This window comes from Dyella sp. AD56 (assembly GCF_002878475.1).
Lineage (GTDB): Bacteria > Pseudomonadota > Gammaproteobacteria > Xanthomonadales > Rhodanobacteraceae > Dyella.
On the sequence record NZ_NRDP01000027.1, the window covers coordinates 1 to 112,907 of the forward strand.

Consider the following 112,907-nt stretch of genomic DNA (forward strand, 5'->3'; position numbering starts at 1 on the left):
GCTGCAGCTGCGCCGGCTCCGGCCGCTGCTGCTCCGGCTGCCACCAAGGCTGGCAACGCCGACCTGTCCCCGGCCGGCCTGCGTGTGGCCACCGAGCAGAACATCGACGCATCCAAGGTTGCCGGTACCGGCCGCGATGGCCGCGTGACCAAGGAAGACCTGCTCAACGTTGGCAAGGGTGGCGCCGCTCCGGCAGCCGCTGCGCCGGCCGCCAAGCCGACCCCGGGTTCGCGTCCGGAAGAGCGCGTGCCGATGACCCGCATGCGCGCCCGCATCGCCGAGCGCCTGATGCAGTCGAAGAACTCCATCGCCATGCTCACCTCGTTCAATGAAGTGAACTTGGCCGAAGTGGTGAAGATGCGCAAAGCGCTGGGTGAGTCGTTCGAGAAGGCCAACGGCGTGAAGCTCGGCTTCATGAGCTTCTTCGTGAAGGCCGCCGCCGAAGCGCTGAAGCGTCACCCGCTGGTCAATGCCTCGGTCGATGGTAACGACATCGTTTATCACGGCTACCAGGACATCTCGATCGCCGTGTCCACCGACAAGGGCCTCGTGACGCCGGTGCTGCGTGACGTGCAGGACATGAGCTTCGCCGACGTCGAGCGCGGCATCGTCGATTACGCCAAGAAGGCGCGCGACGGCAAGCTGGGCCTGGACGATCTGCAGGGCGGCACGTTCACCATCACCAACGGCGGCACCTTCGGTTCGCTGCTGTCGACCCCGATCGTGAACCCGCCGCAGAGCGCCATCCTGGGCATGCACGCCATCAAGGAGCGCGCCATCGTCGAGAACGGTCAGGTGATCGCCGCCCCGATGATGTATCTGGCGCTGTCCTATGACCATCGCATCATCGATGGCAAGGACGCGGTGCTGTTCCTGGTCGATATCAAGAACCAGCTCGAGAACCCGCAGCGCATGCTTCTTGGTCTCTGACCAAGAAGCAAAATCAGGCACGGAGCTCTGGCGGCGAGCGTTGATGTTGAATCCGCGCTCGCCGCACACATATCCCGCTTCATAAGTGACGTGCTTCCCCAGCGCGCCACAGCTAAGGAAAAACCATGAGCGAAAAATTCGACGTCATCGTCATCGGCGCCGGCCCCGCCGGCTATGTGGCCGCGATCCGCGCCGCGCAGCTGGGCCTGAAGACCGCCTGCATCGACGCCTTTGTAGGCAAGGACGGCAAGCAGGCGCTTGGCGGCACCTGCCTCAACGTGGGTTGCATCCCGTCCAAGGCGCTGTTGGATTCGTCCAAGCAGTTCTACAACATCGCTCACAATCTGCCGGTGCACGGCATTACGGTGGACGGCGCCAAGGTGGACCTGAATACGTTCATTGGCCGCAAGGACAAGATCGTCAAGCAGTTCACCGGCGGCATCGGCCAGCTGTTCAAGGCCAACAAGGTCACCGCGTTCTTCGGTACCGGCAAGCTGCTCAAGGACAATGAGGTCGAGATCACCGGCAACGATGGTTCCAAGCAGACCATCAGCGCTACCAATGTGATCCTCGCTTCCGGCTCAGTGCCGATCGAACTGCCGTTCGCGAAGTTCGACAACAAGTTCATCGTCGACAACGCCGGCGCGCTGGACTTCACCGATGTGCCGAAGCGCCTGGGCGTGATCGGCGCTGGCGTGATCGGTCTGGAACTTGGCAGCGTGTGGAAGCGCCTGGGCTCGGACGTGACCGTGCTGGAAGCGCTGCCGGATTTCCTCAGCGTGGCCGATGCCGACATCGCCAAGATCGCCGCGAAGGAATTCGCCAAGATGGGCTTGAACATCAAGCTCAGCGCCAAGCTGACCAAGGCCGAAGTGAAGGGCAACGAAGTCGCCCTGACCTATGAGGACAAGGACGGCCCGCATGACCTGGTGGTCGACAAGCTGCTGGTCGCCGTGGGTCGCCGCGCCTACACCGACGGTCTGCTGGCCAACGATACCGGCGTGAAGCTGGACGAGCGCGGTCGCATCGTGGTCGACGAACACAACCACACCGGCGTGAACGGCGTGTGGGCCATCGGCGACGCTGTGCGCGGCCCGATGCTGGCGCACAAGGGTTCAGAGGAAGGCGTGGCCGTGGCCGAGTGGATCGCCGGCAAGGCGGGCCACATCAACCTCGATACCGTGCCGTGGGTGATTTACACCGAGCCGGAAATCGCGTGGGCAGGCAAGACCGAGAAGCAGCTGAAGGAAGAAGGCGTCCCCTACAAGGTCGGCACCTTCCCGTTCGCCGCCATCGGCCGCGCCGTGGCCATGAACGAAGCCATCGGTCAGGTGAAGATGATTGCCCATGCGGAAACCGACCGTATCCTGGGTGTGCACATGGTTGGCCCGGGCGTATCCGAGCTGATCGCCGAGTGCGTGGTCGCGATGGAGTTCAAGGGCTCCTCCGAAGACCTGGCCCGCATCGTCCACGCGCACCCGACGCTGTCGGAAGCCGTGCACGAAGCCGCTCTGTCGGTGGACAAGCGCGCCATCCACAAGGGCAACTAAGGACGCCGCGCCGGCCTTGCATGGTCGGCGACACGGAATCCCGGCCCGCTCGTGGCAACATGAGCGGGCCGTTCGTTTTTCGGCATCCCCTATCACGTCACCCGACTGGACTCGTCCAGCCAAAACCGGATGGCGAACATTTTCTTCCTGCTCAAGTCGGTCCCATGCCCCAACCCACTTCCCTTTGCGTCTATTGCGGCTCCAGCAGCGGCGGCCATCCCGAATACGTCGAGCAGGCGCGTGCCTTTGGCGCCGAAATGGCGCGGCGCGGCATCGCCCTGGTCTATGGCGGCGGCAAGGTCGGCCTGATGGGTACGGTGGCCGATGCGGTCGTTGCTGGCGGCGGCAAGGTGATCGGCGTCATCCCGCGCCAACTAGTGGATCTGGAAGTGGCACACGCCGGCCTGACCGAGCTGGTAGTCGTGGAAACCATGCACCAGCGCAAGACCCGCATGTTCGAATTGTCAGATGCTTTCGTCGCCCTCCCCGGCGGCTTTGGCACCATGGACGAGATGTTCGAGATGCTTACCTGGGCGCAACTCGGGTTGCACCGCTACCCCTGCGCCTTCCTGGACGTGCGCGGCTACTACGCGCAGCTGAGCGCCATGATGGATCACATGGTGGCGGAACGTTTCGTGCGCCCCGAGCAGCGTGAGAGTGTATGGTTTGGTCAGGACATGCAGCAGCTGTTCGACTGGATGGAGCACTACCAGGGCTCCTACATGCCCAAATGGATCGACCGCAGCAGCGTCGAAGCCTGATCCTCCGGTTTCACGCGCAACGATAAAGAGATTGGCCATGAGTACACCGAGCGCCTTTCGCGCTTTCCGCATCCATAACGACGACGCCGGCTATCGCGGCGCGCTGGAAACCATCGACGCGGATGCACTGAGCCCCGGCGAAGTACTAGTCCAGGTCGCCTATTCCTCCGTTAACTACAAAGACGCGCTCGCCGGAACCGGTAAAGGCAAGATCCTCCGCCAGTACCCGCTCAACGGCGGCATCGACGTCGCTGGCACCGTCGTGGCCTCCACCGATCCGGCCTACAAGGAAGGCGATGCGGTGCTGTGCACTGGCAGCGGCTTGTCCGAAACGCGCGACGGCGGCTACGGCGAGTACGTGCGACTGCCCTCGGCCTGGACCATCCGCCTGCCCAAGGGGCTGAGCCTGCGCGACGGCATGGTCATCGGTACGGCCGGCTTTACGGCCGCGCTCGCGCTGCTGCGCATGGAAGACAATCGTCAAACGCCTGCCCATGGCCCCATTGCGGTGACGGGCGCTACCGGCGGCGTGGGCATGCTGGCTATCGACATCTTCACGCGCGCCGGCTATGCCGTGCACGCCATCAGCGGCAAGGCCTCGCACTTCGACTTCCTGCGCGACCTGGGCGCGGCCGAATGCATCGACCGCCACCAGCTCTCCTTCAGCGGCAAACCGATGGATTCAGCGCGCTTTGGCGGCGCGCTGGATAACGTTGGCGGCGCCATGCTGGCCGGGCTGCTGCCACTCGTTGCGCCCTACGGCAATGTCGCTATCTGCGGCAATGCAGGTGGCATCGGCCTGGAAACCACGGTCATGCCTTTCATCATCCGTGGCGCCAGCCTGCTCGGCATCGCGTCCTCAGGCACCGCCCGCGACATCCGCGACCGGGTGTGGGAGCGCCTCTCCGGGGACTGGAAGCCGCAACATCTTGAGCGCATCGCCACCCGCGAAGTCACCATGGAGCAATTGCCTGACGTGTTTTCGCGCATGTTGGCCGGTGAATCGTTTGGTCGTACCGTGGTACGTATAGGTGGCGCAAGCTGAGCGTTCGCTCAACTTGGAAGCATCGCGGCCACGTCATAGAATCCAACGAAACAACAAGGGGAACTCCACCTTATGGCACGCATCCTGATCGTCGACGATTCGCCGTCTCAGCTGTTGGGCATCAAGCGCATCGTCGAAAAGCTCGGGCATGAAGCGCTGACCGCCGAGGATGGCGCTGCCGGTGTCGAAGCGGCGAGGCGCGAACGCCCCGACCTGATCCTGATGGACGTGGTTATGCCGAACCTCAACGGTTTCCAGGCGACCCGCACCATCAGCAAAGACCCGGACACGCAGCACATTCCGGTCGTGCTGGTGACAACGAAAGACCAGGAAACCGACAAAGTGTGGGGCCTGCGCCAGGGCGCGAAGGCCTACGTCACCAAGCCGATCCGGGAAGACGAGCTGGTCACCACGCTGAAGGAATTGCTGCCCGTTTGAGGCGCAGTTTCATTGCAACGAAAAACGGCGCCGTTTGGCGCCGTTTTTCGTTGCATGCGTTCGCTCAGCGGCGAGGATCGTAGTCGCCGAACTGCTCGCGCAAGGCCTCGTAGGCTTTCTTCTGGCCGTCGGTATCCGCTAGTGGTGCACGGATGGACAGCTCTACCAGCTGATCGCCCGGATGCGCCCCCGGCAGCCCGCGCCCCTTCAGGCGAAGCTTGCGGCCCGATTGCGAGCCCGCTGGAATGCGCAGATCCACTGCGCCAGCAAGCGTCGGCACCGGCAGCGTCGCGCCCAGGGCGGCTTCCCACGGCGCGATGGGCAGCACGTGCAACACGTTGCGACCGTCCAGGCGGAAACGCGCATCGTCACGGATGCCCACTTCCAGCAGTAGATCACCGTTGGGTGCACCGCCTGAGCCGCTATGGCCCTGCCCTGCCAGGCGGATGACCTGGCCCGGCTGGATGCCCGCCGGAATCTTTACCTCCAGCACGCGCTCGCCGCCACTACCGTCCTGCAGAGCCAGGCGGGTCTTACCACCGTCGAAAGCTGTCTGCAGGTCGATCTGTACGTGTGCGTGCACGTCGCCGCCACGGCGCGCACGCGGCGGCCCACGATGACCGGGGGCCGCGCCACGCCCAAACAGACTCTCGAAGAAATCGCTGAAGTCACCGCCGCCATCGCCGCCGAAATCGTGACCGTGACCCTGTCCCCAGCCCGGTGGCGGCCGGAACTGTTCGCCGCCGCGGTAACCGCCGGCGCGTAGTTCGTCGTACGAGCGCCGCTTTTCGGTATCGCGAAGCACTTCGTTGGCTTCGTTGATTGCCTTGAATTTCTCCTCCGCACCCGCCTCTTTGTTGCGGTCAGGATGGTATTTCTTGGCCAGCTTGCGGTAAGCGGACTTAATTTCGGTCTCGCTGGCCTCCGGCTTGACGCCAAGAATGTCGTAATAGTCTTTGAATTCCACAGCCACTCCCCGGCAATCTCCCCGCCCGTACTGGCGAGGCGGGAATCATGGTGCCCCACCTGCCTGTCGTTAAGGTCGCCCGACTTGTATGGGTGATGCGTGGCAACGCGTTGCCACCCTCTCTATGGTCAGCCAAATGGGTGCGAAAACCGCGTGATTCAAGGCGACAATGACCACCACTGGCGCTAGGATCGCTGCTCTCCTACCTCACAGGCACGACTTTCATGAGCATCCAGGTCGGCGACACCCTGCCCGACGTCGAAATCCGCGTTGTTGGCAACGGCATCGAACAGGCCCAGACCGGCGCCCTTTTCGCAAACCGGAAGGTGGTGCTGTTCGCGGTGCCCGGTGCCTTCACCCCCACCTGCTCCAACCGACACCTGCCCGGCTACGTGCAGCAGTTTGTCCAGTTCAAGGAGCGCGGCGTCGACGTGATGTGCCTGGCAGTGAACGATGCCTACGTCATGCAGGCTTGGGCGGCTTCCCAGAACGTTCCGCCGGAACTGCTGATGCTCGCGGACGGCAACGGCAACTTCACCAAGGCCCTGGGACTGGACCTGGATGGCAGCAACTACGGCATGGGCCTACGCGCCAGGCGCTTTGCGCTGTACGCCGAAAACGGCGTGGTGAAGCAATTGCAGGTCGAAGCACCGGGCGAGTTCCGCGTCTCGATGGCTGAAGCCATGCTGGAACAGATCCCCAACTAATGGGCCTGACGGGATGATGCGCCACCGCGCATCATCCGACGTCACGCACCGCCTTTCCTGCCAGTCACCGTTCGTTCGCTTCACGTTGTCGTGCTCCAACCGCCTTTCATGCCGTGGAGTTCCTATGCAGCAAGCGTTCCTCCGCTCCCTTGGTCTTCTCGCCCCACTGTTTCTTGTGCAGGCCTCCCACGCACAAGTTGCGGTACCCGATGAACAGGGTACTTTCGTCCTGCACAAGTTCGCCCGAGCCATTGGCGAGGAGCGCTACGCGATCCATCGCGATGCCGGACAACAAACACTCACTTCCGATTTCAAGTTCACCGATCGTGGCACCGCCGTGCCGCTGAAGACCGTCTATCAGGCGAAGGACGATGCCCATCCTCTGTCGCTGAAGACCGAGGGGAAATCCTCGCGCTTCTCGGAATTGCACGACGAGTTCACGCTCAACGCCACGCAGCAACAGATCGGGCTTAAACGCGGCGATGAACACAAGACGTTCGCCGCGAACGAGCACACCTTTCTGATGGACGGCTATTCGCCGGTGGCCATGCAGCAGATGCTGATGCGGTTCTGGCTGGCCAAAGGCAAGCCGGCACGCATCGACGCGCCGCCCGGCGAGCCCATCCATGTGACGCCCACGACGGACCTGCAAGTCAACGTGGCGGGGCGTTCCACGACCTTGCACGGCTATGAAGTGACTGGCCTGGCATGGGGCTCGGAAACGCTGTGGATGGACGACGACGGCAAGCTCATCGCGCTGGTCACCCGCGATGCGGAAGAAGACCACTTCGAGGCCGTGCGCCAATCGTACGAGCCAGCCCTAGGCGCCTTCATCCAGCGCGCCGCCAACGACAGTCTGGCATCGCTCGCGCGCTTGGGCGCCAACGCGCGCAGACCTCCCGCAAAACGATTGGCGATTACCCATGTCACCTTGATCGACGGCACGGGCGCCCCGCCACGCCGAGATGCCACGGTGCTCGTGGATGATGGCGTCATCGCACGCATCTTGCCTGACCAGAAGCAGACACCCGCGTCCCTCACGGGGTACAGCGTGCTCGACGGGTCGGGCAAATTCCTCATCCCTGGCCTGTGGGATATGCATGCTCACTACGAGCAGGTGGAATGGGGCCCGGTATATCTCGCGTCAGGCGTCACCACGGTGCGCGACTGCGGCAACGAGTTCGACTTCATCACGTCCGTGCGTGACGCGCTGGACCTGGGGCACGGCATCGGCCCGCGGATTCTCATCGCCGGCCTGGTGGACAGCACGGGCCCCAAGACGCTGGGTGCCGTCACGGCAGATACGCCCGCCGAGGCTATCGCCGTTGTGCAGCGCTACAAACAGGTGGGCGCCCGCCAGATCAAGATCTACAGCAGCATGAAGCCCGAACTGGTGCCAGTCATTGCGGCAGAAGCGCATCGACTCGGCATGACGGTCACCGGCCATGTGCCCTTTGGCATGACAGCGCCGGAAGTGGTCAAGGCGGGCTACGACAGCATCAATCACATCGATTTCGTCACGCGTGGCTTCATCGACGTGGCACCAGACAAACCGCTGCCGCCACTGGATCTGAGCAACGCCAAGGCAACCGATGAGTTGGCCCTCTATAAGCAGCACCACACCGTGTTCGACGACACGATCGCGCTGTACGAAATCTGGATGCACCCCGGCACCACGCCGTTGTCCAGCCTTGAGCCCGGCGTGACGCATTTGCCGCCGTCGCTTGCGACGGCGCTAGACGCCCCCGGGGTTCCCCCAGAGCGCGCGGCCCGGGCAAGCGAGTACTACAAGGACATGTTCACCGTGCTGCGTGAACTGCATCGGCAAGGCCTGCAAATCGTGGCGGGCACGGACCAGGCCATTCCCGGGTACTCGCTCCACCGAGAGCTGGAGATCTATGTGCAGGCGGGCTTCACTCCGATGGAGGCACTACAGGCCGCGACGAGTGTGCCCGCACGCTTCATGGGGCTGGACAAAGAGCTTGGCACGATCACCGTCGGCAAGCGCGCCGACATGGTGTTGCTCGACGGCGATCCGCTCGCTGACATCCACAACACCCGAAAAGTGGACAAGACCATCGCAGGTGGTGCCGTATACGAGCCCGCACCGCTATGGCAAACCGTCGGCTTCATACCGTGAAAGAGTGTTCTCCACCGTTCCTTGCCACGATAGCGCGTAAGGTTCGCGCTCTCGGCATACGCCAACGGGAGTCATCGACATGAGTACAAAAGAGCAGCGTATTCCTGGACCCGACCATCCGATCACGGTAACGCCGAGTACCGACCACATCGTCGTGCGTGTCGACGGGAGCGTGGTGGCCGACACCCGCGCCTCGCTGAGCCTGAAGGAAGCGTCCTATCCCGTGGTGCACTACATACCGCGCAAGGATGTGGACATGACCCTGCTGGAACGTACGGACCACCATACCTACTGCCCCTACAAGGGCGATTGCTCGTACTACAGCATTCCGTCGGCCGGCGAGCGCGGCACAAATGCCGTATGGACGTATGAACATCCCTACGATGCGGTTGTTGCCATCAAGGACCATCTGGCGTTCTACGGCTCCCGCGTCGACGCCATCGAGGTCACGCCCGGCTGACTTGGGGCAAAAAGAAACCCGGCCTGTGCCGGGTTTCTTTCAGTACTGATGACGGGCGATCAATCGCCGCTGGCGGGCGTCTCCGGAGCAGTGTCGACCGGGCCTTCTTCGCCCTCGCCTTCACCGTTCTCCACCTCCGCATCGAGACGGACCACGCTCACTAGCTTCTCGTCAGACGGCAGGCGAATCAGCGTCACACCCTGCGTGTTGCGGCTGAGCTGCGAGACTTCGGCCACGCGGGTACGCACCAGCGTGCCCTGGTCGGAGATCAGCATCAGCTCGTGGACTTCGTTGGCTTGAATCGCAGCGACCAGCGTGCCATTGCGCTCAGAGCACTGAATGCCGATGACGCCTTGCGTGCCACGCCCCTTCTTCGGGAACTCGTCGAGCATGGTGCGCTTGCCGTAGCCACGCTGAGTCGCGGTGAGGATGTCGCCCTCGGCCGCCACGATCAGCGAAACCACTTCGGCTCCTTCAGCCAGCTTCATGCCGCGCACGCCGGTGGCCGTACGGCCCATCGAACGCACTTCCGACTCATCGAAGCGCACCGTCTTGCCATTCGATGCGAACAACAGCACATCACTGTTGCCGTCGGTTAGCGCGACGTTGACCAGCGCATCGCCCTCGTCGAGGTTGATGGCGATCTTGCCCTTCTGCAACTGGAAGGCGAATTCGGTCAGCGGCGTCTTCTTCACCGTGCCCTGCTTGGTGGCGAAAAACACAAACTGGTCTTCGGTGTATTCGCGCACCGGCAGCACAGCCTGCACCTTCTCGCCCTGGCCCAGCGGCAGCAGGTTCACCATCGGCTTGCCACGTGCGTTGGGGCCCGATTCCGGCATCTGGTACACGTTGAGCCAGTAGACGCGACCGGTGCTGGTGAAAGTGAGCAGCGTGTCATGGGTGTTGACCACCCACAGCTGTTCGACGAAATCCTCGTCCTTCAGCGCGGACGCCGAACGGCCCTTACCGCCACGACGCTGCGCACGATACGTGCTGGCCGGCTGGCGCTTCACGTAACCGGTGTGCGACAGCGTGACCACGACGTCTTCCGGTGCGATCAGGTCGAGAACGTTGAGATCTTCCTGCGAGTGCTGGATCTCGGTGCGACGCTCATCGCCAAACTCGTCCTTCACCGCAATCAACTCATCGCGGATCACAGAGAGCAGACGTGCTGGATCTTCCAGGATCTCGATGAGGCCACGAATGGTCTCGAGCACCTGGCGATATTCGTCCGACAGCTTGTCCTGTTCGAGGCCAGTAAGGCGATGCAAGCGCATCTGCAGGATTTCCTGAGCCTGCACTTCGGACAGCTGGTAACCGTCGGCCTTCAGGCCATCACGCGGATCCATGTCTTCCGGACGCGACGCTTCGGCACCGGATGCAGCAAGCAGCGCGGACACCATGCCCGGTGCCCACTTGCGGGCGAGCATGCGCTCACGTGCTTCCTGCGGCGACGGCGAAGTGCGGATCAGCTCGATCATCTCGTCGATGTTGGCGAGCGCGACCGTAAGGCCTTCCAGGATGTGCGCGCGAGCACGAGCCTTGCGCAGATCGAAGATGGTACGGCGCGTCACCACTTCGCGGCGATGACGGATGAATGCCTCGAGGATGTCCTTGAGGTTCAACAGACGCGGCTGGCCGTCCAACAGGGCGACCATGTTGATGCCGAACGTCACCTGCAACTGCGTCTGCTGGAACAGGTTGTTCAACACCACATCGGCCATCGAATCGCGACGGATTTCGATGACCACGCGCATGCCATCCTTGTCGGACTCATCGCGCAGTTCGCTGATGCCTTCGAGCTTCTTTTCCTTGACCAGCTCGGCGATCTTTTCGATCAGGCGAGCCTTGTTCACCTGATATGGCAGCTCGTGGACGAGGATCGTCTCGCGACCGTTGGATTCGGTTTCGATCTCGGTGCGCGCACGCACCAAGATGCGACCACGACCGGTGCGATACGCCTCGATGATGCCCGACGAGCCGTTGATGATGCCCGCGGTCGGGAAATCCGGACCAGGGATGTAGTGCATCAAGTCTTCGATCGACAGCGACGGTTCGTCGATCAGGGCAATAACGGCTGACACAACTTCAGTGAGGTTGTGCGGCGGCACGTTGGTGGCCATGCCCACCGCAATACCTGCCGAACCGTTGATCAACAGGTTCGGCACGCGGGTGGGCAGCACCAGCGGCTCGTGTTCGCTTTCGTCGTAGTTGGGGCCGAAGTCGACGGTGTCTTTGTCGATGTCGGCGAGCAGTTCCTGCGTGAGGCGCGACATGCGCACTTCGGTGTATCGCATGGCGGCGGCGTTATCGCCGTCAACCGAACCGAAGTTACCCTGACCATCGACCAGCATGTAGCGCAGCGAGAACGGCTGCGCCATGCGCACGATGGCGTCGTAAACGGACGAATCGCCGTGCGGGTGGTATTTACCGATGACGTCACCGACCACGCGGGCCGATTTCTTATAGGGCTTGTTCCATGCATTGCCGAGTTCGTTCATGGCGAACAGAACGCGGCGATGCACTGGCTTCAAGCCATCGCGAACATCTGGAAGGGCGCGTCCCACGATCACGCTCATGGCGTAATCGAGGTAGCTCTGACGCATCTCGTCTTCGATGTTGACGCGAATGACTTCTTTGGCGAGTTCTGCCATCAATCGGCTTCCCTGATCTAAGAAAAACGGCCCCTGCGCGCTCCCCTGAAACGTAGGCGCGGGCAGCCTGGAAACAACCTGTGAAGTGTACCACGTCTGGCGTGGGATTCACAGAATTTTCACCATATCAATCAATGGTTTACGCGGACGTTTTGGCGTCCTTGAAAAGCATCAGGCGGGCTGTCGAAAAATTGAACACTGCGGCGACGACAGAGCCCCCGGCCGTGGCGATGGCGGGCCACCGGTGCAGCGCCGGAAACACGATCAACAGAACGACGTAGGTGCCGTAATTCACCACCGCTCCCACGCCCATCAGCGCCATCCAGTGCAGCCACTCGGAGAACAATCCCCGCCCGCTTTCATGGCTGGCAAACGTCTGCCGGCGGTTCCACCACCACGTGACCGTGGCAGCCAACGGAATGGAGACCAGACGCGAGTAGTACGCACTCCAGTCGCCCCACGTGACCAATGCCTGCGCGATGCCGGCGTCGACCACGAAGCCGATCACGCCGCCGATCATGAAGAGAAAGAACTGTCGCGAGAGCTTCATGAACCAAACAGGGCTTGCATGGCCTGTGCGGTCGGGCGCTCGATGACGCCGCGCTCGGTGACGATCGCATCGATCAGCTCAGCAGGTGTCACATCAAACACAGGATTCCAGGCTTCTGCGCCCTCCACCACGACTCGGCGACCCGCCACCGCCAGCAGTTCCGCCGGGTCACGCAGCTCAATCTCGATGTCTGCCCCCGACGCCGTTGCCATATCGACTGTGGACGATGGCGCTACGACCATAAACTTCACGCCGTGGTGGCGTGCCGCGATGGCGAGCTGGTAGGTGCCAATCTTGTTGGCGGTGTCACCGTTCGCGGCAATGCGATCCGCCCCCACGATCACCCATTGCACCTCGCCAGAACGCATCAGGTGCGAGGCTGCGGAGTCGGCGATGAGCTTGGCAGGAATGCCATCGCGCACCAGCTCCCACATGGTGAGGCGTGCACCCTGCTGCCAAGGACGCGTCTCACCGGCATACACCTGCTCGATGCGGCCGCTGGCCACGCCTGCGCGGATCACGCCAAGCGCCGTGCCAAAACCAGCGGTGGCGAGCGAGCCCGTGTTGCAGTGGGTCAGCACGCCCGATTGTGGAGCGATAAGTCCCGCGCCGAGCTCACCCATATGGCGGTTAGCGGCAAGGTCTTCGTCCTGGATCGCCTGAGCTTCGCGCTCTAGCGCGACGGCATCGGCGCCTGCGGCGATGCGCGCCTTCATGCGATCCAATGCCCACATCAAGTTGACCGCGGTGGGTCGCGCCGCCCGAAGCATGGCGAGCGCCGATTCCAGCGCCTCACCCTGCTTTGCGGCCAATGCCACGCCCCAGGCAGCGGCAATGCCGATGGCCGGCGCGCCGCGCACGGCGAGATCCTTGATGGCCTGCGTGACCTGGGCAGCATTGGTGCAGTCGATCCAGCGTTCCTCCTGCGGGAGCAGGCGCTGATCTAGCAAGCGGAGATGATCACCCTGCCATTGCACGGCACGGATGCGGTCGTAACGGTCGTAGTCCATAGAACAACTTTGGTTGATGCGATGAAAGAAAAGGCGGCGGCGCAACGATGCGCCAGCCGTATGATCAGGCGCCTTCGGGCATCACGATCCACAACACGATGTAGATCAGTACGCCAGAGCCACCCAGCAGGGTAAGGACAACCCACAGCAGCCGAACCAGCGTTGAGTCCCAGCCAAGGTACTCGGCGACACCGCCGCAGACACCGGCGATCTTCCTGTCCGTGAGCGATCGATGCAGACGTTTTTCCATGCCCCTGCCCTGATGGTCGCGTAGAGGGCTCAGTTTCGCGTACTAAGCCATTGGTGGATAGCCGGCGGCACCTCGCGCTGGGCGCGGCTCGATACGTAGATGCCGATGTGCCCGCCCTTGAAGGCCAGCTGCGTGTAGTCGGTGGTGCCGACATGACGACCCAGCGCGCGCGAGGCATCGGGCGGAACCAGGTGATCCTGCTCGGCGAAGATATTCAGCACCGGCTGCGTGATCATGCCTAGATCCACCGGCTTACCGCCGATGATCAACTCGCCCTTGATCAGCTTGTTCTGCTGGTAGAACTCCTTGATGAACTCGCGGAAAGCTTCGCCCGCCTGATCCGGCGAATCGAAGATCCAGCGCTCCATGCGCAGGAAGTTCTGCAGCTCCTTCGGATTGTCGAGGATGTCGACCAGGCCCACGTATTTCTGTTGGTTCAAACGAACCGGCTTCAAGGTGAGATAAACCCAATTGAGCAATTCGGCAGGGATATTGCCCATGGTGTCGACGAACAGGTCGACGTTCATTTGCCGCGACCAGCTCGACAGCATGTTGTCCGGCGTCTGAAAATCCACCGGCGTCACCATGGTGATAAGGTTTCTGACCTTCTCGCCATGCGTCGCGGTATAGCAGAGCGAGAACGTGCCGCCCTGGCAGATGCCAAGCAGGTTGATCGCGTCAACGCTCGCAGCTTTGCGCACCGCATCCACGCAACGGTCGAGATAACCGTTGATGTAATCGTCCAGGGTCAGCCAGCGATCGACTGCGTCGGGATAGCCCCAGTCGAGCAGGTAGATGTCTTCGCCCTGTTCGAGCAGGTTGCGGACCATGGAGCGGTCCTCCTGCAGATCCGTCATCCACACTGTATTGACCAGCGCGTAGACGATCAGCGTCGGCGTTTTCGCCGTCGGCCTGCCCTGCCCCTTCATGCGCCAGACTGACAGCTTGTCCTCGCGATACACCAGCTCGCGCGGCGTATTCGCATACTCGGGCTCGCGCTGATGCTTGAGGTTGTCCATGCCCGCCGTCAGCTTGCGCTGGAAAGCGGAAATCTCGCCCATCAACGCAGCCGGGTCGAGGCGAAGCGGTGGATACATGAGAACTCCTTACTTGCGCTTGACGCCGCGAGCGACGGATTTGCGGGCGGCGACGGCCGGGGCTGCCTTGGGGCGGCGCACGGCGACTACTTCATCCGTTGCGCGCTTGCCGCTACGCGACGGTATCTTCTTCTCGACTGGCTTCGCCGGCTGCGGTTTGTCAGCGAGCTGCCGCTTCAGCGCCGCCACTTCGGCACGAAGAATGGCGATTTCTTCGTTGCCCTGCGTGCCACGCTGCTCGCGCACCTCGCGACGCAGTTCGTGCACGCGCTTGCCCAGGGCGGTGACCTCGCTGCGCGTAGGCAACCCTAGATCACGACACCACGCATCAAGCTGCGACTGTTGCAACTGACGCACGCGGCCCTGTGCGTTCACCATTTCGCCATAGGCATGGCGGAATTCTTCGGACAAGGCAATTTGCCCGTAAGCCTCTTCCGCCGCGTCCACCCACAAATCGTAAAGCGCCTTGAGTGATTCGATCTGTTTGGACGAATCGGTCAAATCGGCGAGCTTGCCCTGCAGCCGCTCGAAGCCTTCGGTATTGGCGCGCTGAATGAGGGTCTGGTACTTGCCAGCCCATTCCGTGTAGTTCTGCATGGCGGTCGTCAGTGCCTGCTGCAGGCGCTGGCGTTCACGCGTGTAACCGAACGCAGCGAAGTGTTCGACATCGAACTTCATGCCGGGCACGCCCGAAGGATTGGCCTGGAACCACGACTGCCACAGCTGCCCGAAACTTTTTGCGGCCTCGCTATCGATGTTAGCGAAAGCGTTCGCGAACGGTTGCCCGCCCAAGTTGGAAAACAGATTCTGCAGCGATTGCTGCCAATCGGCCGCCGGACCTTGCCCCAAGCCGCTGCTCGCTGCGCCCTGGAGCCAATCGCCGTAACCCTTGAGGGCGGCCATGCTACGCGCCATGAAGTCGTCGCCAGCACCAGAGGAACCGAAGGGTGACGCGCCACCCCCGAAGGGATTTGATGGGGCGCTATGTTGCTGCAGGTAACGAGTCCAGGCATCCCACGATTGCTGCGCCATCGTCTGGTAATCCTTCAGAAAATCATTCGCCTGCTCAGCCATGCCCGCTTCCTCATGATGCTCCAGCCATCCTAGCAAAAGCCTGTTGCAGGAGACGCAAAAAGCGTATTAGTCCTCAGCGAATAATCGGCGATATTGCGACGCAGCATCAGCTGCCAGTTATGCGGGCCTCAAAAACAAAAGCCCGGCTTTCGCCGGGCCTTTGTCAAAGCGTTGAAGCGACGACTTAGGCGCCAGCGCCCTCGTCCTCGGTCACGGCCTTCATGGACAGGCGGATACGGCCCTGCTTGTCCACTTCGAGCACCTTGACCTTGACGATATCGCCTTCCTTCAGCTTGTCGGAGACCTTCTCCACGCGCTCGCTGGAGATCTGCGAGACGTGCACCAAGCCATCCTTGCCCGGCATGATGGTCACGAACGCGCCGAAGTCCATCAGCTTGGCAACCTTGCCTTCGTAGATGCGACCCGGCTCGACGTCGGAGACGATCTGCTCGATACGCGCCTTGGCAGCGTTGGCCGCTTCGCGGTTGACCGAGGCGATGATGACGGTGCCGTCATCGCTGATGTCGATGGTGGTACCGGTCTCTTCCGTGATCGAACGGATGGTTGCGCCACCCTTGCCGATCACTTCGCGGATCTTGTCCGGGTGGATCTTGATGGTGAGCAGGCGCGGGGCGAACTCGCTCATCTCGGTGCGGGCGGTGCTGATCACCTTGGCCATTTCGCCGAGGATGTGCAGACGACCACGCTTGGCCTGCTCCAGCGCCACCTTCATGATCTCTTCGGTGATGCCGTCGATCTTGATGTCCATCTGCAGCGCAGAAATGCCATCGGCACTACCGGCCACCTTGAAGTCCATGTCGCCGAGGTGATCTTCGTCACCCAGGATGTCCGACAGCACCACGAAGTCGCCACCTTCCTTGACTAGGCCCATGGCGATACCGGCAACCGGCGACTTCAGCGGAACGCCCGCATCCATCATGGCCAGCGACGAACCGCACACCGAAGCCATCGACGAGGAACCGTTGGACTCGGTGATTTCCGAGACCACGCGCACCACGTACGGGAATTCTTCGATGCTCGGCTTGACAGCCTGCACGCCGCGCTTTGCGAGACGGCCGTGGCCGATTTCGCGACGCTTCGGCGCGCCGAAGCGACCAGCCTCGCCCACCGAGAACGGCGGGAAGTTGTAATGGAACAGGAACGGATCCTTCGACTCGCCTTCCGGCGCATCGATGATCTGTGCATCGCGGGTGGTGCCCAGCGTGGTCACGACCAGCGCCTGGGTTTCGCCACGGGTGAACAGTGCCGAGCCATGGGTACGCGGCAGCACGCCGACGCGGATGGTGATCGGGCGAACGTCGTCCAGGTTGCGACCGTCGATGCGGATCTTCGTCTTGAGGACGCCATCGCGCATGGTGCGGTATTCGAGCTCGGCGAATTCCTTCGACAGCTCAGCCTTGTCCCAGCCCTTGGCTTCGACATCGGCGGCCAGCGAAGCGAGCACGTCGCTCTTGATGGCGGCGATGGCGTCGCGGCGCTGCAGCTTGTCACGCACCTGGAAGGCGGTTTCCAACTGGTTGCCGACGGCACCGGTGAGAGCGGCGATCAGCGACTCGTTGCGGGCCGGAGCGGACCATGCCATGGACGGACGAGCCGCCTCGGTGGCCAGCTCGGCGATGGCGCGGACGGCCACCTGCAGCTGCTGGTGACCGAACACCACGGCGCCGAGCATCACTTCCTCGGACAGCAGCTTGGCTTCGGATTCCACCATCAGCACGGCATTCGACGTGCCGGCGACGACCAGGTCGAGCTCGGAGGTCTTCAGCTCGGTGGCAGTCGGGTTCAGCAGGTACTTGCCGTTGGCGTAACCGACGCGGGCAGCGCCGATCGGACCCTTGAACGGGATACCGGCGAGGCTCAATGCAGCGGAGGCGCCCAGCATAGCCGGGATGTCACCGTCGACCTCCGGGTTCAGCGAGACGACCTGCGCGATGACCTGCACTTCGTTCTTGAACTCTTCCGGGAAGAGCGGACGCACCGGACGGTCGATCAGACGCGAGGTGAGCGTCTCCTTCTCGGTCGGACGGCCTTCACGCTTGAAGAAGCCACCCGGGATACGACCCGCGGAGTAGAACTTCTCGACGTAATCGACCGTGAGCGGGAAGAAGTCCTGACCTTCCTTCGCCTTGGCATTAGCCACCACGGTGACCAGCACGACGGTGCCGCCCATGCTGACCATGACGGCACCGGAAGCCTGGCGGGCGATTTCGCCCGTCTCCAGTGTGACTTCGTGATTACCGAACTGGAATGACTTGGTTACTTTCGCCACTGTCTTTTCCTGAATTGGGAAGTGCGGCCATGAATGACCGCTTTTTGACTTTTGCGCTCACGGATGAACGCAAAACATCAACCTTAGCGACGGAGGCCGAGGCGCTCGATGAGGCCCTGGTAACGAGCCAGGTCACGATCCTTCAGGTACGCCAGCAGACGCTTGCGCTGGTTGACCAGCTTCAGCAGACCACGGCGGGAATGGTGATCCTGCTTGTGCTCTTTGAAGTGGCCGGTGAGGTGGTCGATGCGAGCCGACAGCAGGGCGACCTGCACTTCCGGCGAACCCGTATCGTTCGGCACGCGGCCGAAGTCAGCGATGATCTTGCCGGTCTGTTCTGCGGTAAGGGACATGTGATTCTTCCTAAAAAAACGGGTGCGAAGCTTGCGCAACGTCACGCGATGACGTTGCGCAAGCTTCGCCTAGATGAATGAAAAGTTTGGAACAAGCTCCGTATTGTAGCGACCGGAGCCCTATGACAACAAGACCGTCATGGTCAACTGCGAAGCTGGACGGTCGAGGGTAGATTGAAACCCCGCACGATGTGCAGCTTTCCGCCCCCCGCCTCGCCCAGAACCAGCAGGCGACCATCCTCGGCGAACACTGCAACCTGCCCGCTCATCGAAGGATCAAGCGGAATCTGCTGACCCTGTGAGACGGCCAGGGTCTGTTCCGCGTCCAACCTCAACGCTGGCAAGCCCTCCAGCCCGGCCGACACCGGCAACAACAACGCCAGCAGGGCATCATCACCCCGCTCTGCTGCTGCCTGAAGCTGCTCGACCGTCACCATGGCCGGCTCCCTGAACGGCTCCACCCACAGGCGGCGCAGGGCCGTCAGATGAGCTCCGCAACCCAGGTTTTCGCCCAGGTCCACGGCCAGGCTACGCACGTAGGTGCCGGAACCGCATTCGACATAGAGGGTCAGGCTATCGTCCGAGCGGGAGAGCATATCCAGCCGATACACATCCACTTCGCGCGCGGGCACCTCGACCGCCTCGCCACGTCGCGCCTTGACGTAAAGCCGCTCACCATCCCGCTTGATGGCCGAATAAGCCGGCGGCACCTGGGTGATGCGTCCACGCAAATTGACCAGCGCGGCCTCAATAGCCGCGTCCGAGAGCACGGGCACGGGTCGTTCCAGCACGATCTCGCCCTCGAGATCAGCCGTACTAGTGGTAGCACCCAGCTTGCACTCGGCCAGATAAGCCTTGCGCGAGCCCAGCAGCATGCCGGCAAGCTTGGTGGCCTCACCGAAGCACAGTGGCAACAGGCCGGTGGCCAGCGGGTCGAGTGCGCCCGTGTGGCCGCCCTTCTCCGCCCGGAAAATACCTTTGCGAACGACCTGCAAGGCCTCGTTGGAGCTCAGCCCCAACGGCTTGTCCAGCAACACGATGCCGTGCAGGTCGCGAAAACGGATACGACGCTTCATGGGGACGTGCTGATCCTTAGTCCTTCGAGCTTTCGCCTTCCTCGTCCGACGCTGGCGTACGTGCAGCCTCTTGCCGCAGCAGGCTCTCGATACGCTCGCCCTTGTCGACCGAGTCGTCGTACTTGAAACGAAGTTCCGGCACTCGACGCAGACGCATAGAGCGCGAAAGCTCACGACGGAATTCGACCGCCAGCTCCTTGAGCGCCTTCATGGCTTCGACGGAGCGCTCCGGCTGCAGAGCAGTAACCCACACCGTGGCCCAGTCCAGATCACGAGTGACTTCCACGTCCGATACGCTGACTGAAGGCAGGCCGTGATCGCGCACGGCGGCGTGGACCAGCTGACTCAGTTCACGGCGCAGCTCGGCGCCGACACGGTCGGTACGCTTGAAATCGCGAGAAGGCATAACGCACTCCTTTCAACGGGGACACACCGGCATGGCAAGTCCCGAAAAACGAAGCGAGCGATGTGGATATCCACATCGCCCGCCGATAAAACCACCGCTGGGGCGACGGCCCGATCCCCGGGCCATCCACCATTACAGCGTGCGGGCCACCTCGATACGCTCGAAGCATTCGATCTGGTCACCGGCCTTGACGTCGTTGTACTGCTTCACGGCGATACCGCATTCCATGCCGTTGCGCACTTCGTCAACGAGCTCCTTGAAGCGACGCAGCGATTCCAGTTCGCCCTGGAAGACCACGGTGTTGTCACGCAGCACACGAATCGGCTTGCTGCGCTTGACCGTGCCTTCGATGACCATACAACCGGCCACCGCGCCGAACTTGGAGCTGCGGAACACTTCACGCACCTGCGCGATGCCGATGATCTCTTCGCGAATTTCCTTGCCCAGCAGACCCGAAGCGGCCTGCTTCACTTGGTCGATCACGTCATAGATGATCGAGAAGTAACGGACATCGAGGCCCGAGGTATCGATTACCTTGCGTGCCGACGCATCGGCGCGGACGTTGAAGCCGATCACCAGCGCCTTGGAGGCGGCGGCGAGCGTGGCGTCGGACTCGGTGATGCCGCCGACGCCGGCCGCGATCACGTTGACCTTCACGTTCTCGTTGCCGATCTGGCTGAGCGACTCGCGCAGCGCCTGCACCGAACCCTGCACGTCGGCCTTGACCAGGATGTTGAGCGTCTGCTGCTCGGCGCCCTGGGCCATCTGGGCCATGATGTCCTCAAGGCGGTTGGCCTTGCTGACCATGCGCGTCTCGCGGCGCTTGAGCTGGCGCTCGGCGGCGACTTCACGGGCGAGGCGCTCGTCAGCCACCACCACGAAGTCGTCGCCAGCTTCCGGCACGCCGGACAGGCCGAGCACCTGCACGGGAATCGACGGGCCGGCTTCCTGCACGGTCTTGCCCGCTTCGTCGATCAGTGCACGCATGCGGCCGTACTCGATGCCGCAGACGACGAAGTCGCCGCGCTTGAGCGTGCCCTGCTGCACCAGCACCGTCGCCACCGGGCCGCGACCGCGGTCGAGGCTCGATTCGATCACCACGCCCGAGGCGGGGCCATCTTCCACGGCGGTCAGTTCCATCACTTCGGCCTGCACCGAAATGGCGTCGAGCAGGTCGTCGATGCCCATGCCGGTCTTGGCCGAGATCGGCACGAACGGCGTGTCGCCACCCCATTCTTCCGGAATCACTTCCAGAATGCCGAGGCCTTGCTTGACGTGGTCCGGATTCGCGTCCGCCTTGTCCATCTTGTTGAGTGCCACGATCAGCGGCACCTTGGCGGCGCGTGCGTGCTGCACCGCTTCGGCCGTCTGCGGCATGACGCCGTCGTCGGCCGCCACCACCAGCACCACAATGTCGGTGGACTGGGCGCCACGGGCACGCATGGACGTAAACGCCGCGTGACCCGGGGTGTCGAGGAACGTGATGACACCCTTGGGCGTCTGCACGTGATACGCACCGATGTGCTGGGTGATGCCACCGGCTTCGCCCGACGCAACCTTGGTGCGGCGGATGTAGTCGAGCGTCGAGGTCTTGCCGTGGTCGACGTGGCCCATGATGGTGACCACCGGCGGACGCGGCCTACGCTCGCCTTCGAGCTCCGCGTTCTGCGTGTGGGCAGCCAGCGCGGCTTCGGCGTTGTTCTCGCTCACCGCCACCGGCGTATGGCCGAGCTCTTCCACAACCAGCACGGCGGTGTCGTGGTCGATGGTCTGGTTGATGGTGGCCATCACGCCCATCTTGAAGAGCGCCTTGACCACTTCCGAACCCTTGACCGCCATCTTGTTCGCAAGATCGGCGACCACGTTGTTATCGCCCACCACGACCTCACGCACAACGGCGGCGGTCGGACGGGTGAAGCCATGCGGACCACTGGAGGCAGGGCTGCTGTGACGCGACGTATCGCGGCTCGGGCCACGACCCGGTTTGCCGCGCTTGTTGTTAGAGCGGCGTGCGCGATCGGCGTCGCTCAGATGCATCTCGCCGGCGGCGAAACGCTTGCCACCAGGGCCTTCGTCGCGCTCACGGGCATAACGAGTTTTGTTGGCGGCGCCAGGCGCTGCCGGAGCTGCTGCAGCTCCTGCCGGCGCAGCGGCCGCCGCGGGGGCAGCAGCAACGGGGGCCGGTGCAGGTGCAGGCGCCGGAGGTGCAACCACCTTCTTCTCACGGCGACGCGGCTCATGGATGCGCGGCAAGATCATGCCGAACGAGCTGTGGTCGACGATCTTCTGAGCGGCAGCCTCAACAGGCGCGGGCTTCTCGACCGATTCGCCAGGAGGCTGCGTTGCCACGGCAGGCGTAGGCTCCGGAGCAGCCACTTCGGCAACATCGGCTGCGACAGCCTGACGCTCCTGCTGCTCCTTCGCACGCGCGGCCGCCTCGGCCTCAGCCTGCTCGCGACGACGCTCTTCCTCGGCCTCGCGCTGACGCTGGGCGTCCTCCTCGCGCTGCTGGGCTTCTTCCTGGTGGCGGCGATCGGCTTCGAGACGCTCGTTCTCTTCGTGGTCGCGCTGCGTCTGGGATTCCTGCAACTTACGCACGGCATCTTCGCGCACGCCATCACTGCCCGCTTCCTCGGCAATGACGCTGCGCTTGACGTAGGTCCGCTTGGCGCGTACTTCGACGTTGACCGTCTTAGCGCCGCCCGTGGCACCACGGCCACCCGGCGTGGACAGCTTCAACTCGCCACGAGTACTGCGCTTGAGCGTGATCTGACGCGGTGACTCAGTCTCGCCCTCAGCCGGGGCATCTTTGCCATGGCTGCGCCGCAGGAAGCCAAGCAGCTTCATCTTTTCCGTACTACTGATGACCTGCTCAGGGTCAGAAAAGGACATGCCGGCCTGACTAAGCTGCGTAAGCAGCCTGTCGACGGGCACCTTCATGCTCTGGGCAAGTTGTTTGATCGTTTCACCGGACATCGTGTTCTTTCTCCGCCGTTCCCGCGCTTAAAGTCCGTGAGGCCTCGCCTTCACGGCCAACACCATCCTTGGTGGAAGGCCATAAGACCTTCCTCGGCGCGCCCATCCAGGACGCTGCCGCCCGCGGTCAGCCACCCTTCTCCAGGCGCGCGATCATCGGTGCGCGTGCAGCCATGATCAGCGCTGCGGCACGATCTTCATCCATGCCTTCGATATCGATCAGGTCGTCGACCGCGAGGTCGGCCAGATCGTCCACCGATACCACTTCACGCGAAGCCAGCGCATAGGCCGTGACTTCGTCCATACCCGGCAAGTGCAGGAGCTCTTCCGACGGCTGGTGCTCGTCGATGCTCTCTTCCACTGCCAGCGCTTCAGTCAGCAGCGCGTCGCGGGCGCGGGCGCGGAGCTCTTCCACAATGTCTTCGTCGAAGCCTTCCACGGCCAACAGTTCAGCGCTGGGCACATAGGCGATTTCCTCGACGCTGGAGAAACCTTCCTGCACCAGGATGCTTGCGATCTCCTGGTCCACTTCCAGCTTGTCCATGAACAACTGGCGTGCCGATTCCTGCTCGGCCTCGCTCTTGGCGGCGACCTGGTCCTGCGTCATCACGTTGAGTTGCCAGCCGGTGAGCTTGCTGGCAAGGCGCACGTTCTGGCCACCGCGGCCGATGGCCTGGGACAGCTTGTCCTCAGCCACGGCGATGTCCATGGAGTGCTTTTCCTCGTCCATGATGATGGACTGCACTTCGGCCGGCGCCATCGCGTTGATGACGTACTGGGCTTGGTTCTCGTGCCACAGGATGATGTCCACGCGCTCGCCGTTGAGCTCATTGGACACGGCCTGCACGCGCGAACCGCGCATGCCAATGCAGGCACCGATGGGATCCGTACGCGAATCGTGCGCGACCACGGCGATCTTGGCGCGGTCACCCGGGTCACGTGCGCAACCCTTGATCTCCACCAGGCCCTGACCGACTTCCGGCACTTCGAGCTTGAACAGCTCAATCATGAATTCCGGTGCGGCGCGGGACACGAACAGCTGCGGGCCGCGGGCTTCCGAGCGTACCTCGTAGAGGTAACCGCGGACGCGATCACCGACACGGGCCGACTCGCGCGGAATGGCTCGGTCGCGCGGAATGAAGGCTTCGGCGTTGCTGCCCAGGTCGAGGTAGACGTTGCCGCGCTCGACGCGCTTGACGATGCCGGTGACCAGCTCGCCCACGCGTTCGCGGAAGGCGTCCACCACCTGCATGCGCTCGGCTTCGCGAACGCGCTGCACGATCACCTGCTTGGCGGCCTGTGCGGCGATGCGGCCGAACTCGGCGTTTTCGACCTGTGCTTCGATGTACTCGCCGATCTCAGCGCCTTCGCGCTCGTCAACGGCATCCATCAGGCGGACCTGATGGTACGGCGACTCCATCTCGCCGTCGTCGGCGATGATTTCCCAACGGCGGAAGGTCTCGTAATCGCCGCTGTGGCGGTCGATGACCACGCGGATATCCGGATCTTCGTCCGGATAGCGCTTCTTGGCCGCGGACGCGAGCGCCGCTTCCATCGCCTGGAAAATCACTTCACGCGGCACGCCTTTTTCATTGGCAACCGCGTCAACCACCAGCAAAAGCTCTTTGCTCATTGCAGCAACTCCGTAGACGCCATCGGCGCCCCATCGGTTTCGATTGATTTACTTCGTGGCCTTCTTGCCCGGCTTGCTTCCCGGCTTGGGCTGCGGCTGATAACCGAGCGCCATCCAATCCGGCACCACGCGCGCGCTTTCTACGGCGTCATGGTCGAACTCGAAGGTCTTGCCTTCTGCTTCCAGCGAAATTCGCTCGCCTTCCACCGATATGACCTTGCCGCGCAAGCGGCGGCGTCCTTCCAGGGGCGCCTTCAGCAAAATCTTTACGTCTGTACCCGCCACCTTGGCGAACTGAGCCGCCGTAAACAGCGGGCGATCAATGCCTGGCGAGGAAACTTCCAGCACATAGTGGCCAGGAATCGGATCTTCCACATCCAGCATGGCCGACAGCTCGCGACTTGCCGCTTCGCAGTCTTCCACGTTGATTTCGCGACCCTCGATGTCGAGGTAGACACGCAGGGTACTCTGCCCCTGCGACGGGGTGAACTCCACGCCAATACACTCCAGCCCGAGATCGACCAGAATTTCCGTGAAGCGTTGAGCCAGTGCCTGCGTATCCATGATTCGTCTACCGTTACCGATCGCCAGAAACAAAAAATGGGCTCAAGCGGCCCATTCCATGCTCTCAAATAAGAGCGTCTCGCCGATGTCCCGACCCATCCAGACTCTTTCGGGGCACCTGGGGCGCAGCCAGCATCTAAGCGGCTTGTGACGCACGTGCGACGCTTCCTTGCGCCCAACAAAAAAGCCTCACGAGGAGGCTTTCTTGTTCTAAGAAAGATCTGGTAGCGGGGGTAGGATTCGAACCTACGACCTTCGGGTTATGAGCCCGACGAGCTGCCAGACTGCTCCACCCCGCATCAGAGTCCGAAAATAATAGCGAGATGGCCGAATTCTTGCAAGCCTTTTCGCAAAAATAATTTCACATTCACTGACAAGACATCGTGACGACATGCAGTCGTCACGATGGTTTTCAACCGACAAAAACGCTCTGGCACCAGCCAAACAGCGGGCCCCAGACGATACCGAGCACCAGCAACGCCAGTACGTTCAACGACAGCACCAGGCGAACTGAAACGTCCTTCTGCAGGTGAATTTCAGTGCCCTCCACCGGCTTGTCGAAGTACATCACCTTGACGACGCGCAGGTAGTAGTAGAGGCCGATGATGGCGAACACGGCACCCACGATGGCCAGCCACATGAAGCCGGCGTGGATTGCAGCCTGGAACACCAGCAGCTTGCCGAAGAAGCCGAACAGCGGCGGCACACCAGCCAGCGAGAACATCACCAGCATCATCAGGAACGCGGCCCACGGCGAACGCTGGTTGAGCCCCTTGAGATCGTCGATTTCTTCGCACTCGAAACCAGCACGGGCCAGGGCCAGGATCACACCGAAAGCGGCGGCACCGGTCAGCGCGTAGCTGATGGCGTAGAACAGCGCGGCGGCATAGCCCTCCGGACTGGCATTGACCAAGCCGACCAGCAGGTAACCCATGTGGGAGATGGTCGAGTAGGCCAGCAGTCGCTTCAGGTTGCTCTGCACCAGGGCGACGATGTTGCCGATCGCCAGCGATAGCACGGCCAAGCAGGCCAGCATGAGCTGCCAATGCTGGGACAGGTCACCCAGCCCCGAAGCCAATAGGCGATATGCCATACCGAACGCGGCCAGCTTCGGTGCGGAACCGATGAAAATGGTCACCGCCGTCGGCGAGCCCTGGTACACGTCCGGAATCCACATATGGAACGGCGCGGCACCCAGCTTGAAGCCGATACCCACGATCATGAAGATTAGGCCGAACACCAGCAGGTGCGGCATGTTGGTATGCGTGGCGGCCACGTGCAGATGGGCCAGATCCAGCGTCTGGGTGGCGCCGTACACCATCGACATGCCGTACAGCAGCATGCCCGAGGCCAGTGCACCCAGCACGAAGTACTTGATGGCTGCTTCCGAGGACAGGCGCGAATCACGATTCAATGCGACCAGCGCGTAGGACGACAGCGTCAGCAGTTCCAGGCCCAGATACACCATGATCAGGTTGCCGGCCGACACCAGCAGCATGATGCCGATCACCGCGAAGATGGTCAGCGTGTAGAACTCACCCACGAACAGCTTGCGATCCTGCAGGTAGGGCTTGGCGTAGACGAACACCAGCACCGTGCTCAGCAGCGCGAAGACCTTGAGGATCTCAGACACCCCGTCGCGGATGAACATACCGCCGAAGGCGGTCACGGGCTGGCTCGGCTGGCCGGCCACCACCAGGTACATGGCCACCAGTAGCACGGCGATGGACAGCCAGTGCAGCATGGGGCGCTGCTCGGGCTTCATGAAGGCATCCAGCAGTAGCAGCAAGCACGCTGCCGCTACCAGATAGAACTCCGGCAACAGGATCAGAATGTCATTGAGATTCGGCATGATCGGTCCTGCTTAGATCTTGTGATTGCCAAGCTGCGTCACCAGCTGCGACACCGAAGCGTCCATCAGATGGATCAGCGGCTGCGGCCAGATGCCCAAAGCCAACACGGCCGCGGCAAAGGCACCTAGAACGAACCACTCGCGGCCGTTGATGTCCTTCATCTCCGCCACGTGCGGGTTGGTGATGTCACCCCACAACACACGCTTGACCATGTACAGCGTGTAGGCCGCACCGATGATCAAGGTGAAGGCGGCGAAGAACGCGATCCACGGATTGGCCTGGAAGCTAGCCAGGATCACCTGGAACTCGCCCACGAAACCGCTGGTACCCGGCAGACCGCTGTTAGCCATGGCGAACAGCACATAGAAGAAGCCGAACCAGGGCATCACGTTGATGACGCCACCGTAGTCCTTGATCTGGCGGGTGTGCAGGCGGTCGTACATCACGCCGATGCACGAGAACATCGCGCCGGACACGAAGCCGTGCGAAATCATCTGCACCATCGCACCCTGCATGCCCAGCTTGGCGGCATCGAGGTTGTTGGTGCCGCGCACCAGCATGAAGGCGATGAAGATACCCAGCGTCACGAAGCCCATGTGAGCCACGGACGAGTACGCCACCAGCTTCTTCATGTCCTCCTGCACCAGCGCGATGTAGCCGATGTAGACCACCGCGACCAGGCTCAGGCCGATCACCACCCAGGCGTAGGCGTCAGCGGCGTCAGGCACGATGGGCAACGAGAAGCGGAGGAAGCCGTAGCCACCGATCTTCAGCATCACCGCGGCCAGCACGACCGAACCGCCAGTCGGCGCTTCCACGTGGGCATCCGGAAGCCAGGTATGCACCGGCACCATCGGCACCTTCACCGCGAAAGCGATAAGGAAGGCGAAGAACAGCCAAGTCTGCTCCTTCATCGACAGCGGCAGGTTCGCCAGTGCCGCCAGATCGAAGGTGTGTGCCTGCAGGTACAGGTAAATCAGGCCCACCAGCATGAAGATGGAGCCGAAGAACGTGTAGATGAAGAACTTCAGCGTGGCGTACACGCGACGCGGACCGCCCCAGACACCGATGAGGATAAACATCGGGATCAGCATGGCCTCGAAGAACACGTAGAACAGCAACGCGTCGGTGGCGCAGAACACACCGATCATCAGGCCCTCGAGCACCAGCATGGCAGCCATGTACTGATGCGGGTTGGTCTGGATGACTTCCCAGGCGCCGACGATCACAAGGATGCCGACGAAGGTGGTCAGCAGGATCAGCGCCACGGAGATACCGTCGACACCGAGGCCATAGTTGACCCCGAGCGGAGCGATCCACACGTGATTTTCGAGCAACTGTTTCGCGCCGTCGGCCGCATTGAAATGCGACAGCAGGCAAAGGCTCGCCACGAAGGTTGCGATGGCCACCAGCAGCGAGATCCAGCGCGCCGCGTTGGGGCGACTGGAACCGGCAAGCAGCACGGGGATGGCACCCAGAATGGGAAGCCAGATCAGCAGGCTGAGCAAATGATTGAACATGGAGCAGGTTCCCTTATTGCCCGACCAGCCAATACCCGCCGAGCAGCAGGATAAGGCCGAGGATCATCGCGAAGGCATAGTGATAGAGGTAACCGGACTGCAGGCGACGCACGCCACCCGCGATACGGTCCACAAGACTCGCCGAACCATTGATCAGCACACCGTCGATGATCGTGGCATCGCCACCCTTCCAGAGGGCACGACCCAGCGCCATGCCGCCGCGAGCAAAGACGATGTAGTACACCGCGTCGAACCAGTACTTGTGGTTGAGCACGTTGTAGATCGGCTTCAGCGCATTCTTGATGCGATCAGCCAAGGCCGGGTTGAACAGGTAGATGTAGGTCTGGATGACGAAGGCCGCGGCAACAAGCCAGAACGGCAGCTGGCCAAAGCCATGTAGGCCGGCGGTCAGCCACGTGTCGAAATCCTTGGCCAACTCGCCGAGCACGTTATTCGCTTCGTTGACATGGATGGCCGAGCCGAACCACCCGCCGTAGAGCATCGGCTTGACCGCCAGGGCGCCGACGATGACCGACGGAATCGCCAGCAGGATCAGCGGCAGCGTCACCACCCACGGCGACTCCTTCGGCGTCTCGTGCATGATGCCCTGCTCGTGATGGCCGTGATCATCCTTGTGCGAGACGTGATGATGCTCGTCGTGATCGGCGTGCGCATGGCCGTGGTCGTCGTGACCGTGGCCATGATCGTGCACCACCACGAAACGTTCTTTGCCGTGGAAGGTCAGGTACATCTGGCGGAAGGTGTACAGCGCGGTGACGAACGCACCGGCCATCACGCAGAAGTAGGCGTAGCTGGCACCAGCGCGATGCGACTCGCCCACCGCTTCGATGATCGCGTCCTTCGAGTAGAAGCCCGCAAAGAACGGCACGCCGCACAGCGCCAGCGAACCGATCCACATGGTGATCCAGGTGATCGGCATGTACTTGCGCAGACCGCCCATGTAGCGCATGTCCTGCTCATGGTGCATGGCGATGATGACCGAGCCCGCGCCCAGGAACAGCAGCGCCTTGAAGAAAGCATGGGTCATCAGATGGAACACGGCGCCGGCATACGCCGACACGCCCAGCGCCACCGTCATGTAGCCCAGCTGTGACAGCGTGGAGTACGCGACGACGCGCTTGATGTCGTTCTGCACGATGCCGATCAGGCCGGTGAACAGCGCACCAGTGGCACCGATGATCATCACGAAGCTGAGCGCGGTCTCCGACAGCTCGAAGAACGGCGACATGCGCGCCACCATGAAGATGCCGGCGGTCACCATCGTCGCGGCGTGGATCAGCGCCGAAATCGGGGTCGGGCCTTCCATCGAATCCGGCAGCCACACGTGCAGCGGCACTTGGGCCGACTTACCCATCGCGCCGATAAACAGCAGGATGCAGATAACCGTGGCAGCGTCCCAATGCGTGTTCTGGGTGATCTGCAGGGTCTTGCCCACCAGAGTCGGCGCTGCGGCAAACGCAGTGGAGTAATCCAGCGTGCCCAGGAAGTACAGCACGCCAGCGATGCCCAGCAGGAAGCCGAAGTCACCCACACGGTTGACCAAGAATGCCTTGAGGTTGGCGAAGATCGCCGTCGGGCGCTTATACCAGAAGCCGATCAGCAGGTACGACACCAGGCCCACCGCTTCCCAGCCGAAGAACAGCTGCATGAAGTTGTTGCTCATCACGAGCATCAACATCGAGAAGGTGAACAGCGAGATGTAGCTGAAGAAACGCTGGTAGCCCGGGTCCTCGGCCATGTAGCCGATGGTGTAGATGTGCACCAGCAGCGACACGAAGGTCACCACCACCATCATCATGGCGGTAAGGCGATCGATCATGAAGCCGACGTGGGCGCTGTAGTTGCCGATGTCGAACCAGGTGTAGATGTTCTGGTTGTAGACCGGCGCACCGCCCGCGGTGATCTGGTACAGCACGTAGAACGAGAGGCCGCAGGCCACCGCCACACCAAGAATGGTTACGGTGTGCGAGCCGGCTCGGCCGATGAAGCGACCAAAGAAACCCGCCAGAACGCATCCGATGAGCGGTGCGAGGGCAATGGTCAGCAGAATGGAGGTAGAAAGTTCCACGGGGTCAGCCCTTCATGCTGTCGATTTCGGCGACGTTGATGGTGCTGCGGTTGCGGAACAGCAGAACCAGAATCGCCAGGCCGATGGCGGTTTCCGCCGCGGCTACGGTAAGGATGAAGAACACGAACACCTGCCCCGCCACGTCGTTGTAAAAACGCGAGAACGCGACGAAGTTGATGTTCACCGCCAGCAGCATCAGCTCGATCGACATCAACAGCACGATGACGTTCTTGCGGTTGATGAAGAGGCTGGCCAGGGCGATGCAGAAGAGCACCGCGCCGAGCACGATGAAGTGCGAAAGCGTGATCATGGAGTGGTCTCCTTGCTCGGTGCCGGCTGCGGCGCGACGGGAACTTCCGCCGCCATCTTCACCACACGTATGCGGTCACGCGCATTGACGCGGACCTGCTGCGAAGCCTGCTGATGGCGCACGCCGGTACGCTGGCGCAGAGTCAGTGCGACCGCAGCCACCACACCCACCGTGAGGATCAGCGCGGCGATTTCAAACGGCAGCAGGAACTGGGTATAAAGCGCATGACCCAGCCATTCGGTATTGGAGACCGGCACGCCATTCAGAACAGCCGGATTGGCGCCCATCACCGTCTCATGCATGGCACGCACACCGATCAGGCCAAGCATCTCGCCCAGCATGACCAGGGCCACGATGATGCCGATCGGCAGGTACTTGATGAAGCCCTCCCTCACCTGCTCCTGCTTGATGTCGAGCATCATCACGACGAACAGGAACAGCACCATCACCGCGCCCACGTAGACCACGATGAGTGCGATAGCGAGGAATTCGGCTTCGGCCAGTAGCCAGATGCAGGCGGTGCTGAAGAACGTGAGCACCAGCGAGAGCACAGCGTGCACCGAGTTGCGCAGCGTGATCACGCCCAACGCCGCCACCACGGTGACGGCCGCGAAGGCGTAGAAACACACGAGTTGGAACATATTCGGATCAATCATGATGTCCCGTCCTCAGCGATACGCGGCGTCTTGAGCGCGGCTGGCTGCGATTTCGGCTTCGAAGCGATCGCCGATAGCAAGCAACTGCGGCTTCGTCACCACGTTTTCGCCACGCTGCTCGAAGTGGTACTCGTGGATATGGGTTTCGACGATCGAGTCGACCGGGCAGCTCTCTTCGCAGAAACCGCAGAAGATGCACTTGAACAGGTCGATGTCGTAGCGCGTTGTGCGACGCTGGCCGTCGCTTTCACGCGGGGCCGAGTCGATGGTGATGGCCAGGGCCGGGCACACCGCCTCGCACAGCTTGCACGCAATGCAACGCTCCTCGCCGTTGGCGTAGCGGCGCAGCGCATGCAGGCCGCGGAAGCGGTTGGACTTGGGGATGTGCTCCATCGGGTAGCGCATCGTGTACTTGGGGCTGAACATGTAACGCATGGTCAGACCCAAACCCTTCAGCAGCTCGATGAGCAGCAGGCTTTTGAAATAGTGAGTTACGCGGGACATGTTTCTTCAGCCTCCCGTGCCGACAGTGACCCAGCCGAAAAACTTCATGCAGCCGGCGACGAGGACCCAGACGATGGTGATGGGAATGAATACCTTCCAGCCCAGACGCATGATCTGGTCATAGCGGTAACGCGGGAAGCTGGCGCGGAACCACAGGAACATGAAGGCGAATACGAAAACCTTGATCAGCAGCCAGACGATGCTGGGCTGACCAACCAAGCCCCAGGATGCCGGCAACGGCGACAGCCAGCCACCCATGAACAGGATCGGGGCCAGGAAGCTGATCAGGATCATGTTGGCGTATTCGGCCAAGAAGAACAGCGCGAACGCCGAACCCGAATACTCCACGTGGAAACCGGCAACGATTTCCGACTCGCCTTCTGCCACGTCGAACGGCGCGCGATTGGTTTCGGCGACGCCCGAGATGAAGTAGATGATGAACACCGGCAACAACGGCCACATGAACCAGTCGAAGATGCCCTTGCTACCGGCCTGCGCATGCACGATGTCGGTAAGGTTCAGCGAGCCGGCCAGCACCAGCACGCACACCAGGCACAGGCCCATGGCCAGTTCGTACGAAATCACCTGCGCCGCCGAACGCATGGCACCCAACAGCGCATAGCGCGAGTTGGAGGCCCAGCCGGCGAGGATGATGCCGTACACGCCCAGCGAGGTCATCGCCAGCAGGTACAACAGGCCCGCGTTGACGTTGGCGAGCACCAGCTTGTCGTTGAACGGGATCACCGCCCATGCCGCCAACGCCGGGACCAGGGCGATCAGCGGTGCCAGGTAGTACAGCACCTTGTTCGCACTGCTCGGAAGGATCACTTCTTTCAGCAGCAGCTTGGTCACGTCCGCGAAGGCCTGCAGCAAGCCAAAGGGACCGATCTTGTTGGGCCCCATGCGCACGTGCATCCAGCCGAGCACCTTGCGCTCCCACCACACGTACAGCGCCACCGTGATCACCAGCGGCAGGACGATGGCCAGGATGCCCAGAACGGGCCAGAGAACCTGGTTGATTAGCTGTTCGCCCATGTGCTTATGCCTTGCTCAGGGTGAGGGCTGCGCCGTAAGGCGGCAGCGTGACAGTGTCTTCATGCCCGGCTTCGATCCACGCCGCGCCGTCTGGCACGGTCACATCGATCACCAGCGGCAGTACCGCATCGGCAACGCGCACGGCATCGCCCTCGCCCAACCCCAATCGCTTGGCTTCGTCCGCATTGACGCGGACGGCCGGTGCGCGATTGAGCGGGTGCTTACTGAGCGCGGTGGCACGACGGAGCACGGCATCGGTGCGGTAGATCGGCCAGGTGGCCAAGCGGCACAAGCCACCCGCTGCCGGGCGCGAAGCCAGTTCGGCGCGCGGCTGGTGAGCACGCTCGCTGATACCCTCGCGCAGACCAGCCAGATCGTCGAACTCGAACCCGGCGACCTTGAGGACACCACCCAAAGCACGCAACACCTTCCAGCCCGGACGTGCATCGCCAGGCGCCTTCGCGCCCGCGGCCACACTCTGCGACAGGCCGTCAACGTTAACCAGCGTGCCGTCGATTTCCGGTAGCAAGCCGATCGGCAGAATCACGTCGGCCACGTCACGCAGCGCATCGCTGGCGTAAGCGGAGAATGCGACCACTTTCTGTGCACCCTTCAGCGCCGTCAGGAAGGCAGCGCCCTCAGCCACGTCCTGCGGCTCGACGCCGTACAGCACGTAACCCTTGCGCGGCTGCGCCAGCATGGCCTGCGCATCGAGGCCGCCGTTGCCCGGCAGCACGCCTACACGGCCCAGGCCCACGGCATTCGCACCGACAGGCAGTTCGTTGTAGCCCGCCCCCGTCGCCTGCGCGATGAACTGCGCCACGGCACGCAGCCACGAGGCCTGCGGATGCGTGACGGCAGCTTCGCCCAGAATGACAACTGCACTACCGCTCTTGAGGTGAGCGATCGCGTCCTTGTCGCCCTGATCGAACGTGGCGCCGTTGATCGCATCAGCCAGCGCGCTCGGCGCGGCTGCACCCGCCTCAACAGCAGCCTTGGCCAGTGCCAGCAGCGCATCGACCAGCGCCTGCGGCGCCACGATAGCTTCGCCAGCCAGGTGGTAATTGAAGTTGAAGCTCGCCGGATTGACGGCGAAGACCTTGGCGCCCTTCTTCACCGCCTGATGGATGCGGTGATTGACGAGCGGAAGCTCGTGGCGCAGGTCGGAGCCGACCAGCAGCGCGGCCTTTACCTTGTCCAGCTCAGCCACCGGCGTGGCGAACGGTGTGGCCACAGCGTTGTCGGCGAAGTCGAGCTGACGCAGGCGGTGGTCGATATGTGCGCTGCCGAGGCCGCGCGCAAGACGGACCAGCAGATCGCCTTCTTCATTGGTGGCGGCCGCATGCACCAGCACGCCCAGCTCGCTGCCCGGCACAGCCTTCAGCGATTCGGCGGCGACACCCAGCGCGTCGTCCCACGTGGTGGCGACCCACTGACCGTTGCGCTTGACCTGCGGCGCATGAACACGGTCCGCCGCGTACAGACCCTGATGGCTGTAGCGGTCGCGGTCCGAGAGCCAGCACTCGTTGACCGATTCGTTGTCGCGCGGCACCGTGCGCAGCACCTCACCGCGGCGCGTATGCAGCCACAGGTTGGAACCCAACGCATCGTGATAGGCGATGGACGGCTTGGCGACCAACTCCCAGGCACGCGCCTGGAACTGGAACGGTTTGTTGGTGAGCGCCCCCACCGGGCAGACGTCGATGATATTGCCCGACAGTTCCGTCTCGATGGTCTTGCCGATGTAGGTGCCAATCTGCAGATTGTCACCACGGCTCATGCCGCCCAGCTCGTAGGTGCCGGCGATTTCGCTGGTGAAGCGCACGCAACGCGTGCACTGGATGCAGCGCGTCATCTCGGTGGCGACCAACGGACCGAGGTTCTCGTCCGCGATGGTGCGCTTGCGCTCGGTGTAGCGCGACACGCTGCGGCCGTAGCCCAGCGCGACGTCCTGCAGTTCACACTCGCCACCCTGATCGCAGATCGGGCAATCCAGCGGGTGGTTGATCAGCAGGAATTCCATGACGTCCTTCTGATACTTCAGAGCGACGTCGGTACGGGTCTTGACCTTCATGCCTTCGGCCACCGGGGTGGCGCACGCCGGCTGCGGCTTCGGCATGGGCTTGCCGCCCATCTCCACTTCCACCAGGCACATACGGCAGTTGGCGGCGATGGGAAGCTTGCGGTGATAGCAGAAGCGAGGAATGTTGATGCCGATGGCATCAGCCGCCTCGATGATCATGGCGCCCTTGCGGATCTGCGTGGGCTTGCCATCGACCTCGATGTTCACGAGGTCGAGATGGGGCGTAGCGGGCTGCGCACTCATGCGGCGGCTCCAAGCTTGTCGTCGACGATCGAGCGACCGTTGACGATGTAGTACTCGAATTCATCCCAGAACTGACGCAGGAAGCCCTGCACCGGCCACGCGGCGGCTTCGCCGAACGCGCAGATGGTGTGGCCTTCAATCTGGCCGGCAATGGCCTTCAGGCGGTGCAGGTCGTCCATCGTGCCCTGACCGGCCACGATGCGATCCAGCACGCGGTGCATCCAGCCGGTGCCTTCGCGGCACGGCGTGCACTGGCCGCAGCTTTCCTTGTGGAAGAACTGCGAGATGCGGCGGGTAAAGCGGACCGTGCAGACGGTGTCGTCGAGCACCACGATGGCGCCGGAGCCCAGACCCGTCTTGAGATCACGCAGGGTGTCATAGTCGAACGGCAGGCCCTTGAGCTGCTCAGCGCGCAGCACCGGCATGGACACACCACCCGGAACCGCACCCTTCAGCGTACGACCCGGACGCAGACCGCCGGCCATTTCCAGCAGTTCGTCGAAGGTGGTGCCCAGCGGCACTTCGAAATTACCGCCCTTCTGCACGCAACCTGAGACCGAGAAGATCTTCGGTCCGCCGTTCTTGGTCTTGCTCTGCGCCAGGAACCAGTCGGCACCCTTGCGCAGGATGGCCGGCACCGAGGCGTAGGTTTCGGTGTTGTTGATCGTGCTGGGCTTGCCGTACAGGCCAAAGTTGGCCGGGAACGGCGGCTTGAAGCGCGGCTGGCCCTTCTTGCCTTCCAGCGATTCCATCAGCGCGGTTTCTTCGCCGCAGATGTAGGCACCGGCGCCGAGTGCGCCATAGATGTCCACATTGAGGCCGGTGCCCTGGATGTTCTTGCCGAGCAGACCAGCCGCATAGGCTTCCTTCAACGCCTCTTCGAAGTGCTCGAAGGGCTCGTGATGGAACTCGCCGCGCAGGTAGTTGTAGGCAACGGTCGAGCCCGTGCAATAACACGCGATCGCCATGCCTTCGATCACCGCGTGCGGGTTGAAGCGCAGGATGTCGCGGTCCTTGCAGGTGCCCGGCTCCGATTCGTCGGAGTTGCAGAGGATGTACTTCTGCATATCGCCCTTCGGCATGAAGGACCACTTCAGACCGGTCGGGAAACCCGCGCCGCCACGGCCGCGCAGGTTGCTCTTCTTGATCTCTTCGATCAGAGCGTTCGGGTCGGGCTTTTCGGCGAGGATCTTCTTCCACGCTTCATAGCCACCGACCTGGGTATAGCTGTCCATCGCCCACGGCTTGTCGAAATGCAGCGTGGTGTAGACGACCTGATGTTCTTGGGGTGCGGGTCCGTAAGCCATTTCGCCCTGCCCTTACTTAAGACCGTCGAGGATCTCATCGATCTTCTGGATCGAGAGACGCTCGTGGTAGTGACCATTGACGGTCATCGCCGGCGCGCTGGCGCAGGCGGCGATGCATTCTTCTTCACGCTTGAGGTATACGCGACCATCCGCCGTGCTCTCGCCGAGCTTGATGCCCAGCTTCTTCTCGGCATGTGCCACCAATTCTTCAGCGCCGTTGAGCCAGCACGAGATGTTGGTGCAGATGGCGACGTTGTTGCGACCTACCGGCTTGGTCTCGAGCATCGAGTAGAAGCTGGCGACCTCGTACGCCCATACAGCAGGCAGTTCGAGGTACTTGGCAACCGCAGTGATCAGCTCGTCAGTGAGGAAGCCCTGGTTCTGTTCCTGCGCGGCAAACAGCGCCTGGATCAGTGCCGAACGCTTGCGATCAGGCGGGAAACGGGCAACCCACTCTTCAATGTGATGACGAGTGTGTTCGTTGAGTACAACGAGCGGGTCAACGTTCTTGACCTGCTCGTAATTTCCGGTGGCTTTCATTCAATGGCTCCCGTGGGCTCAGCGATCGACTTCGCCGAACACGAGGTCGTAGGTACCGATCATCGCCACCACGTCAGCCAGCATGTGGCCACGCACGATGGCGTCCATCGAGGAGAGATGGGCAAAGCCCGGCGCGCGCAGGTGCACGCGGAACGGCTTGTTCGCACCATCGGACACGAGGTAGCAGCCAAACTCGCCCTTCGGTGCTTCCACCGCCGCGTACGTCTCGCCTGCTGGCACGCCGTAGCCTTCGGTGAACAACTTGAAGTGGTGAATCAGTGCTTCCATGTCCTCCTTCATGTTTTCACGATGAGGCGGAGCGACCTTGTAGTTCTGCACGATGACCGGGCCGGGGTTGGCCTTCAGCCACTTCACGCACTGCTGGATAATGCGATTGGACTGGCGCATCTCTTCGACGCGAACCAGGTAACGGTCGTAGCAGTCGCCGCCCACGCCCACCGGGATATCGAAATCCACCTCGGCGTACTTGGCGTACGGCTGCTTCTTGCGCAGATCCCAGGCAATGCCCGAACCGCGCAGCATTACGCCCGTCATGCCCCAGGCCTGCGCCTTTTCCGGCGGGATGACACCGATACCGACAGTACGCTGCTTCCAGATACGGTTATTGGTCAGCAGTTCCTCGTACTCGTCCACCTTGGTCGGGAAGTCGCTGGTGAACGCCTCCAGGTAGTCGAGCATGGAGCCTTCGCGCCAGCTGTTGAGGCGCTTGAGGTCCTTGCCCTTGTGCCAGGGCGACTCGCGGTACTGCGACATCTGGCCCGGCAGGTCGCGGTAGACGCCGCCCGGACGGTAGTACGTGGCGTGCATGCGCGCGCCCGACACCGCCTCGTAGACGTCCATCAATTCCTCGCGTTCCCGGAACGCGTACAGGAACACCGCCATCGCGCCCAGGTCGAGCGCGTTGGAGCCGATCCACATAAGGTGGTTCAGGATGCGGGTGATCTCGTCGAACATGGTGCGGATGTACTGCGCACGCTCCGGCACTTCGATACCCATCAGGGTCTCGATAGCGCGCACGTAGGCGTGCTCATTGCACATCATCGACACGTAATCGAGGCGATCCATGTAGCCGATCGACTGATTGAACGGCTTGGACTCGGCCAGCTTTTCGGTACCGCGGTGCAGCAGGCCGATGTGCGGATCGGCACGGACAACGGTTTCGCCGTCCATCTCCAGCACCAGACGCAGCACGCCGTGCGCAGCAGGATGCTGCGGGCCGAAGTTCATCGTGTAATTGCGGATCTCTTGCATGATCAGTTGTTCCGCCAGTTGTCGGCCGCTTCGGCCTTGGCCTGCAGCAGGTCGGCGTCGTCACGGATGACGCGCGGCACGAGCACGCGCGGTTCGATCGACACGGGTTCGTACACCACGCGCTTCTGCTCGGGGTCGTAGCGCACTTCGACGTTGCCGATCAGCGGGAAATCCTTACGGAACGGATGACCCACGAAACCGTAGTCAGTGAGGATGCGGCGCAGGTCCGGATGGCCTTCGTAGATGATGCCGTACAGGTCGAACGTCTCGCGCTCAAACCAGTTCACGCCCGGGTAGATGCCGGTGAGCGAAGGCACCACCGGCAGCGTGTCGTCTTCGCAGAACACGCGCAGACGCAGGCGCTGATTGTTCTCCAGCGACAGCAGGTGCACGACGGATGCGAAACGGTTCGGCAGCGTATCGGCACGCGGGCGATCGGACCACGTGAAGCGGCCGACGGCCTCGCCTTCCACACCACGCGAGAAGCCGGTACCGGACACGGTTTCCGTGTCCCACTCGGTCTGGCCGTAGCTCATGTAGTCAACGCCGCAGACGTCGATCGGCACGCCGAAACGGAACGGGGCTTCGTCACGCAGCGCGGTGGTCACCGCGAGCAAGTCGGCAGCGGCCACTTCGGCGGTGACTTCGTTGCGGACGACGCTGATCTTCAGCGTGTCGCCGAATCGCGCGGAGAGGCGCTCGGCCAGCGAGTTGATCGGTGTATCGGTCATAACTTTGCTGCGCCTTTATCAGGAACGCGCGATGGTATTGGTGCGACGGATCTTCTTCTGCAACTGCAGGATGCCGTGGATCAACGCTTCGGCCGTCGGCGGGCAACCTGGCACGTAGATGTCCACCGGCACGATGCGATCACAACCACGCACCACGGAATAGGAGTAGTGGTAGTAGCCACCGCCATTGGCGCAGCTGCCCATGGAGATGACCCACTTCGGATCGGGCATTTGGTCGTAGACCTTGCGCAACGCCGGGGCCATCTTGTTGACCAGGGTGCCGGCCACGATCATCACGTCGGACTGGCGCGGGCTCGGGCGGAACACCACACCGTAGCGATCCAGGTCCAAACGCGCGGCGCCGGCATGCATCATTTCCACTGCGCAGCAGGCGAGACCAAAGGTCATCGGCCACATCGAACCGGTGCGCGCCCAGTTCATGAGGGCGTCGACGCTGGTGGTGGCGAAACCGCGCTGAATGACGGGGTTGTCCCCGGCCGGACGCAGAATATCGTCCACCAGGTTCAACGGCTGCGGGTTGTGCATCACCCGGTCAAGGGACGAGATCACTCCCATTCCAGTGCTCCCTTCTTCCACACGTAAGCAAAACCAATGACAAGGAGCAGCAGGAATAGCGCCATTTCGATCAGCGCGATGATGCCGATCTTCTGGAACACCACTGCCCACGGGAACAGGAAGGCGATTTCCAGGTCGAAGATGATGAACAGGATCGCCAGCAGGTAGTACCGCACGTCGAAGCGCATGCGGGCGTCTTCGAAGGCTTCGAAGCCGCACTCGTAGGGCGAGAGCTTGTCCGCTTCGGGACGACGCGGGCCGGCCAGCAGGCCAATGACCAGCAAGACCACGCCAAGGCCGGCGGCGACGCCGATGAACAGCAGAATGGGCCAGTATTCGGCAAGCACGGTGAAACGTACCTCCGCGCCTTCTTTGGCGCATCAGTGACCGTCGGGGAAACGGTCCAGAACCGGATTCGGCACGGCCGGTGAAGGCCATGGGTTGTGCACCACGATCACGATGCTTGCGCAGCTGCGAACGTGCGACTTTCCACGATCAAAGTCGGGAAGCGCGACATTGTATCAGTGCGCTTAACAACAACAAGCCTTGACCGGTATCTGAAAGACGCTGCAGGCGACTAAAAAAGGACCTTGCGGTGCGATTGGCACACACACACGACCAAGGTCTAGGGGTTCACATGGTGTGCGTGGGCCGCTCAGAGCCGGCCATCCCGGCCAGGATGTTCTCGATACGGGTGCGGGCAGCCCCGCCATCGGGGGATTCGTTGAACTGCACACCGATGCCGGCCGTGCGATTGCCCTGCGCGCCGATCGGGGTGACCCACACGACCTTGCCGGCCACCGACAGGCGTTCCCCCTCGTCGGTGAGGTTGATCAGCAGCACCACTTCGTCGCCCAGCGAGTACTTCTGAGCGGTGGGCGCAAACAGGCCGCCGTACTTCAGATAAGGCATGTAGGCGTTGTAAAGCGACGCCGCGTCCTTGATCTTCAACGAAATAATGCCCTGACGGGCGGCGATGACCGGATTCATGACTACTCCTGTACGCCGCTGCGGCGGCGCCCCTCGCCGCATCGTAGCGACCGCCACGGCTTAGCGACAAGCAAGATGTCGACAGATTGTGACGAGACCAGCGCCTGGCGGACCTAACCGACGTGGAGCTCGCACCAACCCCACCGATCAAAGATCCAGGGGGACGGCACATTCATATGAAGCTTCACGAAGCGGGGCCCCTCCATGGTGGGATCCAGTCCGTGCAGGACATGACGCCCCTGCCCATCCCTGGCCAACGGTGCCTCGCGCCAGGACCACTGGCGAATACCCTGCCCGTCAACCAGGCTCAGATGCAGCCAGCCCTGTAGCAGCGGCGATGGCTGCCACGGCAACACGGCCGAGTCCAAGGTGGCTGACGATCCGGGAGTCCACTGGTAGCGCTCGGCCCGGTCCGCCAGGCGGCGCATACGCTTGCCGCTCAGCGCCATCTGGCTGCGGTGGCACGCGAGCGCCGCCATCTTGGTGGCATGCAGCCCCACTGAGGAATCAAGCTTTACCTTGCCGCCCGTGCCTACCTCATGACCATGGACGAGGTAGGAAAGCATCTCCGGCGCCTGGCGCCCCCAGCGAGCCACGGCTAGCCGGGTCAGGACATGGGCCGCGCTGTGATCGGGGTGGCGATCACCCAGTGCCGGCAGCGCCACCACCGTTGGACTGAAATCATCCAGGCGATCCAGGAGGATGGCCAGACTGTCGTCCAGCGCTTCGCGCAAACGGGTAGTTATCCCCATGTCGGGCCAACCCTGTGGCCGCAGGGCTTGGGCATCCACGCCCAACCGGACCAGGGCTTCGCCCACTTCGGTACGACGGCGCTCACCCCATCGGCGGCGCTCGTCCAGACCGATGCGAACCCGTCGCTCCACCCAGCGCTGCGGCCAGGGATTGTTGTCGCCGTTGGTCAGCAACAGAATCTGCACTTCACCGCCGGCCAGCCGTACCTGCTGGATCAACTCGCCGGTAGCAATGGATTCGTCATCAGGGTGCGGGGCCACGACCAGAAGGCGCGTCCCGGCATTCAGGGTCAAGGCCACGTCAGCCTCCCGTGACAGGAGGTGCCGGGCGCCAACCCCGGTCAAATGCTTGCGACCACACGTAGGCCACGGGCGTACCTTCGCTGACGACCAGATGGTGGGTTCCACGATCAAGGAACCAGTGGTCCGCCACCGGACCGCCATCAAGGCTGCCGCTCAGACGACGATGACCGTCGGTCACGACATAGTCTCCGGGCATCTTCACGTCGATCGTCTGGTTGAGCTGATGGTCGGGCAACCCATGGCCCGCCACCCAGAGGTCGTCGCCCGCCTGTACGTAATTGAGCATGACGAAGCGCGCGCTCGATGGCGGCAAGCGACGAATGATCACCATCATGGTTTTGTGATTGATCAAGTCATCGACGATGGTGTCCACCATCTGGCCACGGCGCAATCGACGCATGGCCAGGCTTTCCAGCACAGGGTAATAAGGGCGCATGCGGAAGATGCTATCGCCCTTCGCATCCATCACCGTGTCCGTTTCATCCGTATAGCGAAGCACGGTCGACAACTCGGCACGCTGTTCGGCAAGGCTGTCCTGCCATGGCGGCGCGTAGGCGATCAGGGTCGCCAATTCCGCCGCCACCACAAACACCAGTAGCCCAGCCTGCAGGCGCGGACGACTCCCAAGCCATGCCCAGGCCGACACCCAACTGGTCAACGCGATGGCCAGCGTGGGCAGCACCGGCAGGAAATCCTGCTTAGTGATGAGCGGCCAGATAAACCAGATCAGGAACAGGTAAAGGCCACCTTGCAGCAGGAAAAACACAGGCCAGTCGAAACCCTGCTCGGAACGCTGGCGCGCCACGCGCACGCAGAGGACGATCAGGGCCACTGCCAACAGGATGAACCACAAACCCTGTTGCGCGGCATGTCGCTTGTTGGCACCGCCTACGTTGTAACCAGCAAGTCCGTACCACGCCTCAGTCAACACGCCATGCGAGGCCAGCCAAGCCACGAAGATCGCGGGGACAAGCAGCAGACCCAGCAGCGCGGCCAGCCAACACCGCACGCCAGCGCGCGGCGCGCCCGCGGGACGCAGCAAGCGGACAATACCTGCAGCCACCAGCGAGGTCGCCAGCAACACCAGCGTCTTCTGCGACACCGACAAGGCGCAACCAAAGGCGAGCCCGGCGAGGAAATAACGCCAGGCTCGCGGCGGCGTCCCGGCGATGAAAGCCAACCCCAGCAGCCACATCGCCATCCACATATCGTCAGTGCGGAATTGGCCGCTGACGATGAAGAAACGCGGAAACAACCCTGCCACCAACACGACCACCACGGCGGTGCGCCAGCCGTAGAGACGGCGCGCCACCCAACCGGCGGATCCAAGCGCAACGACGTACCAGAACTGCATGGCCAGGCGTAGCCAGGTCAATACGTCGGGCCGATTGTCGAGCCACCGAAGCAACGGTGAATGCAGCCATCCAAACAGCGGGCCGTGGTTATCGAACACGTCGCGGTACGGCAACAGTCCTTGCGTCCATGCCCACGCCACGTGCGCGTGTTGCGCCTCATCGGAGTTGAGCGTGTACGCGTTAAGCCATGCCAGTCGGAGGACCAGCAGGAACAGGAGTGAGATCCACGGCCAGACGGGGATGTGGCGTTGAGAAGAAAACGTCATCAGGGAAGCGTAGGTAGATGGCCTGTCAGCGGGCTTTCCCGAAGTGAAGGCTGATGTGACAGTGGGGCGTCAAAGCCCGCTTAATGCCAACGGGCAAGCAACTCCAGCAACAGCAAGTCGCCTCGCAACGGACCACGCAAGGAATCGCGTGTACGGTTCGCCGCCATGTACCACTGATCCAGCCCTTCGGCGTCGAGCTGGCTGACCAACGGCCCCTGCCCCGCCGCGGCGCGCGCCTTCATCTCGTCTGCGGCCGCCTGTGCGGCAAACCAGAGCCGCTGCTCCGGCTCGTTGTCGAGCCAGCGCTTGGCCACTTCCATCGCCTCACCCCGCCCTGCCGCCAGCGCGCCGAGATCCTTGCGCACCTCCTGTCGGCGGACGAGCGCGCCCTGCTCTACCCAGGCATGCGCCAGCCCCGGATTGCCGCCAGCAGCGTCGAGCGCAGCAGCTCCATCCTTGACACCGTGCTGCTGCAACCAGGACAAAGCTTCTTCACGCGGAGGCAAGTGGAACTCGATGCGCTGGCAACGGCTGCGGATGGTCTGCGGCAAACGCCATGGCGCATCGGCTACCAGCAGCAGCAGAGTCTGCTGCGAAGGCTCTTCCAGCGTCTTGAGCAAGGCGTTGGCGGCAGCTGCATTCATGGCGTCAGCCGGATCAATGCAGACGATCTGCCATCCGCCGAACTGACTCGCCATGGCCAGGCGCGCCGACAACTCACGGACCTGGTCGACCACGATCTCGCTACGCTGCACGCCATCCTTGCGCAAACCGAAACTCAGCACGGCGAAATCCGGATGCGTCCCTGCCGCGAACAAAAGGCAGCTGCGGCACTGGCGGCAGGGTTCGCCGTCCTGCGGTCGCTGGCACAAGAGACCTTCGGCGAAGCGGCGCATGAAATCCCGCTTACCCAGGCCCTCCGGGCCGCACAGCAACAGTGCGTGAGGCATGGCATCGCGCGCACGACGAGCCTGCAATCGGGCCCAGTGCTCGGCGTGCCAAGGCATGGCGCTCATGCGACGGCTCCAAACAGATGGCGGGTGGCATCGATCGCCGCCGCCAGTACTTCAGGTGGCGTCAGCGAGGCATCGATAATGCGAAAACGCGCCGGTTCCGCCGCGGCCCGCCCACGATAAGCCGAACGCACGCGCTCGAAGAAATTGTCGCCTTCCACCTCAATGCGATCCGCCGCGCCGCGCCCGGCCGCACGCGCGCGCCCCGTTGCCACCGGCAGATCGAGCAACAAGGTCAGGTCAGGTGTCAATCCGTGCGTAGCCCATTGCTCCAGCAACGCAATGCGCTCTGTCGGCACACCGCGGCCACCGCCTTGATAGGCATAGCTGGCGTCGGTGAAGCGATCGCACAGCACCCATCGCCCTGCGGCAAGTGCTGGCTCGATGCACTCACGCACCAGTTGCGCGCGCGAGGCGAACATCAGCAGCAATTCGGATTCCGCGCTCATGTCGCGATGCGCGGGATCGAGCACGATCGCCCGCACCGCCTCGCCTAGCGGCGTACCGCCCGGCTCGCGCGTCTGCACGAGGTCCACGCCCTGGGCCAGCAGATGCTTCTGCAAGCCAGCGAGCAGTGTGCTCTTGCCGGCGCCTTCGCCGCCTTCAAGCGTAATGAGTTTGCCTCGTTTCATTGACAACGCTTCAACTGATAGCAGGCGACATTGCGATTGTGCTCGTCCAGCGTACTGGAGAACACATGGGTACCGTCGCCACGCGCGACGAAATAAAGCTCTGTGCCCGACGCCGGGTGCAAGGCAGCCAGGAGTGCAGGCTTGCCCGGCATGGCGATTGGCGTGGGCGGCAGGCCCTGACGGGTATAGGTGTTGTACGGCGTATCCGTGGTGAGATCGGACTTGTGGATGTTGCCGGCGTACGCATCACCCATGCCGTAGATCACCGTGGGGTCTGTCTGCAGCAACATGTGGGTTTGGAGGCGACGAATGAACACGCCGGCAATGCGTGGTCGCTCGTCCGCGCGCCCGGTTTCCTTTTCCACGATCGACGCGAGGATCAGTGCATCGTAAGGCGTCGCCAGCGGCAAGTCCTTGTCGCGCTGAACCCACAGCGTGTCGAGCATCTTCTTCATCGCGGCGTGCGCGCGGCGCAGGATGTCAAGATCGCTGTCGCCTTTCACGTAGGCATAGGTTTCGGGAAGGAATTGCCCTTCGGGCATCTCGCCCGGCGCACCGATCTTCGCCATCAGGTCCGTGTCGTCAAGCGCCACGCCATCCTGTCGGAGCTTGTCGGCCTTGGCCAGCGCCTGGCGCACATCGTGGAAATTCCAGCCGTCCACGATGGTGAAGTTGCGCTGCACGACCTTGCCCGCCGCCATGTTGAGCAACAGGTCGCGTGGCGTCATGCCGCTGGTCAAGGCATATTCGCCCGCATGCAGGCGGCCCGCGACACGCAGTTGCTCGGCCAGCAGGCGCCAGTACAGCGGCCCAGTATTTGTCACATGCTGCTGGTGCAGCAGGCCGACCACGTCACGCAGGTTACTACCCTTGGCTACGTCGATGCTTGGGGCTTGCGCCGACACCGCCAAAGGTTTGCCAGCGAATCGCTGGTAGTCCATCCAACCGTAGACGAGGCCGCCGGCCACCGCCAGCAATACCAACACGATCAGAACACGCCAGAACGCCCGCCCCTGCATCTTGTATCGACTCATGCCTGCTCCATCGGAAAGCCCAGGTCGCGCCAATGCTGCTGCAAGGCGCGGGTCACCGGGCCGGGACCATACACGGTATCGCCCACGGCCTGAACAGGCAGAATGCCCCGGACGCTCGAACTGAGGAAGACTTCGCTCGCCTGCGCCAGCTCCTCAGGACGCATGGCCATGACACGTGCCGCCGGCCTAGCCGCCAGGACTTCGGCCCGGGCCACGCCGGCGACGCCGCAGCGATCCAGTATCGGCGTCATGAGCTCACCATCCAGCACGGCGAACAGGTTGGTCATGGTGCCGGAAATCACGTATCCGTCGATATCACACATCAGGCCTTCACCCACCGAGGGATCTAACCATTCGGCACGTGCCAGCACCTGCTCCAATCGATTGAGATGCTTCAAACCCGCAAGCAACGGCTGCAGGCCGAGTCGCGTTTCACACCAGCGCGCACGCACTCCGGAAGCGTAAACATCACCGCTCATCGGTGGCGCCTCGAATCCGGCCACGATGCGGGTTGCCACGGGCGACGGCGGCGGTGCATAGCCACGCTCGCCCATGCCACGCGTAACACTGATCCGCACCACCGCGTGATCCATGCCCGAGGCAACGACCGCCGACTCGTTCGACAACGTCGCGACATCCGGCGGTGGCAACTGCAACCGGCGGCAACCGTCGCGCAGGCGCGCCATGTGCCGCGTCCACAGTGGTGCCACGCCATGCACAAAACGAATCGTTTCAAACAGGCCATCCCCATAGGACAACCCACGATCGAACACGGAAACCGTCGCCGCCGACACGCCATTGACCAGCACGCGGCCAGCCATCACCCCTGCACCCCCAGCGCGCGAAGCAAGCCACGTGCCTTGGCATGCGTTTCGTCCAGCTCCTTCTCCGCCACGGAGTCGGCGACGATGCCGGCGCCTGCACGCAAGGTAACGTCCGAGCCCATCAGCGCGAAGGTGCGAATGAGGATGTTCAGATCAAGATCGCCACTGCGATCCAGATAACCCATCGCCCCTGTATATGCGCCACGCGGCGCGTGCTCCAGCGCTGCGATAATCTCCATGCAGCGCACCTTGGGACATCCGGTGATGGTGCCGCCGGGGAACGTGGCGGCGATGACCTCGCCCGGCGTCACATCATCACGCAGGCGACCGCGCACGTTCGAAACGATGTGATGCACGTGCGCGTAGCTCTCGACCACCATCAGCTCGTTGACCTCGACCGTCCCTGGCACGCAGACACGCCCGAGGTCGTTGCGCTCCAGATCAATCAGCATGACGTGCTCGGCCCGTTCCTTCGGGTGCGTGCTGAGTTCGCGGATGCGCGCGACATCATCGTCGCCCGGTGTACGCGGACGCGTGCCCGCGATCGGGCGGGTCTGCGCAAGGCTGCCACGCACTTCCACCAAGCGTTCCGGGGATGAGCTAACCACCGCCCATTCCGGCTGCTGGAACAGGCCGGCGAACGGCGCGGGATTGGCTTGCCGCAGCGACTGGTACAGCTGCGCCGGAGCCGGTGGCGTCGAATAATGCGCACGCCATGCCCGCGAGAGATTCACCTGGAAGATATCGCCGGCATGCAGATGTTCATGAATGCGAGCCACGCCATCGAGGAACAACGCGGGATCGTCTTCTCCGCAGCCGTCCGGCGCGGGTAAGGCGGGCACCTCAAGCGGTACGTCGAGGTCCGCCTCCAGCGCATCGAGCAAATCACCATGCTCTGTCTCGGCGACCAGCACTGTGCATCCGCGGGCATGGTCAACGATCACTGCCGCCGGACAACGCAATGCCATCGCGATAGGCAGCGGATCAGATGGACGAAGACGCAGGCGCGTCTCGATCTCGCCGACCAGCTCATAAGCCAGCAGCAACAGCCACCCGCCGTGGAACGGAAGATCACTTGAGGCATCGCGAGGCAGACGCTCTGCACGCCAAGCGTCGTCGAGCGCATCCAGAAAGCGGCCTTGCCGTGGGAATCCCTGCCCGTCCACAAGCTGGCCATCGGCAAGCAGGGTCAGCGATTCCTGAGGGTACGCAAACAGGATGTCGTAACGCGACTGCGGTGTGCCATGGGTCACGCTCTGAAGCAGTCCCGGATAGCGCTCCGGAAATGCAGCGGCCGGCGCGAGCAGATCGCGCCGGCCGTGCAGGGTACGTCGATGGAACGAGGTCACACCCGACGGAATGCGAGCGTACCGTTGGTGCCGCCAAAGCCGAACGAGTTGGAGATGGCCACGTCGAACTTGGCTTCACGCGCGGTGTGCGGCACGAAGTCGAGGTCGCAGCCTTCGCCCGGCTCGTCAAGGTTGATGGTCGGCGGCATCACCTGGTCGCGCAAGGCGAGGATGGTGAAGATGGCTTCCACACCACCGGCAGCACCCAGCAGGTGACCCGTGGCCGACTTGGTCGAGCTCATCGCCAACTTGTAGGCGTGGTCGCCGAAAACGCGTTTGGCGGCCAGCACTTCGCCCAGGTCACCCAGCGGCGTCGAAGTACCGTGCGCGTTGACGTACTGCACGTCGGTCGGGTTGAGGTGACCGTCTTTCAGTGCCGTGTCCATGCTGCGCGCCGCACCCTCACCACCCTCGCTGGGTGCGGTGATGTGGAACGCGTCGCCGCTCATACCAAAGCCCACCAGTTCGGCGTAGATCTTCGCGCCACGTGCCTTGGCATGTTCATACTCTTCCAGCACCAGCACACCGGCACCGTCGGACAGCACGAAGCCATCACGATCCTTGTCCCACGGACGACTGGCCTTGGTCGGTTCGTTGTTGCGGGTGGACATGGCTTTGGCCGAGCAGAAGCCCGCCATCGCCGTACCGGTGGTGGCGAACTCGGCGCCACCGGCAATCATCACATCGGCATCGCCGTACTGAATCATGCGCGCAGCCAGGCCGATGTTGTGCGTACCCGTGGTGCACGCGGTCACGCAGGCGATGTTCGGACCCTTCAGGCCGTTCATGATCGACAGGTGGCCGGAGACCATGTTGATGATCGACGACGGCACGAAGAACGGCGACACGCGACGCGGCCCCTTGTCGTGCAGTTCGATCGAGGTGTGCTCGATGGTATGCAAGCCGCCGATGCCGGCAGCCACTGCCACGCCGATGCGCGGCGCGTTCGCTTCCGTCACTTCCAGGCCGGAATCACGCAGGGCTTGCGTGCCCGCGGCGATGCCGTAATGGATGAACGGGTCCATCTTCTTGATCTCTTTCGGGGCAATCCACGCCGCCGGATCGAAATCACGTACCTGGCCGGCAATGCGCGTGGCATAGGCGGTGGCGTCGAAATGGGTAACCTCGCCGATGCCGCTGACGCCCTTGAGGATGTTGCCCCAGGCAGTCGCGATATCGTTGCCGACCGGCGAAATAATGCCGAGGCCGGTTACAACCACACGTCGTTTGCTCATGCTGATCTTCCCTCGTGTTTCCGTGGCACTGTCGCTGGCGACAGGCGGTCTGCGTATCCCGCGGCCACGTCATCCGGACCGCGCGGCACGCCGTGCGCACCATACGGGATCGGACGTTGCAAAATGCAGAAACGAAAACTGCGCCAATGTGGCGCAGCTTCCGGTATCGCTATGGACTGACACATCAGTGGACGTGTCCGCCGCAGGAGCGATCACTCCTTGGTGTGGGCCTTGATGTAATCAACAGCCTGCTGCACCGTGGTGATCTTCTCGGCTTCTTCGTCCGGAATTTCGGTCTCGAATTCTTCCTCGAGAGCCATCACCAGTTCGACGGTGTCCAGCGAATCAGCGCCCAGATCGTCCACGAACGAAGCGTTCGCCGTGACTTCCTCTTCCTTCACGCCCAGCTGCTCGATGACGATTTTCTTGACGCGCTCTTCGATGGTGCTCATGTTGCCAATACCTCCCAAGGAGTAGTTACCTGTCAATACCGGCCAGTGGCCGGCATATCGCCGGCGGATTGTAGTGGCTAAGCCTCAAGGCCGCCATGATCCACCAGCTATCGTTAAACGCAGGCCACGGGGCCGGCGCGAAAGAAGCAATTGTCGCCTAAAACGATGGAGCTTGCGACAACTCCTTGTTAAGCCGGCCCGTGCCGGTGCACCGGACAGCCCTCCAGCGATACTGGGAGCGGCCTGGCGTTTCAAACAATGAAGGACGGGAGAAGGGTTTGGCGCCCTTTCTTCACGCCTTACGGCATGTACATGCCGCCGTTGACATGCAGGGTCTCGCCCGTGATGTAAGCGGCAGACGGGGTCGCCAGGAAGGCCACAGCCTTCGCGATATCGGACGCCTGACCCAAATGACCCAGGGCGATCTGGCCCAGCAGGGCCTGACGTGCATCTTCCGGCAGTGCACGCGTCATATCGGTATCGATGAAGCCCGGCGCCACCACATTCACGGTGATGCCTCGCGAACCAATCTCGCGCGCCAGCGACTTGGAGAACGCAATGATGCCGGCCTTGGCGGCTGCGTAGTTGGCCTGGCCAGGGTTGCCGGTGACGCCGACGACGGAGGCGATCGAAATGATGCGCCCCTTGCGCGCCTTCATCATGCCGCGCATGACCGCCTTGGAGGCGCGATACACGGACGTGAGGTTGGTATCAAGAATGGCCTGCCAATCTTCATCGCGCATGCGCATCAGGAGCTGGTCACGCGTGATGCCGGCGTTGTTGACCAAGATCGACACCGGGCCGAATTCCTTGGCGATGCCGTCAATCAGGGTCTCGATGGCGCCGCCTTCGGTCACGTTGAGCACGCGGCCATGACCACCGTGCGCAGCAAGACGCTCGCCAATCGCCGCAGCACCGCTTTCGCTGGTGGCGGTGCCAATAACGGTGGCGCCGAGTTCGGCCAACTCGTTGGCAATGGCGGCGCCGATACCGCGGCTGGCGCCCGTGACGAGGGCGATTTCACCTTGCAGAGTCTTGCTCATGTGTCATTTCCCTTTGGATGGCTGGACGTCAATCGGTCCAATCCGCTTGAATTCGTTTGACGCCTTACGCCCATTCAGCGCGGGCGGCATCCAACTCCACCGGCGTGCCGATGGCTCGAGCCTCGACGCTCTTATCGATGCGCTTGATGAGGCCGGCGAGTACCTTGCCCGGACCAGCTTCGGCCACGCGCGTCGCACCGCCTGCGACCAATGCCTGCACGCACTCCGTCCAACGCACCGGCAGATACAGCTGGCGCTGCAGTGCGCCGCGAATATCCTCCAGCGTGCCGTGGCTGCGTGCGTCGGCGTTCTGCACAACAGGGATTGCCGGCAACGACCACTGGATGGAAGCCATGCGCTCACCCAGGCGATCTGCCGCATCGCGCATCAGCGCGCAGTGCGAAGGTACGGAGACAGCCAGCTTGATGGCCTTCTTCACACCTTGCTCTGCCAGCTTGGCAAGCGCGCGATCCACCGCTTCGGCGTTGCCCGCGATGACGAGCTGACCCGGCGAATTGAAGTTGGCGGGCGACACCACCTGCCCCTGCGCCACTTCTTCGCACACGGCAGCGATCTGTGCGTCATCGCCACCCAGGATGGCAGCCATGGCGCCCACTCCCGGCGGCACGGCTGCCTGCATCAGACGACCACGCTCAGCCACCAGCGCGGCCGCATCATGCAGAGACAAGGCGCCAGCGCACACCAGTGCGCTGTATTCACCGAGACTATGGCCAGACATCTGCGCCGGCTGCGAACCACCCAACTTCTGCCACACACGCCACACAGCCACGCTACTCGCCAGCAACGCTGGCTGCGTGTTTTCCGTGCGATTGAGCTCTTCTTCAGGCCCCTGCTGGCTGAGCGCCCACAGGTCAATGCCAGCGCCCTGCGACGCTTCGTCAAACGTGGCCTTCACTTCCGGATGCACGCCGGCCAGCTCGGCCAACATGCCAACGGATTGCGACCCCTGGCCCGGGAAAACGAAAGCGAGGTTAGCGGCGATCTGGGTCATGGATGAGTGAATGTCCGAAAACTAAAAACGGAATGGTGCCAGCATTGCGCGCCATACGCAGCTGTATTCGCTCCAATATGGGGTCGCATCGGGTTGCCAGGCTTGCGAGCACCCTGTTTTCACTCGTCATTCCGGCGTACCCCACAACAGGGGGCAGGCCCCGCAAAAGGGGGCAAGCCCCGCAAAAGGAGCCAAGGGCCGGAGGGGCTTCACAACAGCAAAGCTATCCAGCCACGGTAAGGCACGGCCATCACGACAACTCAGCGGCACGACCACTGAATTCCGGCCCATACCCCCTTACTCGGGTGCGCCGGAATGACGAGCAAAAAAATGCCGCCTTGTATGGCGGCATTTCTCAACATGCGTTGCTCTGAGATCAGTAACGCAGCAGCGCCGACGCCCAGGTAAAGCCGCCACCAAAGGCTTCCAGCAGCAGGTTCTGGCCGCGCTGCACCTTGCCCGTACGAACGGCGTAATCCAGTGCCAGCGGCACCGAACCGGACGAGGTGTTGGCATGCTCCTGTACGGTCACGATGACCTGCTCCATCGGCATATTCAGGCGCTTCGCCGTCGCCTCAATGATGCGCAGGTTCGCTTGGTGCGGAATCAGCCAGTCGATCTGCGAGGCCTCCATACCAGCTGCCTGCAGCGTCTCGTCAACCAGCGAGTCCAGCGTCTTCACCGCAACCTTGAACACTTCACGACCGGCCATGTTGATGCGCACGCCGTGATTCGGCTCGTCCGTGAAACCCGCCGACACGCCGACCGGGTTGTACAACAAGTGCTTGAAGCCGCCATCAGCGTGCAACAGCGTCGCGTAGATGCCCGGCTCTTCCGAGGCCTCCAGCACCACAGCGCCCGCGCCGTCGCCGAACAACACGCAGGTCTCGCGCTCGCTCCAATCGACCATGCGGGTCAGCGTTTCCGCACCGATCACCAGCACCTTTTTGGACTGGCCGCTGCGGATGAACTTATCGGCGATGCCCAAGGCATAAACGAAGCCCGAGCAAGCTGCATTGACGTCGAATGCCGCGCAGCCATTGGCGCCCAGGCGATGCTGAACGAGGCAAGCGGTGGACGGGAAAATGATGTCCGGCGTAGTCGTGCCCAGCACGATCAGGTCAAGCTCGGATGCCTTGACGCCGGCGGCCTCAAGGGCGCGCTCCGCGGCTTCGGTGGCGAGATCGCCGGTGGTCTGGCCATCAGCGGCAATGTGGCGGCGCTGAATGCCGGTACGGGAGCGAATCCATTCGTCACTGGTCTCGACGATCTTCTCAAGATCGGCGTTGGTCACCACTCGCTCGGGCAGCGCGCTGCCGGTGCCAGTGATGCGGGCATAGATCTGGGCCATTAACTTTCCATGCGACGGGTTGGGATGGAACAGCCCTAATAAAAGGCCTGAACCGGCTTCCAAACCGCCAACGTTACGTGGGTGATCGCACAAACGCAAAGCGGCGCGAAATCGCGCCGCCATGCGAAACCGTATCCCTTGCGGGAACGATCAATCCTCTTCGACCACCGAGGTATTGGTGTCGATGACTTTCTTACCGCGGTAGTAGCCATCCTTGGTGACGTGATGGCGCAGATGCACCTCGCCACTGGTCGGATCGGTGGCCAGCTGCACGGTCTTCAGCGCATCGTGCGAACGACGCATGCCGCGGGTGGACGGGGTCTTGCGGCTCTTGGCAACGGCCATGGCGAGTCTCCAGCTAAATCAATGTTTCTTGAGTTCGCGCAAAACCGCGAACGGGTTATCGGGACGCCCCTCACTGGAGGATTCCTCCGGCTCGGGACCTACTACTTCTTCAGGCAGCGTGCTGTCCGGATTGATCGGGATCAGCGGCAAAGCCAACAACAATTCGTCTTCGATGACGTCCAGCAAACTCAGCTTGGCGTCGTCAGCGACCAGCAACGGCTCGACATCCGGCGGCAGGGCCGCCTCTTCGCGCTCGGAGCGGATCAACCCGAGTCGGCTATTGACCGTCACAGGCAGTACAAACGGCTCCAAGGAGCGCTGGCAAGTCAGCGTGAGCGGAACCTGGACACGGACATCGAGGTACGCCGTACCAAACTCGTCCCGACCAAAATCCAGCTCGTATTGCGCCATCCCTTCCATAACGGCCAGGGCACCGCCCAGCCGCTTCATAGCGGCCACGGGCAATTCCCCTTGGAACGAACGCCGCGCCGAGACCATGCGCCAAGCGTCCACGGACTCTGGCAGTGTCACGGACATAGACATGAAATCATAGGATTACAACGTGTTGAAGTCAACGGGTTAGCAACGCTGCGACCACCCTGGTCCGCCATTTTGCCTGAACGACCTCGGTACGGCAGACTTTGGCCATTCTTTTTGCGAGCCCGCCCTCCGTGAATGCCTACCTGATCCTTGGCCTTACCGCCTTGGCAGTCCTTGCGGCGGCCCTGGTCGGCGCAACTGTCGCCTATCGGCGACGCGCCGATCGCCGGGCTATCAGCCTCCATCAACTACTGGAACTGGCCGACAAGCTGGAGGGCGACCTCAAGACCTGCCGAGCCGGGCTCCAGCAGGCTTATGCGGTGATGTCACTCAATCCGGACCTCCCCGCCAGCAGCGAGCAGGAGGCCCGGCACGCGATCGATGCAGGCCTGCGCTCTCTGTTGCTGCAGCGCATATGGATCCGCGACAAGGCGCCACGGGCAGCCCAAAAGGAACTGGATGATGCGGTCTCGTCCATGAATGATACACGAGACCGGCTCCGCCCGTTGCTGGCAGCCCTGGACCGTGCCCAGCACGATCTGGACAGCGCCATGCGCGAGCACCTGCGACGGGAACACGACGCATGAGCCTTCCTATCCTGGTCCTGGGCTCTACCTCGCGCTACCGAGCCGAGCTGCTTCGCCGTGTCTATGGCGACTTCGAACAGCGGGCGCCGGGCACCGACGAAACCCCGCTTCCCCACGAAACACCAAGCGATCGCGCCCTGCGTCTGGCCATTGCAAAGGCCCGCGCAGCGGCCGAGGGCCTGGATGACGCCCTAGTTATCGGCTCTGATCAAGTCGCCGAACTGGCCGGCACAGTGCTCGACAAGCCTGGAACGCGGGAGCGTGCCCATGCGCAGTTGACTGCAAGCTCCGGTCGCGAAGTGCACTTCCATACGGCGCTGTGCTTGCATGACACCCGCACCGGCCAGGATCGCGTGCATGTCGACCATACCGTGGTCATGTTCCGCAGCCTGAGCACGGAGGAGATCGACCGCTATATCGAAAGGGAACAGCCACTGGATTGCGCCGGCAGCTTCAAGTGCGAGGGTTTGGGCATCGCCTTGTTCGAGCGGATCAACAACGAGGATCCTTCTGCGCTGATCGGCCTACCGCTGATCGCACTCACCCGGATGTTGCGCGAAGCAGGCATCGCCCTGCCCTGATCCACCTCAACGCGCAGCTTCCGCTTCCGCAGCGCGGCGCCAGACCAGGCAATCATCGCTTCCGTCCGTAAACGGCGCGACCTTGGGCACTTGCCCTGCATAGAACGCAATGCGCCGACCGCCGTCGAACAGGTCCAGCCGTGCCGATGGCGTGACGGCGTCAATGCGACTGCATAGCGAGCCAAGCCAGTTCCTGCGTTCATGCACGCGCAACGCCTTTTCGTCCACGACGAGCAACATCGGTTCGCCGGCATGCTGTTCGCGCAGCGCTGCCTCGTCACGCTGCCAGACGGCCAGTTGCGGCGCACGGCCGTGCTTGACGTTGAGCGGACTGTCCAGCGCATAGACCGCCACACTGCCATCCAATTGAAAATCGATCTCGGCGGCGAGCATGAAATTATCCGCCACGAGTACGCTGGGATGCTCGACGAGCAACCGCCGCGCCATGTCGCCGCTCTCACGCCAGCCGACGAAGCGCGCGGGAAATGCTTTGAAACCGGCGAGCACACGTGCACCGCCGTCACTGGCAGCCAATCCCAGATATGCGAGGCCAAGCACTTGGCCTGCCACGGCGAGTACGAAAGCAGCCACCAACCAGCCACGGCGCCACGGCATTCGCTCGCGCACCAGCACCGGAAGTGCCGCCAGCAGCGGTAGATATCCTGGCAAAGGCCAGTGCGCGCGAAACCGCAGATCGTCCGCGAACAAACCAAGGACGAAGTAGCCAACAATGAAACTGCCGGAGACGATGGCGATCAGATCCCACGGCTGCCCTTGCTCGCGGCGGCACCAACTGCGCCACGCTGCCCAGAGCAACAGCGCATACAGCAAGGGCGTGCACGCCACGGCCTGCTCCAACGGCTGCACCAGCGCATCGGCGTGAAAACGCCACGGATTGCGGTCTACTACCTGGAACAGGACGCCTGCACCATGTTGCTGCCAGTTGGAAACCACCAGCGGGATCAAGCCCAGTGCCGCCACGCCCAAGGCCAGCCACAGACCAGGACGGCGCCATTGCTTGCGTCCCGGCTTGGCCAACAGGCAAAACAACAACCCTGCAAGCATGACCATCGCGGCGCGATAGTGGGTCAGCCAGCACACTGCCAACGCCAGGCCAAGCAGCAGCCAGTCGACGACACGCTCGCGATCCAGCGCCCGCATCAGCGCCACCAGCGCGCCCATGATCGCTACGGTGAGTGGCACGTCGGGCAACGCCAACACGCCCAAGCTGCCTCCCAGCGGCAGGGCAAGGCAAAGCAGCGCTGCCTGCCAACCCGTGCGCTCGTCGAACGCGTCGCAGGCAAAACTGCGGACCAGCCATGGCAAAGCGCTGCCGACCAAAAGAAAAGGCCAGCGCATACCGAGCACGCTGTGACCCGCCACGCTTTCGCCCAGCCGGATCAGCAGCGCTGTCAGGGGTGGCAGATCGCTGTAGCCCCAAGCGAGATGCCGGCTTTCCTGCCAATAGAACGCTTCGTCACCAAATGGCGACAGGCTGGCGGCAAGCATCAGCTTGGCGACGCCAAGTAGCGCGAAGGCGATCACGAAGATGGCTCGCCAGCGCCAAAGACCCGCGGCTACACTGCGTGTGTCACGCATGCGCCCCGCCTTGCCCCGCCCCTCGCCGATGCCACATGCCCATGTCCGCCATCACTCCGCTGCACGATGAATCGCTACGCACGCGCCTGGAAGCCGCCATGGCCCAGGTCAATCGCGTGTTGTTGGGCAAACCACGCCAGGTCAAATTGGCCTTTGCCTGCCTACTGGCAGGTGGGCACCTTCTGCTGGAGGACGTACCAGGCGTTGGCAAGACCACGCTGGCACACGCTCTGGCCGCCAGCTTCGCACTGGATTTCCAGCGCGTGCAATTCACCAGCGACCTGCTGCCCTCGGACATTATCGGCGTCAGCGTCTACGAGCGCGAGACGGGGCAGTTCCGCTTTCATCCCGGCCCGATCTTCACTGGCCTGCTGCTCGCCGACGAAATCAACCGCGCCACGCCCAAAACACAGAGCGCCCTGCTCGAGTCCATGGCGGAGGGTCAGGTGACGGTGGACGGCCAGACGCACATGCTGTCGCAACCGTTCTTTGTCGTCGCCACGCAGAATCCGCTGGATCTCGCTGGCACGTTCCCCCTGCCCGATTCGCAGCTCGATCGTTTCATGCTGCGCGTCTCGCTCGACTACCCCGATGCTGCCGCCGAACGTGCGCTGCTCACGGGCAGTGATCGACGCGACCTGCTTGCCCAACTCACGCCGCAACTGGATGCAGCCGGACTGGCGGAACTATCGCGCAAAGCGCAGTCCGTCACCGCCAGTTCCGCGCTGCTCGACTACCTGCAGGCCCTGCTGGCGGCAAGCCGTCGCCACGCGGACGTGCGCGTGGGCTTGTCACCGCGCGCAGGCCTGGCCTTGCTCAGCGCCGCGCGTGCTTGGGCGCTGCTGAGCGGCCGCCAACACGTATTGCCGGAAGACATCCAGGCACTCTTTGTCCCCCTGGCCGCGCATCGTCTGGTCACCACGCGCGCGCGAGCGGCGACAGTCTCGCCCGCAGTCTGCTCGCCGACGTCGCGGTGGATTGATGCAAGAAGCGCTTCGCCGCTTCCGGCACTGGGCGGAACGGCGCCTGCCGGCGCTCACACGCTACCGGCGCCCGGAAAGTCTTCCGATCCTGTTGCACCAGCGCCGCATCTACATCGTACCCACGGCCTTCGGCGGCGCATTCACCGTGCTGCTGCTGGTCATGCTGACGGGGGCGCTCAATTACTCCAACAATGCCGCCTTGATGCTGACCTGCATGCTCGGCGCCGCTGCATCAGCGAGCATGTTGGTGGCATTCCGCAGTCTCAACGGATTGCGCTTGACCAACGTGCGGCACGGACACGCGATTGCCGGCGAGCCCATGGTGCTGCAACTGGTCTTCGTTGGCGGAGACCACGCCCACGCGTCCATCCATGTCGAAATGGACGGTCAAATCGAAGCCTTTGCCGTGGCCGCGCAGGGTGAAGTTGTCGTCTCGATGAACCTGCCTACCGAACATCGAGGCTGGCAGCCATTGCCGCGCATCAAGCTCTGGAGCAACTGGCCGCTGGGCCTTTTCCATGCGTGGAGCTGGATCCACCCGAACCAATCCGTCCTGGTGTGGCCGCACCCCGAGACCGGCGGACCACCCCCTGCCATGCCCGCCCAGGGCGGCAAGCAGCAACGGCTGCACCATGGCGAGGACATCGCTGCATTGCGCGCGTACCGCGTAGGCGACCCCCAGCGTCACATCGCCTGGAAACACAGTGCACGTCACGAGAGCCTGCTTGTGAAGGACTTCGAACAACCCGAAGCCCAAGAGGAATGGCTGCTCGACTGGCGGCAACTCTCGCAGTTGGTTCCCGAGATGCGCATCGAACGGCTGGCGCGCTGGCTAGGCGAAGCCGAAGCGGTTGGCCGCCCGACCAGCCTGTGGCTGCCCAGCGAAGATATCAGCCTCGGCCACGGCCGTAGTCACTATGCGCATTGCATGAATGCGCTGGCGCGCCTACCGTGATTCGCTGGCCGTTGTTTCGGCGCAAACCCCAGCCGTCGCTTGAGCAGCGCCCTTTCGACCTGCTCTGCATCACCATCGCCGTGGTGCTCGGCGTGCATGCGCCGCACATTCCCTGGTGGCTGACGCTGCCCCTGGCTGCCACGCTATGGCTGCGTTGGCGGCAACGTCACCAGCGCGTGGGTCACGCGCCGTCCTATCTCAAGCTTCCACTAGTCGCGCTACTGGTGGGCGCCGTAGTGTTTCACTACGACACTCTGTTCGGGCGTGAACCCGGGGCCGCGTTGGTCGCTGGCCTCATGGTGTTGAAGCTGCTGGAAACGGAAACCGCAAGAGACGCCCGCGTCGGTACCGCATTCGCTTGCTTCGCCCTGATGTCTGCTCTGTTGTTCGACCAGAGTCTGGTGGCGACTTTGCTGGTAGCGCTCGGCCTCTTGCCTGCCATCGCTACGCTGCGTGCACTTGAGCCTGCTCACCTCAAATCCACCACGCTGCCACGCGATTTACTGCCTGCCCTGGGCCTTCTGGGCGCGTCCTTGCCGCTAGCGCTGGTCGCATTTCTCTTCTTGCCGCGCCTGAGCTCCCCGCTGTGGGGCGCCCCCAATGCCGCGCAGGCGCGGCCAGGCCTGAGTCCAGATATGTCGCCTGGCAATTTAGGGGAGGTGTTGCTGGATGACAGCCCCGCCATGCGCGTGACTTTCGAAGGCCCGCCGCCGCACAACGAGCAGCGTTACTTCCGCGCCTACGTGCTGGGAAACTACGACGGCCGCACCTGGCGCTCTTTGCCACGCAGAGGTACAGCCGCCGCCGAGCAACACGGCCCTGTCATCCACTACACGATTAGTCTCGAAGCGACGGGTCAGCGTGTATTGCCTGCGCTGGACATCCCTGTCGAGGCGACAACCAACGCGCAGCTCGGACCGGACCGGGAACTGCGCTCCGATCAGCCGGTGAATGACCCCATTACCTATCGGCTCGGCTCGGCCCCCGGCTATCACCTGCAGACGCAGCTAAGCGATCTCGATCGAAGCAACGCCCTGCAATTGCCGGCAGGGTTCGATCCGCGCGCCCACGCGCTCGGCGCACGCTGGCGAGCGCAGTACGGCAGCAACGACACGGCAATCATCCAGGCCGCCATGGGCCTGTTCCACGACGGCGGCTTCAGCTACACGCTGGCCCCAGCCCCGTTGGGCACCAACGCCGTCGATGACTTCCTGTTCGGCACGCACGAAGGGTTTTGCGAGCACTATGCATCGTCTTTCACTGTGCTCATGCGTGCCGCAGGCATTCCAGCGCGAGTGGTGACCGGCTACCAGGGCGGGTACTGGAACACCATGGGCAACTATCTACTCGTACGCCAGGCCGACGCCCATGCATGGAGCGAAGTCTGGCTTCCCCGGCGCGGCTGGGTCCGGCTGGATCCCACCGCTGCCGTGCGCCCCACGCGCATCAGTCAAGGTTCCGGCTCCGCAGCAGCCAATGCCTCGACAGCTGACTGGTCGCCCAATCATTGGTGGCTGGGATGGCGCAATCGGTGGGATATCGTCAACCAGTGGTGGAACCAAGGCGTTATCGGTTTCAACTCGCTTCGGCAACATGGGCTGTTGACGCCGTTCGGAGTGCGCGACCCCAGCGTGGGCATGCTGGGATTGGTGCTCGCTATCGGTGGCTCGCTGCTTGCGATGCTTGGCCTGTGGTGGGCGCTGTGGAAGCGCCCCGACACGGATCAAGCGCGCGCGGCGATGCAGTTGCTGGAGAAGCGGCTGGCTGCGGCAGGCGTAGCCCGCCGACGCAGCGAAGGACCGCAGCATTACCTCAGCCGCGCCGCGCGGGCCCTCCCCAACCAGCGCGCCGAGCTCGAGCAATTGATGAGGACCTATCTAGAACTGCGCTATGCACACGACGAACCGCCCGCTGACCTGCTAAAAAACTTTCGACTGGCCACGCGGGACTTTCGGCCGCGTCGCGTGTTCAAATGACAGTGAACCGTGGATGCATCACATCCACCAAAACGATGGAGAAAAGCGTCATGTCCATGTACAAGCCGTTGATTCTCGCGACCGCAGTGGCCACGCTGGCGGCCTGCGCAACGGTGCCGCAACCGCTGCAGGGCACGTACACCCAGGTCACGTCCGTTTCCGCACAGCAAGAAAGCAACGGAGCAAGCGGTGCCCAAATCCGCTGGGGCGGCCAGATCATCAAGACTGAGCCGGGCCCGCAGGAAACCTGCTTCTACGTGCTCCAGCGTCCGCTGGATGACCAGGCTCGCCCGAAAGAAGGGAGCAGCGACAGCGAAACGCAGGGCCGCTTCGTCGCCTGCCGCGCTGGCTTCTACGACCCGGAAGTATTCACCCGTGGTCGCGACATCACGGTTGTTGGTGTCATCCAGGGCAACGTGTCGGAGAAGATCGGCGATTACAACTACGCCTATCCGCGCGTGGAAGCCAACGTCGTGTATCTGTGGCCCAAGCGCGTCGCCGTGAATTACGGACCCGGTTGGTACGACCCCTACTGGGGCCCGTATTGGGGTCCAGGCTGGGGACCGTGGGGCCCGTGGGGTGGCTGGGGCGCCTGGGGTGGTTATTACCCCACCCGAGTGATCGTCCGCCCGCCGCCCTCGCGCCGCTAACTAGGTATAAAGAAAACGCCGGCTTTCGCCGGCGTTTTTTTATCGCGATCGTGTCGTTCGATGCTCAGCCGGGCGGCCAATGCATCTGACGTCCGGCCAGCAGATGCAGGTGCAGGTGAAACACCGTTTGCCCGCCGTGCTCGTTGCAATTGATCACCGTGCGATAACCCTGATCCGCCAGCCCCTCGCGTCGCGCATAGGCAGCCGCCGCAAGCTGCAACTTGCCGAGCAATTCCGCATCGGCGGTAGTCGCACCGTCGAGCGTAGCGATGGGCTTCTTCGGAACGAACAACACGTGCACCGGCGCCTGCGGATTGAGGTCGCGGAAAGCCAGCACGTCATCGTCTTCGTAAACGATGTCGGCGGGAATTTCCCGTCGGATGATCTTGCCGAAGATGGTGTCGCCCATGACTGATTCCTTAGCCGTTATGTCAGACGCAGCAGCATACCGTGTGCGCCCGGCGCCACGAGTTTGAACCCGAACTTTGCATAGAGCGTGTGAGCAGTGCCATCGGCGATGAGCGCGACCATGGTTCGTGCAGGCGCACGCGCATGCACGTCGTCCATCAAGGCTTGCATGATGCGCCGACCAAGCCCCTTGCCTTGCCACGTCAGTGCCACCGCGATATCCACCACGAACAGGAACAGGCCGCCATCACCCACCACGCGCCCCATGCCGATCAACGCATCGCCAAGGCGTACGCAAACGGCACTCCAACTTGCCGGAAGGCCCATCGCTGCGCCCTGCTCCGACATCACACTCAGGCCCGCCGCCGCACGTAGGCTGCGGTATTCCTCGTTGCCGGGAATCTCGAAGGTGAGAATCGGTTCCATCACGTCAGTCCACGGACTGCCGGCTACCGAAAGCGTGCGCCAACGTGCCGCGATCGACGTATTCCAGCTCGCCCCCCAGGGGCACGCCATGCGCCAATCGCGTTGGGCGTACGCTGGCCGCACGCGCGAGTTGCGCGAGATAGTGTGCCGTCGCTTCGCCTTCTACGGTGGGATTGGTGGCTATGATCATTTCCTCGATCTCGCCTTCGCCCAGCCGCTCGACCAACTGATCGAGACCGAGCTCCTCGGGCCCCAACCCATCCAGCGGCGACAGCCGCCCCAATAAGACGAAATACTGGCCGCGATATCCGGTGGCCTGCTCGATGGCCGCCAGATCCGTCGGCGACTCCACCACGCACAACAGGTGGCGATCACGACTGCTGCCAGAGCACAGCGCGCATACCGGCGCTTCACTGAAATTGCGGCAGCGCGAGCAATTGCCGATCTCACGCATAGCCTGCTCCAGCACCAGCGCCAAGCGCTGCCCGCGCTCGCGGTCGCGTTCGAGCAGATGGAAGGCCATGCGCTGCGCGCTCTTGCCACCCACGCCGGGCAGGCAGCGCAATGCTTCGATGAGATCGGTAAGAAGCTTGCTCATGAATCGAATATCACTGTAGAAGCGCACCCTGCGCGCGACTGGGGAGATGCATCGTTACTTTCGTTAGCGGCTTTCGCCGCTGTACCGCGATGGCATCTCCGCTCCATGGGAGACCGCCCACAAAGCGCGCTCCCGCAGAAGCGCTTCAGAACGGCATCTTGAAGCCGGGCGGAAGATTCAGGCCGGAGGTCACGCCGCCAAGCTTGTTCTTGCTGACGTCCGCCACCTTGTTGACCGCGTCGTTCACCGCGGCGGCGACCAGATCCTCTGCCATCTCCGGGTCATCGGCGAAGAGCTTGCGATCGATCTGCACGCGGCGCACTTCGTGTGCCCCCGTCATGACAACAGTGACGAGGCCGCCACCGGCGCTGCCGGTGACTTCCAGCTTGGCGATCTCTTCCTGCGCACGCTTCATTTCTTCCTGCATGCGCTGGGCCTGCTGCATCAGCTGACCAATCTGTCCTCTCATGGCATAACTCCGCTATCTCTCAGTTTTCAAACGGTTTGATCGACTGAGGCACAACACGCGCCCCGAATTCGCGCTTGAGCGATTGCACCAGTGGATCTTCCTCGATGGCCTGCTCGGCCGCCGACTGCGCAGCTTCGCGCGCATTAGCGGCGCGTGCTGCCGGGGTTTCACCCACCGCGCCGCGCTCTTCGACAAAACGCAGCTTCACGCGCTCACCCAGTGCCTGACTGATGCGTTCTTCCATCTGGCTGGTCATGGGCTCGACCGCCAGATGCATGTGCATGGGCTGCAGGACCAGTACCAGCGTCTGCCCTTCGCGATCGCGCAGCGCGGCATTCTGGGCGAGCTGGCCCAGCGGGCCTCTCAGGTTGGCCTGCTCGATCAGGCTGTCCCAATGAGGCAGACCGCGCGCGTCCGTCGCAATCGGCGCACGCGGAGCGGGCGCGGCAGCCGGCGGCGCTGCAGGTGCGGGAGCCGCGCGCACGGGTGATGGTTCCGCCACGCTGGCCATATGCATGCGCTCGTTGGCCACCGGTGCCGAAGCGCGTGGCGCCTGCGCCGGCGCGCGTGGCGCGGTGCTGGCCGCCGGACGCTCGACCTGCGAACCACCGCCTTCGGCGGGGCGAAACGCGAGCATGCGCAACATGGCCATTTCAAAGCCGGTGCGAGCATCTGGCGCGAGTGCCAGATCGCGGCGGCCCGTAGTAGCAATCTGGTAGTACAGCTGCACGTCTTCCGGCGCCAGTTGCCCGGCGAGCGCTACCAATGTCTCGCCGTCACTGTCGTCCTGCTCCGGCCGATAGCCCGGCACGAGCTGGGTCAGCTGAATGCGATGGAGCACGCTGCCCAGGTCGTCCAGTACGCCGCCGAAATCAGGCGAGAAGGATGCAATGCGCGTGCACTCAGCCATCAGTGCTTCGCCGCTGCCCTCCGTCAGCGCCTGCAGGAGGCCCAGCACCTGCCCGCGAGCGACGCTGCCCAGCATGGCGCGCACGTCATCCACGCGTAGCGAGCCACCACCGTAAGCGATGGCCTGGTCCAGTAGCGACAAGCCGTCGCGCAGCGAACCATCCGCACCACGCGCCAGCTCGGCGATGGCGGCGTCTTCGTAGGGGATATTTTCCGCACCAAGGATGTGGCGCATCTGCCCGGATATTTGCTCGGGCAGCAGGCGCTTCAGGTTGAACTTCAGGCAGCGCGACAGCACCGTCACCGGCAGCTTCTGCGGATCGGTGGTAGCGAGCAGGAACTTCACGTGCGGCGGCGGCTCTTCCAGCGTCTTCAGCAACGCATTGAAGGCCGGCTTGGAGAGCATGTGCACCTCGTCGACCAGGTACACCTTGAAGCGCCCCCGGGCGGGCGCGTACTGCGCGTTTTCGATCACCTCGCGCACATCGTCCACGCCGGTGTTACTGGCGGCGTCGATCTCAAGCAGGTCAACGAAACGACCCGCGTCCACCGCGGTGCAGACGGCGCATTCACCGCAGGGATCGGCCGATTCGCCCCGCTCGCAGTTCAGCGACTTGGCGAAGATGCGCGCAATCGTGGTCTTGCCTACGCCGCGCGTACCGGTAAACAGATAGGCATGGTGCATGCGGCCGGTGTCGAGCGCATTGGTGAGCGCGCGCACGACGTGCTCCTGCCCGACGAGTTCAGCGAACTTGCGAGGGCGCCATTTGCGCGCGAGTACCTGATAGGACATTCCGGTATACCTTGGGGCAAGTACCGATTGTGCCAAGTCGGCGGGGGATAAGTCAGCACTGACTATCACGGCCTGGCGGAAGCCCGAAAAGGCGGCGGCCCTGCCAGCCACACCCCGGCACCCGAATCATTCGCTACCGTTGCTCCCTTCCGGGCCTGGCGGAATTTACGAACTATCGTCGCGGGGGGACCGACAGGGCCACCATAGAGACGTGCATTTTGCGTCGGCTCAAGGCCGGCGCCCGGTTTCACTCACTGGCGGAGAGGGCGGGATTCGAACCCGCGATACGGGGATAAGCCGTATACACACTTTCCAGGCGTGCTCCTTCAACCACTCGGACACCTCTCCGCAATGGTGAAACCGCTCGCCAGGGACTCACGTCCCGGCAAAGAGGCGAAAGGATAGCGGGATGGGCCCGTTCACACAAGATAGCGCGGGGCGGCCCGGCTCACTCCTGCGGCACGTCCCGCAGGAACACGGGGAGGTCCGTTGCCGGCGGCTTGGCCGGCACCTGGTAAAACATATCCGCCACGAAACCCCGGTGGTAAGTGGCGTGGTTGACCACGTGCAGGATCATCTCCTCGCGAGTCATCCGCCCCTCCCCGCCACCGATGAATTGGAACGTGACCACCTCGGCCGCCTGTGCTGGCGTGAGCGTCGAGGCATAGTCCCGGTACCACGCATTCATGGCCTGCTGCTTTGCCCACAATTCATCGAGCGGCAGCGGCTCGGGCGTGTTGCGACTGGTGTGACCATGGGCTCGCCCTTGCAGGTGCGCCTGGAAAATGTCGTCGACGACCCAGCTATGGCTGAGCGTACGCAGCATGTTGCCGAAGACCGTGGCACGCGGAGAAGTCGATGCACCCTCGGGCAGCGCTGCGACCGCCGCATAGGTCAGCTGGTCGGCCCAGTCCCGGTAACGCAACAGTTTCTGGAGATAAGGCGTGGACATGGTGTTCGGAATCCGTGGTGAAAGACGTCAACCGGCATCGGGGCGAGGCAGCGCCGGTTCCGGGAGCGTCAAGCGCTCGCCCGGACGAGCAACGGCATAGCCGCGCGACGCCAATGCCTGCCCGTCGGCTTCGCTGCCGTAGTGGTACAGACGCAAGCGGGACCGCCACGACTCCGGATACTCGCGTTCGATATCGTCAATGCCCGTGTGCGAGGGATTTCCCACCAACCCGCAATCATGGGCAATGAATTCGGCGCCAGCCGCCACCCGCGCAAGCACTTCCGGAATCGGACGTGTGTCGCCGGTATAGGCAAAACTGCCCGCCAAGGCGACGCCGTAGGACGTACCGGCCATATGGTGCCGCGTACCGAACACGTCGAACCACAAGCCATCCAGCCAAAATCCCCGCGTGCAAGGCACCAAGCGGAAGGCTTCCCAGAAATTGACGCCACCCTCGGCCAGCACATTGGGGTAATCCGCCACGCGTGCCTGCAGCCACGGCATCAACCCCGCATGCACGAACACTTTGGTGCGCCCGCGCCATGCATCGTCGAACCACAGCCGGAAGAACAACCGCTCCATTCCCCCGATGTGGTCCATGTGGGTGTGCGTGATGTATAGCGCGTGCGGGGGCTCACCGTAGGCGGCGATGTAGCGGTCCAGCGTATCGGGGCCGCAATCAATCAGCAGCAGCGGCTTGCCGTCCCGCTCCAGTACAACGGCCGAGGAGCCCAGTTCCACGGCGTGCGCCGCGCCGACACCCAGGAAATGCAGGGACCAGTTCATGCTCTCAGGGTACGCTCATAGCGATAAACCAAGGGTTTCCACAGCAGCTCCTCGAACACCGCCTCACCCTGTGAGGCCGCGCCCAGCTTCACCAGCGAACGGCGCAAGCGCTGCAGGTTGGCCTGTTGCCAGCTGTCGGCGGGTTCGCGTTGGCGACCGCGGTCGAAATCGATCAGGTAAAGCTCGTCGTCGGTCACCAGCACATTATGGGCGTTGAGATCGGCATGCCAGATGCCTGCGCGATGGAACCGCGCAACCAACGCCCCCACCAACTCCGCCATTTCGCCGTCCAGCCGTCCCGACGCCAAGCACTCGGCCAACGTTTGGGCATGAGTGATGCGACGGGTAATGAGGTCGGCCGAGTAGAGCAATCCATGCCGGCGATAGCGGCAGGCGACGGGCGGCGCGCTTGGCAACCCGAGCGCAGCGATGCGCGCAAGCAGGCGGAACTCCATGAAGCTGCGGGTGTGATCGGCGCCGTTCCAGAGGTAGCGATCGCCCATCAGCTTCGCCACCATCCCGCCGCGCCGGTAATGACGCAGCACGCATTCGCCGGCCGACGTGTCGATGATGGCGACGCCGCCACGACCGCCGGATTGCTGGCGTAACGCACCCCGTTCGCGCCACGCCTCCGGCTCGAACCAGTCATCCTCGACTTGTGGCGACACCGTGGCGTCGAACAGAATCGCCCCTGTGGCGCCTTCGCGAATTCGTTCCTGCATCGCCATCTGTACGTCAGACACCCGCCCTGAGGCCCAAGTGCCGTGATTCTAGCCGAGGGCCGTCCCGAATCCACGCCGCCACATCGACCAGCACCCTTCATGCCCACACCCTCCTACATCTGCCTCCTGCGCACGTCCGCCATCGGCGACGTAACCCACGTCGTGCCACTGGTGCGAACCCTGCAGGCAGCGTGGCCCCAGGTTGAACTCACCTGGATCGTAGGCAAGCTGGAGCGCCGACTGGTCGGCGACATCCCCGGCGTCAATTTCGTCACGTTCGATAAGGGCGCCGGTTTTGCCGGCATGCGCGCGGTCGCCGATGCACTGAACGGCCAGCGCTTCGATGCGCTGCTGCAGATGCAGGTCGCCCTGCGCTCCAACCTGCTCAGCCTGTTCGTCAAAGCCCGCCAGCGCATCGGCTACGACAAGGCGCGGGCCAAGGATGGGCATGGCGTGGTGATCAATGAGCGTATCCCCGCCCGCACCGGCGAACACGTGCTGGATGCCATGGGCAGCTTCTGCGAACCGTTGGGCCTCAAGCAGACACAGGTGCGTTGGGATATTCCGATCCCCGAGGAGGCCCATGCCTGGGCCGCTGAGCAGCTACCCGGCGAACAACCCACCCTGCTGGTGAGCCCGACCTCCAGCCACTCGCTGCGCAACTGGCGCCCTGAGCGCTACGCCGCGGTGATGGACCATGCCGCTACGCGCGGCTGGCGTGTGGTGCTGGTGGGTGGCCCGTCCTCCTTCGAACGCAGCATGGCCGATGCCGTCCTCGCCGCGTGCCGCCACGCCCCCGTCGACCTCACGGGCAAGGACACGCTGAAGAAGATGATGGCCATGCTGGTGCGTGCGCCGATGCTGCTGTCGCCGGACTCCGGGCCGATGCATATGGCAAACGCGGTGGGCTGCAAGGTGCTGGGCCTCCATGCCGCCAGCAATCCAAACCGTTCCGGCCCCTATTCCGACCGGCGCTGGTGCGTGGACAAGTACGATGAGGCTTCGCTTGCCTTCCTCGGCAAGTCTTCCAGCGAGATTCCGTGGGGCGCCAAGATCGAGAAGCCCGGCGTGATGGACCTGATCACGGTTGACGACGCGGTCGACCGGTTCGAGGCGTGCGCCGCCCACCTCGGCCTGGCCTGAACCTCAAAATGTCAGGAGCGCTTACGCGCCCCCGACAGTGTCCGGCCAGTTACTTGGCGCGGTAATCCTGGTACGACTTCTCTTCGACCAGCTGCGAGCCCAGCTTGACGTTGATCTCGCGCTTCACCGCAGCGCGCTCGTCGTTCTGGAAATACACCGAGCGAGCCAGCTCGATGAACTCAGCGTCGAAGGCCTGTGCCTTTTCCTTCAGGCGGATGCGGTCTTCGATATCCCACAGCGACTCGTTGACGGCGAGCAGGCGGGCACGCTCGGCGGAAATATCCGTGGTCGATGCCGGGTGGCCGGCCCAGGTCGTGTTGAGCAGATCCAGCTCGGTACGCACGTTAGCCAGCTTCGCGGCGTCGGTGATCTGCTTGGACTTGATTTCCAGGATGGTGATCTTGTCAATCAGCTCGCCGTAGGAAACCGGGACTTGGATAAGGCTCATGGGAACTCCGAAAAAGAGAAAGTTGTCCGGTGACATACCCGTCACGACGGCCGGCCGAGAAAGACCTCATGATAAGGCGTATCGCTCGATCATTCAGTCCGTCATTCAGCCTGCCCCGCTAGACTGGTGCCGCAACATTTTCCCATTGGAGAGAAAGTCCATGTTCACCCCTCGCCTCGCCGTGTTGTCGCTGGCAGCCCTGCTGGCCGCCAGTCCGTTTGCCGCCAGCGCCCAGTCCGCGCGCAACGGCGTACTGGTCCGCAACGACGGCATTTATCTCCGCTGTGACCAGTGCGGCACGGTGGAAGCCATCGACCAGAACATTACCCAGGGCAACGATCACAGCATGGCCGGCACCATCATCGGCGGCATTGCCGGCGGCGTGCTGGGCAACCAGGTTGGCAAGGGCAAGGGCAACACCCTCGCTACCGTGGCTGGTGCTGTCGGCGGCGGTTACGCCGGCAACCGCATCGGCGCCAACAGTGGTCGCCCGAATGCCAGCTATACCTTGCGCATCCGCATGGGCAACGGCGGCTACAGCAACGTGACGGTGCCGGACGCCAGCGCTATTCGCGTGGGCGACATGGTGCAGATCGACCCGCAGGGCAACATCGCCCGCATCCAGTAAGCGGCGGGCCGATGCCCAACAAAAAAGCCGACCCTCGGGTCGGCTTTTTTCGTATCCGGGATCAATGCCTGTCGCGTTGTAGGCGCGTCTCGATATCGTCGAAGAAAGCAGGTGGCAATACCGCCCGCACGGGCACCGACCACCAGTGGGGCTGCGCGAAAGGCCGGCACTTCACCGCATCTTTTTCGGTCATCAGCACAGGCCGATCATCGCCAAACGAAAGATCATCCGGCACGAACGCGTGGTGGTCGGGAAAAGCATGCTCGATCACCTGCAGTCCCTGAGAGCGCAGGCTTGCAAAGAAGCGCACGGGATGCCCGATGGCAGCCACTGCGTGTACGGTTTGTCCGGCGAACTCCGTCAGCGGCTTGATATGTTCGTCCACCAACGCGCGCACGGTGCCACCGCGAAGCTCCATCGGCACATCGCCTGGCGCCACCACTCCGCCGTTGCAGACGCGGTAACTCACCCTTTGCAGGCGCGACATCGGCTCGCGTAGCGGCCCTGCCGGCAGCAATCGGCCGTTGCCGAAACGGCGCACACCATCGATGACACAAATTTCAAGATCGCGAGCCAACGCGTAATGCTGCAGGCCATCGTCGGCGATCACCAGGTCGCAACCCGCCTCAAGCAGCAGCTTCGCCGCCGCCGGACGATCACGCCCCACCGCCACCGGCACGCCACTGGCGCGAATGAGGCAAGGCTCGTCACCAACGCGCGCGGGGTCAGGCAGGTCACCCAGCAACAGGGGTTCCTTCTGCGTACCACCGTAGCCACGGCTTACCACGCCCGGCGTATAGCCGCGCTTGCGCAGTGCCTCGGCCAGGGCAATGGTTAGCGGCGTCTTGCCGGTGCCGCCAACGCTCAAATTGCCGATGACCACCACCGGGACCGGCAGGCGCACGCTGCGCAGCACACCCCGACGATACAGGCCGCACCGACAACTGGTCAGCGCGCCATAGAGCCACGAGAGCGGCCCAGTCCACCACGGCGCACGCGCCGTTCCATACCATGCCGATTCGAGCCGTTCGGCCAGCGTCATGCGACGGCCTCAGTCACCGGGCTGGCTATGAAACTGCATGCGATGCAGCGCGGCGTACTGCCCGCCCTGGGCCAGCAGTTCGGCATGGGTACCGCGCTCGACGACGCGGCCATGATCCATCACGGCGATCTGGTCGGCGTGCTCGATGGTGGACAAGCGGTGGGCAATCACCAGCGTCGTGCGGTGGCGCATAAGGCCCTGCAGCGCCTGCTGAATCAGGCGCTCGGACTCGGTGTCGAGTGCGCTGGTCGCCTCGTCCAGCACCAGGATCGGCGCATTCTTGAGGATGGCGCGCGCGATGGCGATGCGCTGCCGCTGCCCACCGGAAAGGCGGTTGCCGCCCTCGCCGATCGGACTGTGGATGCCCTCGGGCATGCCCGCGATGAACTCCATCGCGTGGGCGGCCGTGGCAGCGGCAACGATGTCCTGTTCGCTTGCGCCAGCCAGTTCACCGTAGGCGATGTTCTCCGCCACCGTGCCGTCGAACAGCACCACGTTCTGCCCCACCCATGCGATCTGACGACGCAGCGAGTCCAGCGTGTAGCTCTCGTAGTTCTCGCCGTCGAGCAGGATGCGTCCACTGCTGGGCTCGTTGAAGCGGGGCAGCAGGCTGACCAGACTGCTCTTGCCGCTGCCCGAACGCCCCACCAGGGCTGTCACCGTACCCGGTGCGCAATACAGGTCCACGCCTGCCAGGGCTTCGAACTCGCCCAGCGGATAGACCAGGCCCACCTTGTCGAAGCGCAGGTCGCCCTTGGTGCGTTCGAGCACCTTGGTACCGTGGTCCACTTCCGGCGGCAGGTCCATCAGGGAGAACAGGTTCTCCGCCGCCGAGATGCCTGTCTGCATGGTGGACTGCACGTTGGTAAGGCGCTTCAGCGACGACAGCATGCCGCCCATGGCCGTAAGCACGGCAATGAACACGCCCGGCGAAATATGATCGATCTGCGATGGCCGCGACGCCAGAAACACCATGCCTGCGAGCGCCACCGAAGCCACCGTCTGGATGGACGAACCGGAGACAGCACTGGTGGCGATGATCTTCATGTTGAGGTAGCGCGCGCGATCGGACACCTGCCGGAAGCGTTCGTCAGCCTGCTTCTGCCCGCCATAGATGCGGACCTCGCGATGGGCCTTGATCATTTCGTCCACCGTACCGGTGACCGAGCCCATCATGCCCTGGATGCGCCGGCTGACCATGCGGTAGCGACGGCTCACCGCCGAGGCGATGAGCACGATGGCAGGCACCAGGATCAACAAAGCCGTCGTGAGGTACACGCTATTGTGCAGCATGACCACGATCATGCTGATGACGGTGATGCTCTCCGTCACTGCCACCTTCAGCGCATCGGTGGATGCGCCGGCGACCTGCTCACTGGTGTAGGTGATGCGCGAGACCTGATGGCCAGAATGCTCGCTGCCGAAGAACGACGCAGGCAGGCGCAGGTAGGCGGCGAACACGTCGCGCTGCATGGACTGCACCACGTTGCGCGCCACGTAGCCCATGCCGTAGTTGCTGATCAGGATGGCAATGCCGCGCATCGTGAAAATACCGATGATCCACCACGGCATCCAGCGGATCAGGTACGGATCCTTCTGCTGCAGCAGCGTGTCCATGATCGGCTGCAACGCGTTGGTGAAGACGGCCAACGCGCCGCCGTCCACAGCAAAGCCGACGATGGCAATCAGGATCACCGGCCAGTAACGGACCGAGTAGCCGAGCAAGCGCTTGTAGATCTGCCGGCTATGTGCGTCCCACAGGGCGACTTTCTTCTTGCCCTCGCTCATGGCCCCGTGCCCGACTGGGTCGGCGTGGTGGCGATGGACAGCTTGGTAAAGCCCAACTGGCCCAGCGCGTCCATGGCGATGACGACGTTCTGGTGCGGCGTCATCGCGTCCGCGCGGATGGTGACCTGACGCTCGCGATCGTCGCCGGCGACATTGGCGATAGCCTGCTTGAGCGGCTCAACGCCTTCACCGTGGACTTCATCGCTGCCCACAAAGAAATGGCCGTCGCGATCCACCACGATGGTGAGCGCGGGTGCCTGCATGTCGCGCTCTTCCGCGCTGGCCTTGGGCAGCGTCACCTGCAACCGCGAATGCTGGATGAAGGTGGTGGTGAGCACGAAGAACATCAGCAGGGTAAGCAGCACGTCGATCAGCGAGATCACGTTGATCTCGAAATCGTCTTGCCGACGGTCGTTACCGATACGCATGCGTCAGCCCGCGCTCGACTCGGTGGTGACGCGCGGTGCGCGCGTACGCGGTGCGGGCGCCGTCTGGTTGACGGTCAGCTCGTCGAGCAGTTCGGTCGCCTGCTTCTCCATCTCGACGCAGTAACCGGCCACTTTGGAGCGGAAATAGCGATGCAGCACATAGGCCGGAATAGCGACGATCAGACCCGTGGCGGTACAGATCAGCGCTTCGCCGATGCCGCCCGCCATCTTCATGGGATCGCCCACGCCACCACGCATCACTTCCATGAACATGCGGATCAGGCCGATGACGGTACCCAGCAGACCCAGCAGCGGACCGATCAGGGCAATCGTGCCGAGCGTGTTGAGGTAACGCTCCATGCGATGAACGACATGGCGCCCCGTGTCCTCGATGCGCTCCTTGATGAGTTCGCGCGGACGGTTGCGAACGGCCAGCGCCGACGCCAACAGCTCACCCAGCGGGGATCCGTTCGCCAGCGTCGACAGGTGGTTGGGATCCAGCTGCCCCGAACGAGCCCAGTTACGTACTTCCTCGCCCAGGCCGGGCGGCAATACGGATGAGCGGCGCAGGGTCCAGCAACGCTCCAACACGATCGCGAGCGCGACCGCCGAACAGATCAGGATGGGCAACATTGCCCAGCCACCAGCCATCAGGATTTCCAGCACAACGACTCCGGGCCGCTCAGACAGTCAGGGAAGCACGCATCATATCAGTCTCACCAAGCCGTTCCGCGGCACCCGTGGCAGTTGCGAAACGCATGTGAAGAGGCTCTTTGGGGGCCGATTGTCCGTGTTGCAAGGCCGCATCCAGGCTCATTCGCGCCAGTAACGAGACTGGCGCTGTCGCCAAGTCTCAGAGACGTGCGGCGCTCCATCCGGCGGCAGATCCACTTGGATGGCGCCAGCGGTCGCCGTGTTCAGCCAAGGCACGCCCGCGTCGTCATAGCGCTGCATGACCGCTGCATTGGGGTGATGGAAGCGGCTTCGCCACCCTGCCGACACCAGCGCCAACGTTGGCGACGTCGACTGAATGAACCCCACGCTGGACGAGGTCTTGCTGCCGTGATGCGGCACCGACAACACGAGCGGCGGCCCATGCGGTATCGCCGCCGCCACCGCTGGCTCGACCGCTGCCGAGATGTCGCCGGTCAGCAACGCCCGGCCGCCCTTCCCTTCCACCAGCAGCACGCAGGATCGGTCGTTCGCCGGCCCACCCTCTCTACCCGACGGCAATATCCGCACGGTCACACCCTCCCATTGCCAGCGCTTGCCCGGCTCACAGGGCGCCATGGGAATGGGCAGCCGCTCGGGTTCACCGGAAATGCGCTCCGCCTCGGGAAACGCCGCCGCGACGGCGGGCACACCGCCCGCGTGATCGTTGTCCGCGTGACTGGCGACAATCAGGTCCACACGCCCAATACCGAGTGCATGTAACGAGGGAAGCACCGCGGCTTCGCCCAGATCGAAATCCGATGGATAGCGCGCCCCTGCGTCGTAGACCAGCACGTGATGCTCGGTGCGAACCAGCATGGATAACCCTTGGCCAACATCGAGCATCCATAGCTGGAACCCGCCAGCGACAGGAACATCCCTTGGCGGGAACAGCAGCGGCAGGAACAGCAGGCCGCCCAACCAGCGCATCGGCATGCCGCGCGGCATGAACAGCCAGAGTGCGCCCAGCGTTGCGAACAACAAGGCCCACCCGCCCACTTCTGGCAGGTACCAGTGCGCACCCGGCCACGTCGCCATCCGCTCGAGCAACCACCACTGCGCATGGGCCAGCCATGCGGCACACCAGAACACCGGCTGCGCCAACGATGGACAAAGGCCCAACAGGATCATCCCCACCAGCGTCACGGGCACGATCACAAAACTGACGAAGGGCACGGCGATCAGGTTGGACAAGGCCCCCACCAGCGACGATTCGCCGAAGAACCACATCGTCAACGGCAGCAACGACAGCGTCATCACCAGTTGGCCCGACGACAATTCATGCAGGAAGCCGCGCAGCCCTCTACCACGCGTATTCATGCACGCCATCAGGAACGCCACGCCGATGAAGGAGAGCCAGAACCCCGCCGACAAGGCCGACAGGGGATCGGCCACCAGCACGGCCATCAACGCGACGGCGAGCGTCTGCGGACCATTGGCGTGGCGCCGGGAACAACGCGCCAACGCCACGATGCCTATCATCAGCAGCGTGCGCACCGTGGGAAGGCCGAATCCGGCGAGTGCGCCGTAAACGCCCGCAACCAGCATCGCCAGTGCCGCCTGTGCTTGCACCCGTGGCAAGCGCAGCCCAAGCCGAGGAAACAACAGGTAGATGAAGCGCGCAAACCACACGCCAAATAGCGCCGCTACGCCCACATGGAATCCCGAGATCGCAATGAGATGCGGAATGCCATTGGCACGAGCCACCTCCCAGTCACGCTGACTGAGTCCACGCGTGTCACTTACTGAAAATGTCTGCAGCAAGGCGGCATCATGTGGATCATCGACGCGCGCGGCGATGCCCTGACTGATCGCCTGGCGAACGGCGTTGACGCAGAAACCCGGTGAGCCACGTTGTTCGTTACCTGCCCCGTTGCGCACGTAACCGACGGCGACGATATGGCGTTCGAGAGCACTGCGCTCGCTATCCGCCCCACCTGGGTTGAGCATGCCGCGCGGTCGCTTCAACCGAAGGGTAAGTTGCCAGCGGCTGCATGGCGGAATGTCAGGTGCGTCGTTATACCAATTCACCCGCACGCGGCCGCGCAGCGCCAACGGCGTCGAGCCAAACCGGGCCTCCTCCACGTCCAGCAGGAAACCCGTAGCGTCATCGCGCACCAACGGCAGGTCGACAACGCGACCTACGACGTAGACATCCTGTCCCTCTCGATCACGTGGCAGCCGCGCGTCCATGGCTGTACCACCACGCCAGCATGCCCACGCGACACCGAGCAGACACCATGCCAGCGCACGTCCGTAGCGTCCGCAGCGAAACAGAACCAAGGCCACCAAGGCACCGACGCCACAGAGCCATGCGGGTGGAAGCGCGACCCACCACTGCACGGCCAGCACGCCGAGCAACAGCATGACCGCGGGTACCAGCGCACCGTCCTCGCGCACATCCCATCCCTCTCCGCAGAAAGGAACAGGTTAGTGAGTGCGCGAAAACTGTGATGCTGAAAAACGTGTAGGCGTTAGCGCCATAAGCCGCGCGATGGCGGCATGGGGGTCAGGCGAAAACCTTGTCGATCAGTTGGCCGTTGTGCAGTTCGAGCGTGCGATCCATACGCGCAGCCAGGCGATTGTCGTGCGTCACCAGGATGAAGCTGGTGCCGATCTCGCGATTGAGTTCGATCATCAGGTCATACACCTGCGCAGCATTGGTTTCGTCGAGATTGCCGGTCGGCTCGTCGCCCAGCACCACGGCCGGTCGCGTGACCAGCGCGCGCGCGACCGCGCTCCGCTGGCGTTCACCACCGGAAAGCTCTGCAGGCTTGTGATGCAGACGCTGGCCCAGGCCCACGCGGCTAAGCAGTGCCGCGGCCTGCTGTTCCGCCTCACTGATCGACACGCCGCGGATCAGCAACGGCATGCAGGCGTTCTCCAGCGCTGTGAACTCGGGCAGCAGATGATGGAACTGATAAATGAAGCCCATCGAGCGGTTACGCACACGACCGCGCTCGGCGTCGGAGAGGCTGGACAGGTTGCGTCCCTCCACCTCTACCGAACCCTGCGTGAGCGTATCCAGCCCACCAAGGATGTGCAGCAACGTGCTCTTGCCTGAGCCGGAGGCACCTACGATCGCCAGCGTCTCACCGCGATTCAGCGTGAAGCTGACGTCGGACAGCACGTCGGTCTTCAGGTCGCCCTCGTCGTACGTCTTGGCAATGTTGCTGGCACGCATCACCACGCCGGTGTGGCTGTTCATCGGCTTATTCATAACGCAGCGCCTGCGCAGGCTGGGTGCGCGATGCGCGCCAAGCGGGATAAAGGGTAGCCAGCAGCGAGAACAGGAAGGTGATTAAGGCCACCCAGCCCACGTCGCTGGCAGAGAGTTTGCTCGGGAGCTCGCTGATGTAATAGACGTCCGGCGAGAGGAAGGTGACGCCCGTAACGTGCTCGATCCACTTCACGATTGCCGGCAACTTCCATGACAGCAACGAGCCCAGTGCCACACCAAAGCCGATACCCACAAAACCGACGAGCACACCCTGCACCATGAACATGCCCATGATGCTGCGCGGCGTGGAACCCAGCGTTCGCAGGATCGCGATGTCGGCCTGCTTGTCCGTCACCAGCATCATCAGCATGGAAATAAGGTTGATCACTGCGACCAGGATGATCAGCGAGAGGATGATGAACATCACCTTCTTCTCCATTGAAATGGCGGAGAAGAAGTTGGCGTGACTGTCCATCCAGGTATCCACGCGATACACCTGGCCCAACTGGTCGGCCAGCTCGCGCGCCACTTCGCGCGCGTTGAACATGTCGTCCAGCTTCAGGCGGATGCCCGTCGGGCCATCGAGGCGATTGAGTCGCTCGGCGTCGGTCATGTTGATCAGAGCCAGACCGGAGTCGAACTCCTGCATGCCCATTTCAAATACACCCGACACGGTAAACGTGCGCAGGCTGGGCACGCTGCCAGTGATTGGCGACGATTGGAACGAGGGCACTGCGACGATAACCTTGTCGCCCACCGACACACCCAACTGCATCGCCAGCTCGCGGCCCAACACGACGTTCCAGCTACCCGGCGTCAACGCATTGAGCTTGCCCTCGACCATGTGCTGGTCGATATCCGATACCTTGGGCTCTACCGCCGGCTCGATGCCGCGAATCAACCCGCCCGTGGAACGGCGTGCCTGAAGAAAGGCTTCCGACTCGACGTAGGGCGCGGCGCCCTTCACGTGCTTGTTCGCCTCGGCGATTTTCACCGCGCGCGGCCATTCCTCCACCGCCTGCCCTGGCATGCCCGAGACGGTGGCATGCGAGATCGCACCGAGAATGCGCGAGCGCAACTCGTCATCAAAACCGTTCATCACCGACATCACCGTGATCAGCGCGGTGACGCTGATGGCGATGCACACAATGGATACGGTAGAGATGAAGGAGATGAACTGATTGCGACGCTTGGCGCGGGTGTAACGCAGGCCAATGAAAAGCTCTAGCGGTCGGAACATTAGGGCGGTCGCTTGTCGGTATCGAAGGGCTAGCCGCCCGATTGGCGAGATTATCGCCTGAGATGCGGCTAAACCGTAGGACCGCGTTCAGCCGCCAGAGTGCCCGATGCTTCGATCTGGGCCAATCGCATCCGCAGACGGCGGCGGATATCCGCGTCGCTGTTGTCTGGCGCCAGCAACAGCAAGGCGTGCCGCCGCCCAAGCAAGGACAGTAGCAGCCACACGATCTTCTCGCCGATCACCCGGAACGACGCCAGAGTTGCCTGGATATCGTCGCCAGAGCGCATCCGCACGTTCCAGCCGCCATCACGCGCACAGCCTGCGGCCTGAACCCATCGATCCGAAAAACGCATCCGCGTCCGCCAGCAGGCCAACAGCACGCCGACAGTGACGATCAGCTTTGCTACCCACGGCACGGCGCTCATCCACGTCGCCAGCACCGCGATCAGGGAAACGAGCAGAAGAAGACGGCCCAACCAGCGCGAGGGCCGGTACTCAAAGCCGATGGCGGGAGCGGATGTCATCGATGATGGCCTGCCAATCCGGGCGGGTCGCCTTGGCGTGCCCCATCACCCAGTCCCACAAGTCCGGGTCCTGCACGTCCAGCAATTCCTCGAAAGCCTGCCGCTGCGCTTCGTCAGCACCGGCAAAACGCTCGTCCAGCCAGCCGCCGAAAAGGGCGTCGAGTTCGCGGGTGCCACGGCGGGTGCGCCAGCGGAGGCGTTTGATGCGGGCTTCGTCCATAAATAACTCGAGGCGCCTCCTACGAAATACTTCCTCTCCCCTAGGGGGAGAGGATTGAGGTGAGGGGTCAATCTTGCCTCAGTTTGATCCAGGAATTAGGAGGCCCTTTTGCGAGCACCCAACCTTTATCCCCTTTTCGGGACTCACCCTAACCCTCTCCCCGGAGGGGAGAGGGAACAGAGCACGCCGTACTTACGTCCGACGCTCGACGATCAACTTCTTGATCTCCGCAATCGCCTTCGCCGGGTTCAAACCCTTCGGGCAGGTGCGGGCGCAGTTCATGATCGTGTGGCAGCGGTACAACTTGAACGGATCTTCCAAGTCGTCCAGGCGGGCACCGGTGTCCTCGTCACGGCTGTCGACGATCCAGCGGTAGGCCTGCAGCAAGATGGCTGGACCGAGGTAACGGTCGCCGTTCCACCAGTAGCTCGGGCAACTGGTCGAGCAGCAGGCGCAAAGGATGCACTCGTAGAGACCGTCAAGCTTCTTGCGATCTTCCGGCGACTGCAGGCGCTCGCGATCCGGTGCCGCGCTCTGCGTACGCAACCACGGCTTGATCGACGCGAACTGTGCGTAGAAGTGCGTGAGGTCGGGCACCAGATCCTTCACCACCGGCATGTGCGGCAGCGGGTAGATCTTCACGTCGCCGGAAGCGCAATCACTGATGGCCTTGGTGCAGGCCAGCGTATTGGTGCCGTCGATGTTCATGGCGCACGAACCGCAGATGCCTTCGCGGCACGAACGGCGCAGCGTCAGCGTCGGGTCGATTTCGTTCTTGATCTTCAGCAGGGCGTCCAGAACCATCGGACCACACGAAGCGAGGTCAACCTCGTACGTGTCGATACGCGGGTTCTGGCCGTCGTCCGGCGACCAGCGATAGATGCGGAACGTCCGCGACTTCTTCGCGTCCTTGGCCGGAAAATGCTTGCCCGGCTGGACCGTGGAATTCTTGGGTAGCGAAAACTCAGCCACAGTGGCTCTCCAGTCCGGGAATTAGTAAACGCGCTTCTTCGGCGGCACAACTTCGACTTCGTTCGTCATGGTGTACATGTGCACCGGACGGAAGTCGAAGTTGGCTTTGCCGTTCTCGTCGACCGCCACCAGCGTGTGCTTCTGCCAGTTGTGGTCGTCGCGGTCCGGGAAGTCTTCGCGGGCATGGGCGCCACGACTCTCCTCGCGCTGTGCTGCCGAGTACATGGTGGCCACGGCCTGATCAAGCAGGTTGGCGAGCTCCAGCGTCTCGATCAGGTCGGAGTTCCACACCAGCGAGCGATCGCTGACACCCACGTCCTTGAACGACTCGCGCACCTTGGAGATCTTCTCGCAGCCTTCCTTCAGCGACTCGCCCGTGCGGAACACGGCGGCGTCGGACTGCATGGTGCGCTGCATTTCCGCGCGAATCTTCGCGGTCGGGTGACTGCCCTTCGCATTGCGCAGGCTGTCGAAGCGCTCCAGTGCCTTGTCCAGCACGTTGGCCGGCAGATCCTTGTGCGGCGTGCCCGGCTTGACGATCTCGGCGCAACGGTTCGCCACCGCGCGGCCAAACACCACCAGATCGAGCAGCGAGTTCGAGCCCAAGCGGTTGGCGCCGTGCACCGACACGCAAGCCGCTTCGCCGATGGCGAACAGGCCCGGCACGACGGCGTCGACGTCGTCGCCACGCTTCTGCACCACTTCACCGTGATAGTTGGTGGGGATGCCGCCCATGTTGTAGTGGACGGTCGGGATCACCGGGATCGGCTCCTTGGTCACATCCACGCCGGCGAAGATGCGTGCCGACTCAGCGATGCCCGGCAGGCGTTCGTGAATCACGTCCGCGCCCAGGTGCATCAGGTTGATGAAAATGTGGTCCTTGTGCTCACCCACACCACGGCCTTCGCGGATCTCCATCGTCATGGCGCGGCTGACCACGTCACGCGAAGCAAGATCCTTGGCGTTCGGCGCATAGCGCTCCATGAAGCGCTCACCGTTGGAGTTGGTGAGGTAACCGCCCTCACCACGCACGCCTTCGGTAATCAGGCAGCCCGAACCGTAGATGCCGGTCGGGTGGAACTGCACAAACTCCATGTCCTGCAGCGCCAGACCCGCGCGCAGCACCATGCCACCACCGTCGCCAGTGCAGGTATGGGCCGACGTGGCGCTGAAGTAGGCGCGGCCGTAACCACCGGTAGCGAGCACCACCGACTGGCCACGGAAGAAGTGCAAGGTGCCTTCGTTCATGTCCAGCGCAAGCACGCCACGGCACACACCTTCCTCGTCGAAGATGAGGTCGATGGCGAAGTACTCGATGAAGAACGTGGCGTCATGCGCCAGCGCCTGCTGGTACAGCGTGTGCAAGATGGCGTGACCGGTACGGTCAGCCGCGGCGCAGGTGCGCTGCGCGGTGCCCTTGCCGTAATGCGTGGTCATGCCACCGAACGGACGCTGATAGATCTTGCCTTCCTCGGTACGCGAGAACGGCACGCCGTAGTGTTCCAGCTCGATGATGGCCGGAATCGCTTCGCGGCACATGTATTCGATGGCGTCCTGGTCGCCCAGCCAATCCGAACCCTTGATGGTGTCGTAGAAGTGGAAACGCCAGTCGTCCTCGCCCATGTTGCCGAGCGCGGCGGAAATACCGCCCTGCGCCGCCACCGTATGCGAGCGCGTCGGGAACACCTTAGTGATGCACGCGGCCTTGAGGCCCTTCTCGGCCAGGCCGAAGGTGGCGCGCAGGCCCGCGCCACCGGCGCCGACCACGATCACGTCGTACTTATGCTGTTGGATCTTGTAGCTTTCCATGGAATCAGGCTCCCAGCGCCACGCGCAGCACGGCCATCAGCGTGGCCAGCGTGCCGAGCACTGCAATGAACTTCACCAGCACCAGGAGGGCGACTTCCTTCCAGCGCGTATGCACGTAATCTTCGATAACGACCTGCAGGCCCAGCACGGCGTGCCAGCATACGGCAAGCACAAAGGCCACCAGCAGCAGGGCATTCCACGGCTTGGCGATGATGCTCCTGGCCGTTGCGTAGTCTGCGTGCAGTGCGCCCAGCACCGTCACCACAAACCAGATGGCAAGAAAGACCAGCGCCGTGGCGGTGACGCGCTGCGTCCACCAGTGGCCGACACCGGACTGTGCCGAGCCAAGGCCGCGGGCGCGCTTCAGGGGGTTGCGCAACAGCTTGCGCACGTCGTGTTGCTGACCGTTCGCGCTCATGCGACACCTCCGCACATCAGCACATAGGCCCAGACGAGGAGGGTCAGCACGATGCTGCCGCCGATCGACAGCCAGCTGGAGCGGATGAACTGCGGAATGGCGTAGCCCATGCCGCCGTCCTGGAACAGGTGACGGATGCCGTTGCACAGGTGATAGAACAGCGCCCAGGTCCAGCCAAACATCAGGATCAGACCGATCGGGCTACCGATGCAGGTCTTGAACTGGTTGTAGCTGTCTTCGCCGCTGGCCAGGGAGAACACCCCCCACAGCACAATCAGGGTTCCGACGGAGAGGGCTATACCGGTAGCGCGGTGCACGATGGAGGTCACCATCTGCACTTGCCACTTATATATGCCCATGTGGGGAGAGAGCGGTCGTTGCGTGTCTGCCATGGCGGCTATCCTGGGTGGAATCGCTAATGCCCTATACCGCCCTTCCCTTACCCGACGACGCCGGCGCGGAGCCGGCGCGGCGCGATCAGAAGTCGATACAGCGCCCGTTCTTTTCCCAATCGCCGTAGCGGGTGGGATCCGGGGCCGGTTGCTCCTTCGAAGTCTTTCCCGTGTCCGGAACAGCAGGCACGGCAGTCGGCTCCGCCGGAGCGGAAGCGGGCTTGGACTCAGTTTGGGAGGACGTATCGGACATGGTGTTTGAAAGCCGTAAAAGCGTAATACCTGCGTTAATGCAGCACAACCTTGACGGCGGTGCTTTCGTCTGCCAGTAGGGGTGGCGCCACTTGCATCTCCCTACCCCTGCCCTCACGTCGCATTTCTATGCCAACAGATTACACCGCCCGCACCCTGTTGCTCGAAGGCGCCGACGCCACGGCGTTCGCCCAGGCCCAATTCAGCAGCAATGTCCAGTCGCTCGCCATCGGCACGTGGCAGTTCGGCGCGTGGCTTGATGCGCAAGGTCGCGTGCTTGCACTGTTCCACCTTGCACGACTCGCCGACGACGTCCTGCTGTTGCTGTTGCGCGGAGGCGATGCCGCCTCCATGGCGCAATCGCTGCAGCGGTTCGTATTCCGCTCCAAGGTCAAACTGACCGTGCCCGAACCGCGCGCGCTCAGCACCGGCCCAGCGTTGGACACTTACGCTGCCCGTCGTGAAGCCGATGCCTACGTGCTCGGCTGCGGCGACCACAGCATGGTGATCGGAGCCTCACAGCCGGACGACGCATGGCGACAGCCACAGATTGATCTGGGCTGGCCGTGGTTGCCAAACAACACACTCGGCGCGCTGCTTCCGCAAGCACTCTCTCTCGAACGCCTGCAGGCAGTTGCGTTCGACAAAGGCTGTTATCCGGGACAGGAAATCGTGGCTCGCCTGCACTATCGCGGCGGGCTCAAGCGACATATGCATTGCGTCGTATTGTCGCGACCTATCGACAGCGGCACGGTGCTGCACCGTAGCGGCGAGAACGGCATTCAATTGCTCGATGTCGCTGGCGACGACGCAAGCATTCAGGCACTCGCTGTCATAGACGATGGTCTAATCCATGCGATTGAAAATGTCGCAAGCATCGACACCGACGAAGGCCTCTCGTTGCGCGTGACGCAGAGTTGGTCTGCGTGACAAAAAATACCAAACGCAAAGATTCACGATCAAATGACAATGTGAGCGTCGCGTGAACCTGAACTGCCAGGCACTTGCCAGATCTGAAATCGACCACTAGGCTCCGCCAACTAAATTAGACGACGCCCACAGCCCACGGGTGTCGACATACGCGACGAACCGGAGGGGTCCGGATCGGCGCGACCCGACAGAGATGTCGGTGTAAGTACCGCCCATGGCGCGGATACGTTGCAGGCACGAGGTCACTTAGTACCCGATGCAATGCCCTTGCAGCACAAAAAAGTTTTGAACGGCACCGGATCAGCCGCTCGACTGGCCACAATCCCGTGGCAAACCACCTAGCCACAAGTTTCGGCACAGGTGATCAATCCAGGTGGAACGGCCTGCCCGCCCGTCCACCGCAACGGCGTACGAAGTCAGTAGCACCGACTTCGCACGTACAGCACGTTGGAGGCAGATTAATGAAACTTTCGATGCTGTTGTGGTTAGCGTCCGTGCTACCCCAGCCCCTCGCGGACCAGACCTGCCTGGCCACGACGGTGTATCTCGAGGCACGCAGTGAGTCGACCATCGGCCAATATGCCGTGGCCGAAGTTGCCATGCGTCGCCGCGATCGCGGCACATGGGGCGACAGCGTTTGTGAGGTTGTGACCTCACCACGTCAGTTTGCACTGACAACAACCGCGAGCAGTTTTGAAGTAACCGATCTCAACTCCTGGACCAAGGCGTGGAAGATTGCTGGTGATTCGATCAGCAACTGGAGCCTTCCGCAGGGAGAGCGCACGGTGTACGTGCCACGAGCGGACGCTTTTGCCACGCTTGCAGTAACGCCACAGTGGTCCAACAAGCGCGTCAAGACCATCGGTGAGCACGCCTTCTACGCGGTCAACAACTAATCAAACCCCGCCCCAATAAAAAAGGCCCTCGCAAGAGGGCCTTTTCATTTGGACGTCTAGACGTCCACGAATTAAAGTCGATAAACGAGATTGTTGCGTATCTGCACATAGTCACCCGGACGAACCTGCGGGTCGGCAGCCTGGGTCACCGTTGCATAGCGACCATCATCAAGTTTGACAGTGACCTGCCACGCAACGTCCGGACCACCGGAATTCTTGCCCACCTGGTTGCCAATGGCGCCACCAGCCACTGCCCCGGCGACGGTGGCCAGCGTACGTCCGCTGCCACCGCCCACCTGATTGCCCAGCACGCCACCGGCAATGCCGCCGATAACCATGCCAAGCGGGGAAGACTCCTTCTGCGTCTGGATCTGGCGTATGTCGCTGACCACGCCACACTGCTCGCACCGATTGGAAGCACCGCTGTAAACCACCTGCCGTTGCGGTGGTGTTTCACATCCCGAAAGAAGCGCTACAGCCGAAACAAGTCCCACGACAGCCAAACGTCTAAGCAGTGTATCCATGGCGTGAATCCTCAGTGAGCGTCAGAAACGGCTACCACACCTTCCTGCACTTGCAGCCTGTCACCCGGGTCGTGGTCCATGCGCACAGTGCGGGTGACACCGTTGTACTCGTAACTTACATCGTATGCCACCACCCTATCGCCAGCGTTACCGGCCACCGTATTGCAGCGGCGCTGCGTCGTCTGCTGGGTCGCATTCTCCTGATGATTCTTCTGGATTTCGTGGCCTGCATAGCCACCACCTACCGCGCCCGCCACTGTTGCCAGCGTGCGGCCCTTGCCGCCACCGACCTGATTACCTAACAGGCCACCTGCCACGGCGCCAATGGCCGTGCCTGCGATCTGGTGGGTGTCCTGCACCGGCTTATGCGTGGTGACGACCTCGTCATGACACACCTGCTGCGACGCACTCGCAGCTTCGCGCACCGGCGTCACACTCACGACGCGCGCGTACTTGGCTCCGTCAGGAGCCCCTTGCTGCGCCACCCCACCTACGCCGCCATCGGCATTCGCGTCCTTGTTGCACGCGGAAAGACCCATCGCCAATACGCCGGCGAAACCCACATGCAGCGCCGAAACGACCAACCTGTTCATAATGCTCTCCTGATCTGGACCGGCGGAGCGCCCCCGCTCCTGCCTTAATTTCGATCCAGTACGAACATTGAACATGTAAAACACTGAATGTTCGCTTAGATCGAAGCCAACCATTCTTCCAAATTCAGGACACCCAATACTGTGCTCGAACTCACCGACAGCCACGCGCATATCGATGATGCGAGCTTCGCACCCGATCGGGAGGCCATGTTTCAGCGGGCGCGCGACGTTGGCGTGCGGCATATCATCGTGCCCGCCATTGACCAGGTATCGTGGCAGGGGATCGCCACGCTTTGCACTAACCACGCGGAAGCGCACCCCGCCTATGGTATGCACCCCATCTATATCGACCAGCATCGCCCGGAGCACATCGATGAGCTCCGGCACTGGCTGCAGACACATCGCGCCGTCGCCGTAGGTGAGATCGGGCTCGACTATTTCCTGCCCGAGCTCGACGTCGAACGGCAGCGCGAGTACTTCCAGCAGCAGCTGCGCATCGCCCGCGATATTGACCTTCCTGTCATCGTGCATGCACGAAAGGCCATGGACGAAGTCACCTCCACCATGCGCCGCATCGGCGGCCTGCGTGGTGTGGTGCACAGCTTTTCCGGCAGCCTGCAACAGGCCGAACGACTGTGGGAAATGGGATTCCATCTCGGCATCGGCGGACCCGTTACACATGAACGCGCTCAACGCCTCCGTCACATCGTCGCGACCATGCCTGTTGAACGATTGCTGCTCGAGACCGACGCCCCGGATCAGCCAGGCGCCCGTCACCGCGGCGAACGCAACGAGCCTGCCAACATCATCGAAGTGCTCGATGTGATCTCGCAGCTTCGTGGCGAAAGCCCCGAAGCTATCGCGAGCGCCACCACCCGGAACGCCCGAGAGCTCTTCGGGCTCGACTGAGTCTTGCGGGTTGCCAGAGGCCAGCGCTAGACTAAATACTTCACTGGCGAAATATCCTTTGGTGAAATGAAGCGAATGTCCGAGTGCCTCGCCCACATGGACGAGGGAATTGGCCGTGTGGGCGAGATCTTCCCGGACCTTCCCGTCCAGGAGGTGGTGCTGACACGCCTGTTGTTGCTGGTTGGCGGAAACCTGCTCGGTGAACTCGAGCGCGATCTCAAGCCTCACGGCCTGAATGAAAGCGACTTCCGCACGCTGATGATGATCTACAGCCGTGGTAGCGCGACGCCCACCGAACTGTGCGATTACGCGCAACAGGGCGCCACCAACATGACTCGCATCGCCAATGCGCTGGTAAAAGCCGGCTTGATCACGCGCGCCACCAGCGCCGAGGATCGCCGCCGCGTCGTGCTCAGCATCACTACCGCCGGCAAACGCTTGGTACGGAAGATCCTTCCGCCACTGTTTCCCAACGTCCACGGGGCTTTCGCCTCGCTGACGGCGAATGACAAACGCACGCTAGATCGCCTGCTCCGTCAGATTGCCGTCAACATCGACTCGCTCACCCAGCCGGACTCCCGTCCATGACTTCACACCGCCCCTCCCACCGCGGACTCGGCCGTCGCGCGCTGCTCGCCTGCGCCGTTGCACTCGCCGTCGCGGGCTGCTCCATCCCCGCCAAGCTGAATCGGCCGCCCATTCGCGACGATGTCCCGCTGGCCGGCCTCGACACAGGTCATCGCGCCGGCTGGCCCGATGCAGCCTGGTGGAAGCAGTACAACGACCCGCAGCTCGATCAGTTGATCGAACTGGCGATGAAGGATTCGCCGGATATCGCCCAGGCCCGTTCACGCGTGGATTCGGCGCAGCAGTCCATCCGGGCCGCCACCGCGCAGTCGGGGTTGAGTGTGAGCGGCAGCGCGCAGGTCGAGCGCCAGCGCCTGAGCGAAACGGGGCTGATCCCACCCAAGTTCCTCGGTTTCACCTGGTACAACCAGGGCGACATCGGCGTGCAAGCACAGTACGACTTCGATTTCTGGGGCAAAAAGCGCAACACCATCGAAGGCGCCGTAGACCAGGCGCATGCGGCGGAAGCGCAACACAGCACCGCAGCCCTGGCCATCCAGACCAATGTCGCCGACACCTATTTCGGCTGGCTCGCCGATCAGCTGCGCATCACGATCGCGAAGCAGGCCGTGCAGACGGCCGAACAGCTGGAGCAGATCGCGGCCCTGCGTGTGAAGCAAGGCGTCGATCGCCCGGACACCCTCCAATCGGCCAAGGCTCAGACGGCCTCGGCGCGGCAGATGCTGGTGGCGATAGAAAGCTCCGCCCACATCCGCCAGGCAGCGCTCGCCAGTCTGTGTGGCGTATCGCCCGCCCAGCTGCCTTCGCTGCAGCCACGCGCGCTACCCAACGTCACCACGGGGCTGCCTGACAATGTCGGCGTCGACCTGATCGCACGCCGCCCCGACATTGCGGCCAGTCTGTGGCAGGTCGAAGCTGCCCTACGGCAAACCGACGTGGCGCGCGCGCAGTTCTTCCCGGATATCAGCATCAGCGCCATGGCGGGGCTGTCGAGTATCGATCTCGACAAGATGTTCAGCTCAGGCAGTCGCGTGTTCGGCTTGACGCCGGCGCTGCACCTGCCGATCTTTACCGGCGGCTTGCTGGAAGCGAACTACGGCATCAGCAAAGCGCAGCTCGATACCGCTGTGGCGCAATACAACAGCACGGTGCTCGGCGCCGCGCGTGACGTCGCGACACAGAGCCTCACCGCCGATCAGATCGAGGGCCGCCGCAAAGAACAAGCCCGCGAGATCGACGCTAACAAGCAACTGCTCGCGAATGCACAGTCTCGCGTGCAACGCGGCGTGACGGATCGCCGTGAAACACTGAGCGCCCAGGCGCAGTTGCTGCAACAGCAGGACAGCGACGCGAGCCTGCAGGCCCAAGCACTTTCCACCGATATCTCGCTGATCAAGGCATTGGGCGGCGGTTACCGCGCCAGCATGCCTGAGCAGGCATCCAGCGACCGCCCCTCCTCCCCTTTGAACCTTTCCGGAGACGCCTCGAATGAGCGCCACTGATTCCGCCGTCAACAAGAACGACAACGACAGCGGCATGGCCGCCAAGGATCCGGCCAAGCGCCGCCGCGCGTTGCTGATCGTTACCTTCATCTTCCTCATCGCCGCTGCGGCATGGGCGTTGCTGTGGGTGTTTGTCTTCTCCACCCGGGAGAAGACCGACAACGCCTACGTGAACGGCAACCAGGTGGCGATCTCCGCACAGGTGCCGGGCATCGTGGTAGCCATCCTTGCCGACGACACGCAGCGCGTGGAAGCGGGCCAGATTTTGGTGAAGCTCGACAGCACCGATGCGGACGTCCGCCTGCAGCAAAACAGCAGCGCGCTCGCCCAGGCCGTTCGCCAGGTGCGCCAGCAGACCGAATCGGCGAACAGCGCTGATGCCCAGGTGGCCAAGGCCCGCGTGGATCTGAAGAAGGCCGAGGCCGACCTTGCGCGCAGTGCCCCGCTGGTCGCCGCCCAGGCCGAAGCACCGCAGAACGTGCAGCACCTGCGTGATGCCGTCGATCAGGCGCGTGCCTCGCTGGATTCCGCCGTTGCTCAGGCCGCCGCGTCACGCGCCGTCATTGAAGGTACGCAGATCGCCAACAACCCAGCCGTGGAACAGGCTCGTGCGAATTTCCGCGCCGCCTGGATCGCCGCCCAGCGCAACAACATCTATGCCCCGGTTACCGGCTATGTCGCCCAGCGCAGCGTGCAGGTCGGCAACAGCGTGCAGCCGGGCCAGCAGTTGATGAGCGTGGTGCCACTGCACGACCTGTGGATCGACGCCAACTTCAAGGAAAACCAGCTGCGCCATATCCGCGTAGGCCAGCCCGCCAAGATCGAGGCCGACGTCTACGGTGGCAGCGTGGAATTCCACGGCAAGGTGATCGGCCTCGGCGCTGGCACCGGTAGCGTGTTCTCGCTGCTGCCTGCGCAGAACGCCACCGGCAACTGGATCAAAGTGGTGCAACGCGTGCCGGTGCGCATCGCGCTCGACAACAAGGAGCTCGACGATCATCCGCTACGCGTCGGCCTGTCCACCGACGTCTCCGTGGACATCACCAACGACAAGGGTGAGATGAACGCCGCGCAAGGCAACGGCCAGCCGATCGCGCAAACGACGGTCTACGATCAGATGGCCAGCAAGGCCGACGAAGAGGCCGAGAAGATCATCAAGGCCAACCTCAGCCCCCGCGACGCGAACTGACGATCCGACGGAAACGCCGCCATGGCTGCCAACCCCTCCGAAGCCAAGCCGCTGCCGCCGTTGCACGGCACTGCGCTGGTCCTGCTTACCATCGCGGTCGCATTCAGCACCTTCATGGAGGTGCTGGACATGACGATCGTCAACGTCGCCGTGCCTCATATCGCCGGTAGCCTTGGCGTCAGCGCCAACGAAGGTACGTGGACGATCAGCTCCTACTCGCTCGCCAGCGCCATCATGCAGCCGTTGACCGGCTGGATCGCGCGACGCTTCGGCGAGGTGAAGACCTTCGTGGTCTCCGTCGCCCTGTTCGTGATCTTCTCGATGATGTGCGGCCTCGCCACATCGATGCCGATGCTGGTGTTCGCCCGCCTCATGCAGGGTGCTGGCTCCGGCCCGATGGTGGCGCTGTCGCTCACTCTGCTGCTGGCGAGCTATCCGAAGACTAAGCAGGGCATTGCGCTGGCGCTATGGGCGATGACCGTGGTGGTGGCGCCGATCTTCGGCCCCATCCTGGGTGGCTGGCTCACGGACAACTTCTCGTGGCCCTGGATCTTCTACATCAACCTGCCGGTGGGCCTGGCCGCGGGTGTCATCACGTGGACGCTGCTGCGCAAACGTGAAACAAAGACGTTCCAGTCGCCGATCGACGTGGTCGGCCTGGTGTTGCTCGTGGCCGGCGTGGGCTGCCTGCAGTTCATGCTCGATAACGGCAACGACCATGACTGGTTCGCTTCGCCGCTGATCGCCACGCTGGGCATCGTCGCGTTGCTATGTCTCACCTTCCTGGTGGTATGGGAGCTGCACGCCAAACATCCCGTGGTCGAACTGAGCCTATTCAAACAACGCAACTTCACGGCGGGCGTCATCGCGCTGTCGCTGGGCATGTTTGCCTTCTTCGGCATCAACGTGGTGTTTCCGTTGTGGCTGCAGACCACGCTGGGCTATACGGCGACATGGGCAGGTCTGGCCACCGCGCCGGTCGGCATCCTTGCCTTCCTGTTGTCACCGATCATCGGTCGCAACATGCAGAAGCTGGAACTGCGCGCAGTGGTGACGTTTGCCTTCGTGGTGTTCGCAGGTACCTCGTACTGGTTCTCCACGTTCGACAGCTCGGCGTCATTCTCCACGCTGGTGTTGCCGCGTTTCGTCATGGGCGTGGCGATCCCCTGCTTCTTCATCCCGCTCAACCAGATCTACCTATCGGGGCTCCCTGCGCACGAGATCGCCAGCGCCAGCGGCTTGGCCAACTTCTTCCGTACGCTGGGTTCTAGCGTGTCCACAGCGGTCACGGTGACCCTGTGGCAGCACCGGGGCATCCTGCATCACGCCAACCTGACCGAGAACGTGACCAGTGCCAGCCAGCCAGCCACGCAGATCGTGGGGCAGCTGACCCACGGCGGCCTGGCACAGACGCAGGCGCTGGGGGTCGTGGATCAGTTGGTGAACAAGGAGGCGCTGACCCTGGCGGTGAACGACGTCTTCCTACTGTGCGCCATCCTGTTCGTCGTGCTGATTCCGGTGATCTGGCTAGCCAAGCCACCGTTCGGCTCCGCGGGCGGCCCGGCCCACTGATCGGGCGTGCCGGATTGCCCTCAATCCGGCACAAACCGGCACAAACCAGCATGTAATTGATCTAACAGGAAATGCTGCAACTAGCCAGTGCAGCAATGAATACCAGTTGGGCGACTGGTGCGCCGCAATACCTTCTGCTAGTTTGTGTGCATGGCACAAACGATCCGCACCATCAAGAAGTATCCGAACCGTCGGCTCTACGACACGGAAATCTCTAGCTACATCACGCTGGAAGAGGTCCGTCAGCTGGTGTTGGACGGCGAAACCTTTGAAGTCCGTGACGCCAAGAGCGGCGAGGACCTCACCCGCTCAGTCTTGCTGCAGATCATCTCTGAGCATGAGGAAAAGGGGCAGCCGATGCTGTCGCCCCAGCTACTCAGCCAGATCATCCGCTTCTACGGCGACTCGCTGCAGGGTTTCATGGGCCCGTACCTGGAACGCAGCCTGCAGGTCTTTCTCGACCAGCAGCAGCAGTTCCGCACGCAGCTCAACAGCCTGCTCGGCCAGACACCCTGGTCCATGCTCAACGACCTGACTGAGCGCAACATGGAAGCGTGGCGCAACATGCAGCGTGGCCTGATCGACACGGCTGCGCAGACCAATACGCAGGCCAACCCGACGCCACGCGGCACCACCACCAAGAAGCCGGGCTGATCCAGCCCGCTTACGGCGGCCCGCATCGCGAGCCGCCCTTCCGTCTCATCTACCGCTGCAGCACAACACGTGCTGCCCTGCGGCATGTGCACGAGTCCTTCACATGACAAATCACACTCGCACACCGCGCGTCGCCCTCGTCACGGGCGGCATCGGCGGCCTTGGCACCGAGATCTGCCGTCAGCTGGCTCAGTCCGGCCGTCAGGTCATCGCCGTCGATCTAGGCGCTCGCGAGGAACGGCTCGCTGCCTTCCGACGTGAAACGGCCGATCTCGATGGGGCAGTGAAGTTCGAAGCCGCCGACGTCAGCCAGTTCGACAGCTGCGCCAAGCTCATTGGGCGCATCGAGCAGGACCACGGCAGCGTAGACATCCTGGTAAACGCCGCCGGCATTACCCGCGATACCAGCCTGCGCAAGATGACGCCGCAGCAGTGGCATGAACTGATGCGCGTGAACCTGGACGGCGTGTTCAACATGTGCCGCAACGTGGTGGAAGGCATGAGCACGCGCGGTTTCGGCCGCATCGTGAACTTAAGCTCGGTCAACGGACAGACGGGCCAGTTCGGCCAGACCAACTACTCCGCGGCCAAGGCCGGCGTGCATGGCTTCGGCATGGCGCTAGCGCGCGAAACGGCGCGCAAGGGCATCACGGTGAATACGGTGTCACCGGGTTATTGCGATACGGCGCTGGTCGCTGCCGTGCCGCAGGACATCCGCGCACAGATCATCGCGGATATCCCGGTCGGCCGCCTTGGCTCGCCGGGCGACATCGCGCGGGCCGTCACCTTTCTCACCGCCGACGACGCCGGCTACATCACGGGCGCCAACCTGCCGGTCAACGGCGGGTACTTCATGAGCTTCTAAGAAAGTCTCACGGTGCATGCCTCCACGCGGCGAGTGAAATCTTGCCGCACTGCGCATCGCCCCGCCCGCCCCTGACCCGCTACTCTTGGCGCTTTACGTGGTTGCCACCTAGCAGCGGGATTCCATGGCGAAGCACATCACTCTTATTGGCGGCGGCCTGGTCGGCGCCTTGCTTGCGCAGCAACTGGCGAAACGTGGTTTCGCTGTCGACGTTTTCGAGAAGCGCCCCGACCCACGCGTCGCCGGCTTCACCGGCGGCCGCTCCATCAATCTCGCCCTTGCCGAACGTGGCCTGCAGGCATTGCGCGAAGCGGGCCTCGCTGACGACGTGCTGCAACGCGCCGTCATGATGCGCGGCCGCATGGTGCATACGCGCGACGGCCGCTCCGGCTTGCAGCGTTACGGCGTGGACGACAGCGAAGTGATCTGGTCGGTGTCCCGTGGCGCGCTCAACATGCTGCTGCTGGACGCCGCCGAAGCCTCCGGCGTGAACTTCCATTTCGGCCAGTCGCTGGCCAGTGCGGATTTCGATGGCCGCCGCATTCAACTCGTTGATGAGCAAGGCGTGTCGCGCGAGCTCGATGCGCCCGTCGTCATTGGCGCCGATGGCGCCGGCTCCTCCCTTCGTTCGGCCATGAACGCTTACGCCCCCTTGGGCGAGCGCGTGGAATCGCTGGGCCACGGCTACAAGGAACTGGAAATTCCCCCGGCGGGTGGATTGTCTGCCGACCTCGTCGGCCTCAGCGGCGGGCACGATCAGTTCGCGTTGGAACCGCATGCGCTGCACATCTGGCCGCGTGGCGGCTATATGTGTATTGCCCTGCCCAACACCGAAGGCAGCTTCACCGTCACGCTGTTCCTGCCAGCGCATGGGCCACACCCGAGCTTTGACACACTGGGCGGTGCCAGCAGCGCGCGCGCGTTCTTCGAGGAAGACTTCCCCGACCTGCTGCCGCTCATTCCCGATTTCGCCAACGACTACGACAGCCACCCCGTGGGCACGCTGTCCACGCTGTATCTGGAACGCTGGCACCTGGATGGGCGCGCGTTACTCGTCGGCGATGCTGCGCACGCTATCGTGCCGTTCCACGGCCAGGGCATGAACTGCGGTTTCGAGGACACCGTGGTACTGGCCGCGTTGCTGGCCGAAGCGCCGAACGACACGGCCGACGTGTTCGCCGAGTTCCAGCGCATCCGCCAACCCAACAGCAACGCCATCGCGGCGATGGCCCTGGAGAACTACGTGGAAATGCGCGACTCGGTCGCCGATCCGCACTATCTGGCCAAGCGTTCGCTCGGTGCGCTGCTGGCCGAACGCGCGCCCGATCATTTCATGGCGCGCTATCGCATGGTCACCTTCACCCACCTGCCCTACGCCTACGCCTATGAGCGCGGCCGTGCGCAGGATATGTTGCTGGATCAGTTGCTACGCGGCTCGACCGATGCGGCCTCGGTCGACCTCATGGCCGCCATCAACGCCCTTCGCGCCACGCTTCCGCCGCTGCCCGACCTGCGGCATGGATGAAGCACTGCACGCCGCGTACTTGGCCACTGACTATCGAGTGCGTCTGGCGCGCGGCGGCTGGGCTGCCATCCACATCGACCAGCCCCTGCCATCGGCTCTCAAAGAGTTGGCCGGGGAGAATCCGTGGGGATTCATCACCGCGTGGAATCCACGTTCCTTACCGACACCCCGGCCGCAAAACAAGACGGCCCAGCGGGCGCTGTTCGAGGTATTGCGCGCCATTCCGGAAACTGTCGCGATTCGCCCCGGTCTGGGCGTCGCCCGCACAGGACAGTGGGCTGAGCCCAGCTTGTGGGTTGTTGGGCTGGGCACCGCCGCCCTCGATCCCCTAGCGGCGCTTTTCGGGCAATTCGGATATGTGCACGGGCAAGGCGCGTCCCCAGCCAAGTTACGTCTTATGTCCTTGGCCTGAGGGACTTTTCATGATGCCGGAATCCCCCGTCCCAGGACCTGCGCAGGCCAGTCTCGTTGGCGTCACCCCGCCGCATGGACAAGGCCGCCGGGCTTTGCGGACAATCGACCGATGACTGCCCCCAACGCCGTCGCCACGCCTCTGCTGGAGGCCCGGGCGCTCACCTTTTACCGCCAGGACGAACCCGTGTTCGGCCCGCTGGATTTTCGCCTTCACGAGGGCGAAGTGGCGTTGGTGGAGGGCGACAACGGCAGCGGCAAGACGACATTGCTGCGCATCCTCGCCGGTTTGCTGCACATCGACGAAGGCGCGCTCGACTGGCGCGGCCAGCCATGGCGCCGCGTCCATCATCTGGGCGATACCCTGTTCCTCGGCCACCACCTCGGCTTGAAGGGTGATCTCAGCGCGAGAGAGAACCTCACCGTCGCTGCCGGCTTGTACGGCGCACGCGACGGGCACACGGTGGATGGTGTGCTCGCTGACATCGGTCTCGCCGGTTACGAAGACGAACCTGTGCGGCGGCTTTCCGCAGGCCAGAAGAAGCGCGCCGCACTCGCGCGCCTGCTCCTGTTGCCGGCCACGCTGTGGTTGCTGGACGAGCCGTACGCCAACCTCGATCGCACCGGCATCGAACTGGTGAATCGCCTGCTCACCCAGCACGCCGCAGAAGGTGGCGCAGCCCTGGTGACCAGCCATGGCGCCGTGAGCTTTCTCAACGGCGAGCCCAAACGGATACGCATGCACGCATGAGCCACGCGCCGCTCGCCTCCGCCTGCGCCGCCGTGCTGCGCCGCGATCTCACCCTGGCCTGGCGTCGCCGTGGCGACATCGTCATGCCGGTGCTGTATGCGCTGATCGTCATCACGCTGTTCCCGTTCGCCCTGGGGCCGGAGGATGCCCTGCTCCAGCGCATCGCGGGCGGTGCCGTGCTGGTGACCATGCTGCTCGCCATGCTGCTGGCGCTCGATGCCATGTTCCGTAGCGACATCGAAGATGGTTCGCTCGAACAGCTGATGCTGTCACCGCAGCCGTTGGCGTTGATGATGGGCATGAAGATTCTCGCGCACTGGATCACCACCGCCCTGCCGCTCATCGTCATCGCACCGCTGTTGGCCGGCATGCTGCATTTGCCGACGTCAGTGATGCCGGTGCTGGTCTATGCACTGCTGCTGTCTACACCCCTGCTGAGCCTGCTTGGCGCGGTGCTGGTGGCGCTGACGGCCGGCACGCGACGCTCTGGTATGCTGCTGGCGCTGATGTTGCTGCCGCTTTGCGTACCCGTGGTGATCTTTGCCGCAGGCGCTGTCGCCGCGGCTCAACAGGGGCTGCCGTGGCTTGCGCCCATCGCCTGGCTGGGTGCTGCGCTGGTCATGGCGCTGGTGCTGGCTCCGCTGGCCTGCGCCACCGCCCTCCGCATAGCTCTGGACGCATAAGACGATGGCCAACTGGATCCCACTCTGGGTTCACAAGCTCAGCTCGCCGCCAAACTTCTACCGTTTCGCCGGTGCAGTGCGTCCATGGGCGCTGGGCCTTGCACTGATACTGGGCGCTATCGCGCTGTACGGCGGTCTTGTACTGGCACCCGCCGACTACCAGCAAGGCGATGCCTACCGCATCATCTTCATCCACGTACCCAGCGCCTGGATGGGCCTTTTCATCTACGGCTTGATGGCCGTCGCCTCGTTCATCTCACTGGTATGGCGCATCAAGCTGGCCGAAGTGGTGGCGATGGAATCGGCCCCCATCGGTGCGGCCTTCACCTTCATCACCCTGGTTACTGGCTCGCTGTGGGGCAAGCCGATGTGGGGCACGTGGTGGACATGGGATGCGCGCCTTACTTCCGAACTGGTGCTGCTGTTCCTGTATCTGGGTGTGATCGGCCTGTACCACTCATTTGAAGATCGCCGCCAGGGCGCGCGCGCCGCGGCTTTCCTCGCCATCATCGGCATCATCAACGTGCCGATCGTGCACTTCTCAGTGAACTGGTGGAACACGCTGCACCAGGGTTCCACCGTGCGCATCCTCGGGCCGTCAAAGATCAGCACCGACATGCTGTGGCCGCTGCTGACCATGATGGTTGCCACCAAGTTCTATTACATCGCCAGCCTGTTCGGGCGCGTGCGTACCGACTTACTTTCGATGGAAAGCGGCAAGGATTGGGTGCAGCAGATCGTAGAAAAGGAGGGCAATGTATGAGCGCCTTCTTTGCCATGGGTGGCTACGCCATCTACGTGTGGCCGGCGTACGCGGTGTTCTTCATCGTGCTGATTGCCGACTACATCAACCCGTCGCTGCGCCGCCGCCGCAACCTGCGCGAACTTCGCAGCCGCATGGCGCGGCAAGCTGCGCGCCAGCAACGCAACCCAACGTCGCCCTGAGCGCACTTACGCAAATGAGCATGAACCCTACACGCAAGCGCCGACTCACTATTGTCCTCCTCGTCGTTGCGGCGGCGGTCGTCGCGGTGGCCCTGATCGTGTTCGCCCTGCAGCAGAACATGAATTATCTGTTCACCCCGAGCCAGGTGCAGACGGGTCAGGCGAACAGCTACAAGACCTTCCGCCTCGGCGGCATGGTCAAGGCCGGCTCCATTCAGCGCAGCAAGGATTCGCTCAAGGTCACCTTCACCGTGGTCGACGCCAGCGGTTCGATGCCCGTGGAATACAACGGCATCCTGCCGGATCTGTTTCGCGACAACCAATCCGTGATCGCCACCGGCCACATGGACAGCGCCCACTTCATGGCTACCGAAGTGCTGGCCAAGCATGACGAAACCTACATGCCCAAAGAGCTGAAGGACGCCATGGCCAAGGCTCACGAGGGCAAACAGGTGAACGAAGAAGCCGGACAGGACAAGCCGCAATGACGCCCGAACTCGGCCAACTTGCGCTGATCCTCGCGCTGCTGCTCGCCTTTGCGCAGGGCGTGCTGCCGCTTATCGGTGCATGGCGCGGCAGCCGCACGTTGATGGCCATCGCGCGTCCAGCGGCGGCGGGGCAAGCGGTGTTCGTCATGCTGGCCTTCGCGCTGCTGGTGTCAGCGTTCCTGTCGTTCGATTTCTCTGTGCAGTACGTCGCCGATAACTCAAACCTCGCGCTGCCCTGGTACTACCGCATCGCCGCCGTGTGGGGCGCGCATGAAGGTTCGTTGCTGTTGTGGATCTTCATCCTCAACCTGTGGACGCTCGCGCTTGCCGTGCTCAGCCGTAACCTGCCCGAAGTGTTCGTGGCGCGTGTGCTCGGCGTGCTCGGCCTGGTCGCAGTGGGCTTTCTTGCCTTCATCATCTTTACCTCCAATCCGTTCGCACGCCTGCTGCCGATGCCACCGGATGGCGGCGATCTGAATCCGGTGCTGCAAGACCCGGGCATGACGTTCCATCCGCCGGTGCTCTACATGGGCTACGTCGGTTTCTCGGTGGCGTTCGCCTTCTCCATCGCGGCGCTGCTCGGCGGCGAGCTGGAACAGGCATGGGTGCGCTGGGCGCGCCCGTGGACCAACGTGGCGTGGGCTTTCCTTTCCGCCGGCATTGTTGCTGGCAGTTGGTGGGCCTATGCGGAACTCGGCTGGGGCGGCTGGTGGTTCTGGGATCCGGTGGAGAACGCGAGCTTCATGCCGTGGCTGGTTGGTGCCGCATTGATCCACGCACAGGCAGTCACGGAGAAACGCGGCGGTCTGCGCGCGTGGACCATTCTGCTGTCCATCTTTGCGTTCTCGCTGTCGCTGCTCGGCACCTTCCTGGTGCGCTCGGGTGTGCTCACCTCGGTGCATGCCTTCGCTTCCGATCCACGCCGCGGCCTGTTCATCCTCTGCTTCCTCGCCGTCGTGGTCGGTGGCTCGCTGCTGCTCTACGCCATGCGCGCGCCGAAGGTGGCGGGCGGCAAGCCCTTCAGCGTGGTGTCGCGTGAAACCGCCATCCTGATCGGCAACCTGATGCTTACCGTAGCGGCGGCCATGGTGCTGCTGGGCACGCTGTTCCCATTGCTGGGTGACGCACTGAACCTCGGCAAGATCTCCGTGGGTCCGCCCTACTTCGGTTTCCTGTTCACACTGTTGATGATCCCGGTGGTCGTGCTGCTGCCGTTTGGCCCCTACCTGCGCTGGGGCAAGAGCGACGTGCCAGCGCTGAAAAAGGTGCTATGGCGTGCAGGCCTCGCCGCCATCGCCTGCGCCATCGCTGCTGCGTTCGCTACGGGCGGTGAAACCAAGGCCATCGCTGGCACGGCTGCAGCAGTCTGGTGCGGCTTCGGCACGCTGCTCTATGTGTTCAAGCGCTGGCGCGAGATGCCGCCGGGCCGCCGTTACCCCGCGGAAATGGCCGGCATGCTGCTCGCGCATTTCGGCGTGGGCGTATTCCTCGCCGGTGTATTGCTTACCAACGCACTCAGCGTGGAACGCGACGTACGCGTGGCCCCGGGCCAGACCGAAAGCATCGGCGGCTACCAATTCCGCTTCGACGGCGTGCAGCACACACAGGGCCCGAACTGGGAAGGTGACCAGGGCACCGTCACCGTCATGCGCAACGGCAGCGAAGTCGCGGTGATGCACCCGCAGAAGCGCACGTATTCGCGCGGCCAGGTGCAAACCGAATCCGCCATCAACCCCGGCCTGTTCCGCGACTTGTACGTGGCGCTGGGCGAGCCGATGGATTCCAAGCAGCCTGAAGGCGCCTGGGCGCTGCGCCTTTACGACAAGCCCTTCGTCCGTTGGATCTGGATCGGCGGCCTGTTCATGATGCTGGGCGGCTTTTTCGCTGCCGCCGACCGCCGCTTCCGCACCAAGCGCGTGCCCGACACGGAAACGGTTCCGGCTGCCGCCCTGCAGGAATCGCGCGCATGAGCCGCATGATTCCTTTTTTCGGCTTCCTGCTGCTGGTCGTGCTGTTCGGCTTCGGCATCTGGTGGAACACCCAGCACGATCAGCGCGAAGTGCCCTCTCCACTGATCAACAAACCCGCGCCGGCCTTCGTGCTGCCCAAGCTGGACGACCCCACGCAAACCGTGAGCCGCGACGCCTTGCTCGGCAAGCCCTACCTCATCAACGTGTTCGCCAGCTGGTGCATTGCCTGCGGTGAGGAACACCCGGTGCTGATGGCCCAGGGCAAATCCATCGGCGTGCCCGTCATCGGCTACAACTACAAAGACGATGCAGCGGACGCCAAGAACTGGCTGGCGCAACACGGCAACCCGTACGACATGGTTATCGTGGATCGCGAAGGCCGCACCGCCATCGACTTCGGCGTGTACGGCGCACCCGAGAGCTTCCTCGTCGACGGCAAGGGCATCATCCGGTACAAGCGCATCGGGCCGCTGACGCCGGAAGCGATTGAGAAAGAATTGAAGCCGGCCATCGCCGCCCTGGCGAAGGAAACACCATGAGGCGCGCACTCCTGCTGGTGTTGCTGTGTCTGTTTGCGTTCATCGCCTTTGCCCAGGCCATCGACCCACTGCCCTTCAAGGATCACGCGCAGGAAGTTCGCTTTCAGAACCTCACGCGCGAACTGCGTTGCTTGGTGTGTCAGAACGAAAACTTGGCCGACTCCAATGCCGACCTCGCCCGCGATCTGCGGCACGAAGTGTTCAACCTGATGCAACAAGGCAAGAGCGACGAGGAGATCAAGCAATACCTTGTCGACCGCTATTCCGATTTCGTGTTGTACGACCCGCCGGTGCAAGGCAGCACGCTGCTGCTGTGGTTCGGGCCGTTGGTGATCTTGCTGGCCGGTGCGGCCGTGGTGGTGGTTACGGTGCGCCGACGCACTCGCCCCGCCAGCGCCCCCACCACGGACGACAAACCGGCCGATGAAGGGGACGACTGGTGAGGCTGGCTTTCTATCTGATCGCCGCGGCGATGATCGTCGCGGCGCTGCTCCTTGTGCTGTTGCCGTTGGTGCATCATGGACGCCAGCAAGGCCGTCCGCGCGGCGTATTCGCGCTGGCCATGATTGTGGCGTTCTGCTTGCCTATCGCCGCCATCGGGCTTTATCTGGCCGTGGGTACGCCCGTGGCGCTCAACGGCGTGCCCAAGGCCGACGCCGGCATGAACATCGATCAAGCCGTCGATGAACTGAAGACGCACCTCGCGCAAAAGCCGGACGACCAGCAAGGCTGGATGCTTCTGGGTCAAACCTACAGCGTGATGCACAAGGCCGCCGACGCACGCGATGCCTACGACCACGTCTTGCGCCTTGATGCCGATAACAGCGTCGCCATGGTCGGCTGGGCCGAAGCCGATTCACTGCTGCGCGAAGACCACCGCATCGAAGGACGCGCGCAGGAGTTGCTCGAACGCGCAGTGAAGATTGATCCGCAAAGCCAGCGTGGCCTGTGGCTGCTCGGCATCAGCCAGTTCCAGCACGATCAGTACACCGAAGCGGCCGCAACGTGGCGCCAACTGCAGCCGCAGCTCGATCCCAGCTCTAACGTGGCCAAGGCCGTGCAAGAGCAGATCGCTGTGGCCGAATCTCGCGCCAACGGCGGCAAAACCACGCCAGAAACGCCGGCCGCCGAAACGACGCAACCGTCGCTGCAAGTGAAGGTGACGTTGTCGCCCTCGCTGAAGGACAAGCTCGTGCGGGGTGACACACTGTTCGTCTACGCCCGTGCCGACCAGGGCCCGCCGATGCCGCTGGCCGTGGCGAAAATGGACGCCGCCGCCCTGCCCGCCACCGTCACGCTCAACGATGGAATGGGCATGACGCCGCAACTCAAACTATCCTCCGCTTCGCGCGTGTTCGTCGGTGCCCGCATCAGCAAGAGCGGCCAAGCCATCGCCCAACCGGGCGACCTGGAAGGCGATGCCGGCGTGATCAACGTCAACACGCATACGCCCATCAGCATCAGTATCGACAAGGTTCACTAACTCATGGAAAACGACGCGCGCCGCTACTGCGCCCTACCCTCGCCCTTCGCTATGAAGCGCGGCGGTGAGCTGCACGAAGCCCGCGTGGCGTACGAAACCTGGGGCACCCTGAGCGAAGCACGCGACAACGCAGTGCTTCTTCTCACCGGCCTCTCGCCCAGCGCACACGCCGCGTCCAACGCGGACGATCCGTCGCCCGGTTGGTGGGAGGCGATGATCGGCCCAGGCAAAGCCATCGATACCTCGCGCTGGTTCGTCATCTGCGTGAACTCGCTGGGCAGCGACAAGGGCTCCACCTGCGCCGCGTCGACCAACCCGGCCACCGACGAACCCTACCGCCTCGATTTCCCCGAACTCTCGCTGGAAGATGTGGCCAACGCCGCGCATATCGCCGTGCGTAGCCTTGGTATCGACCAGTTGGCCTGCCTTATCGGCTGCTCCATGGGTGGCATGAGCGCGCTGGCCTACATGGTGTTGCACCCCGGCAGCGTACGCGCACACATCAGCGTGGACACCGCACCGCAGGCGCAGCCGTTCGCTATCGCCATCCGCTCCCTGCAACGCGAGGCCATCCGCCTCGACCCGCACTGGAACCATGGCCAGTACAGCGACGACAACTACCCCACCGACGGCATGAGCATCGCGCGCAAGCTCGGCGTGATCACCTACCGCTCCGCCATGGAATGGAACGGCCGCTTCGCACGCATCCGCCTCGACCCCGAGCAACGCGGTGACAACCCGTTCGGCCACGAATTCGAAGTGGAGTCGTACCTGGAAGGCCACGCCCAGCGCTTCGTGCATACCTTCGACCCCAACAGCTATCTCTACCTGTCGCGCGCCAGCGACTGGTTCGACATCAGCGAGTACGGCAGCGGCGGCGTGATGGAAGGCCTTAAGCGCATCCATATCGAAAAAGCCATGGTGATTGGCGTCAGCACCGACATTCTGTTCCCGTTGGAACAGCAGGAGCAGATCGCCGACGGCCTGCGCGCCGCAGGTGCCGCCGTCGACTTCGTGGCGCTGGATTCACCGCAAGGCCACGACGCCTTCCTGGTCGACATCCCCAACTACAGCCGTGCCATTGGCGGCTTTCTCGGCCAACTCTGAACGGCCGACTGCACCCTCCGGCCGGCGCTGCTAAGATGGCCCGGCAGCACGACCTACCGAGAACACCATGCTCACCCTGGATTTCCCTGGCTCGCGCCAGCTCATCGACGCCATCGACGCCGCCGTCGCGCAGGACACCACCCGCGCCGTCACGGACAGCCTGCGTAATAGCCTGTGCGCCCTCATCCGCGGCCAGGAAGTGAAACTTCCCGACTGCGTATTCGAGACCGCCGAAGGCCGCTACGCCCGCCGCGAGCTGTACCGCAGCGAAGAGCACGGCTACGCCGTGGTCGCCATGACCTGGGGCCCCGGCCAAGGCACCCCCATCCACGACCATTGCGGCATGTGGTGCGTGGAAGGCGTTTGGAGCGGCGCGCTGGAAGTAGTCCAGTACGAGCGCCTGGCCGACGAGAACGGCAACTATTGCTTCCAGCCCGTGGGCTCCATCCAGGCCGGCCCCGGCTCCGCCGGCAGCCTGATCCCGCCCCACGAGTACCACACCATCCGCAACCCCAGCGACGACGCCGTCGCCGTGAGCTTGCACATCTACTCGGGCGCCATGACCCACTGCGCCGTGTTCCAGCCGCTGGGCCACAACCAGTACCAGCGCTCCGATCGTCAATTGGGGCTCGACCCGGTCCACTGAACCCGGCATAATGAGCAGCTTGCAATGCCGGTGTGGCGGAATGGTAGACGCGGCGGACTCAAAATCCGCTTCTGGCGACAGAGTGTAGGTTCAAGTCCTATCACCGGTACCAGTAAGGGGTTTCAGGCACTACCACCGAGACCCAAGCAAGACCCAAAACCCGCATAAATGCGGGTTTTTTCATGCCTGGGGTATCCCACCCCGTACCATCGAGAACCACTTAATCCGATGGTATCTGTTGGTACTTCTGCTGGTATCTGTGTAGGATCGCATCGCATCTTCTTGCGAAGTACCAACACGTGCTGACAGACACCACCATCCGCAAGACAAAGCCCAAAGCCACCCCGCTCAAGCTGTCCGATGGTGGCGGGATGCACCTGCTGCTGAAGCCAGATGGCTCCCGCTATTGGCGCCTCAGTTATCGCTTTGCCGGCAAACAGAAAACGTTGGCTCTTGGCGTGTACCCGACCGTTACGCTCGCCGATGCACGGCAACGTCGAGAGGATGCCCGGCGACTCCTGGCGAACGGTGTCGACCCAGGTGCTGAACGAAAAGCTCGCAAAGCCCAATTGACCGTAACGATTGCCATCGAAGCGGATACGTTCGAGAAAGTCGCTCGCGACTGGATGGCCTGGCGTGACAAGCGCGGAGAAACCGCAGAGACCACTGCGAATAAGGACCGCTGGCGGCTTGAGTCGTACCTCTTTCCTCACATTGGCTTGCGGCCCATTTCCGAGATAACAGCAATCGAGCTGCGCGACGTTCTCAGGCTGGTGGAAGAAACAGGTAAAAGAGAGACCGCAAGTCGAACCAAGATTACTGCCGGCCAGGTGTTTCGCTGGGCCGTCCTTGAAGGGCGGACGCACACTGATCTCACGGCAAGCCTACGCGGACTGTTTACGACGCCAAAGCCAACTCATCGTGCCGCCATCACCGACCCCTTAAAAATTGGAGAACTACTCCGTTCGTTCGAGGAGTTCTCAGGTCAGTTCACAACGCAGTGTGCGCTCAAGCTGGCGCCCCTTGTATTCGTGCGCCCAGGAGAGCTGCGGAAAGCGGAGTGGTCCGAATTTGACCTGGAAAATGCAATTTGGCGCATCCCTGGCGAACGTATGAAGATGAAGGCGCCACACGTAGTGCCGCTCTCTACTCAAGCCATCGACGTCCTGCGCGAGCTGGTCCCTTTGACCGGAAATGGGCGGTTCGTTTTTCCTGGCGTCCGCACCACTAGCCGCCCAATGAGCGAGAACACAATCAATGTGGCCCTACGCCGCCTGGGCTACGGCAAAGAGGAAATGACTGGACATGGCTTTCGAAGCATGGCTGCCTCTCGACTAAACGAGATGGGCTGGAATGCTGATGCGATTGAGCGCCAGCTCGCACACGCCGAATCAAACAAGGTACGCGCCGCTTACACCCACGCCGCTCAATATTTGGAGGAGCGCACTCGCATGATGCAGGCATGGGCAGACTATCTCCAAAGCCTCAAAAGTGGCGCGCAAATCGTCCCGTTCAAGCGAACCGCATAAACCTCACCAACGCTCCAAGGAAGGAAGAGCACATGTTAGAACTTCACCCAAACAGTCGTCAGGGCCACGACCGACTCGTTCGCCTCCCCGAAGTGCTTCAACGCATCGGTATCTGTAAGACTCATTTCTATGGTCTCGTGCGTGCGCGATCGTTTCCACCGCCGGTGAAAATCGGCCGCACTTCAGCGTGGCCAGAAAGCGAGGTGTCTCAGTTTATCGAATCTCGGAAGGTCGCCCGACATGACAGCCAGTAAAGGCTTGATTCGATATCCGATCGTCATCGAACTTGGTGACCGCAACAATGCTCATGGAGTCTCGGTGCCCGACGTACCCGGCGCCTTCAGTGCGGGCGACACTATCGACGAAGCAATCACCAATGCCAAAACAGCTATTTCGATGATGCTTGACGACTACATCGAACGTGGGGATGCCCTGCCAGAACCGTCTAGCATCGAAGTCTTGCGCGAACGCGAGGAGTTTTTGAACTCGACGTGGGCCTTTGTCGACATTGACATTTACAAGGTCAATGCCAAAGCGCCCCCGTCCATCCCGGGGAAATCCTCCGCGATGAGTTCATGAAGCCACTGGCCCTTTCGTCGGGCCATCTCGCTCACGCTATCAACGTAACCCCGGCTCACATGAACGAGATTATCAATGAGAAACGTGGCATCACCGCACAGACTGCTCTCCGCCTCGCGACCTATTTCGGCACAGATGCCGAAAGTTGGATGAACCTACAACAGAACTATGACCTCGAATGCGCTCGACGCGCGCTAAGGGCCGAGCTGGGACACATTCATCCCCACACACTCTAACGGACGAGCAACACATCGCCTGTGATGACACGCACTGAAGGAGAATACCCTTCGTCACCTGAGCACGTCGGCGTTACCAGGCGCCACAGGACGATTCACACAAGCCGCATCCACGCTAAGCCGGCAATTCTCTAATGATCGACTGACTTGCGTTTGACTCGCGGCAAACGCGGCCACTCATATTCAGCAGCGGCGAGCGAATCCAAATTTCTTAGTAGCCGAGCAGCACGGTCCTGCGATGCCTTAATCATTCTTTCGCAGGCCGCGAGCGAGGAAGCGACCTCGTTCGGCTTCAGCTCTTTGTGTGCGCGCGTCAGGATTGCATATCCAGTGCGGAAACCGTTTATGCGCTGATAGACATATGCGACGTCTTTCGCCATGTCCGCCCCGAGAAGTCCGAGATTTTTTGCCTGAGCCTCATAGAGAATGTCTTTAGGCGGCTCAAACTCCTTAAACGGCAGAACCGTACCGGCTTCCGTCGCCTCTTTCATCAGGCCGAGCAGGCGCAACATTTCCTGTCCCCCTTCAACGTAGCTCGATAGCTCGCCCGATAGCGACGCTGCGGTTCCTTGTGCATCCCTGAAGCGCCGATAGTCTTCAGCGATCAGGCTACCGAGAAACGCGCCGGTTATTGTGGCGATTAACGCGATGATTGCAGCGACCATTCCCATCCCCTATGGCGTTGACGGAAGGAAGTCTATCGCGAGAGGGAAGAAATGATTTCATGGAAAAAGACGAATGCCACGAACGCGCCCGCAAGTTCAATCGAGCAACGGTGCGAGGCATCGCCTAAGCCGGCACATGCTGGGAATAAGTCCGACCATAAACTACACGAAAAATCTTTGACCTGATGCAGATCCAAGCGCCACATCTCTGCCGCGTTAAGGACGAACCGCAAGCCAATCGATGTGAGGCTCATTTAACCACCCAGTTGAGGAAATCCCCCGCGAGGAGTCGTCGCGTATACGCCGCTAGCCTACCCCGGTCATCTAGAGGACGACATGGAGTGCCAAGGCATTGCATGAGGCGGAAATTCCCCGCGAGGGAATCCAAATCAACGATGTCTACCCTGCCAGTCGTTCAACACAAAGGCCCCGCAGCACGAGCTGCGACGAACTGACCTGAGGTAGCAAAAGGCATGGCAACACTCACCACCAACATTCGCTTTATCCGACTGCCAGAAGTGATTCGCACTTCAGGCCTATCCCGCTCTCAAATATACCGTCTGTGTGCATCTGGCCACTTCCCCCAATCGGTGAAGCTTGGCGAGGCAACTGCCGCTTGGGTGGAGGCAGAGATACAGCAATGGTGTGCCGCTCAAGTTGCCGCCCGCAATGAACAGGAGGCGGCATGACTTTCCGCACAATCAATGAATCCACTCTTCCCCGTAACTGGCGCAAACGCCTTCCGCGACCGATGGATTACTACCCCAGCGAGTTGCGGGCTCTACGTCGCACATACCCGGGAGGGATAGAAGGACACTGCCCCTTTTGCGGAGACCGCCACCGAGCGTTGAAGGTAGATCTTCGCGGCGCTGAACGCCATTGGCGTTGCTTCGCATGCGACCAGCAGGGAGATATCGTCGACTTCCACCATCGGAAAGCGGGCTTGAGCTTCGAGTCTGCCGTGCTCTCCCTGATGGAGATGCGCTGATGGGTGTGTCCTTGCTGCTAAACCGGCTCGACAATGTCCGGCGCAGTCCTTCGGGATGGCGCGCCAACTGTCCCAATGACCACGCAAATGCGAAGAGCTCTCTGGCAATCTCCGAATCCAGTGACGGTCGTATCCTGCTGCATTGTTTTGCCTGCCAGGATACCCCCGGTATTCTCGGCCGGCTGGGTCTCACTCTCGCCGACCTTTATCCAGAGCAGTTGTCCCAAACGGCTGTAGTGAATCGAGAAGCCCGTGAGGCGTTCAGGCGCCACGCATGGACAGCCGCTCTTGGCGTCCTTAGCCGTGAGGCGAAAATCACTGCGCTGGCTGCTCGCGACCTGGCAGATGGCGGCATCCTCAGCAATGCGGACGCGGATCGTGTTGCCATAGCTGCTCGCCGAATCGACGCTGCTCGGGAGGTACTCGCATGATTGGAGTGAACCATTCGTTGCCCCCGTCCATCCGCAGTCTTGAAGATCGGGCGTCCCGTGAGCTGGCATGGCTCATGGACCAAGACCTAACTAGTTCTTCTGGGAAGCGCGGGGAACTCGGGGAGCCCTCCGCACCTCACGCCTTCAGCGCTTCCCAGCGCTTCCCCAAGGGCCGCGTAGCGGCGGGGAGGCACATCAGTGGCGGCCGCTACGAGCTTGTCACCAACGGAACAGATCGTGATCCAGGCGTGTACTGGATCGGCATTGACGATGAGGGAACGGAAAAGCAGCCCGAATGGATATGCGAGCCGCTACTAGTCCAGGCGAACACCCGCAACAGCGTGGGCTCAGACTGGGGGCGGCTTCTGGTCTTCTCTGACCGTGACGGTCGTGAGCACCGCTGGGCCATGCCGATGTCCATGCTGGCAAGCGACGGCACTGAGGTGCGTTCAGAACTATTGAGGCTCGGCTTGACTATCGACCCCGACACGCGCCGACGTCAGCACTTGAACCGATACATCCAAAAGATTGAGGTCACTGAGACCGCTTTGTGCGTTGCGCGCACTGGATGGCATGGTGATGCCTTCGTGCTGCCAGACAAAACATACAACGCGGGCAAGGCGTCCGTGATTTATCAAGCCACGTCATTAGAGGGTATCGCCCTAGCCAGTGGAGGCACTCTGGACGGCTGGCGGTCGTATGTCGCCAAACCCTGCGCCGGTAACAGTCGTCTCGTACTCGCAATCTCTGCAGGTTTTGCTGGTCCCTGTCTCGGGTTGCTGGGTATCGAGGGCGGCGGCCTGCACCTGCGAGGTGGTTCGAGTGTCGGCAAGACTACGGCGCTTCAAGTCGCCGCGTCACTCTTCGGGAGGCCAGAATTTGTTCGAACCTGGCGACAAACCGACAACGCCCTAGAAGGTGTGGCGCCATTGCACTCCGATTTGCTTCTGATCCTCGACGAGATAGGGCAGCTTGATCCCCGAAAAGCCGGCGAGGTCGCGTACATGCTTGGCAACGGACAAGGTAAAGGCCGTGCAAACCGTCGCGGAGATGCCAAGGCAGCAGCTCGGTGGCGGTTATTGTTTCTGTCTTCTGGCGAGGTCAGCCTCAGCGACTTGATTGCGCAAGCCGGGCGTACGGTTCGAGCCGGCCAAGAGGTACGGGTTATCGATCTACCTGCAGACGCAGGCAAGGGGCTTGGGTTACTCGACCTGACCCCGGAGGGAACTGCGCCAGGTGTGTTTGCGGATCAACTCAAGATGGCAGCGGCAACTCACTACGGTCATGCCCTACCAGCGTTTCTAGAGAAACTGGCAGTAGATCTTGCATCGGCGCGCGAACAACTCCTTTCTACGCGCGACCGCATCGCATGCCAGCTTATCGGTGACACCGTTGACCGCCAAGTACGTCGAGTCGCTCAACGATTTGCACTCATCGCAGCGGCTGCCACCCTTGCAACGCAATTCGGACTGACTGGATGGACCCTCCCAGAAGCCGAGAGCGCCACGCGGGTCTGTTTTGATGCATGGTTAGCTGCAAGGGGCACGAAGGGCAACGCGGAGCCAATCGCCATGCTGAGGCAAGTAAAAGCATTTCTCGATACCCACGGCGAATCGCGCTTCACGCCGTGGTACATCGACGAAAAGACGCCACGCACAATCAACAAGGCAGGGTTCCGCAGGGATGCAGACGAAGGTCCCGAATATTTCGTGGAAGTTGAAGCCTTTCGGCGCGAGGTAGCCAAGGGCTTCGATTACAAGGCAGTGGCATCTGCACTTGCTGAGCACGGTGCCCTGCGCCTAGGCGGCGATGGCCGACTGGAAAGGAAGGTGCTCTTACCGGATCGCCGAAACACTCGGGTGTACCAAATCAATTCGAAGCTCTGGGCATTGGATCTATAAGGCCGAGCGCCAAGGTTGGTGCCGTCACCCTACCCTCCCCACGACTCAATCGTTGGGGAGCGACCGGGGAACCGCAAATGGCGTCAGTCAGCGTTTCCCCGGTCTCCCCGCAATCCCCGATCCATAGCAACGAAGGCGCATCGGCAACGAACTGGCGGCGCACTCAATAGATGGGTCCTTCCTGCAGCCGTACCCTCTGCGGGGGCGCAGACACCGCCGTCCATCAGTTGTGGGGGGGCCGCCAATAAGCCGTTTTATGTTTACTACTTGCCGAGCCCGAATCAACAGAAGGTTGCGCACTCACCGTGAGCCGCGCCACCACGAATCAGCCTCAAGCAGCGAGCGCGGCAGAAATCAAGGACGAGGGCCGATCTCAATTGAGTACGAAAGGGTCAAGAACTCGGAAGAAGCTTCATCGTATGCCCAGAACGAACGATGAGGTAAGCGACTTCGCGCGTCGAACGAATGAAGCCAGACCTTAACTTGTCCCCTAGTAGCCCAATTACCTCGGCTGCATATTCGAGGTCTGCTCCACTCCGCCCACGCAACTGCCACTTGAACGAGCTATACCTAAAGAGTCGAAGCAAGTTCTCCGTATCTCCGACAAGGGAGAAGTGCTTCCACAATACTTTATGTGCCATACCGAACAATGGGTCCATAGATTCGTTGAGCAGGTATTGATAAGCCTCAATCACCCTTGAAAGATCTGCCATCTCCAACGGCTGATTCTTGCTCACAGTTCTTTGGCAAAGTCGGAGGACAACTCGCATAGCGTTGTGTTGATCGTCATGCTCTGCAGCGTTCGCAATGACTTGTTCAGCGAGCGAATGCCACTCAGCAGCATCATCACTTTCATTCATGCACGTCACCAATAGATTATTGGCCAGGACGTTACATTTCCGCCTCCTCGCGGCCTGGGCAAGCCGCAATAGCTTGGCCTTTCGGTCCGGGTCATTTACCGTCGTTTGCTCGAGAATTATCGCCTTAGAGTGCATTGCCTCGCGCGAATTCTTGTCCAGCTCGATGCACTGCTTCGCGTATAGTTTTGCATCGTCAATCTCTCCAAGAGATTCACTGGACATTGCCAGATTAAGCAGGTTCTTCCTCTTCATCGCTTTTGGAAGTCCGCTATCACCGAGCTCCTTCAACACGTTGCGAGCTTCGTCCCAATAGCCGCTCATCCTCAAGGCACGACCAAGCATAGATTTAATAAGATCCAGGCGACTGTCGTGACCAGAGACGTCCTTGTAAATGGCTAGCAACTCTCTCGCGGCAGTTATCAGGCCGCCAAAGTGGTCCCCATTCATGAGAGCTATACAAAACGACTGCGCAAGCGTTGCCGCACTAGATATACGAGTGTTTACACCTGCTGCAATTGCTTCGCTTGCCTCGCGCATGACCAACAATGTCGCATTGTCGATCTTCCAGTTTTCGCAGGAGCGCTCATCGAATCGCGCATCTCTCGGCGGCTTGATCGCGCCTGCGTTCCAATTTGCACCAAAGTACAGGGAGAGCGCTTGACGATTCAGTCGCTGAACCGTTTCAGGCGACAAATGGGCGATGAGAAACTCGCGTACTGGGCGTCGGACAATGAGTGCTTTAGCAGAGCCGGCTGATTCGGAACCCCCAATGCTCGTAATCTCGCCGGTATCAACCAGTGCAAGATCGATCAATCGACGAGCGTCTTGTGGATGAAAGGGATTGGCGCCGTCGAATCGCCTGACAGATTCTAGGTACTCCCCACGGGGGAACATCGAGAGCACTGCGAGCAATCGAAAAGCGCGGAGTGCTCCAGGGTCATCGCTCTGCTCGAGCTTTGCAATCGTCTCGGCCAATCCTGGAGGAGGCGGAAGATGCAGCGCAGCCTTGCCCGATACGTCGGGGTTCGCCAAGTGTAGCCCCTCAAGGCCGACCACCTGGACATCATCCAGTGCAGAATCGATGCGCGACGGCATACCGTCCGTATAGCTGCAGATCTTTCGGACGAAATTATCCGTAGCTAGGTCACGCCCACCTCGCGGGTGATTCTTGATGTAGATCATGGCATCCACATCATCGAGCGACGTCAACTCGACAACATTGATCTTCGTTTGAACTGGATTGCGTCTTGACCTGATCACCAACCTAACATTTGGGCAATACTCAAGTACGCCCTCCGCAATTTCCGAGATTGCGAGAAGATAAGAGTTGTCGGTCGCACGAGAATCATCCTCGAGCACCACGTCGTCGAAAACTAGAAAGCAGTCTGGCTCCTGCGAGATGCACTCGCATAGCTGCTGAAACGTCAGGCCAAAATCCCTTCTGACACCAGCCAGCATCTCTTCCCTACTTCCATAAGCGCCAAGATCCAATTGATAGACAGAACTGTTGCCTCCGGACGATTTGCCCACAAGTTCGGCCAGAAATTCGTCAGCCCCCAGCCCCCAGTCCGACGCAATCCAGACGAGCCTTCGCTTTTCCAGACTCTCCAGGCACGTCTCTTGTTCGATCTTTCGAACATACCTAGCCGCCTCTGAAGAAGGCAGCGTTCGGCGCAGCGTATCGAGAGCCTTCCGATCGCTATAAATCGAAATGTCTGTGCTTGTCTGGCTCGCTCTGGGCTCTTCGACGATGCCGCTGTAGTCAATGTCGAAGTACCTATAGTCGGTTAGATTGAACTGAAGGTTCGGAACTACCTTACGAACACCATCCGTGCCAAGCACATCGTGTCGCGGCCACTGTCGCAGCCTTCTCTTCTGATCAGAGAGAAATAGCTGCCCCACGCAATAACCATGAATGCGCTTTGCCCTCTGATTGCCTATCCACTCAAGACCGAATAGAGAGGCAGCTTGTATAAGTCGCCTTCCTTCATGCCCACCCTCTGAGACGCTGATGGACTGGGGCTCGTGCATATGGCCAAACAAATGGCAATCGAAGCGAGCGCCGCAATGAATTTCGGCTCGCCATGCTCTTTCGCTCTCCGGGTGAAGCCAAGACGTAGGGTGATGTGTCACCACAAAATTGGCCGCATGCCTGCGGCACCAACCATCCGGA

General features: G+C 62.5%; 114 protein-coding genes, 3 tRNA genes, 1 other RNA gene and 1 pseudogene (1 of these 119 running past the window's edge). 45 read left to right on the top strand and 74 right to left on the bottom strand.

The genetic code is table 11. The features are described from left to right. From odhB to pilH, 5 genes are all read left to right on the top strand, one after another. The coding region (gene odhB / locus DyAD56_RS17800) for a 2-oxoglutarate dehydrogenase complex dihydrolipoyllysine-residue succinyltransferase (protein WP_102304136.1) at positions 1-930 on the top strand (930 nt) is incomplete at its 5' end. Between the two features lie 125 nt (positions 931-1,055). Then, positions 1,056-2,480, top strand: coding sequence for a dihydrolipoyl dehydrogenase (gene lpdA / locus DyAD56_RS17805; protein ID WP_102304137.1), 1,425 nt, complete (start codon positions 1,056-1,058; stop codon positions 2,478-2,480). A 164-nt stretch (positions 2,481-2,644) separates the two neighbouring features. Further along, positions 2,645-3,241: a TIGR00730 family Rossman fold protein gene (locus DyAD56_RS17810; protein WP_102304138.1), complete on the top strand. Its 597-nt coding sequence runs from the start codon at positions 2,645-2,647 to the stop codon at positions 3,239-3,241. A gap of 37 nt (positions 3,242-3,278) precedes the next feature. Beyond that, positions 3,279-4,286, top strand: coding sequence for an oxidoreductase (locus DyAD56_RS17815; protein WP_102304139.1), 1,008 nt, complete (start codon positions 3,279-3,281; stop codon positions 4,284-4,286). A 72-nt stretch (positions 4,287-4,358) separates the two neighbouring features. Continuing rightward, on the top strand, positions 4,359-4,724 hold the full coding sequence (gene pilH, locus DyAD56_RS17820) for a twitching motility response regulator PilH (RefSeq protein WP_102304140.1): 366 nt from the start codon (positions 4,359-4,361) through the stop codon (positions 4,722-4,724). Between the two features lie 64 nt (positions 4,725-4,788). Here pilH and DyAD56_RS17825 read toward each other — a convergent pair whose 3' ends face one another. Continuing rightward, entirely contained in the window at positions 4,789-5,691 is a 903-nt protein-coding gene (locus tag DyAD56_RS17825; RefSeq protein ID WP_102304141.1) for a DnaJ C-terminal domain-containing protein, read from the bottom strand. Between the two features lie 224 nt (positions 5,692-5,915). On the opposite strand from DyAD56_RS17825, the gene DyAD56_RS17830 reads away from it, so the two are divergent. The 3 genes from DyAD56_RS17830 (at position 5,916) to DyAD56_RS17840 (ending at position 8,998) form a co-directional block, all read left to right on the top strand. Next, on the top strand, positions 5,916-6,398 hold the full coding sequence (locus DyAD56_RS17830; RefSeq protein ID WP_102304142.1) for a peroxiredoxin: 483 nt from the start codon (positions 5,916-5,918) through the stop codon (positions 6,396-6,398). 124 nt (positions 6,399-6,522) lie between these two features. Further along, entirely contained in the window at positions 6,523-8,538 is a 2,016-nt protein-coding gene (locus tag DyAD56_RS17835; RefSeq protein WP_158241381.1) for an amidohydrolase family protein, read from the top strand. A gap of 79 nt (positions 8,539-8,617) precedes the next feature. After that, positions 8,618-8,998, top strand: coding sequence for a DUF427 domain-containing protein (locus DyAD56_RS17840; RefSeq protein ID WP_102304145.1), 381 nt, complete (start codon positions 8,618-8,620; stop codon positions 8,996-8,998). A 59-nt stretch (positions 8,999-9,057) separates the two neighbouring features. On the opposite strand, the gene gyrA is transcribed toward DyAD56_RS17840, so the two are convergent. The 43 genes from gyrA to DyAD56_RS18055 all read right to left on the bottom strand — a co-directional run bounded on the left by gyrA (position 9,058) and on the right by DyAD56_RS18055 (position 54,104). After that, positions 9,058-11,652: a DNA gyrase subunit A gene (gyrA, locus tag DyAD56_RS17845; protein WP_102304146.1), complete on the bottom strand. Its 2,595-nt coding sequence runs from the start codon at positions 11,650-11,652 to the stop codon at positions 9,058-9,060. A gap of 139 nt (positions 11,653-11,791) precedes the next feature. Further along, positions 11,792-12,202: a GtrA family protein gene (locus tag DyAD56_RS17850; protein WP_102304148.1), complete on the bottom strand. Its 411-nt coding sequence runs from the start codon at positions 12,200-12,202 to the stop codon at positions 11,792-11,794. Continuing rightward, on the bottom strand, positions 12,199-13,230 hold the full coding sequence (gene mtnA / locus DyAD56_RS17855) for an S-methyl-5-thioribose-1-phosphate isomerase (RefSeq protein WP_102304310.1): 1,032 nt from the start codon (positions 13,228-13,230) through the stop codon (positions 12,199-12,201). Before mtnA ends, DyAD56_RS17850 begins: the two co-directional genes overlap by 4 nt. A 46-nt stretch (positions 13,231-13,276) precedes the next feature. After that, positions 13,277-13,462, bottom strand: coding sequence for a PspC domain-containing protein (locus DyAD56_RS17860; protein WP_102304149.1), 186 nt, complete (start codon positions 13,460-13,462; stop codon positions 13,277-13,279). 29 nt (positions 13,463-13,491) lie between these two features. Further along, positions 13,492-14,559: a class III poly(R)-hydroxyalkanoic acid synthase subunit PhaC gene (gene phaC, locus DyAD56_RS17865; RefSeq protein WP_102304151.1), complete on the bottom strand. Its 1,068-nt coding sequence runs from the start codon at positions 14,557-14,559 to the stop codon at positions 13,492-13,494. A gap of 9 nt (positions 14,560-14,568) precedes the next feature. Beyond that, positions 14,569-15,633 carry a poly(R)-hydroxyalkanoic acid synthase subunit PhaE gene (locus DyAD56_RS17870; protein WP_102304152.1) on the bottom strand — a complete coding sequence of 355 codons (1,065 nt, stop codon included), beginning with the start codon at positions 15,631-15,633 and terminating at the stop codon, positions 14,569-14,571. Positions 15,634-15,817: 184 nt separating this feature from the next. Next, positions 15,818-17,923 carry a polyribonucleotide nucleotidyltransferase gene (gene pnp / locus DyAD56_RS17875; protein ID WP_102304154.1) on the bottom strand — a complete coding sequence of 702 codons (2,106 nt, stop codon included), beginning with the start codon at positions 17,921-17,923 and terminating at the stop codon, positions 15,818-15,820. Positions 17,924-18,006: 83 nt separating this feature from the next. Continuing rightward, positions 18,007-18,276 carry a 30S ribosomal protein S15 gene (gene rpsO, locus DyAD56_RS17880; RefSeq protein ID WP_102304155.1) on the bottom strand — a complete coding sequence of 90 codons (270 nt, stop codon included), beginning with the start codon at positions 18,274-18,276 and terminating at the stop codon, positions 18,007-18,009. A gap of 143 nt (positions 18,277-18,419) precedes the next feature. Beyond that, entirely contained in the window at positions 18,420-19,352 is a 933-nt protein-coding gene (gene truB, locus DyAD56_RS17885) for a tRNA pseudouridine(55) synthase TruB (RefSeq protein WP_102304157.1), read from the bottom strand. A gap of 16 nt (positions 19,353-19,368) precedes the next feature. Next, positions 19,369-19,758, bottom strand: a complete 390-nt coding sequence (rbfA, locus tag DyAD56_RS17890; RefSeq protein ID WP_102304158.1) for a 30S ribosome-binding factor RbfA — start codon at positions 19,756-19,758, stop codon at positions 19,369-19,371. A gap of 132 nt (positions 19,759-19,890) precedes the next feature. After that, complete coding sequence (infB, locus tag DyAD56_RS17895) at positions 19,891-22,734, bottom strand: translation initiation factor IF-2 (RefSeq protein WP_102304160.1); 2,844 nt, start codon at positions 22,732-22,734, stop codon at positions 19,891-19,893. Positions 22,735-22,861: 127 nt separating this feature from the next. After that, positions 22,862-24,367, bottom strand: a complete 1,506-nt coding sequence (gene nusA, locus DyAD56_RS17900; RefSeq protein ID WP_102304161.1) for a transcription termination factor NusA — start codon at positions 24,365-24,367, stop codon at positions 22,862-22,864. A gap of 48 nt (positions 24,368-24,415) precedes the next feature. Then, positions 24,416-24,931 (bottom strand): ribosome maturation factor RimP, encoded by a 516-nt coding sequence (rimP, locus tag DyAD56_RS17905; protein ID WP_102304163.1) that lies wholly within the window; start codon positions 24,929-24,931, stop codon positions 24,416-24,418. A gap of 222 nt (positions 24,932-25,153) precedes the next feature. Further along, positions 25,154-25,230, bottom strand: a tRNA-Met gene (locus DyAD56_RS17910). Between the two features lie 113 nt (positions 25,231-25,343). Further along, on the bottom strand, positions 25,344-26,783 hold the full coding sequence (nuoN, locus tag DyAD56_RS17915) for an NADH-quinone oxidoreductase subunit NuoN (RefSeq protein WP_102304164.1): 1,440 nt from the start codon (positions 26,781-26,783) through the stop codon (positions 25,344-25,346). A gap of 12 nt (positions 26,784-26,795) precedes the next feature. Continuing rightward, positions 26,796-28,304 carry an NADH-quinone oxidoreductase subunit M gene (locus DyAD56_RS17920; RefSeq protein ID WP_102304165.1) on the bottom strand — a complete coding sequence of 503 codons (1,509 nt, stop codon included), beginning with the start codon at positions 28,302-28,304 and terminating at the stop codon, positions 26,796-26,798. A 13-nt stretch (positions 28,305-28,317) separates the two neighbouring features. Then, positions 28,318-30,393, bottom strand: coding sequence for an NADH-quinone oxidoreductase subunit L (gene nuoL / locus DyAD56_RS17925; protein WP_102304166.1), 2,076 nt, complete (start codon positions 30,391-30,393; stop codon positions 28,318-28,320). 4 nt (positions 30,394-30,397) lie between these two features. Next, the gene (gene nuoK, locus DyAD56_RS17930) at positions 30,398-30,703 is read right to left on the bottom strand and encodes an NADH-quinone oxidoreductase subunit NuoK (protein ID WP_102304167.1); all 306 of its coding nucleotides are present in this window, start codon (positions 30,701-30,703) and stop codon (positions 30,398-30,400) included. Continuing rightward, the gene (locus DyAD56_RS17935) at positions 30,700-31,359 is read right to left on the bottom strand and encodes an NADH-quinone oxidoreductase subunit J (protein WP_102304168.1); all 660 of its coding nucleotides are present in this window, start codon (positions 31,357-31,359) and stop codon (positions 30,700-30,702) included. Before DyAD56_RS17935 ends, nuoK begins: the two co-directional genes overlap by 4 nt. Before the next feature lie 12 nt (positions 31,360-31,371). Next, a complete protein-coding gene (gene nuoI / locus DyAD56_RS17940) occupies positions 31,372-31,863 on the bottom strand; it encodes an NADH-quinone oxidoreductase subunit NuoI (protein WP_102304169.1) in 492 nt (163 codons plus the stop codon). Between the two features lie 6 nt (positions 31,864-31,869). Continuing rightward, positions 31,870-32,898: an NADH-quinone oxidoreductase subunit NuoH gene (gene nuoH, locus DyAD56_RS17945; RefSeq protein WP_102304170.1), complete on the bottom strand. Its 1,029-nt coding sequence runs from the start codon at positions 32,896-32,898 to the stop codon at positions 31,870-31,872. 4 nt (positions 32,899-32,902) lie between these two features. After that, complete coding sequence (gene nuoG / locus DyAD56_RS17950) at positions 32,903-35,224, bottom strand: NADH-quinone oxidoreductase subunit NuoG (RefSeq protein WP_102304172.1); 2,322 nt, start codon at positions 35,222-35,224, stop codon at positions 32,903-32,905. Beyond that, on the bottom strand, positions 35,221-36,531 hold the full coding sequence (nuoF, locus tag DyAD56_RS17955; RefSeq protein WP_102304173.1) for an NADH-quinone oxidoreductase subunit NuoF: 1,311 nt from the start codon (positions 36,529-36,531) through the stop codon (positions 35,221-35,223). The genes nuoG and nuoF overlap by 4 nt, the downstream gene beginning before the upstream one ends. A 12-nt stretch (positions 36,532-36,543) precedes the next feature. Continuing rightward, the gene (gene nuoE, locus DyAD56_RS17960; RefSeq protein ID WP_102304175.1) at positions 36,544-37,071 is read right to left on the bottom strand and encodes an NADH-quinone oxidoreductase subunit NuoE; all 528 of its coding nucleotides are present in this window, start codon (positions 37,069-37,071) and stop codon (positions 36,544-36,546) included. Positions 37,072-37,089: 18 nt separating this feature from the next. Further along, complete coding sequence (locus tag DyAD56_RS17965; RefSeq protein ID WP_102304176.1) at positions 37,090-38,343, bottom strand: NADH-quinone oxidoreductase subunit D; 1,254 nt, start codon at positions 38,341-38,343, stop codon at positions 37,090-37,092. A gap of 2 nt (positions 38,344-38,345) precedes the next feature. Then, a complete protein-coding gene (locus DyAD56_RS17970) occupies positions 38,346-39,074 on the bottom strand; it encodes an NADH-quinone oxidoreductase subunit C (RefSeq protein WP_102304178.1) in 729 nt (242 codons plus the stop codon). 18 nt (positions 39,075-39,092) lie between these two features. Further along, a complete protein-coding gene (locus DyAD56_RS17975; RefSeq protein WP_074550954.1) occupies positions 39,093-39,650 on the bottom strand; it encodes an NADH-quinone oxidoreductase subunit B in 558 nt (185 codons plus the stop codon). Continuing rightward, positions 39,641-39,997, bottom strand: a complete 357-nt coding sequence (locus tag DyAD56_RS17980; protein WP_102304180.1) for an NADH-quinone oxidoreductase subunit A — start codon at positions 39,995-39,997, stop codon at positions 39,641-39,643. Before DyAD56_RS17980 ends, DyAD56_RS17975 begins: the two co-directional genes overlap by 10 nt. 286 nt (positions 39,998-40,283) lie before the next feature. Continuing rightward, positions 40,284-40,640, bottom strand: a complete 357-nt coding sequence (locus DyAD56_RS17985; protein ID WP_102304182.1) for a PilZ domain-containing protein — start codon at positions 40,638-40,640, stop codon at positions 40,284-40,286. Positions 40,641-40,753: 113 nt separating this feature from the next. After that, the gene (locus DyAD56_RS17990; protein ID WP_233202604.1) at positions 40,754-41,692 is read right to left on the bottom strand and encodes a PIG-L family deacetylase; all 939 of its coding nucleotides are present in this window, start codon (positions 41,690-41,692) and stop codon (positions 40,754-40,756) included. 1 nt (position 41,693) lies between these two features. Beyond that, positions 41,694-43,316, bottom strand: coding sequence for a hypothetical protein (locus DyAD56_RS17995; RefSeq protein WP_102304183.1), 1,623 nt, complete (start codon positions 43,314-43,316; stop codon positions 41,694-41,696). Between the two features lie 80 nt (positions 43,317-43,396). After that, positions 43,397-44,332: a DNA polymerase III subunit delta' gene (gene holB / locus DyAD56_RS18000; RefSeq protein ID WP_102304185.1), complete on the bottom strand. Its 936-nt coding sequence runs from the start codon at positions 44,330-44,332 to the stop codon at positions 43,397-43,399. Continuing rightward, on the bottom strand, positions 44,329-44,961 hold the full coding sequence (gene tmk, locus DyAD56_RS18005) for a dTMP kinase (RefSeq protein ID WP_199179032.1): 633 nt from the start codon (positions 44,959-44,961) through the stop codon (positions 44,329-44,331). Before tmk ends, holB begins: the two co-directional genes overlap by 4 nt. After that, a complete protein-coding gene (gene mltG, locus DyAD56_RS18010) occupies positions 44,958-45,995 on the bottom strand; it encodes an endolytic transglycosylase MltG (RefSeq protein WP_102304188.1) in 1,038 nt (345 codons plus the stop codon). The genes tmk and mltG overlap by 4 nt, the downstream gene beginning before the upstream one ends. Beyond that, on the bottom strand, positions 45,992-46,816 hold the full coding sequence (gene pabC, locus DyAD56_RS18015) for an aminodeoxychorismate lyase (protein WP_102304312.1): 825 nt from the start codon (positions 46,814-46,816) through the stop codon (positions 45,992-45,994). Before pabC ends, mltG begins: the two co-directional genes overlap by 4 nt. Then, entirely contained in the window at positions 46,816-48,168 is a 1,353-nt protein-coding gene (locus tag DyAD56_RS18020) for an aminodeoxychorismate synthase component I (protein ID WP_102304190.1), read from the bottom strand. The genes pabC and DyAD56_RS18020 overlap by 1 nt, the downstream gene beginning before the upstream one ends. Then, on the bottom strand, positions 48,165-49,403 hold the full coding sequence (gene fabF / locus DyAD56_RS18025; protein ID WP_102304191.1) for a beta-ketoacyl-ACP synthase II: 1,239 nt from the start codon (positions 49,401-49,403) through the stop codon (positions 48,165-48,167). Before fabF ends, DyAD56_RS18020 begins: the two co-directional genes overlap by 4 nt. Positions 49,404-49,615: 212 nt before the next feature. Further along, on the bottom strand, positions 49,616-49,855 hold the full coding sequence (gene acpP, locus DyAD56_RS18030; RefSeq protein WP_019466215.1) for an acyl carrier protein: 240 nt from the start codon (positions 49,853-49,855) through the stop codon (positions 49,616-49,618). A gap of 299 nt (positions 49,856-50,154) precedes the next feature. Further along, a complete protein-coding gene (gene fabG, locus DyAD56_RS18035; protein ID WP_102304193.1) occupies positions 50,155-50,898 on the bottom strand; it encodes a 3-oxoacyl-ACP reductase FabG in 744 nt (247 codons plus the stop codon). 64 nt (positions 50,899-50,962) lie between these two features. Beyond that, positions 50,963-51,910: an ACP S-malonyltransferase gene (gene fabD / locus DyAD56_RS18040; protein WP_102304195.1), complete on the bottom strand. Its 948-nt coding sequence runs from the start codon at positions 51,908-51,910 to the stop codon at positions 50,963-50,965. Positions 51,911-52,286: 376 nt separating this feature from the next. After that, the gene (locus DyAD56_RS18045; protein WP_102304196.1) at positions 52,287-53,261 is read right to left on the bottom strand and encodes a beta-ketoacyl-ACP synthase III; all 975 of its coding nucleotides are present in this window, start codon (positions 53,259-53,261) and stop codon (positions 52,287-52,289) included. A 150-nt stretch (positions 53,262-53,411) separates the two neighbouring features. Further along, positions 53,412-53,606, bottom strand: coding sequence for a 50S ribosomal protein L32 (gene rpmF / locus DyAD56_RS18050; protein WP_019466219.1), 195 nt, complete (start codon positions 53,604-53,606; stop codon positions 53,412-53,414). Between the two features lie 18 nt (positions 53,607-53,624). Further along, positions 53,625-54,104, bottom strand: a complete 480-nt coding sequence (locus DyAD56_RS18055) for a YceD family protein (protein WP_102304313.1) — start codon at positions 54,102-54,104, stop codon at positions 53,625-53,627. A 173-nt stretch (positions 54,105-54,277) separates the two neighbouring features. Here DyAD56_RS18055 and DyAD56_RS18060 point away from each other — a divergent pair, with 173 nt between their 5' ends. Together DyAD56_RS18060 and DyAD56_RS18065 are read left to right on the top strand one after the other, a co-directional pair. Then, positions 54,278-54,733, top strand: a complete 456-nt coding sequence (locus DyAD56_RS18060) for a hypothetical protein (RefSeq protein WP_102304198.1) — start codon at positions 54,278-54,280, stop codon at positions 54,731-54,733. Then, positions 54,730-55,314 carry a Maf family nucleotide pyrophosphatase gene (locus tag DyAD56_RS18065; protein ID WP_102304200.1) on the top strand — a complete coding sequence of 195 codons (585 nt, stop codon included), beginning with the start codon at positions 54,730-54,732 and terminating at the stop codon, positions 55,312-55,314. The genes DyAD56_RS18060 and DyAD56_RS18065 overlap by 4 nt, the downstream gene beginning before the upstream one ends. Before the next feature lie 6 nt (positions 55,315-55,320). On the opposite strand, the gene DyAD56_RS18070 is transcribed toward DyAD56_RS18065, so the two are convergent. Continuing rightward, a complete protein-coding gene (locus DyAD56_RS18070) occupies positions 55,321-56,913 on the bottom strand; it encodes a glycosyltransferase family 39 protein (protein ID WP_102304201.1) in 1,593 nt (530 codons plus the stop codon). A gap of 41 nt (positions 56,914-56,954) precedes the next feature. Here DyAD56_RS18070 and DyAD56_RS18075 point away from each other — a divergent pair. From DyAD56_RS18075 to DyAD56_RS18090, 4 genes and pseudogenes are all read left to right on the top strand, one after another. Continuing rightward, positions 56,955-57,895: pseudogene (locus DyAD56_RS18075) on the top strand (MoxR family ATPase). A 380-nt stretch (positions 57,896-58,275) separates the two neighbouring features. Beyond that, positions 58,276-58,851, top strand: coding sequence for a DUF58 domain-containing protein (locus DyAD56_RS24340; RefSeq protein ID WP_233202621.1), 576 nt, complete (start codon positions 58,276-58,278; stop codon positions 58,849-58,851). Next, a complete protein-coding gene (locus DyAD56_RS18085; protein ID WP_343125311.1) occupies positions 58,848-60,827 on the top strand; it encodes a DUF3488 and transglutaminase-like domain-containing protein in 1,980 nt (659 codons plus the stop codon). Before DyAD56_RS24340 ends, DyAD56_RS18085 begins: the two co-directional genes overlap by 4 nt. Before the next feature lie 50 nt (positions 60,828-60,877). Beyond that, the gene (locus DyAD56_RS18090) at positions 60,878-61,477 is read left to right on the top strand and encodes a Slp family lipoprotein (RefSeq protein WP_102304204.1); all 600 of its coding nucleotides are present in this window, start codon (positions 60,878-60,880) and stop codon (positions 61,475-61,477) included. A 64-nt stretch (positions 61,478-61,541) separates the two neighbouring features. Here DyAD56_RS18090 and DyAD56_RS18095 read toward each other — a convergent pair whose 3' ends face one another. From DyAD56_RS18095 to DyAD56_RS18140, 10 genes are all read right to left on the bottom strand, one after another. Beyond that, positions 61,542-61,886: a histidine triad nucleotide-binding protein gene (locus DyAD56_RS18095; protein ID WP_102304206.1), complete on the bottom strand. Its 345-nt coding sequence runs from the start codon at positions 61,884-61,886 to the stop codon at positions 61,542-61,544. A 17-nt stretch (positions 61,887-61,903) separates the two neighbouring features. Then, positions 61,904-62,311, bottom strand: a complete 408-nt coding sequence (locus DyAD56_RS18100) for a GNAT family N-acetyltransferase (protein ID WP_102304207.1) — start codon at positions 62,309-62,311, stop codon at positions 61,904-61,906. 4 nt (positions 62,312-62,315) lie between these two features. Next, entirely contained in the window at positions 62,316-62,909 is a 594-nt protein-coding gene (recR, locus tag DyAD56_RS18105; RefSeq protein WP_102304209.1) for a recombination mediator RecR, read from the bottom strand. A gap of 145 nt (positions 62,910-63,054) precedes the next feature. Further along, a complete protein-coding gene (locus tag DyAD56_RS18110; protein WP_026033630.1) occupies positions 63,055-63,378 on the bottom strand; it encodes a YbaB/EbfC family nucleoid-associated protein in 324 nt (107 codons plus the stop codon). Positions 63,379-63,397: 19 nt separating this feature from the next. Continuing rightward, the gene (gene dnaX / locus DyAD56_RS18115) at positions 63,398-65,080 is read right to left on the bottom strand and encodes a DNA polymerase III subunit gamma/tau (protein WP_102304211.1); all 1,683 of its coding nucleotides are present in this window, start codon (positions 65,078-65,080) and stop codon (positions 63,398-63,400) included. Positions 65,081-65,178: 98 nt separating this feature from the next. Beyond that, an RNA gene (ffs, locus tag DyAD56_RS18120) (signal recognition particle sRNA small type) lies at positions 65,179-65,275 on the bottom strand. 60 nt (positions 65,276-65,335) lie between these two features. Next, positions 65,336-65,428: transfer RNA gene (locus tag DyAD56_RS18125), tRNA-Ser, on the bottom strand. A 100-nt stretch (positions 65,429-65,528) separates the two neighbouring features. Next, positions 65,529-66,032 (bottom strand): DinB family protein, encoded by a 504-nt coding sequence (locus tag DyAD56_RS18130; RefSeq protein ID WP_102304213.1) that lies wholly within the window; start codon positions 66,030-66,032, stop codon positions 65,529-65,531. 27 nt (positions 66,033-66,059) lie between these two features. Next, a complete protein-coding gene (locus DyAD56_RS18135) occupies positions 66,060-66,818 on the bottom strand; it encodes an MBL fold metallo-hydrolase (protein ID WP_102304214.1) in 759 nt (252 codons plus the stop codon). Continuing rightward, positions 66,815-67,546: a 3-deoxy-D-manno-octulosonic acid kinase gene (locus tag DyAD56_RS18140; RefSeq protein ID WP_102304216.1), complete on the bottom strand. Its 732-nt coding sequence runs from the start codon at positions 67,544-67,546 to the stop codon at positions 66,815-66,817. The genes DyAD56_RS18135 and DyAD56_RS18140 overlap by 4 nt, the downstream gene beginning before the upstream one ends. A 93-nt stretch (positions 67,547-67,639) precedes the next feature. On the opposite strand from DyAD56_RS18140, the gene DyAD56_RS18145 reads away from it, so the two are divergent. Beyond that, positions 67,640-68,683: a glycosyltransferase family 9 protein gene (locus DyAD56_RS18145; RefSeq protein WP_102304218.1), complete on the top strand. Its 1,044-nt coding sequence runs from the start codon at positions 67,640-67,642 to the stop codon at positions 68,681-68,683. A gap of 49 nt (positions 68,684-68,732) precedes the next feature. Here DyAD56_RS18145 and DyAD56_RS18150 read toward each other — a convergent pair whose 3' ends face one another. Beyond that, the gene (locus DyAD56_RS18150) at positions 68,733-69,131 is read right to left on the bottom strand and encodes a DUF6165 family protein (RefSeq protein ID WP_102304220.1); all 399 of its coding nucleotides are present in this window, start codon (positions 69,129-69,131) and stop codon (positions 68,733-68,735) included. Positions 69,132-69,291: 160 nt separating this feature from the next. On the opposite strand from DyAD56_RS18150, the gene DyAD56_RS18155 reads away from it, so the two are divergent. Continuing rightward, complete coding sequence (locus tag DyAD56_RS18155) at positions 69,292-69,759, top strand: glycine zipper 2TM domain-containing protein (RefSeq protein WP_158241382.1); 468 nt, start codon at positions 69,292-69,294, stop codon at positions 69,757-69,759. Between the two features lie 61 nt (positions 69,760-69,820). Here DyAD56_RS18155 and lpxK read toward each other — a convergent pair whose 3' ends face one another. The 14 genes from lpxK to DyAD56_RS18225 form a co-directional block, all read right to left on the bottom strand. Next, positions 69,821-70,801 carry a tetraacyldisaccharide 4'-kinase gene (lpxK, locus tag DyAD56_RS18160; protein WP_102304222.1) on the bottom strand — a complete coding sequence of 327 codons (981 nt, stop codon included), beginning with the start codon at positions 70,799-70,801 and terminating at the stop codon, positions 69,821-69,823. A gap of 9 nt (positions 70,802-70,810) precedes the next feature. Further along, the gene (msbA, locus tag DyAD56_RS18165; protein ID WP_102304224.1) at positions 70,811-72,589 is read right to left on the bottom strand and encodes a lipid A export permease/ATP-binding protein MsbA; all 1,779 of its coding nucleotides are present in this window, start codon (positions 72,587-72,589) and stop codon (positions 70,811-70,813) included. Continuing rightward, on the bottom strand, positions 72,586-73,017 hold the full coding sequence (locus DyAD56_RS18170; protein ID WP_102304226.1) for a biopolymer transporter ExbD: 432 nt from the start codon (positions 73,015-73,017) through the stop codon (positions 72,586-72,588). The genes msbA and DyAD56_RS18170 overlap by 4 nt, the downstream gene beginning before the upstream one ends. Positions 73,018-73,020: 3 nt before the next feature. Continuing rightward, positions 73,021-73,668, bottom strand: a complete 648-nt coding sequence (locus tag DyAD56_RS18175; protein WP_102304228.1) for a MotA/TolQ/ExbB proton channel family protein — start codon at positions 73,666-73,668, stop codon at positions 73,021-73,023. A 162-nt stretch (positions 73,669-73,830) separates the two neighbouring features. Further along, positions 73,831-76,128: a DNA internalization-related competence protein ComEC/Rec2 gene (locus DyAD56_RS18180; RefSeq protein WP_102304229.1), complete on the bottom strand. Its 2,298-nt coding sequence runs from the start codon at positions 76,126-76,128 to the stop codon at positions 73,831-73,833. Between the two features lie 109 nt (positions 76,129-76,237). Then, positions 76,238-76,948: a lipoprotein-releasing ABC transporter ATP-binding protein LolD gene (lolD, locus tag DyAD56_RS18185; RefSeq protein WP_233202610.1), complete on the bottom strand. Its 711-nt coding sequence runs from the start codon at positions 76,946-76,948 to the stop codon at positions 76,238-76,240. Then, positions 76,941-78,188, bottom strand: coding sequence for a lipoprotein-releasing ABC transporter permease subunit (locus tag DyAD56_RS18190; protein WP_102304233.1), 1,248 nt, complete (start codon positions 78,186-78,188; stop codon positions 76,941-76,943). Before DyAD56_RS18190 ends, lolD begins: the two co-directional genes overlap by 8 nt. 68 nt (positions 78,189-78,256) lie before the next feature. Next, entirely contained in the window at positions 78,257-78,712 is a 456-nt protein-coding gene (locus DyAD56_RS18195) for a hypothetical protein (protein WP_102304235.1), read from the bottom strand. Continuing rightward, positions 78,684-78,932 carry a succinate dehydrogenase assembly factor 2 gene (locus DyAD56_RS18200; RefSeq protein ID WP_102304237.1) on the bottom strand — a complete coding sequence of 83 codons (249 nt, stop codon included), beginning with the start codon at positions 78,930-78,932 and terminating at the stop codon, positions 78,684-78,686. Before DyAD56_RS18200 ends, DyAD56_RS18195 begins: the two co-directional genes overlap by 29 nt. A gap of 192 nt (positions 78,933-79,124) precedes the next feature. Further along, a complete protein-coding gene (locus DyAD56_RS18205; protein WP_102304238.1) occupies positions 79,125-79,904 on the bottom strand; it encodes a succinate dehydrogenase iron-sulfur subunit in 780 nt (259 codons plus the stop codon). 21 nt (positions 79,905-79,925) lie between these two features. Continuing rightward, positions 79,926-81,713 carry a succinate dehydrogenase flavoprotein subunit gene (gene sdhA / locus DyAD56_RS18210; RefSeq protein WP_102304240.1) on the bottom strand — a complete coding sequence of 596 codons (1,788 nt, stop codon included), beginning with the start codon at positions 81,711-81,713 and terminating at the stop codon, positions 79,926-79,928. A gap of 4 nt (positions 81,714-81,717) precedes the next feature. Next, positions 81,718-82,131, bottom strand: coding sequence for a succinate dehydrogenase, hydrophobic membrane anchor protein (sdhD, locus tag DyAD56_RS18215; protein WP_102304242.1), 414 nt, complete (start codon positions 82,129-82,131; stop codon positions 81,718-81,720). Next, a complete protein-coding gene (gene sdhC, locus DyAD56_RS18220) occupies positions 82,128-82,523 on the bottom strand; it encodes a succinate dehydrogenase, cytochrome b556 subunit (RefSeq protein WP_102304244.1) in 396 nt (131 codons plus the stop codon). The genes sdhD and sdhC overlap by 4 nt, the downstream gene beginning before the upstream one ends. An 85-nt stretch (positions 82,524-82,608) precedes the next feature. Then, entirely contained in the window at positions 82,609-82,776 is a 168-nt protein-coding gene (locus tag DyAD56_RS18225; protein ID WP_102304245.1) for a DUF1674 domain-containing protein, read from the bottom strand. A gap of 128 nt (positions 82,777-82,904) precedes the next feature. Here DyAD56_RS18225 and DyAD56_RS18230 point away from each other — a divergent pair, with 128 nt between their 5' ends. Further along, entirely contained in the window at positions 82,905-83,705 is an 801-nt protein-coding gene (locus DyAD56_RS18230) for a folate-binding protein YgfZ (protein ID WP_102304247.1), read from the top strand. Positions 83,706-84,166: 461 nt separating this feature from the next. Then, positions 84,167-84,601, top strand: a complete 435-nt coding sequence (locus DyAD56_RS18235) for a cell wall hydrolase (protein ID WP_199179033.1) — start codon at positions 84,167-84,169, stop codon at positions 84,599-84,601. A 71-nt stretch (positions 84,602-84,672) separates the two neighbouring features. On the opposite strand, the gene DyAD56_RS18240 is transcribed toward DyAD56_RS18235, so the two are convergent. Together DyAD56_RS18240 and DyAD56_RS18245 are read right to left on the bottom strand one after the other, a co-directional pair. Next, on the bottom strand, positions 84,673-85,125 hold the full coding sequence (locus DyAD56_RS18240; RefSeq protein ID WP_102304250.1) for a glycine zipper 2TM domain-containing protein: 453 nt from the start codon (positions 85,123-85,125) through the stop codon (positions 84,673-84,675). Positions 85,126-85,136: 11 nt separating this feature from the next. Next, the gene (locus tag DyAD56_RS18245) at positions 85,137-85,718 is read right to left on the bottom strand and encodes a glycine zipper 2TM domain-containing protein (RefSeq protein ID WP_102304251.1); all 582 of its coding nucleotides are present in this window, start codon (positions 85,716-85,718) and stop codon (positions 85,137-85,139) included. A 141-nt stretch (positions 85,719-85,859) separates the two neighbouring features. On the opposite strand from DyAD56_RS18245, the gene DyAD56_RS18250 reads away from it, so the two are divergent. The 24 genes from DyAD56_RS18250 to DyAD56_RS18370 all read left to right on the top strand — a co-directional run bounded on the left by DyAD56_RS18250 (position 85,860) and on the right by DyAD56_RS18370 (position 105,889). After that, entirely contained in the window at positions 85,860-86,627 is a 768-nt protein-coding gene (locus tag DyAD56_RS18250) for a TatD family hydrolase (RefSeq protein WP_102304253.1), read from the top strand. A gap of 96 nt (positions 86,628-86,723) precedes the next feature. Then, positions 86,724-87,215, top strand: coding sequence for a MarR family transcriptional regulator (locus tag DyAD56_RS18255; protein ID WP_233202612.1), 492 nt, complete (start codon positions 86,724-86,726; stop codon positions 87,213-87,215). Further along, positions 87,212-88,717, top strand: a complete 1,506-nt coding sequence (locus DyAD56_RS18260) for an efflux transporter outer membrane subunit (protein ID WP_102304256.1) — start codon at positions 87,212-87,214, stop codon at positions 88,715-88,717. The genes DyAD56_RS18255 and DyAD56_RS18260 overlap by 4 nt, the downstream gene beginning before the upstream one ends. Then, positions 88,704-89,906, top strand: a complete 1,203-nt coding sequence (locus DyAD56_RS18265; RefSeq protein WP_102304258.1) for an efflux RND transporter periplasmic adaptor subunit — start codon at positions 88,704-88,706, stop codon at positions 89,904-89,906. The genes DyAD56_RS18260 and DyAD56_RS18265 overlap by 14 nt, the downstream gene beginning before the upstream one ends. 21 nt (positions 89,907-89,927) lie before the next feature. Further along, positions 89,928-91,478, top strand: coding sequence for a DHA2 family efflux MFS transporter permease subunit (locus tag DyAD56_RS18270; RefSeq protein WP_102304260.1), 1,551 nt, complete (start codon positions 89,928-89,930; stop codon positions 91,476-91,478). A gap of 150 nt (positions 91,479-91,628) precedes the next feature. Further along, positions 91,629-92,132, top strand: coding sequence for a polyhydroxyalkanoate synthesis repressor PhaR (gene phaR, locus DyAD56_RS18275; protein WP_102304262.1), 504 nt, complete (start codon positions 91,629-91,631; stop codon positions 92,130-92,132). A gap of 103 nt (positions 92,133-92,235) precedes the next feature. Beyond that, on the top strand, positions 92,236-92,997 hold the full coding sequence (gene phbB, locus DyAD56_RS18280) for an acetoacetyl-CoA reductase (RefSeq protein ID WP_102304263.1): 762 nt from the start codon (positions 92,236-92,238) through the stop codon (positions 92,995-92,997). Positions 92,998-93,121: 124 nt separating this feature from the next. Then, on the top strand, positions 93,122-94,522 hold the full coding sequence (locus DyAD56_RS18285; protein ID WP_102304265.1) for an NAD(P)/FAD-dependent oxidoreductase: 1,401 nt from the start codon (positions 93,122-93,124) through the stop codon (positions 94,520-94,522). Continuing rightward, the gene (locus tag DyAD56_RS18290) at positions 94,515-94,934 is read left to right on the top strand and encodes a DUF3293 domain-containing protein (protein WP_102304267.1); all 420 of its coding nucleotides are present in this window, start codon (positions 94,515-94,517) and stop codon (positions 94,932-94,934) included. Before DyAD56_RS18285 ends, DyAD56_RS18290 begins: the two co-directional genes overlap by 8 nt. A gap of 111 nt (positions 94,935-95,045) precedes the next feature. Continuing rightward, positions 95,046-95,684, top strand: coding sequence for a cytochrome c biogenesis heme-transporting ATPase CcmA (ccmA, locus tag DyAD56_RS18295; protein ID WP_102304269.1), 639 nt, complete (start codon positions 95,046-95,048; stop codon positions 95,682-95,684). Continuing rightward, positions 95,681-96,367 (top strand): heme exporter protein CcmB, encoded by a 687-nt coding sequence (gene ccmB, locus DyAD56_RS18300; protein WP_102304270.1) that lies wholly within the window; start codon positions 95,681-95,683, stop codon positions 96,365-96,367. The genes ccmA and ccmB overlap by 4 nt, the downstream gene beginning before the upstream one ends. Positions 96,368-96,371: 4 nt before the next feature. Continuing rightward, the gene (locus tag DyAD56_RS18305; protein ID WP_102304272.1) at positions 96,372-97,130 is read left to right on the top strand and encodes a heme ABC transporter permease; all 759 of its coding nucleotides are present in this window, start codon (positions 96,372-96,374) and stop codon (positions 97,128-97,130) included. Continuing rightward, complete coding sequence (gene ccmD / locus DyAD56_RS18310; RefSeq protein WP_102304274.1) at positions 97,127-97,312, top strand: heme exporter protein CcmD; 186 nt, start codon at positions 97,127-97,129, stop codon at positions 97,310-97,312. The genes DyAD56_RS18305 and ccmD overlap by 4 nt, the downstream gene beginning before the upstream one ends. Before the next feature lie 20 nt (positions 97,313-97,332). Continuing rightward, positions 97,333-97,800, top strand: coding sequence for a cytochrome c maturation protein CcmE (gene ccmE / locus DyAD56_RS18315; protein WP_199179034.1), 468 nt, complete (start codon positions 97,333-97,335; stop codon positions 97,798-97,800). Further along, the gene (locus DyAD56_RS18320) at positions 97,797-99,770 is read left to right on the top strand and encodes a heme lyase CcmF/NrfE family subunit (protein ID WP_102304277.1); all 1,974 of its coding nucleotides are present in this window, start codon (positions 97,797-97,799) and stop codon (positions 99,768-99,770) included. The genes ccmE and DyAD56_RS18320 overlap by 4 nt, the downstream gene beginning before the upstream one ends. Continuing rightward, the gene (locus DyAD56_RS18325) at positions 99,767-100,309 is read left to right on the top strand and encodes a DsbE family thiol:disulfide interchange protein (protein WP_102304279.1); all 543 of its coding nucleotides are present in this window, start codon (positions 99,767-99,769) and stop codon (positions 100,307-100,309) included. Before DyAD56_RS18320 ends, DyAD56_RS18325 begins: the two co-directional genes overlap by 4 nt. Next, positions 100,306-100,752 (top strand): cytochrome c-type biogenesis protein, encoded by a 447-nt coding sequence (locus DyAD56_RS18330; RefSeq protein ID WP_102304281.1) that lies wholly within the window; start codon positions 100,306-100,308, stop codon positions 100,750-100,752. The genes DyAD56_RS18325 and DyAD56_RS18330 overlap by 4 nt, the downstream gene beginning before the upstream one ends. Next, entirely contained in the window at positions 100,749-101,792 is a 1,044-nt protein-coding gene (locus tag DyAD56_RS18335) for a tetratricopeptide repeat protein (RefSeq protein WP_102304282.1), read from the top strand. The genes DyAD56_RS18330 and DyAD56_RS18335 overlap by 4 nt, the downstream gene beginning before the upstream one ends. Positions 101,793-101,795: 3 nt before the next feature. Then, positions 101,796-102,899, top strand: a complete 1,104-nt coding sequence (locus DyAD56_RS18340) for a homoserine O-acetyltransferase (protein WP_102304284.1) — start codon at positions 101,796-101,798, stop codon at positions 102,897-102,899. A gap of 67 nt (positions 102,900-102,966) precedes the next feature. Beyond that, positions 102,967-103,545, top strand: a complete 579-nt coding sequence (locus tag DyAD56_RS18345; RefSeq protein ID WP_102304285.1) for a cysteine dioxygenase family protein — start codon at positions 102,967-102,969, stop codon at positions 103,543-103,545. A gap of 26 nt (positions 103,546-103,571) precedes the next feature. Next, positions 103,572-103,657 (top strand) — tRNA-Leu (locus DyAD56_RS18350). A gap of 187 nt (positions 103,658-103,844) precedes the next feature. After that, on the top strand, positions 103,845-105,074 hold the full coding sequence (locus DyAD56_RS18355) for an integrase arm-type DNA-binding domain-containing protein (protein WP_102304287.1): 1,230 nt from the start codon (positions 103,845-103,847) through the stop codon (positions 105,072-105,074). Between the two features lie 240 nt (positions 105,075-105,314). Then, positions 105,315-105,653 (top strand): type II toxin-antitoxin system HicB family antitoxin, encoded by a 339-nt coding sequence (locus DyAD56_RS18365; protein ID WP_102304290.1) that lies wholly within the window; start codon positions 105,315-105,317, stop codon positions 105,651-105,653. After that, positions 105,650-105,889, top strand: coding sequence for a HigA family addiction module antitoxin (locus tag DyAD56_RS18370; protein WP_102304292.1), 240 nt, complete (start codon positions 105,650-105,652; stop codon positions 105,887-105,889). The genes DyAD56_RS18365 and DyAD56_RS18370 overlap by 4 nt, the downstream gene beginning before the upstream one ends. A gap of 131 nt (positions 105,890-106,020) precedes the next feature. Here the strand turns inward: DyAD56_RS18370 and DyAD56_RS18375 are convergent, their stop codons facing one another. Then, a complete protein-coding gene (locus tag DyAD56_RS18375; protein ID WP_102304293.1) occupies positions 106,021-106,554 on the bottom strand; it encodes a hypothetical protein in 534 nt (177 codons plus the stop codon). Between the two features lie 473 nt (positions 106,555-107,027). On the opposite strand from DyAD56_RS18375, the gene DyAD56_RS18380 reads away from it, so the two are divergent. The 3 genes from DyAD56_RS18380 (at position 107,028) to DyAD56_RS18395 (ending at position 109,874) form a co-directional block, all read left to right on the top strand. Further along, positions 107,028-107,243 (top strand): AlpA family transcriptional regulator, encoded by a 216-nt coding sequence (locus tag DyAD56_RS18380; protein WP_199179035.1) that lies wholly within the window; start codon positions 107,028-107,030, stop codon positions 107,241-107,243. A 298-nt stretch (positions 107,244-107,541) separates the two neighbouring features. Beyond that, entirely contained in the window at positions 107,542-107,973 is a 432-nt protein-coding gene (locus DyAD56_RS18390; protein ID WP_102304296.1) for a DNA primase, read from the top strand. 248 nt (positions 107,974-108,221) lie between these two features. Then, positions 108,222-109,874: a DUF927 domain-containing protein gene (locus DyAD56_RS18395; protein ID WP_158241383.1), complete on the top strand. Its 1,653-nt coding sequence runs from the start codon at positions 108,222-108,224 to the stop codon at positions 109,872-109,874. A 392-nt stretch (positions 109,875-110,266) separates the two neighbouring features. On the opposite strand, the gene DyAD56_RS18400 is transcribed toward DyAD56_RS18395, so the two are convergent. Beyond that, on the bottom strand, positions 110,267-112,907 hold the 3' portion of the coding sequence (locus DyAD56_RS18400; RefSeq protein WP_102304299.1) for a metallophosphoesterase. It continues 689 nt past the right edge of the window; only the last 2,641 of its 3,330 coding nucleotides appear in the window; the start codon falls outside the window, past its right edge; it ends in the stop codon at positions 110,267-110,269.

Bases quoted from the DNA above. Each gene is read 5' to 3' on its own strand.
- DyAD56_RS18065 (WP_102304200.1), top strand. From the start codon at position 54,730: ATGAGCCTTCCTATCCTGGTCCTGGGCTCTACCTCGCGCTACCGAGCC.
- dnaX (WP_102304211.1), bottom strand. From the start codon at position 65,080: ATGTCCTATCAGGTACTCGCGCGCAAATGGCGCCCTCGCAAGTTCGCT.
- DyAD56_RS18235 (WP_199179033.1), top strand. From the start codon at position 84,167: ATGAAACTTTCGATGCTGTTGTGGTTAGCGTCCGTGCTACCCCAGCCC.
- acpP (WP_019466215.1), bottom strand. From the start codon at position 49,855: ATGAGCACCATCGAAGAGCGCGTCAAGAAAATCGTCATCGAGCAGCTG.
- nuoE (WP_102304175.1), bottom strand. From the start codon at position 37,071: ATGAAAGCCACCGGAAATTACGAGCAGGTCAAGAACGTTGACCCGCTC.
- DyAD56_RS17810 (WP_102304138.1), top strand. From the start codon at position 2,645: ATGCCCCAACCCACTTCCCTTTGCGTCTATTGCGGCTCCAGCAGCGGC.
- DyAD56_RS18390 (WP_102304296.1), top strand. From the start codon at position 107,542: ATGGGTGTGTCCTTGCTGCTAAACCGGCTCGACAATGTCCGGCGCAGT.
- DyAD56_RS17975 (WP_074550954.1), bottom strand. From the start codon at position 39,650: ATGGGAGTGATCTCGTCCCTTGACCGGGTGATGCACAACCCGCAGCCG.
- ccmD (WP_102304274.1), top strand. From the start codon at position 97,127: ATGAGCGCCTTCTTTGCCATGGGTGGCTACGCCATCTACGTGTGGCCG.
- fabD (WP_102304195.1), bottom strand. From the start codon at position 51,910: ATGACCCAGATCGCCGCTAACCTCGCTTTCGTTTTCCCGGGCCAGGGG.
- DyAD56_RS17835 (WP_158241381.1), top strand. From the start codon at position 6,523: ATGCAGCAAGCGTTCCTCCGCTCCCTTGGTCTTCTCGCCCCACTGTTT.
- DyAD56_RS18265 (WP_102304258.1), top strand. From the start codon at position 88,704: ATGAGCGCCACTGATTCCGCCGTCAACAAGAACGACAACGACAGCGGC.
- fabG (WP_102304193.1), bottom strand. From the start codon at position 50,898: ATGAGCAAGACTCTGCAAGGTGAAATCGCCCTCGTCACGGGCGCCAGC.
- phbB (WP_102304263.1), top strand. From the start codon at position 92,236: ATGACAAATCACACTCGCACACCGCGCGTCGCCCTCGTCACGGGCGGC.
- DyAD56_RS18140 (WP_102304216.1), bottom strand. From the start codon at position 67,546: ATGGCGATGCAGGAACGAATTCGCGAAGGCGCCACAGGGGCGATTCTG.
- sdhC (WP_102304244.1), bottom strand. From the start codon at position 82,523: ATGGCAGACACGCAACGACCGCTCTCTCCCCACATGGGCATATATAAG.
- nuoN (WP_102304164.1), bottom strand. From the start codon at position 26,783: ATGCCGAATCTCAATGACATTCTGATCCTGTTGCCGGAGTTCTATCTG.
- DyAD56_RS18045 (WP_102304196.1), bottom strand. From the start codon at position 53,261: ATGGCCCAGATCTATGCCCGCATCACTGGCACCGGCAGCGCGCTGCCC.
- mltG (WP_102304188.1), bottom strand. From the start codon at position 45,995: ATGAGTCGATACAAGATGCAGGGGCGGGCGTTCTGGCGTGTTCTGATC.
- DyAD56_RS18380 (WP_199179035.1), top strand. From the start codon at position 107,028: ATGGCAACACTCACCACCAACATTCGCTTTATCCGACTGCCAGAAGTG.
- lolD (WP_233202610.1), bottom strand. From the start codon at position 76,948: ATGAATAAGCCGATGAACAGCCACACCGGCGTGGTGATGCGTGCCAGC.
- DyAD56_RS18365 (WP_102304290.1), top strand. From the start codon at position 105,315: ATGACAGCCAGTAAAGGCTTGATTCGATATCCGATCGTCATCGAACTT.
- DyAD56_RS18245 (WP_102304251.1), bottom strand. From the start codon at position 85,718: ATGAACAGGTTGGTCGTTTCGGCGCTGCATGTGGGTTTCGCCGGCGTA.
- DyAD56_RS18135 (WP_102304214.1), bottom strand. From the start codon at position 66,818: ATGAACTGGTCCCTGCATTTCCTGGGTGTCGGCGCGGCGCACGCCGTG.
- sdhD (WP_102304242.1), bottom strand. From the start codon at position 82,131: ATGAGCGCGAACGGTCAGCAACACGACGTGCGCAAGCTGTTGCGCAAC.
- nuoG (WP_102304172.1), bottom strand. From the start codon at position 35,224: ATGAGTGCGCAGCCCGCTACGCCCCATCTCGACCTCGTGAACATCGAG.
- phaR (WP_102304262.1), top strand. From the start codon at position 91,629: ATGGCACAAACGATCCGCACCATCAAGAAGTATCCGAACCGTCGGCTC.
- DyAD56_RS17995 (WP_102304183.1), bottom strand. From the start codon at position 43,316: ATGACGTTTTCTTCTCAACGCCACATCCCCGTCTGGCCGTGGATCTCA.
- DyAD56_RS18195 (WP_102304235.1), bottom strand. From the start codon at position 78,712: ATGACATCCGCTCCCGCCATCGGCTTTGAGTACCGGCCCTCGCGCTGG.
- DyAD56_RS18175 (WP_102304228.1), bottom strand. From the start codon at position 73,668: ATGGCTGGTGGCTGGGCAATGTTGCCCATCCTGATCTGTTCGGCGGTC.
- truB (WP_102304157.1), bottom strand. From the start codon at position 19,352: ATGAAGCGTCGTATCCGTTTTCGCGACCTGCACGGCATCGTGTTGCTG.
- DyAD56_RS17965 (WP_102304176.1), bottom strand. From the start codon at position 38,343: ATGCAAGAGATCCGCAATTACACGATGAACTTCGGCCCGCAGCATCCT.
- infB (WP_102304160.1), bottom strand. From the start codon at position 22,734: ATGTCCGGTGAAACGATCAAACAACTTGCCCAGAGCATGAAGGTGCCC.
- DyAD56_RS18325 (WP_102304279.1), top strand. From the start codon at position 99,767: ATGAGCCGCATGATTCCTTTTTTCGGCTTCCTGCTGCTGGTCGTGCTG.
- DyAD56_RS18340 (WP_102304284.1), top strand. From the start codon at position 101,796: ATGGAAAACGACGCGCGCCGCTACTGCGCCCTACCCTCGCCCTTCGCT.
- recR (WP_102304209.1), bottom strand. From the start codon at position 62,909: ATGAGCAAGCTTCTTACCGATCTCATCGAAGCATTGCGCTGCCTGCCC.
- DyAD56_RS18095 (WP_102304206.1), bottom strand. From the start codon at position 61,886: ATGGGCGACACCATCTTCGGCAAGATCATCCGACGGGAAATTCCCGCC.
- DyAD56_RS17870 (WP_102304152.1), bottom strand. From the start codon at position 15,633: ATGGCTGAGCAGGCGAATGATTTTCTGAAGGATTACCAGACGATGGCG.
- nuoF (WP_102304173.1), bottom strand. From the start codon at position 36,531: ATGGCTTACGGACCCGCACCCCAAGAACATCAGGTCGTCTACACCACG.
- DyAD56_RS18145 (WP_102304218.1), top strand. From the start codon at position 67,640: ATGCCCACACCCTCCTACATCTGCCTCCTGCGCACGTCCGCCATCGGC.
- DyAD56_RS18225 (WP_102304245.1), bottom strand. From the start codon at position 82,776: ATGTCCGATACGTCCTCCCAAACTGAGTCCAAGCCCGCTTCCGCTCCG.
- nusA (WP_102304161.1), bottom strand. From the start codon at position 24,367: ATGAGCAAAGAGCTTTTGCTGGTGGTTGACGCGGTTGCCAATGAAAAA.
- DyAD56_RS18290 (WP_102304267.1), top strand. From the start codon at position 94,515: ATGGATGAAGCACTGCACGCCGCGTACTTGGCCACTGACTATCGAGTG.
- DyAD56_RS18270 (WP_102304260.1), top strand. From the start codon at position 89,928: ATGGCTGCCAACCCCTCCGAAGCCAAGCCGCTGCCGCCGTTGCACGGC.
- lpdA (WP_102304137.1), top strand. From the start codon at position 1,056: ATGAGCGAAAAATTCGACGTCATCGTCATCGGCGCCGGCCCCGCCGGC.
- DyAD56_RS18370 (WP_102304292.1), top strand. From the start codon at position 105,650: ATGAAGCCACTGGCCCTTTCGTCGGGCCATCTCGCTCACGCTATCAAC.
- nuoH (WP_102304170.1), bottom strand. From the start codon at position 32,898: ATGGGCGAACAGCTAATCAACCAGGTTCTCTGGCCCGTTCTGGGCATC.
- DyAD56_RS18255 (WP_233202612.1), top strand. From the start codon at position 86,724: ATGGACGAGGGAATTGGCCGTGTGGGCGAGATCTTCCCGGACCTTCCC.
- ccmE (WP_199179034.1), top strand. From the start codon at position 97,333: ATGAACCCTACACGCAAGCGCCGACTCACTATTGTCCTCCTCGTCGTT.
- DyAD56_RS24340 (WP_233202621.1), top strand. From the start codon at position 58,276: ATGGACGGTCAAATCGAAGCCTTTGCCGTGGCCGCGCAGGGTGAAGTT.
- rimP (WP_102304163.1), bottom strand. From the start codon at position 24,931: ATGGATACGCAGGCACTGGCTCAACGCTTCACGGAAATTCTGGTCGAT.
- ccmB (WP_102304270.1), top strand. From the start codon at position 95,681: ATGAGCCACGCGCCGCTCGCCTCCGCCTGCGCCGCCGTGCTGCGCCGC.
- ccmA (WP_102304269.1), top strand. From the start codon at position 95,046: ATGACTGCCCCCAACGCCGTCGCCACGCCTCTGCTGGAGGCCCGGGCG.
- DyAD56_RS18305 (WP_102304272.1), top strand. From the start codon at position 96,372: ATGGCCAACTGGATCCCACTCTGGGTTCACAAGCTCAGCTCGCCGCCA.
- DyAD56_RS18200 (WP_102304237.1), bottom strand. From the start codon at position 78,932: ATGGACGAAGCCCGCATCAAACGCCTCCGCTGGCGCACCCGCCGTGGC.
- lpxK (WP_102304222.1), bottom strand. From the start codon at position 70,801: ATGACGCTGGCCGAACGGCTCGAATCGGCATGGTATGGAACGGCGCGT.
- pabC (WP_102304312.1), bottom strand. From the start codon at position 46,816: ATGGCTGGCCGCGTGCTGGTCAATGGCGTGTCGGCGGCGACGGTTTCC.
- DyAD56_RS18230 (WP_102304247.1), top strand. From the start codon at position 82,905: ATGCCAACAGATTACACCGCCCGCACCCTGTTGCTCGAAGGCGCCGAC.
- DyAD56_RS18155 (WP_158241382.1), top strand. From the start codon at position 69,292: ATGTTCACCCCTCGCCTCGCCGTGTTGTCGCTGGCAGCCCTGCTGGCC.
- DyAD56_RS18130 (WP_102304213.1), bottom strand. From the start codon at position 66,032: ATGTCCACGCCTTATCTCCAGAAACTGTTGCGTTACCGGGACTGGGCC.
- nuoI (WP_102304169.1), bottom strand. From the start codon at position 31,863: ATGTCCCGCGTAACTCACTATTTCAAAAGCCTGCTGCTCATCGAGCTG.
- DyAD56_RS18070 (WP_102304201.1), bottom strand. From the start codon at position 56,913: ATGCGTGACACACGCAGTGTAGCCGCGGGTCTTTGGCGCTGGCGAGCC.
- DyAD56_RS18345 (WP_102304285.1), top strand. From the start codon at position 102,967: ATGCTCACCCTGGATTTCCCTGGCTCGCGCCAGCTCATCGACGCCATC.
- DyAD56_RS17920 (WP_102304165.1), bottom strand. From the start codon at position 28,304: ATGTTCAATCATTTGCTCAGCCTGCTGATCTGGCTTCCCATTCTGGGT.
- DyAD56_RS18330 (WP_102304281.1), top strand. From the start codon at position 100,306: ATGAGGCGCGCACTCCTGCTGGTGTTGCTGTGTCTGTTTGCGTTCATC.
- rpmF (WP_019466219.1), bottom strand. From the start codon at position 53,606: ATGGCCGTTGCCAAGAGCCGCAAGACCCCGTCCACCCGCGGCATGCGT.
- DyAD56_RS18170 (WP_102304226.1), bottom strand. From the start codon at position 73,017: ATGCGTATCGGTAACGACCGTCGGCAAGACGATTTCGAGATCAACGTG.
- DyAD56_RS17840 (WP_102304145.1), top strand. From the start codon at position 8,618: ATGAGTACAAAAGAGCAGCGTATTCCTGGACCCGACCATCCGATCACG.
- DyAD56_RS17970 (WP_102304178.1), bottom strand. From the start codon at position 39,074: ATGACCGATACACCGATCAACTCGCTGGCCGAGCGCCTCTCCGCGCGA.
- rbfA (WP_102304158.1), bottom strand. From the start codon at position 19,758: ATGCCTTCTCGCGATTTCAAGCGTACCGACCGTGTCGGCGCCGAGCTG.
- gyrA (WP_102304146.1), bottom strand. From the start codon at position 11,652: ATGGCAGAACTCGCCAAAGAAGTCATTCGCGTCAACATCGAAGACGAG.
- DyAD56_RS18190 (WP_102304233.1), bottom strand. From the start codon at position 78,188: ATGTTCCGACCGCTAGAGCTTTTCATTGGCCTGCGTTACACCCGCGCC.
- DyAD56_RS17985 (WP_102304182.1), bottom strand. From the start codon at position 40,640: ATGAATCCGGTCATCGCCGCCCGTCAGGGCATTATTTCGTTGAAGATC.
- rpsO (WP_102304155.1), bottom strand. From the start codon at position 18,276: ATGTCCCTTACCGCAGAACAGACCGGCAAGATCATCGCTGACTTCGGC.
- DyAD56_RS17860 (WP_102304149.1), bottom strand. From the start codon at position 13,462: ATGGAAAAACGTCTGCATCGATCGCTCACGGACAGGAAGATCGCCGGT.
- DyAD56_RS18375 (WP_102304293.1), bottom strand. From the start codon at position 106,554: ATGGTCGCTGCAATCATCGCGTTAATCGCCACAATAACCGGCGCGTTT.
- DyAD56_RS17815 (WP_102304139.1), top strand. From the start codon at position 3,279: ATGAGTACACCGAGCGCCTTTCGCGCTTTCCGCATCCATAACGACGAC.
- DyAD56_RS18100 (WP_102304207.1), bottom strand. From the start codon at position 62,311: ATGGAACCGATTCTCACCTTCGAGATTCCCGGCAACGAGGAATACCGC.
- phaC (WP_102304151.1), bottom strand. From the start codon at position 14,559: ATGTATCCACCGCTTCGCCTCGACCCGGCTGCGTTGATGGGCGAGATT.
- fabF (WP_102304191.1), bottom strand. From the start codon at position 49,403: ATGAGCAAACGACGTGTGGTTGTAACCGGCCTCGGCATTATTTCGCCG.
- DyAD56_RS18240 (WP_102304250.1), bottom strand. From the start codon at position 85,125: ATGGATACACTGCTTAGACGTTTGGCTGTCGTGGGACTTGTTTCGGCT.
- DyAD56_RS18055 (WP_102304313.1), bottom strand. From the start codon at position 54,104: ATGGTCTCGGCGCGGCGTTCGTTCCAAGGGGAATTGCCCGTGGCCGCT.
- tmk (WP_199179032.1), bottom strand. From the start codon at position 44,961: ATGAAACGAGGCAAACTCATTACGCTTGAAGGCGGCGAAGGCGCCGGC.
- DyAD56_RS17850 (WP_102304148.1), bottom strand. From the start codon at position 12,202: ATGAAGCTCTCGCGACAGTTCTTTCTCTTCATGATCGGCGGCGTGATC.
- sdhA (WP_102304240.1), bottom strand. From the start codon at position 81,713: ATGGAAAGCTACAAGATCCAACAGCATAAGTACGACGTGATCGTGGTC.
- DyAD56_RS18260 (WP_102304256.1), top strand. From the start codon at position 87,212: ATGACTTCACACCGCCCCTCCCACCGCGGACTCGGCCGTCGCGCGCTG.
- DyAD56_RS18090 (WP_102304204.1), top strand. From the start codon at position 60,878: ATGTCCATGTACAAGCCGTTGATTCTCGCGACCGCAGTGGCCACGCTG.
- holB (WP_102304185.1), bottom strand. From the start codon at position 44,332: ATGAGCGCCATGCCTTGGCACGCCGAGCACTGGGCCCGATTGCAGGCT.
- msbA (WP_102304224.1), bottom strand. From the start codon at position 72,589: ATGAGCGAGGGCAAGAAGAAAGTCGCCCTGTGGGACGCACATAGCCGG.
- DyAD56_RS18150 (WP_102304220.1), bottom strand. From the start codon at position 69,131: ATGAGCCTTATCCAAGTCCCGGTTTCCTACGGCGAGCTGATTGACAAG.
- DyAD56_RS17830 (WP_102304142.1), top strand. From the start codon at position 5,916: ATGAGCATCCAGGTCGGCGACACCCTGCCCGACGTCGAAATCCGCGTT.
- DyAD56_RS18110 (WP_026033630.1), bottom strand. From the start codon at position 63,378: ATGAGAGGACAGATTGGTCAGCTGATGCAGCAGGCCCAGCGCATGCAG.
- pilH (WP_102304140.1), top strand. From the start codon at position 4,359: ATGGCACGCATCCTGATCGTCGACGATTCGCCGTCTCAGCTGTTGGGC.
- DyAD56_RS18320 (WP_102304277.1), top strand. From the start codon at position 97,797: ATGACGCCCGAACTCGGCCAACTTGCGCTGATCCTCGCGCTGCTGCTC.
- nuoK (WP_102304167.1), bottom strand. From the start codon at position 30,703: ATGATCACGCTTTCGCACTTCATCGTGCTCGGCGCGGTGCTCTTCTGC.
- DyAD56_RS18285 (WP_102304265.1), top strand. From the start codon at position 93,122: ATGGCGAAGCACATCACTCTTATTGGCGGCGGCCTGGTCGGCGCCTTG.
- DyAD56_RS17935 (WP_102304168.1), bottom strand. From the start codon at position 31,359: ATGATTGATCCGAATATGTTCCAACTCGTGTGTTTCTACGCCTTCGCG.